The organism is Priestia sp. YIM B13552 (genome assembly GCF_042787775.1).
Classification (GTDB): Bacteria; Bacillota; Bacilli; order Bacillales; family Bacillaceae_H; genus Priestia; species Priestia megaterium_E.
Genome location: NZ_JBHZOU010000002.1, coordinates 337769 through 453111, shown reverse-complemented (window position 1 = coordinate 453111; position 115343 = coordinate 337769). Strand labels below are relative to the sequence as shown.

Below are 115343 nucleotides of genomic sequence, written 5' to 3'. Positions count from 1 at the left end.
CTTTGTGCGTCAAATGTTAGAAGATACGAAGCCAACGACGTTTTCAGAGCTTGTTCAAATCTCAGGACTGTCGCACGGGACGGACGTATGGCTTGGTAATGCGCAGGAGCTAATTCGCAATGATATTTGCAACTTAAGTGAAGTAATCGGCTGTCGTGATGACATCATGGTGTATCTGATTTATCAAGGTCTTGAACCTTCACTTGCCTTTAAAATTATGGAGTCTGTACGTAAAGGGAAAGGGCTAACACCTGAATTTGAAGAGGAAATGATCAAAAATGGTGTTCCGGACTGGTATATTGATTCTTGTAAAAAGATTAAGTATATGTTCCCTAAAGCCCATGCGGCTGCTTATGTATTGATGGCCGTGCGTATTGCTTATTTCAAAGTGCACCACGCGCTTCTTTATTACGCAGCATACTTTACGGTTCGTGCAGATGACTTTGATATTGATACGATGATCAAAGGCTCAACTGCCATTCGAGCGAAGATGGAAGAAATCAATGCCAAAGGTTTAGATGCATCTCCTAAAGAGAAAAACTTATTAACGGTGCTTGAGCTTTCTTTAGAAATGTGCGAACGAGGCTATTCGTTTAAAAAAGTAGATTTATATGAATCTAGCGCAGACGAATTTTTAATTGACGGTACGTCTTTAGTTCCACCGTTTAATGCCATTCCCGGTCTTGGCACAAATGCAGCGCTGAACATTGTAAAAGCTCGTGAAACGGGAGAGTTTTTATCGAAAGAAGACTTGCAGCAGCGAGGCAAAGTATCGAAGACGATTTTAGAGTATCTAGACAACCATGGATGCCTTGAATCATTACCTGATCAGAACCAGCTTTCTCTTTTCTAACATTTGCATAAAATAAGCGGTTATGATATAGTAATTGTGGAAATGCTAAGGATACGGACGAGAAAGAGTGGGGAAACCCGCTCTTTCTTATTGATATGAACTTACTGACATAGTAAGTAGTATGGAGAACGAATCGGCTTCTAGCATGATTCGTTTTTTCTGTAGATTTTCAATCACCATGATTGATTTATTATGTGACGTTTAAAATCCTGCAACACAAATGACAACATTTCCACTCTAGTAGGTTAGACCTCTTATAGAGTGCAAAATAAAAATAGCAAATAAACCACTCTTTTTTGATATAAGAGACATAAAAAACGCGTAACCTAAACATACCATGCAATGTCTCGAAGGGAGGATTAGAATGAGTAAAAATGTAAAACAAACAGTGGAAGAAATGGTTTCCCCTATCTTAGAGGAAATGAATTTAGAGCTTGTTGAAATTGAATACGTAAAAGAAGGAAAAGATTGGTTTTTACGTGTGTTTATCGACTCTGATACCGGCGTGGATATCGAAGACTGCGGAGCAGTAAGTGAAAAATTGAGTGAGAAAATGGATGCAGTAGATCCAATCCCTCATAACTATTTTTTAGAAGTATCATCGCCTGGTGCGGAACGCCCATTAAAAAAAGATAAAGATTTTGAACGTGCAATTGGTAAGCATGTATACATAAAAACATATGAACCAATTGAAGGCGCAAAAGAATTTGAAGGCGAATTACAATCATTTGACGGAGAAACTGTCACATTATCTATTCGTATCAAAACACGCACAAAAACGGTGGTTTTACCATATGACAAAGTCGCTTTTGCTCGATTAGCGATTGTATTTTAATGTGTAGGGGCCAATATTAAAGGGGGATTATCCAACGATGAGCAGTGAGTTATTTGATGCCTTAGTCATTCTTGAAAAAGAGAAAGGCATTAGCAAAGATATAATTATTGAAGCAATTGAAGCAGCGCTAATTTCTGCTTACAAACGCAACTTTAACCAAGCGCAAAACGTACGCGTTGATTTAAATTTAGAAAGAGGTTCAATGCGCGTGTTTGCTCGCAAAGATGTGGTTGATGAAGTATATGATCCACGCCTGGAAATTTCGGTTGAAGAAGCACAAACAATCAACCCTAACTTTCAGCTAGACGATGTGGTTGAAATCGAAGTAACGCCAAAAGACTTTGGACGCATCGCGGCTCAAACGGCAAAACAAGTTGTTACACAGCGTGTTCGTGAGGCGGAACGAGGCGTTATCTATTCAGAGTTCAGCGATCGGGAAGAAGATATTATGACAGGTATTGTTCAGCGTCAAGATTCTCGCTTCATCTATGTGAGCCTTGGCAAAATTGAAGCATTGCTTCCTCAAAGCGAGCAAATGCCAAATGAGCAGTATAAACCTCATGATCGTATTAAAGTGTATATTACGAAAGTAGAAAAAACAACAAAAGGCCCACAAATCTATGTTTCACGTACGCACCCAGGTCTTTTAAAACGTCTTTTCGAAAAAGAAGTACCGGAAATCTATGACGGTACAGTTGAATTAAAATCAGTAGCTCGCGAAGCTGGAGACCGTTCAAAAATCTCTGTTCATTCTGAGTATGCTGAAGTAGATCCGGTCGGTTCTTGCGTTGGGCCAAAAGGTCAGCGCGTACAGGCTGTTGTAAATGAACTAAAAGGTGAAAAAATTGACATCGTTCGCTGGTCAAATGATCCAGTTGAATTTGTTGCCAATGCTTTAAGTCCATCTAAGGTAGTAGATGTGATTGTAGATGAAAATGAAAAAGCAACAACTGTTATCGTTCCTGACTATCAGCTGTCACTTGCAATTGGTAAACGTGGACAAAATGCACGTCTAGCTGCTAAGCTGACAGGCTGGAAAATTGATATTAAAAGTCAATCAGAAGCTGAACAAGAAGGTATGGTTGTAAAAAACAGCGATGATATGCTAGTAAGTCAACATGCATTTGATTCAGATGAAGATATGGAATAAGAGGTGAGCCAAGGTGAACAATCGTAAAAAAGTCCCGATGCGAAAATGTGTGGCCACTGGAGAAATGAAGCCTAAAAAAGAGCTAGTACGCGTTGTACGCTCAAAAGAAGGCGACGTTTCAGTTGATGTAACGGGTAAAAAGTCCGGGCGCGGAGCTTATGTAAGCAAGGATAAAGAAGCAATTTTATTGGCAAAAAAGAAAAATGTGCTTTCGACACATTTAGGCGCGTCAATAGATGAAGCGGTTTATGAAGAGTTGCTAGCGCTTGTAGAAAAGGAGAAACAGTCACGCTAATGAATGAACAATGGATCTCCTTTTTAGGGCTTGCAAACCGTGCACGCAAATTGATTTCTGGAGAAGAACTTGTGGTTAGAGAAGTTCGGAAACAAAAAGCAAAGTTAGTACTTTTAGCAAGCGATGCGTCTGAAAACACAAAGAAAAAAGTAACGGATAAATGTTCTTACTATAACGTTTCGGTTAAAATCGTTCCCGATCGCTATACGCTAGGTCAAGCGATTGGTAAAGATGCTCGAGTCGTGGTAGCCGTTATGGACGAGGGGTTTGCTAAAAAGCTAGCAACGATGCTCGGTTAATTTTATGGGGGTGAAAGTATTGAATAAAAATACAAAATCAACAGCTAACAAAGGAAACAATAAAGGTAACAAAAAGCCACAGGCACAAAAGTCACAGGCACCAAAAGGTAGACCGGCTCCAGCAGCTGCAAAAGAGTTACCGGAAAAAGTAACGTTTGTCGGAAGCTTAACGGTTTCTGAGTTAGCAAAAGAGTTAGGCAAAGAGCCTTCTGAAATTATTAAAAAATTATTTATGCTTGGTGTAATGGCAACAATTAACCAAGAGTTAGATAAAGATTCTATCGAACTAATTGCCGGAGAATACGGTGTAGAAGTTGAAGAAGAAGTAGTGGTAGATGACAATGCTTTTGAATCATTAGAAATCATTGATGACGAAAAAGACCTTCAAGTGCGTCCTCCAGTTGTTACAATCATGGGTCACGTTGACCACGGTAAAACGACGCTTCTTGACTCTATCCGTAACACAAAAGTAACGGCTGCAGAAGCAGGCGGTATCACGCAGCACATCGGTGCTTATCAAGTTGTGGTTGACGAAAAGAAAATTACATTCCTTGATACACCAGGGCATGCTGCATTTACAACGATGCGTGCTCGCGGTGCGCAAGTAACGGATATTACAATCCTTGTTGTGGCAGCAGACGATGGTGTAATGCCTCAAACAATTGAAGCGATTAACCATGCAAAAGCGGCAGAAGTGCCAATTATTGTTGCGGTTAACAAAATGGATAAAGAAGCAGCAAATCCAGATCGCGTTATGCAAGAACTAATGGAGCACGGCCTTGTAGCTGAAGAGTGGGGCGGAGAAACAATCTTCTGTAAGCTTTCAGCCATTTCGGGTGAAGGGATCGATCAATTGCTTGAAATGATTTTACTTGTAAGTGAAGTAGAAGAGTTAAAAGCAAATCCTAACCGTCGTGCAGCAGGTACAGTTGTAGAAGCACAGCTAGATAAAGGCCGTGGGTCTGTAGCAACGCTTCTTGTTCAAACTGGTACACTACGCGTAGGTGATCCAATCGTAGTCGGAAATACGTTTGGCCGCGTTCGCGCAATGGTAAATGATATCGGCCGCCGTGTGAAGGAAGTAGGACCATCTACTCCGGTTGAGATTACTGGCTTAAACGAAGTTCCGTTAGCTGGAGATCGTTTCTTAGTGTTTGAAGATGAGAAAACAGCTCGTCAAATCGGAGAAGCTCGTGCTCAAAAGCAGCTTGAACAACAGCGCGGTGAAAAATCTCGCGTAAGCTTAGATGATTTATTTGAAAAAATTAAACAAGGTGAAATGAAAGACTTAAACCTTATCGTAAAAGCAGACGTACAAGGTTCTGTAGAAGCATTGGCTGCTGCTCTTCAAAAGATTGATGTAGAGGGTGTAAATGTTCGTATTATCCATACGGGTGTAGGTGCGATTACAGAATCTGATATCATTCTTGCAACTGCTTCTAACGCAATCGTTATCGGCTTTAACGTGCGTCCGGATGCTGGAGCAAAACGTACAGCTGACGTAGAAAACGTAGATATTCGTCTTCACCGCATTATTTACAAAGTAATTGAAGAAATTGAATCTGCGATGAAAGGAATGCTTGATCCTGAGTTTGCTGAAAAAATCATCGGTCAAGTGGAAGTACGTCAAACATTCAAAGTATCAAAAGTTGGTACAATCGCAGGAAGTTACGTAACAGACGGTAAAATTACACGTAACAGTGGAATTCGTTTAATCCGTGACGGAATTGTTATCTTTGAAGGTGAAGTAGATGTGCTAAAACGCTTTAAAGACGATGCAAAAGAAGTCGCTCAAGGATATGAGTGTGGTATTACAATTAAAAACTTCAATGATATTAAAGAAGGAGATATTATTGAAGCGTATGTAATGGAGCAAATTGATCCTAAATGATTGGACTAGTGGAGTGTGAATGCTTAATTTACGATGCTGCTTCTCTTAAAGAAAAACGTGCCGTGCTTCAGCGCATCTTGATGCGCTTGAAGCAGCGGTTTAACGTATCAGTTTCTGAAACTGATTTTCAAGATATGTGGCAGCGAACAAAAATTAGCATTGTCGCAGTCTCATCTAGCCGTGTCACAACGGAACAAGAACTGCAAAAAGCGCTAAGCTTGATTGATTCTTTTCCAGAGATTGAACGTACCATTACAACTTTTGATTGGTTATAAAAGGGGTGACACAGATGAACATAAGAGCAACTAGAGTCGGAGAACAAATGAAAAAAGAGATGGGCGAGATTTTAAATCGTAAAATCAAGGATCCGCGCATTGGTTTTGTGACTGTAACAGATGTTCAAGTATCAGGCGATTTACAGCAAGCGAAAGTTTATATCTCTGTTTTAGGAGATGCTGAACAGCGTGAGAATACGTTAAAAGGCCTTGCGAAAGCAAAAGGATTTATCCGCTCAGAAATCGGTCAGCGCATTCGCTTACGTAAAACACCTGAAATTACGTTTGAATTTGATGAATCAATTGATTATGGTAATCGAATTGAATCATTGCTTCATGAAATTAAAAAAGAAAGCGATGACCATCAAGAGAACGAATAAGATCAGTGAATGTAGAAACAAAAAAGGGTGTCTCAAAAGTGGTTTTTGCTTCTGAGACGCCCTTTTTTAAATGAAAAGGAGATGAAGAATGAGTGGACGGTGTTTTAGTTTTACATAAACCAGCTGGCCTGACTTCGCACGACTGTGTGTTTAAAGTCCGAAAGCTGCTTCGCACTAAAAAAGTAGGGCATACAGGCACATTAGACCCAGACGTTACAGGGGTATTGCCTATTTGTATCGGTAGAGCTACCAAAATTGTAGAGTATCTAACAGGAGCTACTAAAACTTATGAGGGAGAAGTTACACTCGGATTTTCTACAACAACAGAAGATTCTTCCGGAGAGATTGTAGAAGAAAAGAAAGTAGCGGATTCTTTTTCGCGTGCTCAAATCGAAGAAGTGCTGTCTTCGATGACAGGAGAACTTCAGCAAGTGCCTCCAATGTACTCCGCGGTAAAAGTCAAAGGTAAAAAGCTATATGAATATGCAAGGCAAGGAATCGAAGTAGAGCGCCCTGTTAGAACCATTCATATTTATAGCTTTGAACTGCTGGACGATCGCGCTACATTTGAGGGAGAACAAATTTCCTTCAAATTCCGCGTAACGTGCAGCAAAGGTACATATGTGCGAACGCTTGCTGTGATGATTGGAGAAGCTCTTGGCTATCCGTCTCATATGTCTTATTTGCAGCGAACGGGTTCAGGGCAGTTTTCACTAGAAGATTGTGTGACATTTGAAGATATTGAACGGGCGGTAGAAGAAGAAACGATTAATGAGAAACTGCATTCGATCGAAGAAGCTCTTAATCATTTGCCGAAACTTCAAATTAGTGATACATTAGCAGAGAAAGTGAAAAATGGCGCGGTATTGCCGTGCACAGAAGATGAAGAGTTAAAAAAGGAACCATTCTTTTTAATGATAAATTCTGCAGGCAAGTGCTTAGCAATTTATGCTCAGCACCCAACGAAAAAACATTTAATGAAGCCGGTTAAAGTGTTGGCAATCGACTAGACCGGTTAGGGAAAAGGTGAACTGTGTTTTGGAAACGATTGAAATTCGACATCCACACCACTTTCAACGAGAAGCTGTTCAACAATCAGTGTTAGCGCTTGGTTATTTTGATGGTGTGCATTTAGGGCATCAGCAAGTGATAAATTCAGCAAAACGGTTAGCCGATGAAAAAGGCATAGCTAGTGCTGTGATGACGTTTACTCCTCACCCTTCTGTGGTGCTCGGGCGCAACGTGCAGCACATTGATATGATCACACCACTTCAAGAAAAAAAGAAACTCATTGAGGAAATGGGAATTGACTTTTTATATATCGTTCATTTTGATAAACAGTTTGCAGCACTATTGCCTCAAGAGTTTGTGGATCAGTATATTATTGGCCTGAATGTGCAGCATGTGGTAGCTGGATTTGACTATACGTATGGAAAGTTAGGTAAAGGAACAATGGAAATACTACCATTTCATTCTCGATCAAAATTCACTCAAACAACAATTGATAAGTTAACAAATGGCGAAGAAAAAATTAGTTCAACGCTTATTCGCGAAAATTTAGCAAATGGAGACATGCATCGAGTAAAAGAGCTGCTTGGGCGCTATTATGAAGTGTCAGGCACAGTAACTCACGGAGAAAAGCGAGGCAGGCAAATAGGTTTTCCAACTGCTAACATCGCCTTAGACGATGAGTATTTACTTCCGCGCATCGGCGTGTATGCTGTTGAGCTTCAGCTCCACGGCAAGTGGTATGCAGGAGTATGCAACGTGGGCTATAAGCCGACTTTTCACGAAAATTTAGAAAAGCCAACAATCGAAGTGCACTTATTATCATTTGACGAACAAATCTACGATCAGCACGTAACGGTGAAATGGCACCGAATGATTCGGTCAGAAAAAAAGTTCAGCGGCATCGAAGAGCTTGTCGGTCAGATCTCAAAGGACAAGGAAGAAGCCCTTGCTTATTTTGAAGGAATTCAAAAGCATAAGAAATAAAAAAATATATATAAATAGCTGCTACGACTTGCTTTTTGCTTCAATAAGTAGTAACATAACACTTGTATGTAAAACAACCATTGCTTGGCATTACGATTCACCAACGTTTTGCTCGGTAACTGGGGTTTAATAATAAGGAGGTGAATAGGATGGCTATCACACAAGAGCGTAAAAATGAAATCATTAGTGAGTACAAAACTCATGCGAACGACACTGGTTCTCCAGAAGTTCAAATCGCTGTCCTAACAGAGCAAATTAACAATCTAAACGGTCACTTACGTACTCATAAAAAGGATCACCATTCACGTCGTGGTCTTTTAAAAATGGTAGGTCGACGTCGTAACTTACTTAACTACCTACGTAACAAAGACGTTACTCGTTATCGTGAGTTAATCAACAAACTTGGTTTACGTCGATAATAAGAAGAAAGCGGGAGCATTCCCGCTTTTTTAGTATGTACATTTAAGAAACATTAAAGATGCTACATAATGTGAAAAAAGCTATTGTTTTTGGATATTTCGTTTATAATAAAACTATCACATTTGATTACATACATATTTTATATGTAGAGAGGGGTACTCGTCGATATGGAACAAGAAAAACGAGTGTTCTCCGTAGATCTAGCTGGACGAAAGCTAGAAGTTGAAGTTGGCCAGTTGGCAAAACAAGCAAATGGCGCAGCATTAATCCGCTATGGAGACACAGTTGTATTAAGTACAGCAACGGCTTCAAAAGAGCCTAAAAATGTAGATTTCTTCCCGTTAACAGTAAACTATGAAGAGCGTTTATATGCAGTCGGTAAAATCCCAGGTGGATTCATTAAGCGTGAAGGCAGACCAAGTGAAAAAGCAATCTTGGCTAGCCGTTTAATCGACCGTCCGATTCGTCCTTTATTCGCAGATGGTTTCCGAAACGAAGTTCAAGTTGTCAGCGTTGTAATGAGCGTAGATCAAAACTGTTCTTCAGAAATCGCGGCAATGTTCGGTTCTTCATTAGCATTATCAGTATCTGATATTCCATTTGAAGGTCCTATTGCAGGCGTAATCGTAGGCCGTGTAGACAATGAATTTGTTGTAAACCCAACGGTAGATGAGCTTGAAAAAAGCGATATTCATCTGACGGTTGCTGGTACAAAAGACGCGATCAACATGGTTGAAGCAGGCGCTGATGAAGTACCGGAAGAAGTAATGCTAGAAGCAATTATGTTTGGACACGAGCAAATTAAAAAATTAATTGCGTTCCAAGAAGAAATTGTAGCAGCAGTAGGCAAAGAAAAAGTAGAAGTTGCGCTTTATACTGTGGATGCTGACCTTGAGCGTCAAGTTCGCGAAATTGCAGAAGGTGACATGAACCGTGCGGTTCAAGTTCAAGAAAAGCATGCGCGCGAAAATGCGATTAAAGAAGTGAAAAGCGCCGTAGCTGCAAAATTTGAAGAGCAAGATGTAGAAGAAGAAGTACTAAATCAAGTGAATGAAATTTTATCAAAGCTTGTTAAAAGTGAAGTGCGTCGCTTGATCACAGAAGAAAAAGTGCGTCCTGATGGCCGTAGTATTGACGAAATTCGTCCACTTTCTTCTGAAACAAACTTGCTTCCTCGTACACACGGATCTGGATTATTTACGCGTGGACAAACTCAAGCGCTTAGCATCTGTACATTAGGTGCACTGGGCGATGTGCAAATTTTAGATGGTTTAAGTGTAGAAGAATCTAAACGCTTCATGCATCACTATAACTTCCCTTCATTTAGTGTTGGTGAAACTAGACCGATGCGCGGACCGGGTCGTCGTGAAATTGGACATGGTGCGCTAGGTGAACGTGCACTTGAGCCTGTTATTCCAAATGAAAAAGATTTCCCTTATACAATTCGTCTTGTATCTGAAGTATTAGAGTCAAACGGTTCTACTTCACAAGCGAGTATTTGTGCAAGTACGCTTGCAATGATGGATGCTGGGGTTCCAATTAAAGCACCTGTAGCAGGGATTGCCATGGGTCTGATCAAATCAGGTGAACACTATTCGATTCTAACGGACATTCAAGGAATGGAAGATCACCTAGGAGATATGGACTTTAAAGTAGCAGGTACGGAAAATGGCGTAACTGCGCTTCAAATGGATATTAAAATTGACGGGTTATCTCGTGAAATTTTAGACGAAGCCCTTCAACAAGCAAAAAAAGGCCGTATGCAGATCTTAAATCATATGATGTCAACGATTGCTACGCCTCGTCAAGAGCTTTCTCAATATGCGCCTAAGATCCTTACAATGGCGATTAACCCTGATAAAATTCGTGATGTTATTGGACCAAGCGGCAAGCAAATCAATAAAATCATCGAAGAAACAGGCGTTAAAATTGATATCGAACAAGATGGTACAATCTTCATTTCTTCTATTGATCAGCCAATGAATGAAAAAGCGAAGAAAATTATTGAAGATCTTGTACGCGAAGTTGAAGTCGGCCAAATGTACTTAGGAAAAGTAAAACGAATTGAAAAATTCGGTGCATTTGTAGAAATCTTCAGCGGAAAAGATGGGCTTGTTCATATTTCAGAGCTTGCAGAAGAGCGTATTGGAAAAGTGGAAGACGTTGTAGCGATTGGTGACGAGCTTTTAGTTAAGGTTATGGAAATTGATAAACAAGGCCGCGTTAACTTATCTCGTAAAGCAATTTTAAAAGAACAAAAAGAAAAAGAAGAAAAAGCAAAAGAAACAAAATAATCTTCTTTTACTACTATATAGATATTGTGAAATCGTCCATACATGAAGAAAATCCATGTGTAGGGCGATTTTATCGTTTGTAGATGTTTGTTCTACCTTGTCCTCTTTATACATATTTTAAATGGTAAAGGGGGAAGGATAAGTGAAGAGAACCATTGTGCAATTTACAGCATTTCTATTTTTACTGGCAATTACATATAAATCTATTTATAATCCTTTTGCTGAAGCATATATAGAAGCACTTAAATCCGATGTACAACTTGTATCAGCTCAGCATGATGCGTTATATCAAAAGATTGAAGAAAAAGCAAAAGATTATGAAAAGCCGGCAGCGAATGCACGAATCGATCCCGTATGGAAACGGGTTCCTGGCTATAACGGCATAAAAGTTGATCTTGCTGCTTCTTATAAAAATATGAAACCTGCGGGTAAATTTGATGAAAAAAAACTAGTGTACAAACAGGTTAGACCAAAGGTTCACTTGAAGGATTTACCACAGGAACCTATCTACCGTGGACACGATGAAAAGCCTATGGTATCGTTTACAGTGAACGTAGCATGGGGGAACGAGTATTTGCCTAAAATGTTAGAAGTGCTAAAAAAGCACCATGCTAAAGCAACTTTCTTTTTAGAAGGAAAATGGGTTAAAAATAATCCAGATATGGCAAAAATGATTGTAGACGCAGGGCATGAAGTAGGAAACCACTCTTATTCTCATCCTGATATGGCCACTTTATCGGCTAGTCAAATCAATCAGCAGCTTAAAAAAACGAATGATATTATTACGTCTACTACGGGACAAAAAGTAAAATGGTTTGCTCCGCCGAGCGGCAGTTTTCGCCCCGAAGTAGTAACGCTTGCTTCTCAGTTAAAAATGAGTACCATCATGTGGACAGTTGATACAATCGATTGGCAAAAGCCAAGTTCAGAAGTGTTAATTAATCGAGTAATGAAAAAGATTCACCCAGGGGCTATTGTACTGATGCACCCGACTGAATCAACGGCCGAATCGCTTGACCAATTGTTAACCGATATTGAACGCAAAGGCCTGAAAGTTAGCGATGTGTCAACAATGCTAGATGAAGAACGAATGATGAAAATACCTTCTTCTACTAAGAAGTAAGTGAGATAAGCAAAAGGGAGGCACTAGCTTGATAAAACGATATACGTGCAAAAATGGTGTAAGAATTGTATTGGAAAATATCCCAACTGTTCGATCTGTGGCCATTGGGGTTTGGATCGGAACGGGTTCTCGAAGTGAACACCCTGAAATTAATGGTGTATCACATTTTCTTGAACATATGTTTTTTAAAGGAACAAAAACAAGATCTGCTCGTGAAATTGCAGAAAGCTTCGACCGCATTGGGGGACAAGTAAATGCATTCACTTCTAAAGAATACACGTGCTACTATGCAAAAGTATTAGACGAACACGCAGATCAAGCACTCGATGTGCTAGCGGATATGTTCTTTAATTCTTCATTTGATGAAGAGGAATTAGCTCGTGAAAAAAATGTTGTATATGAAGAAATTAAAATGTATGAAGATACACCTGATGATATTGTACACGATTTATTAGGCAAAGCCGTATATGGCAATCATCCATTAGGCTATCCAATTTTAGGAACGGAAGATACGTTAAAAACATTTAACGGTGATTCGCTTCGTCAGTATATGGAGCAAATGTATATTCCCGAAAACATCGTTATTTCAGTAGCTGGAAACATTGATGAAAGTTTTATTCAGCAGGTGGAAAACTATTTTGGTACATATACGTCAAGTCATTCCGCTCATCAATATGTTCAGCCAGAGTTTCATACAAATCATATTGCGCGCAAAAAGGAAACAGAACAAGCTCATCTTTGCCTTGGCTTTAAAGGTTTGCCAATCGGCGGAGAAGATGTATATAGCTTAATTGTATTAAATAACGTGCTTGGCGGAAGTATGAGCAGTCGTTTGTTCCAAGAAGTCCGCGAACAGCGCGGCTTGGCTTATTCTGTTTTCTCTTATCATTCTTCTTATCGAGACAGCGGTCTTGTCACGATTTATGGGGGGACGGGAAGCCATCAGCTCGACGTATTATATGATACCGTTCAAGAAACGCTTTATGATCTGAAAGACAAAGGGATTACAGATAAAGAACTTTCTAACAGCAAAGAGCAGCTGAAAGGAAACTTAATGCTGAGCCTTGAAAGTACAAATAGCCGTATGAGCAGAAACGGAAAAAATGAGTTAATGCTAGGCTATCACCGTTCATTAGATGAGATTCTAGACCTTGTTAATGCCGTGACTAAAGATAGTGTAAATGGTCTTGCACGAGATATTTTCAAAGATGAATTTGCTCTTTCGCTAATAAGCCCGAGTGGAGATTTACCTAAAGGTTTTAAAGGAAAGTAAACAGTAAAAGTAAGGTTGGCTAAAATAATTGAGCCAGCCTTATTTTTTTGTCATTTTTTGTATGGTTGTTCAATAAATTAGATGAAAGGAGGGATTCTATGAGATTAAGCGAACTGAGTGGAAAAGAAATTGTAGATGTTAAGCGAGCAGAACGTTTGGGTATTTTAGGGCAAACGGATCTTGAAATTAATGAACATACGGGACAAATTAATGCGCTGATTATTCCATCTGTGAAGTGGTTTGGGTTTCGAAAGCAAGGAGATGAAGTGCGAGTGCCGTGGGGAAATATCGAAAAAATTGGTACAGATATGGTGATTGTAAATGTCCAGCAGCTAGAAGACATAAACAATGAGTCAACAAAATAAGAAACGAGATGCTTCCTGCATCTCGTTTCTTTTATTTTCAGGGATAAAGATTCACCGATTCCTGTGTGTTTACATAGTATGTTGAAGAAAAGCAATAGGCATTCTAGGGCGTAATGATAGCACTTTACATCTCGATGGTTTAAGCGAAAGATACATCTATTTAATGTTAAAGAAGGTGAAAATGAAACATGTTAACGGATTTGCACATAGCTGTAATTGGCGGTGATGCTAGGCAGCTTGAAGTCATTCGAAAATTAATTCAATTAGATGCAAAAACCTCTCTTATTGGTTTTGATCAGCTAGATCATGGTTTTACAGGTGCGACGAAATATCAGATAGAGGAGCTGGATTTTTCAGATGTTGACGCCATCATCCTTCCAGTGCCTGGAACAAATCACGAAGGGCAAGTAGATACTATTTTTTCAAATGAAAAAGTAGTGCTGACTGAAGAAATACTTAAAAAAACGCCTGAGCACTGCATTATTTATTCTGGTATTAGCAATGGGTATTTAAACGAATTAGTCAAAACGACAAACCGTAAACTCGTTCAGCTATTTGAGCGTGATGATGTAGCAATTTATAACTCTATTCCTACTGTTGAAGGTACCATCATGCTTGTTATTCAACATACGGATTTTACCATTCACGGTTCAAATATTTCTGTCCTAGGTTTAGGAAGAGTAGGAATGAGCGTGGCGAGGTCCTTTGCTGCACTCGGTGCCAATGTAAAAGTAGGAGCTAGAAAATCTGAACATTTAGCACGTATTGCTGAAATGGGTTTGCAACCTTTCTATCTTTCTGAACTCGATAAAGAAATTGCTGATAGTGATATATGTATTAACACCATTCCATACCCCATCTTAACGGCTAAGACATTATCTAATGTCCCGACCCATGCACTCATTATTGATTTAGCTTCAAAGCCTGGAGGAACCGATTTCCGCTATGCGGAAAAACGAGGAATTAAAGCTATTTTAGCACCAGGTCTTCCAGGAATTGTGGCTCCAAAAACAGCAGGTCAGATTGTCGCTAATGTATTAGTGAATTTATTAAAAGACGCTGCGGATGCGAGAGAGGAGAAAAAATAATGTCATTAAAAGGTAAAAGAATAGGATTCGGCTTGACCGGGTCTCACTGTACGTATGATGCGGTTATGCCGGAAATTGAAAAGCTTGTTAATTTGGGAGCAGAAGTGTTACCGGTCGTTTCTTACACTGTACAATCCACAAATACTCGTTTTGGAGATGGAGAAGACTGGGTGAAGAAAATTGAGGAATTAACGGGTCACGCCGTCATCAATACAATTGTAAAAGCAGAGCCTTTAGGACCAAAGATTCCGCTTGATTGTATGGTGGTTGCCCCAATCACTGGGAATACGATGAGTAAGTTTGCAAATGCAATGACTGAATCTCCGGTACTCATGGCAGCTAAAGCAACGCTTCGTAATAATAAGCCGGTGGTACTGGGAATTTCGACTAATGACGCACTAGGGCTAAATGGTGTAAACTTAATGAGGCTAATGGCGACTAAAAATATTTATTTTATTCCATTTGGTCAAGATGACCCGGTGCTTAAGCCGAATTCAATGGTAGCGCGTATGACGATGTTATCAGACACGGTGTACGCAGCGCTTGAAGATAAACAGATTCAGCCTGTTATTGTCGAAAGGTTCCGCGACGGTCAAGAGTCATAGGACATATATGCCTCTTGCTGTTGCATGAATCTATTCAATACTGCGGCTGTAAGAGAACTCTCAATCTCAAAGAAGAGAAGATTTTAAAAATCTTCTCTTCTTTGACGCAATGAAGCATAATAATATGTTAAAATAGTCAGTATATGCAGATAAATGTTGAGTAGTTGAAAATTGTTGGAGGCGGTATTAAAATGACAAGAGAATTACATGTAGCAGTAGTAGGAGCAACAGGTGCAGTAGGACAACAAATGATTAAAACCCTACAGGAGCGTAATTTTCCAGTTGGTAAATTAACGTTATTATCTTCAGCTCGTTCAGCTGGTAAAAAAGTGTTGTTTAACGGAGAAGAAGTTGTTGTGCAAGAAGCAACTCCTGATAGCTTTGAAGGCGTAGATATTGCTTTATTCAGTGCAGGCGGGAGTATTTCAAAAGCACTTGCACCAGAGGCAGTAAAACGCGGAGCAATCGTTGTAGACAACACAAGCGCTTATCGAATGGATGAAAATGTCCCGTTAGTTGTGCCGGAAGTGAATGAAGACGCATTACACGCACATAACGGAATCATTGCTAATCCAAACTGCTCCACAATTCAAATGGTTGCAGCATTACAGCCGTTGCGTGAAACATATGGCTTATCTAAAGTACTAGTATCAACGTATCAAGCCGTTTCTGGAGCAGGCGCTGCTGCAATTAATGAATTAAAAGAACAAGCTAAAGCTATTTTAGAAGAAAAAGAGTTTACACCGGAAATTTTACCGGTTGGTGGAGATAAAAAACATTATCAAATTGCTTTTAATGCCATTCCGCAAATTGATAAATTTCAAGATAACGGTTTTACATTTGAAGAAATGAAAATGATTAATGAAACGAAGAAAATTATGAGCATGCCTGAATTGCCAGTAGCTGCTACTTGTGTTCGTCTACCGGTTGTAACAGGTCATTCAGAGTCAGTGTACATTGAAATTGAAAAAGACGGTGTAACGGTAGCTGATGTGAAAAATTTATTGGCTGATGCACCTGGTATCGTATTGCAAGATGATCCAGAAAATCAAGTATATCCAATGCCAGCAGATTGTGTAGGTAAACGAGATGTGTTTGTCGGCCGTATTCGTAAAGATTTAGATCGCGATAACGGTTTCCATATGTGGATCGTTTCTGATAACTTGTTAAAAGGTGCAGCTTGGAATTCTGTACAAATTGCAGAATCACTTATTAAGCTTAGCTTAGTAAAATAAGCGCAACCAGAGTGTCTCGGAACATGATGAGGTGTAAGTATGAAAATAATCGTCCAAAAATTTGGAGGAACTTCCGTTCGTAACGAAGAAGGAAGAGCGAGAGCAATCTATCATTTAAATAATGCATTAAGTGAGGGTTACAAAGTAGTCGTTGTTGTATCGGCAATGGGACGAAAAGGTGAGCCGTATGCAACGGATACATTGCTTTCACTTGTTGATGGAAATAAAGCGTCTCTTAATAAACGTGAGCTTGATATGCTTATGGCATGCGGAGAATTAATTTCATCGGTTGTGTTTACGAATTTATTAAACGAAAATGGTATTAAAGCTACAGCGTTAAACGGTGCACAGGCCGGGTTTGTGACGAATGATGATTTTACCAATGCCAAGATACTAGAAATGAAATGCGATCGTTTGTTAAAAGAATTAGAAGAATATGATGTCGTTGTTGTAACAGGCTTTCAAGGTGCAACTACTGAAGGTGATACAACAACGCTTGGACGCGGAGGCAGCGATACATCTGCTTCAGCTTTAGGTGCAGCCCTTATGGCTGATTACATTGACATTTTCACAGATGTAGAAGGTGTGATGACAGCGGACCCGCGTATTGTAGAAGATGCAAGACCGCTATCCGTTGTCACATATAACGAAATATGCAACATGGCTTATCAAGGTGCAAAAGTAGTTCACCCACGTGCCGTAGAAATTGCCATGCAAGCAAAAGTACCGATGCGCGTCCGTTCCACGTATGCTGATTCAACAGGTACGCTCGTTACATCTCAAGGTGAAGCACAGCAGCGTGGAAGCGATGTACAAGAACGCCTTGTAACAGGCATCGCGCACGTATCCAACGTCACTCAAATTAAAGTTTTTAGTAAAGAAGGCCATTATGATACGCAAGCAGAAGTATTCAAAGCAATGGCACAAGAAAAAATCAGCGTAGATTTTATCAATATTTCACCGAAGGGTGTTGTATATACGGTAACAGATGAAGCAACTGACAAAGCGATTGATGTGCTTCATGCGCTGGGGTATGAGCCGGCTGTTATTCGCAACTGTGCCAAAGTGTCAACGGTTGGAGCAGGAATTGCAGGGGTGCCTGGTGTTACATCTAAAATTGTTACAGCCCTTTCTGGCGAAGGTATTCAGATTTTACAATCTGCTGACAGCCATACGACGATTTGGGTGCTTGTAAAAGAAGAGGATTTAAAGAAAGCCGTTAATGCTCTTCATGGTGCCTTTGACTTGTCAAAAGCACCGCAAAAGAGATAAACTACATGTTCCGTTAGCTATAAGCTAACGGTTCATTACATGAATAGGGATAATGCAATTTCAAGGAGTGAAAACATGATTGATTTTGGGAAAGTCGCAACAGCGATGGTAACGCCTTTTGATCATAAAGGAAATATTGATTTTGAAAAAACAACGCAGCTTATTAACTATTTAATCAGCAACGGTTCGGATGCGTTGGTTATTGCAGGAACAACGGGTGAATCTCCTACGCTTTCAACAGAAGAAAAGCTGGCGCTGTTCCGCCACTCAGTAAAGGTAGTAGATGGCCGTGTACCTGTTGTGGCTGGTACAGGAAGCAACAATACGTATGCATCAATTGAATTAACAAAAAAGGCAGAAGAAATCGGCGTAGATGCGATTATGATTGTAGCACCTTATTACAACAAGCCGAATCAGGAAGGCTTATATCAGCATTTTAAAACAATTGCTGAAAGTACAGAGCTGCCTGTCATGTTATACAATATTCCAGGGCGATCTGTGATCAATATGTCTGTTGATACAATTGTACGCCTAGCTGAACTGCCAAATGTTGTAGCGTTAAAAGATGCAAGCGGAGATCTTGACGCAATGACAGCTATTATCGCACAAACAAGCGATGATTTTGCTTTATACAGCGGTGATGATGGTTTAACACTACCGGTACTAGCAGTTGGAGGAACTGGTATTATTTCTGTTGCCTCTCACGTTATTGGGAATGAAATGCAAGAGATGGTTAAGCTGTATGAGTCGGGAAATCCGAAGGAAGCAGCAAAAATTCATCAGCGTATTGTACCTGTTATGAAATCTCTTTTTGCGGCTCCAAGTCCAACGCCTGTTAAAACAGCTTTACAGCTAAAAGGGTTAGACGTAGGATCGGTACGATTACCTTTAGTTCCGTTAACGGAAGAAGAACGCCAAACGTTAGTCAGCACATTAAATACGCTATAAGCTATAAGTATGTTTTTTAAACGTCTCTTCATTGACCGTATATACGAGTCGATGAAGAGACGTTTTTTTCTTATAAGATAATAGAAGAGCAGATGACGGAAATAGACGAATGAAATTTCTTGTATTCCAATTCTTACTTCAGTTATAATGTAAGCAAATGAAATTGAACGGGTGAAAGTAAGTAGGAGGAGCTTATGGTACTAGAAAAGACAGAAAATATTAAAATTTCAGCCTTGGGTGGAGTCGGAGAACTTGGAAAAAACATGTATGTGGTGGAAATCAATGAAAACATATATGTGTTAGATGCAGGATCAAAGTTTCCGGGAGGGGAAATGTTAGGAATTGATATTGTCATTCCGGACATTACATATTTAGTAGAAAATCAGCAGAACGTAAAAGGCATATTTGTTACTCATGGACACGAAGAACAAATTGGCGCTATTCCCTTTATACTTCAAAAATTGGATGTGCCTGTATATGGTACAGAATTAACGCTAGCACTTATCAAAGAAAAGTTAAAAGAATATGGAATTAAAAAATATGAAGCTTTACATCCTATCACTTCGTCAACGGTTTTATCGTTTGAAGGAGTAGATATTTCATTTTTCAGAACGCAGCACAGCATCCAAGATTCAGTCGGTATTTGTTTACAAACAAATCAAGGTGCGATTGTATATACAGGTGATTTTAAATTTGATCAAAATTCAGTCAGCATTCAAAGCGCTGATATTGGAAAAATGGCTGCCATTGGGGAACAAGGCGTGCTGTGTTTGCTTTCAGACAGTACAAATGCGGATAAGCCGGGCTATACAGTTTCCGAAGCCGTCATTGGACAAAATATTACCGACGCTTTTTATAAAAGCAAAGGTCGAATCATTGTTGCTGCATACAGTTCCAATCTGCACCGTATTCAGCAAATCATTCATGCCGCATATCAGCACGGCCGCAATCTGATCGTTATGGAAAAAAATATGCTGAAAATCATTGATATTGCAGCAAAACTTGGACATTTGCAGCTGCCTGAGGATTTAATTGTTCCTGTGCAAAAGCTAAAAGATCTTTCAGAACATGAAACGGTTATTTTAACAACAGGTCATCACGGAGAGCCGATTTTAGGTCTTACTCGAATGGCTAAACAGTCCCATAAATTTATTCAAATCAAACAAGATGATACGGTCCTGCTGGCTGCTACACCTGTGGCGGGGCACGAAACGACCTTTTCAAAAACAATTGACGTCATCTTTCGTTTAGGAGCAAGCGTAGTGTTTGCTCAGAAGAAAGTGCAGGCTTCCGGACACGGCAGTCAAGAAGAATTAAAATTTATGATTAACTTAACAAAGCCGAAATATGTCATGCCTGTGAATGGAGAGTATCGAAAACAAAAAGCTTATGCAAAGCTGGCCGGTCAATTAGGAATATCAGAAGATCATATTTGTTTGCTTGAAAAAGGCGAGCGAGTTGAGTTTAAAGATGCTCGCATGTACCCTAGCGGTTCTATTCAAGCAGGAAATACACTTATTGATGGACTAGGCGTCGGTGATATTGGAAATATCGTTCTGAGAGACCGCAGGCTGCTGTCACAGGACGGAATCTTAACGGTAGTAGTTACGATTAATAAACGCCAAAAAACGGTAGTAGCGGGGCCAGAAATCATCTCCCGCGGATTCGTCTATGTAAGAGAATCAGAAAAGCTTTTAGAAGAAGCAACGAAGATTGTTCAGCAAATTTTAGAAAAGTGTATGGAAGACAAAGTGATCGAGTGGTCTTCATTAAAATTAAAAATGAGAGAAAGTTTAAATCAATTTCTATATGAAAAAACCCGTCGTAAACCGATGATTTTACCGATTATTATGGAAATCTAATGTGAAGCCTTCCCGCTGGGAAGGCTTTTTATTTGCAGCTGATGCGGATGTAATAACTATGAGAAGTTCATACTACTACTATCAATAAGTGAAAGGAGCTAGAATATGTTTGAAAATAACGAAAGGTTACATTCTGATGAAGCGCCTCAGCAGCCTAATAAAAATGAAGAAAGCAAGGGCGGGATATTAGATAAAATTCAACAATTAGGACAGACCAACGTGGCTCAGCTTCCTCAGGATTCTAATATTCACTGTTTAACGATTGTAGGACAAATAGAAGGGCACATGCAGCTGCCTCCTCAAAACAAAACGACAAAATATGAGCATGTCATCCCGCAAATTGTGGCGATCGAACAAAATCCAAAAATTGAAGGATTGCTTATTATTTTGAATACAGTAGGTGGAGATGTAGAAGCGGGTCTTGCAATTGCTGAAATGATTGCTTCGTTATCCAAGCCTTCTGTGTCCATTGTGTTAGGAGGCGGACATTCAATCGGTGTTCCAATTGCGGTTTCAACTGATTATTCGTATATTGCCGGTACAGCGACCATGACCATTCACCCTATTCGCTTAACAGGTCTTGTTATTGGTGTACCGCAAACATTTGAATACTTAGATAAAATGCAAGAGCGCGTGATTAACTTTGTGAGAGAACACTCTCATATTTCAGAAGAAAAGTTTAAAGAACTTATGTTTTCAAAAGGGAACTTAACGCGTGATATCGGGACAAATGTAGTTGGCGGAGATGCTGTTTCATACGGGTTAATTAACGAAGTAGGCGGAGTTGCTCAAGCGATCAAAAAGTTGAATGAACTGATTGAGCAAGGACGTCAGAATGAGGAGCAGCTGCTGCAATGATTTTGTATACAATGATGCCGCAAGAACTAATCTTTCAGCAGTCTTATCAACAAGAACAATCTCAGCCAAAGCTTATTAGCCATAATGGAATCCCGGTTATTGTTGAAGAAAATGAACAAAAGCAACAGCAAATTGTGAGGATTTTAAGCACGAATCCTCAAGATTATTTGAATGAAAATTATTATCCTGGTCAAATTTTGTCGTAAGGATTTCAGTATAATTATGGTGAATATGGTATAATGAATATGACGAAGAAGGCAGCCGCTGTATTGGCTGCTTTTTTATTCAACTGATAAAAGAAACAAAATCAACATAGAGCGTTGGACGTTGATTGGAGTGGAAAAATGGCAAAGAAAAAACGAAGAGGTCAAATAAAAAAGGATGAATGGAAACGCATATTGCGCTTTGAGCTTATTGGCTTATTTTTATTAGCATTAACGTTAATTGCCATGGCAGGACTTGGTGCTGTAGGACAGGCCCTTGTACTAGTGGTCCGCTTATTTATTGGCGAATGGTATATGCTGTGTTTAATCGGAATGGCTATTCTATCTGTTTATATTATTTGGAAAAGGGAAATGCCTCCTTTAGTGACGCGGCAGCTTATCGGTACATATCTCATTATTTTATCTATTTTACTGTTTAGTCATGTTACGTTATTTGAAAATTTATCAAAAAACGGAACGTTTACAGATCCGTCTGTCATTATGAACACGTGGGATTTGTATATGCTCGAAGCAACGGGCCAATCGAATCACAGTGATTTAGGCGGAGGGATGATAGGAGCTATTATGTTTGCCATGTTCTACTATCTATTTGATAGCTTAGGAACAGAACTTATCGCTGCCTTGCTTATTGTGATTGGAGTACTGCTTATTACCGGACGTTCGCTTCACGAAACGGTATTAAAACTTTTGTCACCTCTAGTGAATTTTTTAACAACGGAGTTAAAAGAAGGCTGGCAAGATATTCAGACGTGGAAACATAAAAAGAAAAAAGCTCCCAAAACAACAAAAAAGAGACGCCAAGAAAAAGCTGTTCAAGAGCCTGAAGAAAGCATGGACATAGAAGTAGAAGCACCTTCGCCTCCAATTATTGAACACTTTGACTACGGAGAGGAAGAGTCTAGTCAACCTCCTGCTGCTCCTATAGCTCCGGTGCCGCCGGTTGTGGAATCGAAGCCTGTAGCTGCTGCACCGCAACAGCCAAGGCCGCAAAAGGAACAGGAAGAAGAAAAAGCTCCTATGATTACATTTACTGAAACGGAAAATAAAGAGTATGAGCTTCCTCCTATCAAGCTATTAACGATGCCAAAGAAAAGCAACCAGGCAAAAGAGCATAAAAACATTTATAAAAATGCCGAAAAACTTGAAAAAACGTTTCAAAGCTTCGGCGTAAAAGCAAAAGTGGCAAAAGTTCACCTTGGACCAGCTGTTACAAAATATGAAGTATATCCTGATGTAGGAGTAAAAGTAAGTAAGATTGTTAATTTAAGTGATGATCTAGCACTTGCATTAGCTGCCAAAGATATTCGGATTGAAGCTCCAATTCCCGGGAAATCAGCGGTAGGAATTGAAGTGCCGAATGAAGAAGTAGCGATGGTTTCACTTAGAGAAGTACTTGAAGCAACTGAAAATAACCGACCGGATAAAAAGCTATTAGTTGGTTTAGGAAGAGATATTTCAGGTGAAGCTGTGCTAGCAGAGCTTAATAAAATGCCTCATATGCTTGTAGCAGGGGCAACCGGAAGCGGAAAAAGTGTATGTATCAACGGTATTATTATTAGTATTTTAATGAGGACAAAGCCTCATGAAGTAAAATTAATGATGATTGACCCTAAAATGGTTGAGCTCAATATGTACAATGGTATTCCGCATTTATTGGCTCCTGTTGTAACGGATCCGAAAAAAGCTTCTCAAGCCTTAAAGAAAGTTGTAAATGAAATGGAGCGACGTTATGAGCTGTTTTCACACAGCGGAACGAGAAACATTGAAGGATATAACGATTTAGTAAAACGTATGAATGACGATGGAGACGCCGATGCAAAACAGCCGACTCTTCCTTATATTGTGGTGATTGTCGATGAGTTGGCTGACTTGATGATGGTTGCTTCATCTGATGTAGAAGATTCGATCACACGTCTTGCTCAAATGGCTCGTGCTGCCGGCATTCATTTGATTATTGCTACACAGCGACCATCAGTAGATGTTATTACGGGAGTTATTAAAGCTAACATTCCTTCCCGAATCGCTTTTAGTGTATCTTCACAAACTGACTCTCGTACGATCTTAGATATGGGAGGAGCTGAAAAGCTTCTAGGAAGAGGAGATATGCTGTTCATGCCTGTTGGAGCTTCAAAACCTGTGCGTGTGCAAGGTGCCTTTTTATCAGATGAAGAAGTAGAAGAGATTGTTGATTTTGTAATTGCACAGCAAAAAGCGCAGTATCAAGAAGAAATGATTCCAACCGATGCTCCTGAACAAGTTGATGATTTTGCAGATGAGCTATATGACGAAGCGGTACAGCTTGTAGCAGAAATGCAAACAGCTTCTGTTTCTATGCTGCAGCGACGCTTTCGAATTGGCTATAACCGGGCTGCGCGCTTAATCGATGCAATGGAAGAGCGTGGAGTGGTGGGACCTTATGAAGGAAGTAAGCCGCGTTCCGTCCTGATTTCTCAGCAGAATGAGGATGTTGGATCTTAATAATGTTACTAGAAAAGATGACTTGCATATGTGCAAGTCATCTTTTTTATGAAACGACAGAGAGGAAGAATAGTATCATACAAAAATATGTCATGCTAAATAAATGAAATAAAAACGAATATTAAAAAATTTAATGACTAAAATGTTTGGTTTTTATCTAATATTAGAAGAAAAGCAGGTTGTTAGGTATGCTGACATTAAAAAATAACAAAAATTCATTTTTTTAAAAAAATATTAAAAATTTTAATAAAAAATTAATATAACCTATTTATTTATCTGTCGAAAAATGATATATTATTTTCGATTAAGTAGTCGAACATCAGAGGTCTGATGACTTTTTAATATGGAGGAAGAGTGATGTCTATACGTGCGGATAATCGGCACTTGTATTTACAAGTGATTGATAAAATTAAACAAAATATAGAAAAAGGAATTTTTAAAGAAAAGGAAAGACTCCCTTCAGAGTTTGATTTATCAAAGCAGCTAGGGGTTAGCCGCGCAACGCTACGTGAGGCACTTCGCATACTAGAAGAAGAGAATATTATTGTTCGCAGACACGGCGTGGGAACATTTGTCAACACGAAGCCTACTTTTTTGTCAGGGATTGAGCAACTAAATAGTATAACACATATGATTGAACAAGCCGGTATGAAGGCTGGAACAATCTTCTTATCTTCTCAAATACAAGAGTTGTCTGAAAATGATTTAACACGTTTTGCATGCGGGGAAGACGAACAGATTTTATTTGTTGAACGGGTGAGAACGGCAAACGGAGAGCCGGTTGTATATTGCATGGACAAGGTTCCTCAAAGAATATTGCCTGAAAATTTTGAATATAAACAAGAGTCTTTGCTAGAAATTCTTGAAAAACAAGCAGGAAAGCACATTGCATACGCCGTGGCAAACATTGAGCCTCTAGGCTATCATGAAAAAGTTTCTCCTATTTTACAATGCGAGCCAGAAACCGCGTTGCTTGTACTGAAACAAATGCATTATGACCAGCATGATGAACCCATTTTATATTCCATCAATTATTTTAAAGCAGATCAATTTAGTTTCCAAGTACTGCGTAAACGCGTCTAGTTTTTTTTGTGGTTAAATGTCAGAAAATTTCCAACTGTTTAACATTGTCCTTTTAAGGAGGTGTCAAATGTAGGTCACAAGGACGAAATAGAAAATTGGCTTTATACTTTTAAAACTATTCAGGGGGTTAAAACATGTTAAAACGTAAAACGGGACTTGCATTATCACTAGTATTAGCGGCAGGAACACTTTTAAGTGCGTGTGGCTCAGACGACGCAGGTAAGAGCGGCGGAGATAAAAAAGCGGCAGATTTTAAAGTGGGAATGGTAACAGATACGGGCGGGGTAGACGATAAATCGTTTAACCAATCTGCTTGGGAAGGTCTGACAAAGTTTGGGAAAGATAACGGACTTGATGAAGGGACTGGATATAAGTATTTGCAGTCTACAAAAGCGTCTGAATACGAGAGCAATCTTTCTAAATTTGCTGAGAGTGGCTACAACTTGACGTATGGAATTGGCTTTTTGTTAAAAGAAGATATTAAAAAAGCAGCAAAGCAGTATCCAGACGCTAACTTTGCATTAGTAGACGATACGCTAAAGTCAGAGAACTTAGATAACGTGGCAAGCATTCTATTTAAAGAAGAGCAAGGCTCTTTCTTAGTAGGTGTAGTAGCAGCTAAACAAACGAAAACGAACAAAATCGGCTTTATCGGAGGTGTTGAATCTCCATTAATCAAGAAGTTTGAAAACGGATTTAAAGCAGGTGTTAAATCTGTAAACCCAGATGCTGAAGTTATCTCTCAATACGCAGAAAGTTTTAACTCTCCAGAAAAAGGTTCAGCTATTGCTTCTACTATTTACAGCAAAGGAGCCGATATTATTTATCAAGCGGCTGGCGGTACTGGAAACGGCGTATTTACAGAAGCTAAAAACCGTTCAAAAGGCGGTAAGGATAAAAAGGTTTGGGTAATTGGAGTTGACCGCGATCAGCATGAAGAAGGTATGCCTGAAAACGTAACGTTAACGTCGATGGTTAAACGCGTTGACTTGGCTGTAGAAGATGTTGCAAAAAAAGCAATGGACGATAAATTCCCAGGTGGTAAAGAAGTTGTGTTTGGCTTAAAAGAAGACGGAGTAGGAATTGCCCCATCACAAGATAATGTAAGTAAAGATGCGTTAAAAGCAGTTGATGAGTATAAGCAAAAGATTCTAGACGGTGACATTACAGTGCCTCAAACGGATAAAGAATTTAAAGAGTTTGAAAAAACGCTAAAAAAATAAGCTGACGTCTGTTAAGCAATGATTATATGAGTATAAAAGGCTAGTGAAAACTAGCCTTTTTCATAGCCAAAAAACCGAAGACAGAATCCTGTAGCAGGCAGGAATAGGGAGTGAAAGCAGTGGAATATGTTATTGAAATGCTAGATATTCGCAAAGAGTTTCCCGGTATTGTCGCTAATGACAATATTACACTCCAAGTGAAAAAGGGAGAAATTCATGCTTTGTTAGGGGAAAATGGTGCAGGTAAGTCAACGCTGATGAACGTTTTATTTGGACTTTATCAGCCTGAAAAAGGGCAGATTCGTGTAAACGGCCAAGAAGTCAAAATCACGGACCCTAACGTAGCGAACGACTTAGGAATTGGAATGGTTCATCAGCACTTCATGCTTGTTCAAAACTTTACAGTAACAGAAAATATTATTCTTGGGAACGAACCGACGCGAACGGGGAAAATCAACATTAAAAAAGCAGCTCAAGATATTCAAGAGCTTTCAAATCAATATGGATTATCGGTAGATCCATATGCGAAGATTCAAGATATCTCAGTTGGCATGCAGCAGCGAGTGGAAATTTTAAAAACGCTTTACAGAGGAGCCGATATTCTTATTTTTGATGAACCTACTGCCGCCTTAACACCTCAAGAAATTACGGAATTAATTCAAATTATGAAAAAGTTAATTCAAGAAGGAAAGTCAATTATTTTAATTACGCATAAATTAAAAGAAATTATGTCAGTGTGCGACCGCTGTACAATTATTCGAAAAGGTGTGGGAGTTGGCACGGTAAATGTGCAAGAAACGAACCCTGATGAACTTGCCGCTTTAATGGTAGGAAGAGAAGTTCATTTTAAAACTGAAAAGAAAACAGCGACTCCAACAGAAGCTGTGTTAACAATAAAAGAATTAGTAGTAGAAGACAGCCGAGGAGTAGAGGCTGTAAGTTCACTTAATCTAAGCGTTCGAGCAGGCGAAATTGTAGGCATCGCGGGTGTAGATGGAAATGGTCAAACAGAGCTGATTGAGGCAATTACGGGTCTGAGAAAAATAAAGTCGGGTTCGATCACATTAAAAAATCAAGAGCTGTCTACGTTATCCACTCGTAAAATTACGGAGTCAGGAGTAGGACATATTCCGCAGGATCGCCATAAGCACGGACTGGTATTAGATTATACAATTGGTGAAAATATCGGTCTTCAAACGTATTATCAAAAGCCGATGTCTAAATCAGGTATTTTGAATTATAAAGAGCTGTATAAAAAAGCAAAAGAGTTAATTGCAGAATATGATGTGCGAACGCCTAGTGAATATACGCAAGCGCGGTCGCTATCGGGCGGAAATCAGCAAAAAGCCATTATTGCCCGTGAAGTAGACCGCAGTCCGGAACTATTAATTGCAGCTCAGCCAACGAGGGGGCTTGATGTAGGAGCCATTGAATTTATTCATAAAAAGCTGATTGAAGAACGAGATAAAGGACGGGCAGTGCTGCTCGTTTCGCTAGAACTAGATGAAGTAATGAATCTAAGCGATCGCATTGCGGTTATTTATGAAGGGGAAATAGTCGACATTGTAGATCCAAAAGAAACCAATGAACAAGAGTTAGGATTATTAATGGCAGGCGGTACGCGTGAGAAAGCGGGTGGAACAGCATGAATAAACTTGTGAAAAATGAACGTGTAATGATGATTTTGATTCCTGTTGTATCGGCCATATTAGGACTCATTGCCGGAGCGGTTATTATGTTACTAGGCGGCTATGATCCGATGCTTGGCTATCAATCTCTTTTTGACGGGATGTTTGGAACGCCAAAAGCCATTGGAGAAACGATTCGTGCCATGACTCCTCTTGCTCTGGCTGGTATTGCGGTTGCGTTTGCTTATAAAACCGGTCTCTTTAACATTGGAGTAGAAGGACAGCTTTTAGTTGGCTGGTTGGCTTCAGTATGGGTTGGGTATGCTTTTGATTTACCAGCAGTCATTCATATTCCTTTAGCTGTATTAGCAGCAGCTGCAGCTGGAGCAGTTTGGGCGTTTATTCCAGGGTTTTTAAAAGCAAAATTTCATGTTCATGAAGTAATTGTTTCCATCATGATGAACTATATTGCCCTTTATACAACGAGCAGCTTAATCCGTACGTATTTATACGCGGGTAATGAAAAATCGTATGATATTAAAGAATCGGCATCTTTAGCATCAAGCTTTTTAGCACAGTTAACCAATAACTCTCGCCTTCATTACGGCATTCTTATTACCATCGCTGCAGCCGTCGTAATGTGGTTTATTTTGAATAAAACAGCTAAGGGCTTCGAGCTAAGAGCTGTTGGTTTTAATCAACATGCTTCACAGTATGCAGGAATGAATGTAGGCCGAAACATTGTGTTATCCATGGCGATTTCAGGCGCTTTTGCCGGGCTTGCCGGGGCAATGGAAGGGCTTGGAACATTTCAGTATATGGGTACATTCACTGCGTTTACAGGTACGGGATTTGACGGTATCGCCGTAGCCCTTTTAGGAGCTAACAGTGCAATTGGAATTTTATTAGCTTCATTCTTTTTCGGAGGATTGCAAACTGCGGCTCCTCAAATGAACTTTATGACAGGCGTACCGTCTGAATTAATTCAAATTGTCATTGCGCTTATTATCTTTTTTGTTGCATCTAGTTATTTAATTCGCTGGGTGCTTGGCCGTGCAGGCAAGGGGGGAGCAAAATGAACTTCTTAGAGGTGTTAGCCATTATTATTCCAGCGGCGCTTTATTCAGCTGCACCGCTGATCTTTACCGCGCTCGGAGGGATATTTAGTGAACGTTCCGGGGTCGTGAACATCGGATTAGAAGGGCTGATGATGTTTGGCGCGTTCACAGGTATTGTTTCAACCCTTTTACTTCAGGATTCATTAGGTGCTTGGGCCCCGTGGGTAGCGATAGTAATTGCGGCTGTTGTTTGCGCTGTGTTCTCGCTGATTCATGCTGTTGCAAGTATTACATTAAAAGCAGATCAAACTGTAAGCGGGGTAGCGCTGAATTTTCTAGCTGCGGGTCTTTCAATCTTTTTAATCAAAAAGATTTTTGGGAAAGGACAAACAGATTTTATCCAATTCCGTATCGATAAAGTAAGTATTCCAGGTCTATCAGACATTCCAGTAATCGGTAAAATTCTGTTTTCGAATGTTCCTATTACGTCTTATATTGCAATTGTGCTAGCTTTTGCTGTATGGTACATCATTTATAAAACGCCGTTTGGTCTTCGTCTTCGTTCAGTTGGTGAACACCCAATGGCAGCAGACACAATGGGGATCAAAGTTGTGAGAATGCGTTACGTTGGGGTTATGATTTCTGGCATGTTCGCTGGAATCGGCGGAGCCGTGTATGCTACGTCTATCGCTACAAACTTTGCAGCAGGAACGATTGCTGGACAAGGGTTCCTTGCTATTGCAGCTATGATTTTTGGGAAATGGCATCCTATTGGTGCTTTAGGTGCAGCCATGTTTTTCGGATTAGCACAGTCTTTGAGTATCACGGGAGCTCAGATTCCGGTTATTCAAGATATCCCATCCGTCCTTTTAACTATTGCACCGTACGTATTAACAATCTTAGCACTTACTGGTTTTGTAGGACGTGCTGAGGCTCCTAAAGCGCTAGGCGTTCCTTACGAAAAAGGCCGCCGCTAATAAATCCACTATATAAGGTCTAACAATGACTAAAGTTGGATAAATATAGAAGGTGGAGACAAAGAAATCATATTCTTTTCTCCGCCTTTTTTTCATTGAGAGAAAGAATATGAAAAGAAATGAGGAAGCGCGCGGCAAGTTACTTGAAAATGTTTCCTTGAATTCGATATAGTGGTTATAAGACTAAAATTAGCGTTAAAGATTCAAAATAGAAGTATTGTCTAGTTAATACATCAAAATTTAAAAGGAGGTTTATATATGAAATTATTGACTGAACAAAAACATGAACTAGAAGGATTGACTGTTCATACCATTCAAACAGCTAAGTACAAAACAAACACGTTCATTTTAAAACTAAATGCCCCTTTAGATAAGAAAACGGTGACAATGCGTGCCCTTTTACCTTATGTGCTTCAAAGCGCTACCGAGTCGCTGCCGTCTACGACAAAGCTTCGTACATATTTAGATGAGCTTTATGGTGCTACTTTACAAGTAGACTTAACAAAAAAAGGTGATAACCACGATATTACGATTCGCATTGATATAGCGAACGAAAAATATTTGAAAGATTCAACTCCGCTTTTGCAAAAAGCGTTAGCGCTTCTTGGCGATATTTTATTAAAGCCAGCAGTTGAAGGGGACTCTTTTTTAAAGGATATTATGACAAAAGAAAAGCGTTCGCTTCGTCAGAGAATTCAAGCCGTATTTGATGATAAAATGCGCTATGCTAATTTAAGACTAGTTGAAGAAATGTGTAAAGAAGAACCTTACTCTTTACATGTAAACGGTCAAATTGACGACGTGGAAGAAATTACAGGTGAAAGTTTGTACGCCTATTATCAGCAGGTGTTAAAAGAAGATGCCATTCACCTTTATGCTATTGGAGATTTGCAAGTCGAAGAGGTTTTACAAACAGTAAAAGAAACATTTACGTTGCCAAAGCGCGAGCAAAAAGACATTGAAGATTCTATTACGTCTAAAGATATCTCAAAAGTAAATGAAGTAGTGGAAAAACAAGAAGTAAAACAAGGGAAATTAAATATTGGCTACCGCACAAATGTTGTATACGGAGATAGGCAGTATTTTGCTCTGCAAGTATTTAACGGTATATTCGGAGGTTTCTCACATTCTAAGCTATTTATCAATGTGCGTGAAAAAGCAAGCTTAGCCTATTATGCCGCTTCAAGGGTAGAAAGTCATAAGGGGTTACTGATGGTGATGTCGGGTATTGATGCTAAAAATTACGACCAAGCCGTGACCATTATTAAAGAACAAATGCAGGAGATGAAGCAAGGGTCGTTCACAGACGGCGAAATCGCTCAAACAAAAGCCGTCATTCACAATCAGCTGCTTGAAACGGTGGATACTCCACGAGGACTAGTAGAGGTTATGTATCATAATGAATTAACAGGCAAAGACATTTCAATTGACGAATACTTAAAGCATATTGATGCGGTATCTAAGCAGGAAATTATTAAAGTGGCTGAGAAAATTGAAATGGATACAATTTATTTCTTAACAGGAACGGGCGGTGAAGAAAATGGAGAAAATTGAATTTTCGCAGCTTCAGGAACAGCTGTATCATGAAAAAATGGATAACGGGCTACAGGTATATATTTTGCCAAAGCCGGAGTTTAACAAAACGTTTGCTACCTTTACAACGAACTACGGATCGATTGACAATCAATTCGTACCGCTAAATGAAAATGAAATGACAAAAGTTCCGGACGGAATCGCACACTTTTTAGAGCATAAATTATTTGAAAAAGAAGACGGGGATGTCTTTCAGCAGTTTAGTAAACAAGGCGCTTCGGCCAATGCATTTACTTCTTTTACCCGCACAGCTTACTTATTCAGCTGTACGTCAAATTTTGAAGAAAACCTTGAAACATTAGTGGACTTTGTACAAGAGCCGTACTTCTCAGAAAAAACGGTCGAAAAAGAAAAAGGCATTATCGGTCAAGAAATTACAATGTATGACGACAATCCGGACTGGCGCTTGTATTTTGGCACCATTCAAAATATGTACAAAAACCACCCTGTTAAAATTGATATTGCCGGCACGATTGAATCGATTTCACATATTAATAAAGATTTGCTGTATACATGCTATGAAACATTCTACCATCCAAGCAACATGCTGTTGTTCATTGTAGGTCCTGTTGATGCGGAAAAGGTAATGAAGCAAGTTCGAGACAATCAGCAGAAAAAAGATTATAAAGAAATCTCTGACATACAGCGTCATTTTGACGAAGAGCCTGAAACGGTGGATCAAGAAAAACAAGTACTAAAAATGCCGGTGCAGTCTTCTAAATGTATGGTGGGTCTAAAAGCGAAAAACCCGCAGCGTTCAGGTGGAGAAATGCTTAAATATGAGTTAGCAATGAATATTATTTTAGATTACGCATTTGGTAAAAGCTCTTCGTACTATGAGGAGTTATATGCAGACGGGCTCATTGATGAAACATTTGCTTATGATTATACGGAGGAAAGAGGATTTGGTTTTGCTCTTATCGGAGGAGATACGGACCAACCGGAGCAGCTGTATGATCGAGTTAAACAAATTTTACTTGAAATGAAAACAAAATCACTAACAGAAGAAGAACTTGAGCGTATCCGTAAAAAGAAAATCGGCGGGTTTTTACGTTCATTAAACTCACCTGAGTTTATAGCTAATCAGTTTACACGCTATGCATTTAATGATATGAATTTATTTGATATTGTTGAAACGCTGGAAAAACTGAAGGTGAACGAAATAAAAGATGTGCTAAACGAGATTATTGATGAAAAGAACTTTACGGTTTGTGAAGTAGTACCTAAATAAAGATGATTGTTGCCAAAAAAGCTGATGTTCATCAGCTTTTTTGCATGTAAAGGAGAGAAGGTTATGGAGAAATTTGCCCTTGTGACAGGTGCAAGCGGAGGAATTGGCACAGCGATTGCCAAGCAATTGGCTAAGGAAGGATATTCGCTTATTTTGCATTACCATCAACGAAGAGACAGAATAGAGGCGCTTGCACATGAGCTTGCGGAAAAGGTAAAAACCGTGTTTACGGTACAAGCGGATTTATCATGCAAAGAGGGAGTGGAGAAGTTTTTAGAGGAAATTATTGTTCCGGTAGAAGTTATTATTCATAACAGCGGACGAAGCGTTAGCGGGTTAATGACAGATACTCCGGCAAAAGAAACTGAAGAAATGATCTATCTTCACATCACGGCTCCCTTTGTTATTACCAAAGCTTTATTACCTAAAATGATTAGTGCTAAAAGCGGACAAATCATCATGATTTCTTCCATTTGGGGACTTACAGGAGCTTCATTTGAAGTCCTTTATTCCATGGTAAAAGGTGCACAAAATACGTTTGTAAAAGCTTTGGCAAAAGAGGTTGCACTAAGTGGGGTTCGAGTAAATGGAGTTGCCCCCGGAGCGATTGAAACGGATATGATGGCCAGCTATTCAAAAGAAGAGGTTAAAGAGCTGGCTGAAGAGATCCCTTTAGGAAGAATAGGATATCCAAAAGAAGTGGCAGATGCCGTTTCATATTTAATATCTTCACGAGCTTCCTACATAACGGGACAAATATTATCGGTTAATGGCGGTTGGTACATATAAAGTGTGCATAAAATCAAAAACACGGTACAAACTATGATATGAATAAACCTTAAGGAGGGCTACTCATGTCAGTATTAGAAAGCTGGGATAGCTGGAAAGATTTTTTAGGCGACCGTTTACATCATGCGCAAAACGAAGGAATGCAAGAAGAAGTTATTCATGATCTTGCTTATCAAATTGGTGGATATTTAGCAAACCAAGTTGATGCAAAAAATGATCAAGAGCGAATTTTAGCAGACCTTTGGAGTGTTGCTTCTAAAGAAGAGCAGCATGCGATTGCGAGCAGCATGGTGAAATTAGTTCAAAATAACGGATCAGTAAAATAAGTTATCGTTTCTAAAAAGGAGCTAATTCACCGCGTGTGAAAGCTCCTTTTTTCTTAGAATTAAATAGTACAAATAAATAAGCGCTTACATACATAACAAATGTAGAACTACTTGTCTTTAGGGTTTATAATATAATGGAAATCATTTATAGTTAAACTAGGTGAAAAAAAGGGGGCACCTCTCGAAGGCCAGCCAAGAAATGGGAGGGGTTTGATGGAGAAAATTGAGTGGTATTTAGAATATCAAATACAAAAAAATCGTCCAGGTCTTTTAGGTGATATTTCATCGCTTCTTGGAATGTTGTCAATTAATATTGTCACAATTAATGGAGTGGATGATATTCGCCGTGGATTATTGCTGCGCTGTGATTCACATGAGCAAATAGACAGGCTTGAATCTATTTTGAAAACAATGGATAATATCATTGTGACAAAAATGAGACCGCCTAAATTGCGTGACAAGTTAGCAGTGCGTCACGGTCGCTATATTCAGCGGGACGCAGATGATAAAAAGACGTTCCGTTTCGTAAGAGATGAATTAGGTTTGCTCGTAGATTTTATGGCGGAACTGTTTAAACAAGACGGTCATAAGCTTATCGGCATTCGAGGTATGCCGCGAGTAGGCAAAACCGAATCCATTGTAGCAGCTAGCGTATGTGCGAACAAAAGGTGGCTTTTTGTGTCTTCTACACTCTTAAAACAAACGATTCGCAGTCAGCTTATTGCTGACGAATACAACGCTGATAATATTTTTATTATTGACGGGATTGTATCGACAAAACGAGCGAATGAAAAGCACTGGCAGCTTGTTCGAGAAGTAATGAATGTACCCGCGACAAAAATTGTGGAGCATCCGGATGTATTTGTACAAAATACCGAGTATTCGTTAGATGATTTTGCCTACATTATTGAAATAAGAAACGACCCCAATGAGAAAATTACATATGAAATAATGGAAGGTCCTCAAATGTTTCAAGACGGTGGATTATCGATGTTTGATTTTTAGCATAATTGGTAGGTGTTAGCATTGACAGAGTTAGGACAAAGGTTAAGACAAGAACGAGAAAGCAAAGGATTGTCGTTAGAGGATTTACAAAAACTAACGAAAATTCAAAAACGCTATTTACTTGGCATTGAAGAAGGCAATTATGAGGTTATGCCTGGGAAATTTTACGTACGAGCGTTTATTAAGCAATACTGCGAAGCAATTGGGTTGGACACAGATGCTATTTTTGAAGAATACAAATCAGACATTCCTTCAACTCAAACAGAAGACATGCCGCAGCAGCTTTCGCGCGTTCGCAGCCGCAAAGAAATTCCTCAGCATACAAAAGGAGTTTCAAAAGCATATGACTACCTTCCAACTGTTCTAGTGGTGGCGGGAGTTGTAGTTGTTGGGATTATTATTTGGGTAATCGCTCAAAATATCGTCTCGGATAAAAACAAGGAGCAGGCTAACCAAGAAGCTCCAAACAGTGAAGTTCAGCAGTCTAACACGCAGGAAGAAACGAATGAAACTACTGCAAAAAATGACAATAGCAAGTCAGAAGATGAACAAAGTGCTGCTGATAAGAAAGAACAAGAAAAAGAAAAAGCTGAAAAAGAAAAAGCCGCAAAAGAAAAAGCTGAGAAAGAAAAAGCGGAAAAAGAAAAGAAAGACAGCGGTAAACAAGAATACAAGGAAGTTCAAAAAACAGGCAGAAGTGCTACGTATGCTCTTTCCGGTACAGATGCATTTAATCTAGAAGTAACATCCACTCAAGCAGATACTTGGTTAGATGTGAAAAATGGAAAAGGGAATGCTTTCTTTAGCTCCATTCTAAAAAAAGGTGAAACAAAAGAATTTGATTTGACGAAAGAAACTGAAGCTCGTGTCAACATCGGTTATTCACCTGGAGTAGAGTTAAAAGTAAATGGAAAAGCGGTTGACTTGCCGTTTGATTCATCCAAGCAAGTTCGACAAGTTGTAACGATTCAATATCAGCCGGCAGAAGCACAGTAAACAGCCTGTTTTAAAAAGTGATCAGGGTGTAAATAAAGATAATATGTGAATTAATTACTCATTCACGCTATAATAAAACCAAAGCCGTGCAAACAACTTCGTTTGCACGCTTTCAGTTTGTAACAGTAATTGGAGGCAGAAGAAGTGAATTTACCAAACAAGATTACCATTTCGCGAATTTTTCTAATTCCCGTATTCCTCATTTTTATGATGGTGCCGCTACCATTCGGTACAGTGGAGGCAGCAGGAAAAGAAATCCCGATCGCTCACCTATTAGGGGCAGCATTATTTATTATTGCATCTACAACAGACTGGATAGACGGATACTATGCTCGAAAGTACGATTTAGTCACGAACTTGGGCAAATTTTTAGATCCACTAGCAGACAAGCTATTGGTTTCAGCTGCGCTTGTAGCTATTGTTGACTTAGATTTAATTGCAGGTGCAGGATGGGCTGCTATCATCATTATTAGCCGTGAATTTGCTATCACAGGTTTAAGACTTGTACTAGCAGGGGAAGGGGAAGTTGTAGCAGCAAATATGTTAGGTAAAATTAAAACATGGACTCAAATTTTAGCTATTTCAGCTATTCTGTTGTATAACTTGCCTTTTGAATGGGTTTCCATTCCATTTGCTAGCGTAATGCTTTGGATCTCAGTGATTTTTACGGTTATTTCAGGCTGGGACTACTTTGCTAAAAACAAACAGGCTTTTGTTAACTCAAAATAAGTAAGATGGAGATGATATGATGAACGCTGAAATTATTGGAGTCGGCTCTGAGCTGCTGCTTGGACAAATTGCCAATACAAACGCTCAGTATTTATCGAAAAAATTAGCCGAACTTGGAATTAATGTTTACTATCATACGGTAGTAGGAGATAATGCACAGCGCTTAAAAGAAGTGATTGCTACAGCTCAAAGGCGTGCGGAGTTAATTATTTTCACAGGCGGGCTTGGTCCTACAAAAGATGATTTAACAAAAGAAACAATTGCGAGTGTGCTAGGAGTAGAGCTGACAACAAATGCAGAAGCCCTTGAAAGTATTGAAGCCTATTTCAAACAGTCAAATCGTATCATGACACCTAACAATAAAAAACAGGCAATTGTGCTAGAAGGTTCGGCAGTGCTCCCTAACGATTACGGAATGGCTCCAGGTATGGGGCTTACAGTAGAGGGAAAACACTATATGCTATTTCCAGGGCCTCCAAAAGAGCTTTATCCAATGTATGAATCGTATGGCCAAGAATTTTTAGCTCAAAAGCTTGAATTAAAAGAAAGTATTGAATCACGCGTTCTTCGCTTTTTCGGAATAGGAGAATCACAGCTTGAGACAGAAATTGAAGATTTGCTTGATGCACAAACCAACCCGACGATTGCACCGCTAGCAGGAGATGGGGAAGTGACGCTTCGCTTAACTGCTAAGCACGCTGATGCTGCTGAAGCACAGCGCATGTTAGACGAAGTGGAAAAAACCATTTCAGAGCGCGTAGGCGAGTATTTATATGGATACGAAGCAACTTCTTTACATAATGAATTGGTAAAAGAATTAACGGCACAAGGATTAACGATTGCTTCAGCCGAAAGTTTAACCGGCGGTTTATTCAGCGAACGTTTAACAACTGTTTCAGGTGCTGGAGAAGTTGTAAAAGGTAGCCTGGTCGCCTATCATTATGAAATCAAGCAAAATATTCTCGGAGTGAGCGAACACACGTTGAATCAGTACGGAGCCGTTAGCGAGCAGTGCGCGGCTGAAATGGCTCAGCGTATTCAACAGTTATACAAAACGGATATTGGCATCGGGTTTACAGGTGTAGCTGGACCCTCCAAACAAGAAGGACATCCTGTAGGAACAGTATATATAGGGGTAGCCTATAAAGATCAAGCTCCTCAAGTTTACAGCCTGCAGCTATCCGGAAGCCGCCAGGGGATTCGTTCACGAACGGTTAATTATGGCTGTCATTACGTATTAAAGATGATAAAGAAATAAAGAAAAAAGGCTGTTTGGTTTTTCCAAAACAGCCTTTTTTTTATAAAATAATAAACGAACATTTATTCGCTTTTTGCTTGTCAAACGACTCAAAAACTAGTATAGTAAGTTATAGAAAGTTGTTAATTCGACATTGCTACTACATCGTAGTAAGTTTGCAGTTTATAGATGATTTCAAAGAGATAGAGGAGGAAATTGAGTGAACGATCGTCAAGCAGCCCTTGATATGGCTTTAAAACAAATTGAAAAGCAATTTGGTAAAGGTTCAATTATGAAATTAGGTGAACAAACGGAAAAAAGAATTTCTACGATTCCAAGTGGTTCATTAGCGTTAGATATAGCTTTAGGTGTAGGTGGATATCCACGTGGACGTGTAGTTGAAGTATACGGTCCAGAAAGCTCAGGTAAAACAACAGTTGCTCTTCATGCGATTGCAGAAGTTCAACAGCAGGGCGGACAGGCTGCATTTATCGATGCGGAGCACGCGTTAGATCCTGTATATGCTCAAAAATTAGGTGTGAATATTGATGAGCTATTATTATCTCAGCCTGATACGGGAGAACAAGCTTTAGAAATCGCTGAAGCTTTAGTTCGAAGCGGTGCAGTAGATATTATTGTTGTTGACTCAGTAGCAGCATTAGTGCCAAAAGCGGAAATTGAAGGAGAAATGGGAGACTCTCACGTGGGTCTACAAGCTCGTTTAATGTCTCAAGCATTGCGTAAACTATCTGGAGCTATCAACAAGTCTAAAACAATCGCTATCTTTATTAACCAAATTCGTGAAAAAGTCGGCGTTATGTTTGGTAATCCTGAAACAACTCCTGGTGGACGTGCGCTTAAATTCTATTCTTCAGTGCGTCTAGAAGTGCGTCGTGCAGAGCAGTTAAAGCAAGGAAACGATATTGTAGGTAACAAAACAAGAATTAAAGTTGTGAAAAACAAAGTAGCTCCGCCTTTCCGTGCTGCTGAAGTAGATATTATGTACGGAGAAGGTATTTCAAAAGAGGGAGAAATTTTGGATATCGCTTCTGAACTAGATATTGTTCAAAAAAGTGGATCTTGGTATTCATATAATGACGAGCGTCTAGGTCAAGGTCGTGAAAATGCAAAACAATTCTTAAAAGAAAATACTGATATTCGTCAGGAAATTGCGGGACAAGTGCGTGAACATCATGGTTTAGATCAAGATGGAGAGCCAGCTCCTGAGGATGACGATCAAAGCGATTTAAATATTTAATTTGCTGCGAGATAAAAAAAGACTCCTCTATTTCAAAGAAGGGGTCTTTTTTTTGTAAAAATTGTTAATGCTAGAAAAGTAACATACGAAATTTCAATATATACTGTAGAGGCAGGCTTGACAATAAAAATGCACAGATTTACAATTAAGATGTATATTTTCCCTTTTTAAAACATTTTAGCGTTTAAAAGCCTTTGTGTGTATATTGAAAGGTGAATACGATGTACATGCCGACATGAAATTTAAAACTTACAAGTTTATAGCAAGGGGAGGTGAAATGATGGATACTAATACAATCATCTTCGCTTTGCTTGGCCTAATCGTCGGTGCAGTTGTTGGCTTTTTTGTTTGTAAATCGATTGCTGAAGCTAAAATTGCGGGAGCAAAGTCTAGTGCAGAACAAATTATTGATGAAGGAACCCGCGAGGCGGAAGCTTTGAAAAAAGAAGCTTTACTAGAAGCGAAGGATGAAATCCATCAGCTTCGTACAGAGGCAGAACAAGATATTCGTGATCGTCGAGCAGAACTTCAAAAACAAGAAAATCGATTAATGCAAAAAGAGGAAAATCTTGATCGTAAAGACGAATCACTTGATAAACGTGAAGCGTTACTTGAAAAGAAAGATGATTCTCTTACTGTTAAACAACAGCATATTGAAGAGATGGAAAGCAAAGTTGAAGAAGTAGTACGTGCACAGCAAACAGAGCTAGAGCGCATTTCAAGCTTAACAAGAGAAGATGCAAGAGCGATTATTTTAGATCGTGTTGAAAATGAACTTTCCCACGACATTGCAATAATGGTAAAAGAAACAGAAAACCGTGCAAAAGAAGACGCCGATAAAAAGGCGAAAGAAATTCTTTCACTTGCTATTCAGCGTTGCGCAGCAGATCATGTTGCTGAAACGACTGTCTCAGTTGTTAACTTGCCAAATGACGAAATGAAAGGCCGAATTATCGGTCGAGAAGGTCGAAACATCCGTACGCTTGAAACTTTGACAGGAATTGATCTTATTATTGATGATACGCCAGAAGCAGTTATTTTATCAGGATTTGACCCGATTCGTCGTGAGACAGCAAGAATTGCACTTGATAAACTCGTTCAAGATGGTCGTATCCATCCCGCGCGTATTGAAGAAATGGTTGAAAAATCTCGCCGTGAAGTGGACGAATATATTCGTGAAGTTGGTGAACAAACGACGTTTGAAGTCGGTGTTCACGGGTTGCACCCAGACTTGATGAAAATTCTTGGTCGCTTAAAATTCAGAACAAGCTATGGTCAAAATGTGCTGAAACATTCAATGGAAGTAGCGCATTTATCAGGACTTATGGCTGCTGAATTAGGTGAAGATGAAACGTTAGCCAAACGAGCAGGATTGTTACATGATATTGGTAAAGCGATTGATCATGAGGTAGAAGGAAGTCACGTAGAAATCGGTGTTGAATTAGCTACAAAGTATAAAGAACATCCGGTTGTTATTAACGCGATTGCTTCTCACCATGGAGATACAGAGCCAACATCAATCATTGCTGTACTAGTTGCAGCAGCGGATGCATTATCTGCTGCAAGACCAGGTGCTCGTAGTGAGACGTTAGAAAACTACATTCGTCGTCTTGAAAAGTTAGAAGAAATTTCAGAGTCTTATGAAGGCGTTGAAAAATCATTTGCGATTCAAGCAGGGCGTGAAGTTCGTATTATGGTGAAACCAGATACGATTGGTGATCTAGAAGCGCATCGACTTGCTCGAGATATCCGAAAACGAATTGAAGATGAGCTGGACTATCCTGGCCACATCAAAGTAACCGTTATTCGTGAAACAAGAGCAGTAGAGTATGCAAAATAAAAATGAAGTGGCGTTTCGCCACTTTATTTTTTTTCGTAGAGATGAAGATGCAGATTAAGAATGAAGTATAGGAGCTTTTACATGAGAATTTTATTTATTGGAGACGTAGTTGGTTCTCCAGGCCGTGAAATGGTTGAAGAATATTTACCAAGATTAAAAAGAAAATACTCTCCGGGACTTACAATTGTGAATGGAGAAAATGCAGCTTCAGGAAAAGGCATTACTGAAAAGATTTATCGTCAGTTCTTGCAAGCAGGAGCTAACATTATTACCCTTGGTAACCACGCGTGGGACAAACGTGAAATTTTTGATTTTATTGACGATGCAAAAAATCTTGTTCGTCCTGCTAATTTTCCTGAAGGTACACCGGGCAAGGGAATTACGTATTTTACGTATAATCAGCTTGAGGTAGCCGTGATTAATTTACAAGGGCGCACGTTTATGGCCCCGCTTGATTGTCCATTTCAAAAAGCAGATGAACTGATTGAAGAAGCACGTCAGCGCACTTCGCTTATTTTTATTGATTTTCATGCTGAAACAACAAGTGAAAAGCAAGCGATTAGCTGGTATGTGGACGGTCGTGTCAGCGCTGTTGTCGGCACTCATACGCACGTTCAAACAGCTGACAATCGTATATTGCCAAAAGGAACAGCTTACATCTCTGACGTAGGAATGACGGGACCATATGACGGCATTTTAGGGATGGAGCGCGAAGCTGTTATTAAGCGTTTTTTAACGTCTCTTCCTGTTCGATTTGAAGTGCCAAAAGAAGGAAGAACACAGCTTAGTGGAATCGTTATTGATATTGATCAAAAGACGGGGAAAGCAACAAAAACAGAGCGGATTTTAATTAACGAAGACCATCCGTTTTTTGAGTAAAGGGAAAAAGTCAATGTGTCGAAAGACGATACGTTGGCTTTTTTATTTTGTCAAAAACGTAAAAAGAAAAAAGAAAGGTGTAGAAATATAAGTTTTTGAATATTTAGGAAAAACAAGCAGGAATACGTTTGACATATCGTGAATATAGTAACATTGAAATCAATTAAGTCATTGGTCTAATGATCTCTCATCATACATTGTAAAGAATAAGGAGGAGCTAGATATGGAAATATTAAAAGTTTCAGCAAAGTCTAATCCAAATTCAGTTGCTGGTGCCTTAGCAGGCGTACTGCGCGAACGCGGCGCAGCAGAAATTCAAGCCATTGGGGCCGGGGCGCTTAATCAAGCAGTAAAAGCTGTAGCAATCGCAAGAGGGTTCGTTGCACCAAGTGGGGTTGATTTAATCTGCATCCCAGCTTTTACAGATATTCAAATTGATGGAGAAGAGCGAACAGCCATTAAATTAATTGTAGAGCCGCGATAATTATAAAAACCACGGACCTGTAAAGCATAGAAGCCAAACAGGTCCTTTTTGTATAGAGTTAAAGGGGTGTGGGTTGTGATATTTGATGCTCATTGTGATGTATTGATGAAACTCTGGTTAAATAAACGTTTATCTTTTACATATGATTCAGCGCTGCATGTGACGTTAGAAGGAATAAAAAAAGCAAAAGGGAAAGTTCAGCTATTCGCTATTTATATTCCAGAAGCGGTTCCCGCAGCTCAGCGCTTTGACGTTGCGTTAGAAATGATTCAGCTGTTTCAGAGTCATATTTTATCGCTTTCCGGTGTGAAATGGGTTCGTTCAAAGCGCGATATAGATAGTTTAAAAAAAGATGAAATAGGAGCAATGCTGACGCTTGAAGGGTGCGATGCCATTGATACAAGTTTAGTTCGCTTAAAGACGCTTTTTTCACTGGGTGTACGCTCAGTAGGTTTGACATGGAATTACAGCAATGCCGTGTGTGACGGGATTTTAGAACCTCGAGGCGCGGGGTTATCTTCTTTTGGAAGAGAAGTTGTTGAATTGAATAATGAACATAAAGTGTGGACGGATGTCTCTCATTTATCGGTAAGAGGTTTTTGGGATGTGATTGAGCTGGCGCAATATGTAGTGGCTACTCATTCCAATTCGCACGTATTGTGTTCTCATCCCCGGAATTTAAGAGACGATCAAATTTATGCTTTAATAAAGCGAAACGGCGTGATTGGCATTACGTTTGTGCCTGAATTTTTAACGAGTTCTGCCAAAGCGCAAATAGCGGATGTGATTCGTCATCTTGATTACATGTGTGAAAGAGGAGGCGAATACGCCGTTGGTTTTGGCTCTGACTTTGACGGCATTGACAAAACGGTTCATCGTCTCGGAAGATATGAACAGTATACGAATTTAATTGAAGAGCTCCTCAAGCATTACACTGAAGAGCAGGTAAAACGTTTTCTGTTTCAAAACTTTGCTGATCGTGTATGCAACTAATAAAAAAAGAGCTTTTTCTTCTTGGAAAAGCTCTTTTTTATAGAAGTTATTTATATACTAATGCCTCATGTGAAGGCAGAAAAGATCATTAAAAAACTTCATCTTATTCATTAAATATAAATATAATTAAAACGATTGAGAATTCAATGGAAAGGGTTGCATTTTTCTGGCAATCGGAATAAAATTGAAAACGGATTATGGAGCTGCTCAAGCAGAAACGTATCCTGCACAGCGACAAGGTGCTGTGGGAGTTTTGCAGATGATTTTGGTTCGTGAAATGCAGAAGCAAATGAAATCGTTTGCTAATTTACTTTTTTCAGTTTTTATCAATAAAATAGATTTCTATATTATGAGCAATTAAAGGAGTGGCGTTGATTTATGGTACAGCAACTTTCATGGAAAGTTGGCGGACAGCAGGGTGAGGGAATCGAAAGTACGGGAGAAATCTTTTCAACCGCTTTAAATCGATTAGGTTATTACTTATACGGCTATCGTCATTTTTCTTCTCGTATCAAAGGTGGACATACAAATAATAAGATCCGAGTGAGTACAACTCAGGTTCGATCTGTGTCAGATGATTTGGATATTTTAGTTGCGTTCGATCAGGAAACAATTGATGTAAATGTCCATGAGCTGCGCGTAGGAGGCGTTGTAATTGCAGATGCGAAATTCAACCCAAGTCTGCCCGAAACATGTACAACTGCTACGCTATATGCTGTTCCGTTTACGGAAATTGCAACGGAATTAGGAACGTCGCTAATGAAGAACATGGTTGCTGTAGGCGCTTCAAGTGCTGTGCTTCATATTGACACAGAAGTATTTGAAGAAGTAGTGCTTGAAATCTTCGGTAAAAAGGGCCAAAAAGTTGTACAAAAAAACATGGAAGCTATTAAAAAAGGTGCAGATTACATTCGTGAACAGCTAGGCGAACAATTAGAAACCATGAAACTAGATCCAGCGGATGGTAAAAAACGTATGTTTATGATTGGAAACGATGCGATTGCGCTAGGCGCTTTAGCCGGTGGGGCTCGTTTTATGCCAGCATATCCAATTACCCCTGCTTCGGAAATCATGGAATACTTAATTAAAAAGCTTCCTCAATTCGGTGGAACCGTTATTCAAACAGAAGATGAAATCGCAGCATGTACGATGGCTATCGGAGCTAACTATGCAGGCGTACGTGCGCTGACAGCATCAGCTGGACCTGGCCTATCATTAATGATGGAGTCGATTGGATTAGCGGGCATCACTGAGCAGCCTGTTGTGATTATCGATACGCAGCGCGGCGGTCCAAGTACAGGGCTTCCAACTAAGCAAGAACAGTCTGATTTAATGGCCATGATTTACGGTACGCACGGTGAAATTCCGAAGATTGTCATGGCGCCAAGTACGGTTGAAGAAGCATTCTACGATACGATTGAAGCGTTTAACTTAGCAGAAGAATATCAGTGTCCAGTTATTATGCTAACGGATTTACAGCTTTCACTTGGGAAGCAATCAGTAGAACCGCTTGACTATAACCGCGTTGAAATTCGCCGCGGTAAGCTTCAGCAAGGAGAGCTAGAAGAGCTGGAAGAAAAACAGTACTACAAGCGCTACCGCGTAACAGAAGATGGCGTATCACCACGCGTCATTCCAGGAATGAAGCATGGAATTCATCACGTAACGGGAGTAGAACATGATGAGACAGGAAAGCCATCTGAATCTCCAGTAAACCGCGATGATCAAATGAATAAGCGTCTTCGTAAAACAAAAGGAATTCGTTTTAATATGCCAATTCATGTTCACTCTCATGAAAAAGAGTCTGATATTTTATTTGTTGGATTTAATTCGACGCGTGGAGTTATTGAAGAGGCAATGGAACGTTTGGAACAGGACGGTATAAAAGTAAATCACGCTCACATTCGTTTAATTCATCCTTTCCCAGCTGACGAACTGCTTCCTTACGTACAAGGAGCTAAAAAAGTAGTCGTCGTTGAAAACAATGCTACTGGACAGCTTGCTAATATTTTAAAAATGAATATCGCAAGTCATGATAAAATTCAAAGCGTATTGAAGTACGATGGAAATCCATTTCTTCCGCAAGAAGTATACGCAAAAAGTAAGGAGATGTTTGTGTTAAATGGCAACGTTTAAAGATTTTCGTAACAGTGTAAAACCTAACTGGTGTCCGGGGTGTGGAGATTTCTCCGTACAAGCAGCCATTCAACGCGCATCTGCTAACGTAGGTTTAGAACCTCATGAGCTTGCTGTTATTTCAGGTATTGGATGTTCTGGACGTATCTCTGGTTATATTAATTCATATGGTTTTCATGGTATTCACGGGCGTGCGCTTCCAATCGCTCAAGGTGTAAAAATGGCTAATCGTGACTTAACCGTTATCGCATCTGGCGGTGATGGAGATGGGTTCGCTATCGGTATGGGACACACGGTACATGCGATTCGCCGAAACATCGATGTAACGTATATCGTAATGGATAACCAAATCTATGGTTTAACAAAAGGACAAACATCTCCTCGCAGTGAAGTAGGATTCAAGACAAAAAGTACGCCTGAAGGATCAATCGAGTCGTCTTTATCTGTCATGGAGCTTGCGTTAACTTCTGGAGCAACGTTTGTGGCGCAAAGCTTTTCAACGAATTTAAAAGAGTTAACAAGCTTAATTGAACAAGGCATCCAGCATAAAGGTTTTTCTTTAATTAACGTATTTAGCCCGTGCGTAACGTATAACAAAGTGAACACGTACGATTGGTTTAAAGAAAACCTAACTAGTCTTAGCACAATTGAAGGTTATGATGCAAACAATCGTATGCAAGCTATGCAGACGTTAATGGAGCATAACGGCTTAGTAACAGGGCTTATTTATCAAAATGCGCATCAGCCGTCGTATCAGCAGCTTGTTCACGGTTATAGTGAAGAGCCGCTGTCAAAAGCAGACTTAGGTATGACTGAGGAAAAATTTGATGAGCTAGTAGCTGAATTTATGTAAAAGAGGCTGCAATAAAAGCAGTTTAGTAGAGGGGAAATCCGAACGGTGAACTGAGATTCTTGATGGAGAATCCAACTCGTTCGGATTTTTTCATAGTGATAGCGAACGTAGGTTTCATATAAGTGGTGCCTTCTGGCTGTTGAGTGGAGAGTAAGGTGAAGGCCCTTGCGGGAAAAGGGAAATAGGTGAGAACTCGCGGGAGCGGAAGCGACAAGGAAGCTCATCGGCTGCTCGCGGAAAGCGAAGTCTTGCACGGAAATCAACAGGGGTGGAATAAGCGATTTACATGAACTCTTTTATACCATTTGTTCGTCTCTAAAATAGATTAATTTAGTTATGTATCAATCTCTTTTTGTGATTTAATAAATGTTTCGAAAGTCGAATGAAATTTTAACGAAACAGGTATAGAAAATAGGTATATGATTGTGTTCGCTACTTGAAAGTTATATACTATGTTAATGTGATGAGTTTTATGCATAAGCATAAAGCTGTCACATTTTTTTGCGATTTACAGGTGCAACGTGACAATTGTCATGGCGAAAGGAGATTTTTTTATGAACGAAAAACAACGTTTAGAAAGCAACCAAGTTAATCCAGCGGACAAAAAATCCGAAAAGGATTACAGCAAATATTTTCAAACAGTATACATGCCACCTTCTTTAAAAGATGCGAAAAAACGAGGAAAAGAAGAAGTTTCCTATCACAATGATTTTGCAATCGATGAACAGTTTCACGGGATGGGACAAGGACGTAAGTTTTATATCCGTACGTACGGCTGTCAAATGAATGAGCACGATACAGAAGTAATGGCTGGTATTTTTCTAGGCCTTGGCTACGAGCCAACTGACTCTGTTGAAGATGCTCATGTTATTTTATTGAATACGTGTGCGATCCGTGAAAATGCGGAAAATAAAGTGTTTGGTGAATTAGGACACTTGAAGGCCTTAAAGCGCGAGCGCCCTGAGCTATTGATCGGCGTCTGCGGATGTATGTCTCAAGAAGAGTCAGTTGTAAATAAAATTTTACAAAAACATCAACACGTGGATATGATTTTTGGTACACACAACATTCACCGTTTGCCTCACATTTTAAACGAAGCATACTTAGCAAAAGAAATGGTGATTGAAGTATGGTCTAAAGAAGGGGACGTTATTGAAAACCTTCCAAGAGCACGTAAAGGCAGCGTCAAAGCATGGGTTAACATCATGTACGGCTGTGACAAGTTCTGTACGTACTGTATCGTTCCGTATACGCGAGGAAAAGAACGAAGCCGCCGTCCAGAAGACATTATCCAAGAAGTACGTCATTTAGCTGCTCAAGGCTACAAAGAAATTACGCTTTTAGGTCAAAATGTTAATGCATACGGAAAAGATTTTGAAGACATCACATACGGCTTAGGCGACTTAATGGACGAAATCCGTAAAATTGACGTTGCTCGTATCCGTTTTACAACAAGTCATCCTCGCGACTTTGATGACCGTTTAATTGAAGTTCTTGCTAAAGGCGGAAATCTTGTCGACCACATTCACTTGCCTGTTCAATCAGGAAGCAGCGATATCTTAAAAATTATGGCACGAAAATATTCTCGTGAACATTATTTAGAGCTTGTTCGTAAAATTAAAGAAGCCATTCCAACAGCATCATTAACAACTGATATTATTGTGGGTTTCCCAAATGAAACGGATGAGCAGTTTGAAGAAACAATGTCACTATATCGTGAGGTTGAATTCGATAGTGCTTATACATTTATCTATTCACCTCGTGAAGGTACGCCAGCTGCTAAGATGCAAGACAACGTACCAATGGAAGTGAAAAAAGAGCGCCTTCAGCGCTTAAATGCTCTTGTAAATGAAATTTCTGCAAAGAAATTGAAGGAATATGAAGGTAAAGTTGTCGAAGTATTAGTAGAAGGTGAAAGTAAAAATAATCCGGAAGTATTAGCAGGCTACACGGAAAAAAGTAAGCTTGTAAACTTCAAAGCACCTAAGTCAGTGATTGGGCAACTTGTAAAAGTAAAAGTTACAAAAGCCAAAACATGGACGCTAAACGGGGAAATGGTAGAAGAAACAGCAGAGGTGAAGTAATATGGCGCAGTATAACAAGAGTGACGTAATTAAACGTGCTCAAGAGCTGGCAAAAATGATTGCTGAAACGGAAGAAGTAGATTTCTTCAAGCGTGCCGAAGCTCAGCTTAACGAAAATCAAAAAGTGCGTGAAACCATTGCAAGCATTAAAAGTTTGCAAAAACAAGCTGTTAATTTCCAACATTATGGTAAAACAGAAGCGTTAAAACAAGTGGAGGCAAAAATCGATCGCTTACAGGAAGAGCTGGACGAACTGCCGATTATTCAGCAGTTTCAAGAGTCTCAAATAAACGTGAATGATTTGCTTCAACTTGTTGCTAACACTATTTCAAACACAGTAACGGATGAAATTATTGTGTCAACAGATGGTGATTTACTGCGCGGTGAAACAGGTTCACAGGTGCGAAACAGCCCTGGATCTAGCTGCTCATAAAGAAAAAATGCCTCAGCAATTTGCTGAGGCATTTTTTTGTGCATCTCATGGCATGAAAATTGGGCAGATTTTCTCTCTAATAATTGTCACGTTTTTCTATATCCTTGCATACAATGGAACATAGGTTTTTTATGCCTTAAACCTAGTTTCTTAAAAATAATGTGCAAACAAGTGAATGAGCCTGCATAGGATGAAATGAAGATAGTTTGAGGAGGGTATGCTCACATGTCACAACACTATAGAGAAATTATTACAAAAGCAGTCGTAGGTAAAGGTCGCAAGTTTACACAATCGTCTCATACGCTTGCACCGAAAAATCGACCAACAAGCATCTTAGGGTGCTGGGTGATTAACCATGAGTACAAAGCAAAGAAAAGCGGCAGCAATGTAGAAGTTGACGGCAGATATGATATTAACATCTGGTATTCGTACAATAATAATACAAAAACCGAAGTTTGGACGGAAACCGTATCATACAAAGATAATATTAAGCTGCGCTATAAAGACGAAGATTCGATTGGAGACGATTACGAAGTAATTGTTCGCGTGCTGCAGCAGCCAAATTGCCTAGAGTGCACAATTTCACCAAATGGCAATAAAACGATTGTTCAAGTAGAGAGAGAATTGTTGGCGGAAGTGATTGGCGAAACCAAGGTTTGTGTTGCAGTAAATCCGAAAGGCTGCGATGATGAAGACGAGTTTGATTTAGACGTAGATGACGATGAATTTGAAGATTTGGATCCTGATTTTATATTAGGGGACGATGAGTAACTAGGAAGAAGTTCTTCCTAGTTTTTTTATTTTTACTATTTTAAGAAAATTCTTATAAAAATAAAAAAATATATTGCTTTTTGTCGAATCCACAGTGTATAGTAAATCTAAAGAAAATAATGCATTAATTTTCAGAAAATTTAGTTATATCAGATAAGTATTTCTTGGGGGTTTACTATGAGCTTATTTCGTAAAAAATCAATTCAAACGTTAATTAGTGAAACCAACTCTAAAGGTGTTAAATTAAAAAAGGATTTAGGCGCTTTCGATTTAACAATGTTAGGAATTGGAGCTATTATCGGAACCGGAATTTTTGTATTAACGGGCGTAGCCGCCGCTGAACATGCCGGTCCAGCTTTAGTTATATCTTTCATTATGTCAGGACTTGCGTGTGTGTTTGCAGCTCTTTGTTATGCAGAGTTTGCCTCAACAGTTCCCGTTTCAGGAAGTGCATACACTTACAGTTATGCAACATTTGGTGAATTAATCGCTTGGATTTTAGGATGGGATCTTATCTTGGAATACGGTCTTGCTTCTTCTGCTGTAGCCAGCGGATGGTCCGGGTATTTCCAAGGATTATTAGCAGGGTTTGGCATACATTTTCCAAAAGCTTTAACGAGTGCATATAATCCTGCAAACGGCACGTATATTGATATTCCAGCAATTATGATCGTATTTTTAATCACATTACTTTTAACGCAAGGAGTAAAAAAATCTTCACGTTTTAATGCTATCATGGTTATTATTAAACTGGCTGTTGTACTCCTGTTTATCGGGGTAGGAGTTAGCTATGTTAAACCAGAAAACTGGACGCCGTTTATGCCGTTTGGTTTCTCGGGAGTAGCGACAGGAGCAGCAACTGTATTCTTCGCCTACATTGGGTTTGATGCTGTAGCAACAGCGGCCGAGGAAGTACGCAAGCCTCAGCGGGATATGCCAATTGGAATTATCGCATCTCTTGCGATTTGTACAGTCCTTTATATCGTCGTATCGCTTATCTTAACAGGAATCGTACCTTATACAGAATTAAATGTTAAAAACCCTGTAGCATTTGCTTTAAGCTACATTAACCAAGACTGGGTAGCAGGATTTATTTCATTAGGCGCAATTGTTGGTATTACAACGGTATTACTCGTTATGATGTATGGACAAACTCGTTTATTTTATGCGATCAGTCGAGATGGTCTATTGCCGAAGCCTTTTTCAAAAATCAGTGAGAAAAAACAAACGCCGGTAGTAAATACGTGGATTACATGTTTACTAGTATCCATCTTCTCTGGTTTAGTACCATTAGGAAGATTAGCAGAGTTAACAAACATCGGTACTCTTTTTGCTTTCATGACCGTATCAATTGGAATTTTATATTTACGTAAATCAAAACAAACTTCAGAATCGACTGGTTTCCGCGTACCGTTCGTGCCGGTGATTCCAATTTTAGCTTTTGTGTTCTGTTTATACTTAGCACTTCAGCTTCCAAAATTAACATGGATTAGTTTCGTAATTTGGCTTGTACTAGGGCTGGTGGTTTACTTCTTATACGGACGTAAGCATAGTCATTTGAACAGCAGTAAATAATGAAAAGCTTCGGACAAGCTTCTTCCTTCGTCCGAAGCTTTTTTATGTGTTTTATGAAAAGAAATTGAAGATTGTTCTATTTGAATAAATTAAGTTTAAGAAAGACTTATGTTATAATACGTGTAGCAAAAACGCACAACTAGATGTGGTATGGAGGAATAGTATGGCAGCGTATACGCCAATGATACAGCAATATTTGAGAATTAAGGCAGAGTATCAAGATGCCTTTTTGTTTTTTAGATTAGGTGATTTTTATGAAATGTTCTTTGAAGATGCTACGACAGCTTCTCAAGAACTTGAAATAACATTAACAAGCCGAGACGGAGGAGGACAAGAGAGAATTCCGATGTGCGGGGTTCCGTATCACTCTGCTCCTACGTATATCGAGCGTTTAATTGAAAAGGGATTTAAAGTAGCTATTTGTGAGCAAGTAGAAGACCCTAAGCATGCAAAAGGTGTTGTAAAGCGAGAAGTGGTACAGGTGATTTCACCCGGAACACTGATGAACGAACGCGGACTGCATGACAAGGAAAATAACTATATTTGTTCTGTTACTGCGTTCGAGGATCAAACGTTTGGTCTTGCTCTTTCTGATTTGTCTACAGGAGAAAACAGCGTAACGCTTGTTAGTTCGTTTCACGATATAGTCTCAGAGATTTATGCAAAAGAAGCAAAAGAAGTCGTTGTAAGCTCTGAATTTCCTGCTGACTTATTACAAACACTAAAAGAGCGCATGACGATTACCATTTCTTATGAGAATAGTACAGAGCAAGTAGAAGGACTAGATTATTTAGTAGAGTCGCTTCAGCAGCAAAAGCTTATCACAACGTTTGCGCGTATTCTTCAGTATTTAACTCGCACGCAGAAGCGTTCGCTTGAACACTTACAGCCCGTGCAGTTTTATCAAATCAATGAATATATGAAAATTGATTTGTTCTCTAAGCGAAACTTGGAGTTAACCGAAACGATTCGTTCAAAAGGAAAGAAAGGCTCGCTTCTATGGTTATTAGACCAGACCGTTACGGCAATGGGCGGCCGTTTATTAAAAAATTGGATTGACCGTCCGCTTTTAAAACAAGCGGATATTGATAATCGTTTGAATATGGTAGATGTCTTAATGAAACAGTTTTTTGAACGAGAAGAACTGCGTGAGTTGCTAAAAGACGTATATGATTTAGAACGCTTAGCTGGTCGAGTCGCTTTTGGTAATGTAAATGCTCGTGATTTAATTCAATTAAAAAAATCATTGCAAAATGTGCCTCATATCCAAGAGGTTGTGAATCGTTTGAATCATCCTTATGCGACAAAGCTTGTTGAAGACATTGATCCTTGTGAGCGATTAGCTAATCTTCTTGAAAGAGGATTAAAAGAGCACCCTCCTTTGTCAATTAAAGAAGGAGACATTATTAATGACGGCTATCATGAACAGCTTGATCAATACCGAGATGCAAGCCGAAACGGAAAAACGTGGATTGCGTCACTTGAACAGCAAGAGCGTGAGAAAACAGGGATTCGCTCACTGAAAATTGGTTATAATCGCGTGTTCGGCTATTATATAGAAGTAACGCGGGCAAATCTGCATCTTTTGCCTGAAGGAATGTATGAACGAAAACAGACGTTAACCAATGCAGAACGTTTTATTACTCCTGAGCTGAAAGAAAAAGAAGCGCTGATTTTAGAAGCGGAAGAGAAAATTGTAGAGCTGGAATATGAATTGTTTTTACAAATTCGTGAGGAAGTAAAAGCATATATCCCAAGGCTGCAAGAACTCGCTAAAAAAGTAAGTGAGCTTGACGTACTGCAGTGCTTTGCAAAAATCAGTGAAGAACGTCATTACACAAAGCCTATTTTTTCAAGTGAAGATATTTCGATTCAAAATGGACGCCATCCAGTAGTAGAAAAAGTAATGAATTCACAGGAATATGTGCCAAACGACTGTCAAATGACGGATGATAGTTCAATTTTACTGATTACAGGACCTAATATGTCTGGTAAAAGTACGTACATGCGTCAGGTCGCTTTAACGGCGATACTAGCTCAAATTGGCTGTTTTGTGCCAGCGGACGAAGCGGTTCTGCCGATTTTTGATCAAGTGTTTACACGTATCGGAGCAGCCGATGACTTAATTTCAGGGCAAAGTACGTTTATGGTCGAGATGCTAGAAACGAAAAATGCAGTGACAAATGCCACTCAGTCGAGTCTAATTCTGTTAGATGAAATTGGACGAGGCACGTCTACGTATGACGGAATGGCTCTTGCTCAAGCAATTATTGAATACGTTCATGAACATATTGGCTGTAAGACCCTATTTTCTACTCATTATCATGAATTAACCGTACTCGATGAGTCGCTTCCTGCGCTTAAAAATGTTCATGTAAGCGCGGTTGAAAAAAATGGAAAAGTCGTCTTTCTACACAAAATCAAAGATGGTGCCGCAGATAAAAGTTATGGTATTCACGTAGCGGAACTAGCGGAACTTCCAGATCCGCTTCTAGAGCGAGCTCGCGTCATCTTACACGACTTAGAACAATCTTCTGAGCGTGAACCTGTACGTCAGGCTCCAACAAGAGAAGAGATGACACAGCAAGTTCCACAAGAAGGTGCTTCTTTGGTTCAAGAAGAACGTGCAGATGGTAAAAAAGCAGATGAAGCCAATCAGCTTTCGTTCTTTGAAATAGAAAAGAAAAAAGAAAAGCCTGCGCTTTCGAAACGTGAAAAAGCAATTGTAGATCGTTTAAAAGAGCTGGATATTTTGGAAATGACGCCTTTAGACGCAATGAATGCGATGTATGAACTGCAAAAATCATTAAAGAAGAAATAGAGTGAGAGGAGTGAGTCTGTGGGTAAAATTGTGCAGCTTTCAGACGAACTTTCAAATAAAATTGCTGCCGGAGAGGTTGTTGAACGACCTGCTTCGGTGGTGAAAGAACTAGTCGAAAATGCTATTGATGCAAACAGTACAGTTATTGAAATTGAGCTAGAAGAAGCTGGGCTTTCAAAAATTCGTATATTGGATAATGGAGACGGCATTGCTTCTGAAGACTGCTTGACCGCTTTTAAAAGACATGCGACAAGTAAGATCAAAACAGAACAAGATTTATTTCGAATTCGAACGTTAGGATTTCGCGGTGAAGCTTTGCCAAGTATTGCTTCGGTTTCAATGCTTGAACTCAAAACGAGTACGGGAGAAGAAGCCGGCACTCATCTTAAACTTAGAGGCGGAGAAATCGTTCATCACGAATTAACGTCAAGCCGAAAAGGTACCGAACTTGTTATTGAAAACTTATTTTTCAATACACCTGCACGTTTAAAATATATGAAGACGGTAAACACGGAGCTTGGTAACGTAACGGATGTCGTCAATCGTCTTGCAATGTCTCATCCTGAAGTTTCAATTAGGCTGATGCATCAAGGAAGACAGCTTCTGTATACGAACGGAAGCGGAGATGTGCGCCAAGTGCTTGCCGCTATTTATGGAATGGCAGTAGCCAAAAAAATGATTCCGATTAACGTTCAGTCACTTGATTATGAAGTGAATGGTTACGTCGCTCTTCCTGAAATCACAAGAGCTTCTCGCAACTATATGTCCACCATTATTAACGGTCGGTTTGTTAAAAACTACGGGTTGTTAAAAGCGGTACAGCAGGGCTATCATACCCTTTTACCTATCGGTCGTTTTCCGATTGTGTTTTTAACCATTACAATGGACCCTTTATTAGTGGACGTGAATGTTCATCCAGCAAAATTAGAAGTACGGTTGAGTAAAGAAGCGGAGCTGTTTGAGCTTATTGAACAAGGAGTGAAAGCTGCTTTTAAAAAGCAGCAGTTAATTCCAGATGCTGTAGTGCCAACTAAGTCAAAAGCAGCTGTGCAGCCAACTGAGCAGCAGACCTTTACATTTGATCATCAGTCTAAACCGTCTGGCTATCAGCCGTCTAATACGGTTCGTGAGCCTAGCTTTAAGGAGGCCCCCCCTCGTGTAGACGAGATCATGCCGCCTGTTAAAACAGAGGTCATACGTCAAGATGAAGAACTCCAACCAACGTTTCGAGAAATAGAACAATATGAAGAATCGGTGGAAGAGAACGCTCCTATTCCAGAACCAAACCATTTAGCCAAAGAGCAGCCAGAATCCCGTGTTCCTGCGATGTACCCAATTGGCCAAATGCACGGAACGTATATTTTGGCACAAAATGAAAAAGGATTATTTATTATCGATCAGCACGCGGCGCAGGAGAGAATTAAGTACGAATATTTTAAGCGAAAGCTTGGAGAAGTAGATTCAGAAGTTCAAGAACTGCTTATGCCGCTTACGCTAGAGTTCTCGGGAAATGAAGCCTTGATTTTAGAAGAGTACAAAGACATGCTTGCTGAAGTAGGAGTCTTTTTAGAACCGTTTGGACAAAACTCCTATATAGTTCGTTCGCATCCGCAGTGGTTTCCAAAAGGAGAGGAACAGGAAACCATTGAAGAAATGATTCAGCAAATCTTTACGATGAAACGAGTCAATATCGAAAAGTTACGAGAAGAAGCGGCTATTATGATGAGCTGTAAAGGATCGATTAAAGCGAATCATCATTTGCGAAACGATGAGATTTTTGCTTTACTTGAGACGTTGAGAAAAACAACAGATCCATTTACGTGTCCGCACGGACGACCAATTATTATTCATCATTCGACGTATGAAATGGAAAAAATGTTTAAGCGAGTGATGTAGGCAATGCGGCTAGCTGCAGCTAGCCGTTTTGTTGAATAAATCATGGCCATTTGGATAAAATGGAATGATGTGAATGCCTATAGATGAAAGTAGTGTTGTTATGACGGGAGAGAAACCAAAACTTATTGTCATTATTGGACCAACTGCGGTTGGTAAAACAAAATTGAGCATTGAACTTGCCAAACAGTTAGACGGAGAAATTATTTCAGGTGATTCCATGCAAATTTATAAAGGGATGGATATCGGAACAGCAAAGGTATCAGAAGAAGAGATGCAGGGTATTCCCCATTACCTGATCGATATTAAGGAGCCGGATGAATCGTTTTCTGTGGCAGAATTTCAAGAGATTGTAAGAAAACAAATCGATGATATTCACGCTAGAGGAAAAATGCCGATGATTGTTGGAGGGACGGGTCTTTATATTCAATCCGTTATTTATGATTATCAGTTCACAGAAACTCCTAGTGATGAAAAAGTTCGTGAACGAATGGAAGTATTTATTAAAGCTCATGGCATTGATCCCCTGTATGAAAAGCTAAAAGAAATTGACCCGGACAGTGCAGCTGCTATCCATAAAAACAACCATCGCCGTGTAATTAGAGCGCTTGAAGTTTATGAAGTAACCGGCAAAAAATTCAGTGACTATACAAAAGAACAGTCGCAAGAGTTATTATATGACGTAAGCATTATTGGACTTACAATGGATAGAGACGTATTATATGAGAGAATTAATCACCGAGTCGATATGATGATGCAGGCTGGACTGCTTGATGAAGTCAAATCATTGTACGAAAGTGGTCTGCATGATGTACAATCAATTCAAGCTATCGGCTATAAAGAGCTGTATGCTTATTTTGAAGGACGCTGCACGCTCGAAGAAGCCGTTGAACAGTTGAAACAAAATTCACGCAGATATGCCAAGCGTCAGTTAACGTGGTTTCGAAATAAAATGCCTGTAAAATGGATAGAGATGGAAGTTGACAAATTTCCCGAAAAGTTTGCTGAAATTTTTACATATATTGCAGGAAAGCTGAAGAAAGAAGCGAATTAAGTAAACAGATAGAGAAACGAGGAGGCCGAATAATGAAACAATCAGTTAATATTCAAGACCAATTTTTAAATCAATTACGTAAAGAAAATATCTATGTGACGGTATTTCTTTTAAATGGTTTTCAATTAAGAGGACTAATTAAAGGATTTGATAACTTTACTGTGTTAATTGAATCTGAAGGAAAACAGCAGCTGATTTATAAACATGCGATTTCGACATTTGTACCAAATAAAAATATTACAGTAGAACTTGAATAGAGATTAAAGAGAAGCATCCGCATATTCGGATGCTTTTTTTATGCAAATAAAGGCTTAAAAAAGTTTCTTAACATTGTTTTTACTCATCGAACATAAACCTTATAATAGACGATTATTTCTTCGGTAATAAGAGATCATTGTCTTCGTATCGTTCATCGCATGCAGCTATGCGATACAGAGAAGTGGGATGAAACGAGAGGTGAACATGGTGGAGCAGCCGATAACTCTTAAAAATAATGGGCAAATTAATATCATTTTAAATAATGAAACAAAAAAGGAAAAATCGTATACGACATCAATTCCGCGTCCTGCCAAAAAAGCTGTCATAAATCATGAGCCGCTTCGGGAAATTGAACGAGAAATGAGCGGACTGGTTGGAATGGAAGAATTGAAAAAAATGATAAAAGAAATATATGCGTGGTTATATATTAACAAAAAAAGAGAGGAACAGGGCTTAAAAGCGGGAAAGCAGGCGCTGCATATGATGTTTAAAGGAAATCCAGGAACAGGGAAAACGACGGTAGCCCGCCTGCTAGGTAAATTATTTTTGAATATGAACATCTTGTCTAAAGGACATTTAATTGAAGCAGAGCGGGCTGATTTAGTTGGAGAATACATTGGCCATACCGCTCAGAAAACGAGAGATCTTGTAAAAAAAGCGCTTGGAGGTATTTTATTTATTGATGAGGCTTATTCCCTTGCAAGAGGGGGAGAAAAAGATTTTGGAAAAGAAGCGATTGATACATTGGTCAAACATATGGAAGATTCAAATGATAAGTTTGTATTGATTTTAGCTGGTTATCCAAGAGAAATGGAAAATTTTCTAAGTCTTAATCCAGGGCTGCGCTCTAGGTTTCCGTTTATTTTTGATTTTCCGGATTATGATGTAAATGAACTGATGGACATTGCCGGTCACATGATGAATGACAGGCAGTATCAGTTTAGTACAGAGGCCTATAAAAAGCTAAAAGATCATTTCATGGACGTGAAGTACAATCAGACGCCTAGGGATTTTAGTAACGGTCGATATGTGCGAAACATTATCGAACGTTCCATACGTACTCAATCCATGAGGCTTTTAGAAGAAGAAAGCTTTGAGCGCAACGAACTTCTAACTTTAACGTCAAGCGATATTCAGCTGTAGAAAAAAAGCCTTTCGTCACGAAAGGCTTTTTTTCTACATATTTGGTTGTCGAATCGTTTTGATCGGCAGGCGCCATTTGTAAATATATGAACACATCCGAAGACCTACAAGTAAGATAAATAACGTATAAAGTTCTATAGGCGTATTTGTAATATGCAGCCCTACGCTAAATCCTGCGATAATCGCCCATACCGCATAAATTTCATCTTTAAGAACAGTAGGCTTTCGGCGTGCTAATAAATCTCGGATAATCCCGCCGCCGCTTCCTGTTAAGACCGCAGCTACAATAACCGCGCTAAGCGGATGGTTCATATGAGTGGCATAAAGCGCTCCTTGAATCGCGAATGCTGCAAGGCCGATGGCGTCCGAAAAGTTTCCCCATCGCTTCCAATGTTTTAAGATATTGTTTGGAAATAAAAAAGTGGCAGTGATAGATAATAAAGCAATCTGAAAAAAGAGTCCTTGTTCCCAAAGGGCAGACACGGGTACACCGATAAGCAGGTTTCGAATGGCTCCTCCGCCAAAAGCCGTTACGATTCCCAATATGTAAACGCCTAAAATATCATATTCCTCTTCCATGGCAATGAAAGCTCCGCTGATTGCAAAAGCAATCGTTCCAATAATGCTAAGTACGTCCCAAGTCATGATGCTATCCCCTTTATTCTGTTTTCACCAAGTAGCGACTATTATTTTAAAATCAGGCAGCCTGATTCAAATTTCGATAAGTAAACCAACTCAAATTGTATACAGAATTTCGTGATATTTCAATGTTTTTTTAATCATCATTTTATAGATTTTAAAAAGGGTGTTAAACTAGTAAAAGACAATGTATTCTGTCTCTTTTGCAAAGATGGAGAAATGGGCATTTTTTTGATATGATATGAATGATTTGTCAATTTAATAGTAAGGGAAGGAAAAATCTTTGACAGCAGAAATGAATACTGAACTTGAACGCGTAATTTTAGTCGGATGTCAGCTTCATGACGATGACGAACGTTTTGAATATTCAATGGATGAGCTAGCATCTTTAACTGAGACTGCAAAAGGCGAAGTGCTGGTAAGGTTAACGCAAAAGCGCGATCGCATTCATCCAGCTACTTATATTGGAAAAGGGAAAGTAGAAGAACTTGTGGCTCTTGAAGAAGAGTTAGAGCCTGATTTAATTGTATTTAATGATGAATTGTCACCGAGTCAAATCCGCAATTTGTCAGCAGGGTTATCTGCGCGTGTTATTGACCGTACGCAGCTGATTTTGGATATCTTCGCACAGCGTGCTCAAACGCGAGAAGGAAAAATGCAGGTGGAACTTGCTCAATTAAATTATCTGCTACCTAGGTTAGTAGGACAAGGTACCGCTTTGTCACGTCTTGGAGGCGGAATTGGAACAAGAGGTCCTGGTGAAACGAAACTTGAAAGTGACCGCAGACATATTCGCCGTAAAATTGATGAAATTAAGCGTCAGCTAAAGACAGTGGTAAGTCACCGCGAACGTTATCGAGAAAGACGTAAGCGTAATCATGTCTATCAAATTGCAATTGTGGGCTATACGAACGCTGGTAAATCGACGATCTTTAACCGCTTAACAGAGGCGGGTATTTTTGAAGAAAATCAGCTGTTTGCAACTCTTGATCCAACGACAAGACAGTATACGCTTCCGTCAGGACTAACGGCTCTGTTAACGGATACGGTTGGATTTATTCAAGATCTTCCAACAACGTTAGTAGCCGCGTTCCGTTCAACACTTGAAGAAGTAACCGAAGCTGACCTTGTTCTGCACGTGGTAGATTCATCTAATCCAGATTACAACAACCACGAAAAAACAGTGCATCGCTTACTAGAAGAGCTGAACGTAACGGACATTCCGATGCTGACAGTTTACAATAAAGAAGATATGCAGCATGAACTATTTGTCCCATCCGCTTCGACATCTTTATCAATGAGCGCTTTTAAAGCTGCTGATTTAGTGAAGCTTGGGGAAAGAATTCAAGAAGAAATGAAAAAAGAAATGGCATTTTTTCATGTGCTGCTGCCGGCTTATGAAGGGAAAATGCTCGCTGAACTCAAAACGGTCTCTATTCTTGAGTCGTTAAAATTCAATGAAGAAACTGAGAAGTATCAGTGCAAAGGGTATATCGCAAAAGAGCATCCCCTTTACAAAAAGCTACAAACGCTTGAAGAAAGTTGAGGAACAAAGAAATGATGTTTGATCAGTTAAAAAACGGGGCACGCATTCGGGAACTTGCTGCAAAAGTAGAAAAACAAATTAAGCCCGTACATGAGAAAATTGACGAGCGCATTGAAGCAAATCAATTTCGGGTGCTGCAAAGCTTTCAGCAAAATCGAGTGAGTGATTCACATTTTAATCCGACAACGGGGTATGGATATGACGATCTAGGCCGCGATACGTTGGAGAAAGTATACGCGGATGTTTTTGGAACAGAAGCTTGCCTGGTGCGTCCGCAAATTATTTCAGGTACGCACGCAATTGGCATTTCGCTGTTTGGTGTACTGCGTCCTGGAGATGAACTATTATATATAACTGGAAAGCCTTATGACACTCTTGAAGAAATTGTTGGTATACGAGGAAGTGGCGTAGGCTCTTTAAAAGAATATAATATTAGCTATAAATCAGTAGATTTAACAGCGCAAGGTCAAGTGGATTTTGAAGAAGTGAAAGCGTCTATTCATGAGCACACAAAGATGATAGGCATTCAGCGCTCAAAAGGTTACGGCATTCGTCCTTCTTTTACAGTCGCGCAAATAAAAGAAATGATTTCTTTTGTAAAGAGTATTAAGCCTGACGTTATAGTATTTGTCGATAACTGCTACGGTGAATTTGTAGAAACAATCGAGCCAACGCATGTAGGAGCAGATTTGATGGCGGGGTCGCTTATTAAGAACCCTGGTGGAGGTCTTGCTAAAATCGGCGGCTATATTGCAGGACGAAAAGACCTAGTGGAAGCTTGTTCATACCGAATGACAACTCCTGGAATCGGTGCAGAAGCTGGAGCGACGCTGTATAGCTTGCAAGAAATGTATCAAGGTTTCTTTTTGGCTCCGCATGTAGTCGGTCAAGCATTAAAAGGAGCGGTTTTCTCATCCGCTATGTTCGAAGAGCTAGGGATGCAAAGTGAACCGAAGTGGAACAGTGAACGAACGGATTTAATTCAATCCGTGCAGTTCGATGACCGCGATAAAATGGTTTCTTTTTGTCAGGCTATTCAATTTGCTTCGCCAATTAATTCACACGTAACGGCCTATCCTGCTTATATGCCAGGGTACGAAGATGATGTGATTATGGCAGCTGGAACGTTTATACAAGGAGCAAGCCTTGAGCTGACGGCAGATGGACCTATCAGGCCTCCTTATGTCGCTTACGTGCAGGGCGGGTTAACGTATGCTCACGTAAAAGTAGCAATATGCATGGCAGTAGATCAAATGCTGACGAAAGAACTTTTATAAAATATAAGATAGAAAGACTATTTTCTCCCCGCTAAGAAAGAAAAGATAGGCTTATAAAAATAAACGAAGCGCTATTTATTTGTATAGAAGAAATGTTCAGAAAAATTTATGTTAGAATTACTAACATTCGGTTGACAGGTGAACTAACATAGCATACAATGTAAATAGTTAATCCAAAGGAGGAACTGAAATGAGTGACAACATTCGAAGAAATACGCCACTTTTCCCAATTGGAATTGTGATGCAGTTAACTGAGTTGTCGGCTCGCCAAATTCGCTACTATGAAGAACATGAATTAGTTGCACCAGTAAGAACAGAGGGAAATCGACGATTATTCTCATTTAACGATGTTGATAAGCTGCTTGAAATCCGTGATCTTATTGAACAAGGTGTAAACTTAGCAGGTGTAAAACAGCTGTTTCATCTTCAAAAGGAGCAAAAAGGGCATAAGCAAGAAGAAAAAGTTGTGGCAGCAACAGCAAAGCCAGAATTAACGGACGATGAATTGCGAAAAATGCTTCGTGCAGAACTTATGCAAGCAGGCCGTTTTAATCGAGCAACTTTAAATCAAGGAGATATGTCCAGGTTCTTTCATTAATAAAGTTATCAATATTTATGCCGTTCGTATATGAGGGGTATAGATTATAAATATTATATAGAGATTTAGGGGAGGATCACACGATGGCAAAGTACACAAAAGAAGATATTTTCCGCAAAGTTCAAGAAGAGAATGTAAAGTATATTCGTCTTCAGTTCACTGACATTTTAGGAACAATTAAAAACGTTGAAATTCCAGTAAGTCAATTAGAAAAAGCGTTAGACAACAAAATGATGTTTGACGGTTCTTCTATTGAAGGGTTTGTACGTATTGAAGAATCAGATATGTACCTATTCCCGGACATTGATACATTTGTTATTTTCCCTTGGACATCTGAAAAAGGTAAAGTAGCACGTTTTATTTGTGACATCTACAATGCAGATAGAACTCCGTTTGATGGCGATCCACGTAATAACTTAAAACGTGTGTTAAAAGAGATGGAAGAGTTAGGATTTACTGATTTTAACCTTGGACCTGAGCCAGAGTTCTTCTTATTCAAATTAGACGAAAAAGGCGAACCTACATTAGAATTAAATGATAAAGGTGGCTACTTCGACTTAGCGCCAACTGACCTTGGTGAAAACTGCCGTCGTGACATCGTATTAGAGCTTGAAGAAATGGGCTTTGAAATTGAAGCATCTCACCATGAGGTAGCTCCTGGACAACACGAGATTGACTTCAAATATGCTGCTGCATTAAAAGCTTGTGATGATATCCAAACGTTCAAACTTGTTGTAAAAACAATTGCACGTAAACATGGCTTACATGCTACATTTATGCCAAAACCATTATTTGGTGTGAATGGTTCAGGTATGCACTGTAACGTTTCATTATTTAAAGATGGTCAAAACGCATTTTATGATGAAAACGGTAATCTAGAGCTAAGTGATACTGCTCGTCAATTTATCGCAGGTATCATCAAGCACGCACACAGCTTTACAGCAGTAACAAATCCTACTGTAAACTCTTATAAGCGTCTAGTGCCTGGATATGAGGCTCCTTGTTATGTTGCATGGTCTGCTCGTAACCGTAGCCCATTAATTCGTATCCCAGCTTCTCGCGGCGTAGGAACTCGTGTTGAGGTACGTAGCGTAGACCCAGCTGCTAATCCATATTTAGCAATGGCTGTTCTATTAAAAGCTGGTTTAGATGGAATCAAGAACAACCTTGAAGCTCCAAAACCTATCGATCGTAATATCTATGTAATGACAAAAGAAGAGCGTGTTGAAGAAGGTATCGTAGATTTACCTGCAACATTAGCTCAAGCTTTAGATAGCTTCCAATCAAACGAAGTTATGGTTTCTGCATTAGGTGAACACTTAGCAGAGCACTTCGTTGAAGCGAAAGAAATCGAATGGGATATGTTCCGTACACAAGTTCATCCTTGGGAACGTGACCAATACATGAGCCAATATTAATTCTTAAAAGTCCGAGAGATCGTTTATACGTTCTCTCGGACTTTTTTGTTTTCAAAATGAATAACATTGCGCATATTAAATATTGAACTAAACTGTTCATAAAACAAGTATAGCTGCCTGTCGTACAATTTACGGGAGGCTTTTTATTGTTTTGTTAGATACAGGAAATAATTTGGTTATATGAATTAAAAAGGATAAGCTTTTTGTCTCATTGAATCTATATGTAAAAGTAGTGTATAACAGATGGAGAGATTGTTTATGTGTTCACTCTGCACTTCAGTATAACTTCAGAGAATTTTCAGCCAGTCGTAGTATCATTAGAAAATACTGTTGGAGAGGAATGGAATGAAAATGCAAGAAGGAAATTTTTTCAAAGGTTTAGTAATAGGCATATTAATAAGCATTCCAATTTGGATTATTCTCATTGTTATAGGCGTTCTGCTTTTTAAATAGGTCTTAACGTTATAAATAATAGACCCTCTTGATCTATACTTTAATCAACCAGAATAGAATCTGGACCAAAAATATGTTAGGGGGGAGAGAAGATCCGCACGATGAATTGTGCGGATTTTTTTATTGGTAGGGTGAACGTAGATTTCATCTATTTAGTTGCTTCTAGCAGTTGATTGGAGGGAAAGGCGAAGACTCCTGCGGGAAAAGCGGAATAGGTGAGACCCCGCAGGAGCGCACGCGACGAGGAGGCTCACCAGCCGCCCGCGAAAAGCGAAGCCTTGCACGGAAATCAACAGCGATGTAACAAGCCATCCATACTAGCGCATTTATCCCATTTGTTCGTTTTTAGGTTGAAGTGATTTCGTTATGTCTCAATCTCCTTTTTTGGTAATTTTTCACTAAGTAGGCTAGTATACGTAGCACTTTTTTCCCCCATGCATATGTTAAAAATAAGGAGGGACAAGTAATATGAAAAAAATCTATCTTGATGCAGGACATGGTGGGGCAGATGCAGGAGCGGTTGGAGCAAACGGACTGTATGAAAAAAACTTAGTTTTAAAAATCCAACAATATTTAATAAGCTATTTAAATAGCACGTACAGTGATTTTACAATTAAAACCACTCGTACCACAGATGTTTTTTTATCGTTATCTCAGCGCGCTTCTCAAGCTAATTCGTGGGGCGCAGATGCATTTATGTCTATTCACGTAAATGCCGGTGGAGGAACAGGGTACGAAGATTATGTTTATAGAAGCGCTAGCAATGCCAGTAAAACGTTTCAATCGATTGTCCACGGCCAAGTACAGCCAGCGCTGCTGTCGTATAATCATCCGAATCGCGGTCGAAAATCAGCCAATTACGCGGTGCTTCGCTTAACAAATATGCCTGCAGTACTAACTGAAATAGCTTTTATTGATAACAGTACAGATGCAGCACTTCTTCAAAATGAAGCTTTTTTAAAAAGCATGGGTGAATCGTATGCAAAAGGAATTGCCGTATATTTAAATTTACCTCGTCGTGCAGTTCCAAACCCAAATCCAACACCAACTCCGAATCCATCGCCTTCTGAACCGGGTACAAAAACGTATACGATCAAGCAAGGAGATACGCTTTACAGTATTGCACAGAAGTACAAAATAACAGTACAGGCGCTTCAAGAAGCGAATACAGGGCTTTCTGATCCGTTAACACTGCAGGTTGGAAAAACAATCGTTATTCCTTCAGGAACTTCACCAACACCATCTCCAACACCACCTTCTGAACAATATCCACTTCCTAATGGAATTTTAAAACAAGGCGATTCTGGAGAAGCTGTGAAACAGCTTCAAAGAGCATTAAACGCGGTTAATTTTAAAGTAGGGTCAGTAGACGGAATATATGGAGTTCAAACGAAAGATGCAGTCAGACGTTTTCAGCTTGTGTATCTTCCTTATGATGTAGATGGCATTTATGGTCCTCAAACGAAAAACAAGCTAGCAGCCGTTTTAAAAGCAAAAAGTTAAAGCAAAAAGGTCTTCTGTAAGCGGGCAGAAGGCCTTTTGTTTTTCTGTTAAAAGCGCCTTAAGCACTATTTTATGGTTTACGTAAAATAATGCTTTACAAACCATTTGTACGGGAGTATATTATCTAAGAACAAAGGATAGCTATGAAAGAAACATGTTATCGATCATACTCTTTAACCGAAAATTATATTGACCTGTTATCGCTTAATTCGTCAGAAGTGGGGGACCCAAATTTGTGCATTGTCACTTGGGGTGAATCCTTTTAAAAGGTAGGGCTACTCTCATAGCCCGAATCCGACAGCTAACCCCATAAGCGTTTTGGAGAGGAGGTTTAAGCTGTGTAAAAACGCTGAGAACCCTTAGTGTTTTTTTTGTGCGCTTTTTTAACATAAAAAGGTATTTTTAAGGAATAATATCACTTATTCATGAACTTGTAACGGAGCTTAGCAACGGACGGTCGATAGTAGCTAAGCAATCATCGGAGGGAAATTACGTGAACTATTCAGTTCTCAAAAGATTATTGATTGGAAAGCCGCTTAAAACAAAAGAGTTAGGCGATCAAAAGCTTAGTAAGCTTAAAGCACTGGCTATTTTATCGTCAGATGCTTTATCTTCAGTAGCTTATGGAACAGAACAAATTTTGATTGTACTTGCAACAGTAGGCGTCCTTGCTTATTGGTATTCAATTCCAATTGCGATTGGGGTATTGGTGCTGCTGACGGCTTTAATTCTTTCATACCGTCAAATTATTTATGCGTATCCGCAAGGCGGAGGAGCTTATATTGTTTCCAAAACCAATTTAGGAGAAAATCCTGGGCTTATCGCTGGAGGATCACTGTTGGTGGATTATATTTTAACAGTTGCTGTGAGTGTTTCAGCAGGAACCGATGCTTTAACTTCGGCTTTTCCAACGCTGCATCATTACAATGTAGTAATTGCGTGTTTGCTGGTGATTTTTATTACAGTCTTAAATTTACGCGGGGTAACAGAATCCGCTTCTGTATTAGCTTATCCGGTTTATTTATTTGTTATTGCTCTTATTTTGTTAATAGCGGTAGGCTTTTTTAAAATAGCGACAGGTCAAGTTTCACCTGAGCTTCATCCATCTCTCGGTACAGTAGTGCCAGGTATTAGTTTGTTTTTATTATTAAAAGCTTTTTCATCAGGCTGTTCGGCATTGACAGGTGTAGAAGCTATTTCAAATGCAGTGCCTAACTTTAAAGAGCCAGGTGCAAAAAATGCGGTTCATACATTAATGCTGATGGGCGGTATTTTAGCCGTTTTATTTTCTGGCATCACGTTTTTAGCTTATTGGCTTGGCATTTCTCCAAAAGCAGATGAAACGGTTGTATCACAAATTGCATCGAGTGTGTTTGGACGAAATGGATTTTATTATTTTATTCAAGGTACAACAGCTCTAATTCTAGTGCTAGCGGCGAATACGGGCTTTTCAGCGTTCCCTTTGCTGGCTGTGAACTTATCGTCTGATAAATACATGCCAAGAATGTTTCAAATTCGTGGCGATCGACTAGGCTATTCAAATGGAATTGTGACCCTTGGAATTGCTTCTATTGTCTTAATCGTAGCTTTTAAAGGAGCGACTGAACAATTAATTCCTCTTTATGCAGTCGGGGTGTTTATTCCATTTACGCTTTCTCAAACAGGAATGATTGTCAAATGGCTTAGAGAAAAGCCGGCCGGCTGGCAAGGGAAGCTAACCATTAACTTAATTGGTGCCCTCATTACTTTAACGGTGCTAATCATTTTGTTTACAACGAAGTTTTCACAAGTATGGTCCGTGCTCATTTTCTTGCCGGTTATTGTCTATATTTTTCATCGCATTCATACGCATTATGAAGCGGTAGGAGAACAGCTTCGCATTAAGCAAGGAGAAAAGATTGGAAAGCTTGAAGGAAGTGTGGTCATTGTTCCTGTAGCAGGAATGACAAAGGTAGTAGAAAATTCATTAAATTATGCAAGAACGATTGGTGATACCGTTATTGCAGTGCATGTGGCCTTTGATCGAGAAAGCGAAAAGAGAATGGAAGAGAAGTGGGAGAAGTGGCAGCCCGATATTCGTATTGTTACGTTTCATTCTCAATACCGCAGCTTAGTGCGGCCGCTGTTTCGATTCATCGATATGGCTGAGGAAAAAGCGCGGGAAAACAATATGGCTATTACGGTCGTTATTCCGCAATTCATTACGAAAAAAAGCTGGCAAAATATCCTTCACAATCAGTCCAGCCTACTGTTAAAAGCACATTTGCTTTACCGTAAAAACGTAATCGTTACAACTGTACCGTATCGTTTTAAAAAATAATGAAACATGACTAAAAACCTCCAACTTAGATGTTGGAGGTTTTTAATTTTTAAATTCACATACACTAACCGTAATCGAATCTCATCAAAGGCGCAAACGGAGGGATTGTATGAGTGAATTAATTAAATTGTTGCGAAAAGGAAATAAATCGGCCATGATGGCCGCTATAGTGAATACCATTATTTCCATTATTAAAGGGATTGCATTCGCTTTAACAGGGAATGTAGCAATGTTTGCTGAAACGATGCACAGCTTAGGAGATGCAGCTAATCAGTTTTTTGTCTTTATAGGTTCGGCATTAAGTAAAAAAGCCCCGACCAAACGATTTCCAAATGGTTTCGGCCGATTGGTTAATCTTGTTCTATTAGGAGCGGTTCTTGTAGTAGGGATTATGGCGTTTGAAACGATTAAAGAAGGATATCACCATATTCTTCATCCAACGAAGTCTTCAGGCTTTATTTTAAATATTGCAGTACTTGGCATCTCGGTATTGCTTGAGATGTTTGTCTTATTTAAGGCAATGAAAGAAATTTTGCACGATGTCGGAATGAATACCGCAGAGGTCAATGTTTTTACGCACAGCTTTGTTCATTTAAAGAAAGCAAAGCCAGCAACCAAGCTGGTCTTTATGGAAGATCTGGTAGCTACTGGAGGAGGCGTATTGGCGTTAATAGCCGTTTTCATTTCACGGTTTACACCCTTTCACCAAGCTGAAGGAATTGCTTCTATTTTAATTGGGCTTATGATGTTTTTTGTAGTAGGACGAGTATTTTTAGATAATGCTGCTGGAGCCCTTGGTGAAGCAGATAAAGAAATGGAAATAAAAATTGGCGCGATTGTCATGCAAGATGTACAAGTGCGTGATATTCAAACGTTAATGGTGATGAAAGAAGGAGAAGAGCTTCACGTTGAATTAAAAGTAGAAATTGATCCTTCTTTAACAGTGGCAGAAGCTGATGATATTAAAGATCGTCTGGAAAATCGTATTTTACAGGAAAAAGGAGTAACGGATGTCATTATTGAATTTGATGAAGATAATGGAATTCCGGACTGGGCGCCAAGTGATTTACAGCTTCAAAAAGAATAAAAACAAGGAAGAAAACAACTGTTTTCTTCCTTGTTTTTTTAGCTATATACTTTTTCACGTACGTTTGGAGAATCTGTTGAAGCTTTCGAGAAGTTAATGGTTTCACGTACAACGTAAATAGGTCTATTTTTACTTTCATCGTAAATTCTTGCGATGTATTGTCCGACTAGACCTAAACCAAGTAGCTGAATACCGCTAAAGAAGGTGATAGCTACCATAATAGAAGTCCAGCCAGGCTGAATATTTTTACCTATCAGCCAAACAACAATCGAATAACTTAACACTAAAAGTGATACAAAAACCGATAATAAGCCAATAACCATTACTAGACGCAAAGGCTTCGTTGAAAACCCAATAATTCCATCTGAAGCAAACTTGATCATCTTTTTTAAAGGATATTTTGTTTCACCAGCAAAGCGTTCATCACGCTCATATTCTACATATGTTTGCCTGAAGCCAATCCAAGACATCATTCCTCGTACAAAACGATTGCGTTCAGTCATTTTTTTGAATACATCCGCTACTTTTCGGTCGATAATACGAAAATCTCCCGTGTCTTTAGGGATTTCGATATCGGACATATAATTTAAAAAGCGATAAAAATATTTAGCCGTGGCTAATTTAAAAAAGGTCTCTCCGCTTCGTTTCTTGCGCTTTGCATATACAATTTCATAGCCTTGCTGCCATTTAGCAATTAATTCGGGAATCATTTCCGGCGGATCTTGTAAGTCCGCATCAATAATAACGATAGCATCACCCTGAGCATAATCAATGCCTGCTGTTACGGCAGTTTGGTGCCCGAAATTACGAGCAAAATCAATAACTTTTACGTTAGAATCCATAGCCGCTACGTCTTTCAAGATTTCAATTGTTCGGTCGGTGCTGCCGTCATTGACGAAAATGAATTCATAGTTAATGTGGTTTTTATGCATGACCGAAAGCAAGCGATTGTAGCATTCATTAGCTACTTCTTCTTCAAAATACATAGGTACCACGATTGAAATTAGTTCTTTCATGCTTTACCTCCTATCGAGCGATGGTTTGTGTGCTTAAACGTCCATATTTTATTAAGGAAAAAATTGATAAACATTCCTATACAAGTAGACAACAGTTGTCCGATTATTGGATTAGCAGGTGTATAGTGTACAAGAAGGAATAAGCAGCTTGTATTAATTGCTAAAGTAATAAGGTTTACGATGAAAAATTGAGCTAACATCCATTTATGTACAGTTGCTTGAAACACCCACGATTTGTTCCAATAGTAGCTGTTTATAACGCCAATAAAATAAGATAGTACGTTAGCCAATATATAATTCATATCAAAATGAATGAGTGCTAAGTAACTGATAATAGTGAGCAGGGTATTCATTATACCTACAAAACCGAATTTCAGGAATTTTATCACGGTTGTATAATCCCTTCCATTTAATTTATCTCTTCACATTTTGTCTTGGGCTTATTTTTAGTAAATCGTACTATTAAATAGGATAGAATCACTGAAATACCAAATCCTTCGAGCAGCATAAAGCTTGGAAAAATAAAGAATCGATAGCGAGTTTGAATTTCAATAAGCAAGTGAATAAGAACGTATCCTATGATTAGTAATAAAAACAGTGTATATGGATATTTATCCTGCTTCCTCACGAATAAACATATAAGGCCAATAATGGAAAGAATAGTAGTTGAAACGTAAATGATTCTTTCATAACTTTGAGCAGCACTAATTAATTTCTCTTTATTAAAAGGTACATCTTCTTGAGGAGTTAATGAAATGCTCCAAAATGTAGATGCATCCGTTCCTCCCCACATATTTAGGAATTTAATGTGAAAGAGATCTAAAAGCTGCTCTTTATCTGCTACCCGTTCTTTAATTACCTCTTTTTCTGCTTCAGCTCGTTTTTCTCCAATTGGCATACCCATAAAACGACTAGCATCCTCTGAAGAATAAGAACCGCTTGTTTCGTAATTAAAGCCAATGACAAATTTCCATAAAGGATCTCTGTTACTTAAAGGATATTTAGAAATGCCGCTGGCTACAAAAGAATAGTTGATTAGCGCATTTGCAATAAAAAAAGTAGCCAGTATGCCTACGAGGTTTTTTCCTATTTTCTTTCGACGAGCTTTTAATTCAGCAGCATCCTTCGTTTTAATGTAAGGTTGAAGAATTTGCAAGATGAAATAAATGAAAACAGCAACGATAATAATGGGTCCTAGAGGGCGCATTAAATTTCCTAACGACAATAGCAGGCCAATATAAAGCCAGCTAAACTTGTTATGAGCAAATCTTTTTATAATAAGGTAAAAAGCTGCATAAAATAAAAAAGTAGCTAAATGCTGGTTAGTTAACACTGAGCTATAGAGAATGTTCGGAATGTAGAACGCATATAGAAAAGCTGCCATTCTCCCAGCAAGTTCATTAAATACTTTCGCGCCAATTAAATAAATAAAAATAACGGTGCCAGTGGAATAAAAAATATTTAACAATTTTAATATAAAAATATTATCTCCAAAACAGCGAATAATAACAGATTCATAGAATGAAAAGCCTAGCTGATATACCCATGTAGTAAAATAAACGCTTTGGTTAAATTCATAATTTCCTTTTGCGATATTACGCGCGGCATCTAACATGACAAGAAAGTCAGATTTTACAGGCGTTTGAACAGAAAGCATCCATGCTAGTCGAATACCTAAGGTCAAAACGATCAGTGAAATAAAAAAAACAGTTTTGTTCATGTATCTACTTGCAATTGCTATTAGAAAAATGACAAGGAAAGTGATAAAGATTCCTTCAATAATAAATGAATTACTTAAAGCCAAGCCCTTTAATTCCAATGAATTTGTCATCGCATTATAACTGCCCCATAGAGACCATGTAAGAATAATGACACATAAAAAGATCAGGCTTTTGGATAAAAATGAGTTAAGCATATTACCTCCTGCAAATTATTTCAAAGATAAGGTACAAAATTCCTACCCTATGATACCATATTTTATTATTTTGTATATATTTTTCTTATAGAGTATAATGTTAGATTGTTCTGAAATTACGACAGCGGCATAACGTTTGATAAAAGGGTAAGCCGAGTAGGAAAACGATTTTGTAATAGAAAAAGCTGTTTGCATCCATACGTATGCGAACAGCTTTTATGTTTTAAACCGATCTTTTAATAAATTCCATAGGGAACTCACTCCGAGACTAATGCTGATCAGAATTCCTGACAGAGCTACTATTAAAGCGATATATTCAAAGATAGAAAACTGCTTCATGCTATCCCAATTGATGTTTCCCTTTAGTTTGCTAATAACTAAATTCATTCCGTAAATACCGGAAAGAACCGTATAAATCGTTAAAATTAATAATAAGTAATTGTGACGTTTGGCTGCGATTTTCTCTTGATTTTGGTACAAAGTACCAAGGGTTTCTTTGACTTCTTGATAAAGAGAATTGATATGAAAGATTTTTTTAAAGAGCTCAGAAAACTCTTGACCTTCTGTGCGAGAGCTAATTTCTAAAAATAAATATTTACCTGAAAACACGGTAATAGAGCGGATTAGTCGTTCAATGCCCTCTGAATTTTTATGAAACGTGAGCTGCGAATATTCATAAGATAATTTTAGCAACACGATTTTATAGAAAAAATGTAAAAATAAATTATAGTAATGCTGGCCAAATAGATGATTCATCAAAAGTTGATCCGTTTTAGAATCTGTCGATTTAGAAATACACGAAAACACATGGTCTGTTATGACGTAATAGGTTTCAGGAGCCCATCTTTCATACACGTGTTTGGTATTATACGTTTTAATATACTCATGGTTGTGTGCAGAAATAAACGCTTTCCCGTCAGGCGTATAGCTATTTAGCTGCCCAGTACGAAATAAAGTTGTGGAATTAATTTCTTGCTCTTGATTTACCGTTACATAACTTAACACAAACATCCGTTCATCGATAAAATAAGGAAGGCTCCCAACGTGCTGTTCACGCGTGGCTTCTTTCTTGATGTGTTCGTTCAAAAATGGCGCAAGCTGTGAAAAAATATAATCTTGCACTTTGCTATAGCGATGATGTTCATAGGTAATGGTGGATCCATGCTCTTCAGCAAGCTTCGGTTCTAGTACACGAAAATGATTCATGAATTCTAAAATATCATCATAGGTGTAATGATTATGGCTCATCTCAGTGCGAATGGTCATGACGCCAATTTCAAAAGGACATAAAAAAACATCCACAGACAGCACGTTGCTAGATACGGTGGTGGAGGAAGTGTGTAACGTAATAGTATGGTCTATTTTTTTGGAAAATCGAAGCAACCCTTCTTTTTCGCACGAGTCAGGGAATAGAATGCATTCAATGTAAGGAAGAAAATATTGATCCAGGCTATCATGAGATACGTAATACTGTTCTCCGTAGTATTCTTTTTCTAAATGTTTTTTTTGAATGGAAAAAAATTCGAACAAATTTTCTTTTAGTGCATGAACAAGCTGCTCTTTATTTTTTCGGTCAAAGGAAAAAGGAAAAAGAAACATGTTCATTGCTTTGGTAGGTACAATGGTTTGAAATGGTTCTGTTTTCCTTGGTGTATTGGTCATAAACTACATCCTTCTTATGGTCGGTTGTATTTCCTTGTAAGAGTCGAGGAAATGCAGATAGAAAGTAAAAGGTGAAACAAGCTTTACAAAAACCGTTCTACCTGCCTGCGGTGATTCAACGTATCATTTATAATATGCCAATTTTTTTAGAAAACAAACGTAAAAAAACCAACTAACATCATGATTAGTTGGTTTTACATACAGTGTCTGATTAGTGAATCGTGCGATATACACCAGTTACTTTTCCTAAAATCGTTACGTGGCGAAGAATAATAGGCGCCATCGTTGAATTTTCAGGCTGTAAACGAACGAAATTTTCTTCTTTAAAGAAACGTTTTACCGTTGCTTCGTTGTCCTCGGTCATAGCGACCACAATATCTCCATTATTAGCTGTTTGCTGCTGACGTACGATTACCATATCGCCATCTAGAATACCTGCTTCAATCATACTTTCTCCCATAATTTCAAGCATAAATACATGATCATCTGGAGAAACGAATTTATCTGGAAGAGGGAAATATTCTTCCACATTTTCAACGGCTGTTATAGGAAGACCCGCTGTTACTTTACCGATAACAGGAACATTAATGACATTGCTTTTAGGGATGTTTACTTCATCTAGTTGAAGAACTTCGATTGCTCTTGGTTTTGTTGGATCTCTGCGAATTAACCCTTTGCTTTCTAAACGAGCTAAATGCCCGTGTACAGTGGAGCTAGAGGCTAATCCTACCGCTTCCCCAATCTCGCGAACAGAAGGCGGATAACCTTTTAATTTTACTTCGTGCTTAATAAAATCTAGTATGTCTTGTTGACGTTTTGATAGCTTCATATTTTTCACCTCGATTTTAGCTATTCTTTAGGTGAATTATACCACGTGATGTGTCAATATACAAACATAAGTTCGAAGAATTCCATTGACAGAAACAAATGTTCTCAATAAAATAAGAACATATATTCTGATAGGGGGATCATAATATGCAACAATTCTTACATTCTATGAAACATTACGCTATTTTTTTTGCAGCAATCGCTGCACTTACATATGTATTGACGCTGGTTTTAGGAGCGGATAAAGTAGATTTAGACAAATATTCAACGGTTACTATTACAAAAGGAGATACGCTTTGGGACTTGTCCAACAAGTATCATAATCACCATCATTTGACCACCAATGAATTTGTCAAATGGGTTGAAGACGTCAATGATTTAAACTCAGACACTGCCCAGTCTTTATCTCCTGGAGATAAATTATATATTCCTGTTTTAAAACAAGAGTTACATAATCAAGTGGCAATTGAACAGTAGTGTGTAACGGCCGTTCCTGAATATTGTTAGAAGCCGAAAAGGTCGTGATAAAAGTGGACGCCATTATTTATTGCCGTGTCAGTACGGATAAAAAAACCCAAGAAACATCTTTACAGCGCCAGCAAGAAGAATTAAAAAAGCTTGCTGGTCTTCACTATCTAGACGTAAAAAAAGTCGTGATGGAAAAAGCAAGCGGATATGACGTAGACAGAGAGGGTATTTTGGATGTTCTTCATACAATGAAAGAAGAGAAAATCTCTGTGCTGCTTATTCAAGACGAAACACGATTAGGCAGAGGAAATGCCCGAATTGCGCTGCTTCATGCTTTTCATAAAGAAAATGCTACCATCTATACGATTAGTCATCAAGGTCAGCTTCAGCTTTCAGAATCTGATTCAATGGTGTTAGATATTATTAGCTTAGTGGAAGAGCATCAGCGGAAATTACATAATGCTAAAATTAGAAGAGGAATGAAAAGAGCCGTAGAAAACGGTTATCGTCCGCAGAAAAATTTAAAAAATCAAGGAGTTAACTCGGGAAGGGAAAAAAAAGAAGCGCCTATTGAAGAAATTGTCCGCCTTCGTCATAACGGCTTAACCTTTGCTGAAATTTCAGTTACGCTAAAAGGTTTTGGCTATAATATTTCAAAAGCGACGGTACATCGCCGCTATCAAGAGTACCAAGAGAGTGCTCAATCTCTTGATAAAACGAAAGAGATTTAGTAAGATGACTACATGTTGCCGAAGCGGTTCGGTAATTTTAATTATTGATTATAAGGAGATAGGTTTTATATGCTATCAAAAGATAAACTTGCTCGTATTAATGCTCTTTCAAAAAAGGCAAAGGCTGAAGGTCTGACAGAATCTGAAGCGAAAGAACAGCAAGAGCTACGTCAGGAATATTTAAAAGTTTTCCGACAATCTATGACAAATCACCTTCATACGATTAAAGTTGTAGACGAAGAAGGTAAAGATGTTACGCCTAAGAAGTTAAAAGAGAGTAAAAAGAAGCGTCTTCACTAAGACGTTCTAGTAAAACTAGAGGGAGTGTTCCCTCTAGTTTTTTGTATATTTTTAATAAGGGGCACAAAAACTGTAAAAGTGGAAATTTTTTTGGTTCAAGTATTGTACAAATAAGCAAATCATTAGTATGATAACATATGTACATAGTTTTGAAAGGAATGAAGAGTATGACACAACGTATTGAAGATCTTTCGATTGCAACAATTCGTACTTTATCAATCGATGCGATTGAAAAAGCAAATTCAGGTCACCCAGGTATGCCAATGGGAGCTGCTCCAATGGCATATACATTGTGGACAAAATTTATGAACATCAATCCAAAGAATCCAAACTGGTTCAACCGTGACCGCTTTGTATTATCAGCAGGACACGGATCGGCACTATTATACAGCTTGCTTCATTTAGCTGGATATGACTTATCAATTGAAGACCTTAAAAACTTCCGTCAATGGGGAAGTAAAACACCAGGTCATCCAGAGTTCGGTCATACAGCAGGTGTTGATGCAACAACTGGTCCACTAGGACAAGGTATTGCAATGGCTGTTGGTAAAGCAATGGCAGAACGTCATTTAGCTGAAACATACAACAAAGAAGGTTTAGAAATTGTAGACCACTTTACGTATGGTATCTGTGGTGACGGAGACTTAATGGAAGGTGTATCTGCTGAAGCAGCTTCATTAGCGGCACACTTAAAATTAGGACGTTTAGTTGTTTTATACGATTCAAATGATATTTCTTTAGACGGAGATTTAGATCGCTCGTTCTCTGAGAACGTAGAAGATCGTTTCAAAGCTTACGGATGGCAAGTAATCCGCGTTGAAGACGGCAATGACTTGACAGCGATTGCAAACGCAATTGAAGAAGCAAAAGGCGATTTAACACGCCCAACGCTAATTGAAGTAAAAACAACAATCGGATTTGGTTCTCCAAACCACGCGGGTACTTCTGGCGTGCACGGTTCTCCATTAGGTTCCGATGAAACAAAATTAACAAAAGAAGCTTATGCATGGACATTTGAAGAAGATTTCTATGTGCCAGAAGAAGTGTATGCTCACTTCAAAGCTACAATTGCTGAAGATGGCCAAAAGAAAGAAAACGAATGGAACGATGTATTTGCACAGTATAAAGAAAAATATCCTGAACTAGGTCGTCAATTTGAACTAGCAGTAGAAGGAAAGTTACCGGAAGGCTGGGAAGAAACGCTTCCAGCATACGAAACGGGTTCAAGCTTAGCTAGCCGTGCTTCTTCTGGAGAAGTATTAAACGCAGTAGCACAAGCTGTACCTCAATTCTTCGGCGGTTCAGCTGACTTAGCTGGCTCAAATAAAACAATGATTAAAGGTTCAGAAGACTTCACTGCAGCTGATTACAGCGGACGTAATATCTGGTTCGGTGTACGTGAATTTGCAATGGGAGCTGCATTAAACGGTATGGCTCTACACGGCGGTGTAAAAGTATTTGGAGGAACATTCTTTGTATTCTCTGATTATCTTCGCCCAGCAATTCGCTTAGCAGCTTTAATGAAGCTTCCTGTAACATATGTATTCACACATGATAGTATCGCAGTTGGAGAAGACGGCCCAACACATGAGCCAATTGAACAATTGCCATCACTTCGTGCAATGCCAGGTCTTTCAGTGGTTCGTCCTGCAGATGCAAATGAAACAGCTGCTGCATGGCGCTTAGCATTAGAGTCAACTGACCGCCCAACGGCGCTTGTATTGACTCGTCAAAACTTGCCAACGCTTGAAGGTACAAAAGAAAATGCATACGAAGGCGTGTCTAAAGGTGCGTACGTTGTATCTAAAGCTGGTAAAGACCAAGCGGATGCATTAATACTTGCAACAGGCTCTGAAGTAAGCCTAGCAGTAGAAGCACAAAAAGCATTAGCTGCAGAAGGCATTGACGTATCTGTAGTAAGTATGCCTGCATGGGATCGTTTCGAAGAGCAATCTGCTGAGTACAAAGAAAGTGTTATCCCTAAATCAGTGAAAAAACGTTTAGGTATTGAAATGGCTTCTACACTTGGCTGGGAACGCTATGTTGGAGACGAGGGACAAGTTCTTGGTATTAATCACTTCGGTGCATCTGCTCCTGGTGAAACAATCATGAAAGAATTTGGTTTTACAGTTGAAAATGTAGTAGCAAAAGTGAAAAGCTTGCTTAATGCATAATTCTTTTTCATAAGAAAGAGCAGACTCCTGTGGTCTGCTCTTTTTTTTCGACAAAAAAACAAAGGAATTTTTTCATCGATAGACAAGCATTGCGTACACCATTCGGTATAATGGTACAAAAAAGAACGAGCCGAAAGGGAGGATGAATCGTGAGAACGTATGAAGTATATTTAATGGAGGAAGAAGTTGCATCATCCTATTTTCGAAGAGAAAAGCTCATTTATCAGCTGCTGATTGAATATAGAATGAAACGTCACTTGCAGGAAACGCACTTACAAAAACAAGTTCATTACATTACTCGCCAACTGCCCATTTCATTTATTCAACGAGAATTGCTTCAGGCGTTTTCTCATTATCCTCATTTTTTTACTCATCAAGAGACGTTTGTGCTGGAATATCCTCATAAAAAAAGTCGAGCATCTATAAAATTAACGAATCGCTGTATAACAATTGAAGGAGATGGCAATGTTGATGCTGAGACAGCTTTTTTTGAAGTATTACGCAAGCTAGATCCTTGTTTTTTAGCAGTGAATTATGGAACGGATGAATACGGCTGGCTGAGGCCTGTGAAAACAAGAAAATTTGTGTAATTATTTAAGGAAATTGGAACGGAAATATTGTATAATAGCGTATGGTCTAGTACACTGTAAGTTAGACAACACGAAGGAGGAAGTAATACCATGGGAATGTATATTCTAGTTGGTGTTCTAGCATTAATTGTTGGGATAGCGCTAGGATTTTTCATTGCTCGTAAATATATGATGAGCTATCTGAAGAAAAATCCACCAATTAATGAACAAATGTTAAAAATGATGATGATGCAAATGGGCATGAAACCATCGCAGAAAAAAATTAACCAAATGATGAAAGCAATGAACGGCCAAATTAAATAATGGTTAATTGGACAGACACTCTCTATTCAGAAGGGTGTCTTTTGTTTTATGATAGAGATAAGAAAATGGTTGTGGGGCTAGGGGGATACGATGAAAATTTTTCGAGAGTTATGGTGGTTTTTCAAACAGGAAAAAAAGTCTTACATAACGGGGGTAGCGCTGCTCATTATTGTCGCAGCATTAGAACTTCTCCCGCCTAAAATTATTGGTTTAACGGTAGATGGCATTAAAGAAGGGACGCTGAATGGAAAGCGCTTAATGCAGATGGTTGGCATTTTACTAGGAGCTGCTGTTGTGGCCTATTTCACAAGATACATATGGCGTATTATGATATTTGGTTCATCTGTTAAACTAGCCAAGCAGCTGAGAAATACCCTCTACACTCATTTTACCAAGATGAATCAGGCCTTTTATCAAAGGCGGCGAATTGGGGATTTGATGGCCCATGCAACAAACGATATTCAAGCTATTCAACAAACTGCAGGTTCGGGCGTTTTGACACTCGTGGATTCCATTGTCACAGGAGGGCTTGTTCTATGCACAATGGCCCTCACAATCAGCTGGAAATTAACGCTTATTTGCCTTATTCCTATGCCGCTTATGGCCGTTTTAACAAGTTACTATGGTACATTACTTCATGCGCGGTTTCATCACGCACAAGCAGCATTTTCTACTTTAAATGATAAGGTTCAAGAAAGCATTAGCGGGATTAAAGTCATTAAGACGTTTGGGGAAGAAGCAGCTGATGTCGAAGAATTTCGCATCAAGTCTGCAGATGTTGTCCAAAAGAACATGAAAGTAGCCCGAATAGATGCATTGTTTGATCCGACCATTTCGATTATTGTAGCACTTTCTTTTTTACTTGCTCTTATTTTTGGCAGCAAGATGGTTATTAGTGAAGAGTTAACACTGGGGCAGCTTGTTACCTTTACAACTTATTTAGGCCTTCTTATTTGGCCGATGCTCGCGTTTGGCTGGCTATTTAACATTATGGAACGTGGAAGAGCATCATATGACAGGGTATTTTCTTTATTAAAAGAAGAAAATTCGATTGAAGAAGCAGCGTATCCTAGTGTTGAAATGCCAACAGGAAATATTGAAGCTGTTATTCATAGGTTTTCGTATGGTAAAGAAGACGAATATACGTTAAACGAAATTTATTTTACACTTTCTCGCGGTCAAACGTTAGGTATTGTCGGAAAGACGGGTGCTGGGAAAACCACGCTTTTAAAGCTGCTGCTTCGTGAATTTGATGTAAGAGACGGAGCTGTTTTATGGGGAGGAAAAGATATTAAAGACTATGCTTTTGATTCATTGTACAAAAGCCTTGGATATGTTCCTCAAGATCACTTTTTGTTTTCAACAACAGTTGCTGATAATATCGCTTTTGGAAAAAGAGAAGCAAGCAATCATGAGATTGAAGAAGCGGCTAAAGTTGCCAATGTACATAGAGACATCCTTGATTTTACAGATGGCTATCAAACAATAGTAGGCGAAAAAGGCGTTTCGTTATCGGGTGGACAAAAACAGCGTATCTCGATTGCAAGAGCTCTTCTATTAGATCCTGAGCTTTTAATTTTAGACGACTCGCTATCAGCGGTAGATGGAAAAACGGAAGCGGGTATTTTACAAGCGATGAAGCAGAAACGTCAAAATCGAACAACGATTATTACAGCGCATCGGCTGAGCTCGGTTACTCATGCAGACCTGATTCTTGTACTTAATAAAGGGAAAATTATTCAGCGAGGAACTCATGAGGAACTGCTTAGCGTGAGCGGCTGGTACCAGGATATGTACGATAGACAGCAGCTTGAGCGTGCGGTAGAAGAAGGAGAGACGAAAAATGAAAATTGAGCATTCTTCGGTACATAAACGTCTGTTTCGCTATACAATTCCGCATAAAAAATCATTTTTTTTAGCGTTCACACTATTATTAATTGCTACGGCTGCGGATTTATTAGGGCCCATTTTGATTAAAATTTTCATTGACGATTATTTAACTCCTAAGTATTTGCCTCTTCAGCCTCTTGTGTGGCTTGCAAGCAGTTATTTGCTTTTACAGCTTTTAAAAATTGTCGTTCAATACTTTCAGCTTCTGCAGTTCCAAAAAATTGCGCTTCAAATTATTCAGCAGATTCGAATTGACGTTTTTTCTCATGTTCATCGCCTGGCTCTTCGCTTTTTTGACAACACTCCCACAGGAAGCCTGGTATCTCGAATTACAAACGACACGGAAGCCATGAAAGAAATGTTTGTGGAAGTCATCGCGGTTTTTATTCAAAATGGGGTGTTTTTGGTCGGTATTTTTATAGCCATGTTTATGCTAGATGTGAAACTGGCTTTTTATTGTTTAGTTCTTCTCCCGTTCATTTGGGGACTTATGAAGCTTTATCAGCATTTCAGCGCTATTTACTACGGACAGCTTCGAGAGAAACTAAGCCAGTTAAATGCCAAGCTTCATGAGTCTTTGCAAGGCATGTCTATTATTCAGTTATTTCGTCAAGAAAAGCGGCTGCGCTCGGAGTTTGAAGAAATCAATGATGAACATTACAAAGCGGGGATGCGCAATATTAAGTTGGATGGTTTGCTGCTAAGGCCGGCAGTCGAAATTCTTTACATTTTAGCCGTTATTCTTGTGCTCAGTTATTTTGGTATTTCCGTAGCTGACAGTCCTGTTAAAATTGGTGTTCTTTACGCGTTTATCAACTATTTGGATCGTTTTTTTGAGCCTGTTAATGAAATGATGCAGCGTCTTTCTATGTATCAGCAAGCGATGGTATCAGCGTCTCGGGTATTTGACTTGATGGATGAAAAAGAAAAAAATCCAGTCATGACAGGAGAACAAAAGCAGGGGGTACAAAAAGGAACGGTAGAATTCAGAAACGTAACGTTTTCCTATGATGGTGTTCGAGATGTACTTTCTGATATATCGTTTACGGTAAATGAAGGAGAAACAGTGGCTTTAGTAGGCCATACGGGAAGCGGGAAAAGCTCCATCATTAATTTATTAATGCGTTTTTACGAGCAGCAAAAAGGAGACATTTTGATCGATAATAAACCGCTATCGTCTTTTTTAAATAAACAGCTTCGAGATGAGGTAGGGCTGGTGCTTCAAGATGCCTTTTTATTTGCAGATACCGTAAAACGAAATATTACGCTGCACGAAGACCATTTTTCTGATGAACAAGTAAAAGCAGCGGCGGAATTTGTGCAAGCTCATGCATTTATCGAAGCTCTTCCTAATAAGTATAATGAAGTGCTAGTCGAAAGAGGTTCCACTTTATCAAGCGGCCAGCGTCAGCTCTTAGCATTTGCAAGAACGGTCATCCGAAATCCTAAAATCCTTATTCTTGATGAAGCAACAGCACACATTGATACAGAAACAGAAGAAGCGATTCAAGAAGTGTTAAGAGATATGGGAAAAGGCCGTACAACAATTGCGATTGCCCATCGTTTATCCACTATTCAACACGCCGACTGTATTTTAGTACTGCATAAAGGAAAAATCGTCGAAAAAGGCACACATACTGAACTGCTAAACAAAGGCGGTTTGTACTATAATATGTATCAGCTTCAGCACAGTGAAAAAGAGGAGAATTTCAGCAAAGAAACAGGAGTAAAAGAGACTTATACAGAATTGATAGAGTGAAGGCAAAAAAAGAAACAACCTTCATGGAGAGGTTGTTTCTGTCGTTTGAGCAGGGAATTCATTGTAAACGTTTAATAAATGATCTAATTCTTGACTATGTTTAATAGCAGGTGGAGAGTTTAATCCACTTACTCGGACTATGCGGATGAGTTCTTCTCGTTTCTTTTCAATCGCTAATAGAATATCTTTTTTGGCCAATGCTATGTATCCCTTCTAACAAGTCGTTTACCTAATTATACAAGATAATGGTACTATTTGAAAGAAGTGAGATAAGACAATTTGGTTACAAAATGGTAACGAAAAAGAACAAAAAGAACAAAAAAGGGAAGTGTGAAATGTGGGAGATTTAAATTTGTTTTTGGCATTTGGCGCAGGTTTTTTATCGTTTATTTCACCTTGCTGTTTGCCTTTGTACCCAGCTTTTTTATCGTACATAACGGGAGTATCAGTTAGCGAGCTAAAGGAAGGCGCTAAGTCACATCAGCGAAAAGCTTTTATTCACACAGCTTTCTTTTTGCTTGGGTTTTCTGTCATTTTTATTATGATTGGTTTTGCGACGTCTTTTATTGGTCAGTGGTTTTTTAACTATAAGGATTTAATCCGGCAGATTGGCGCTATTCTTATTATTTTCTTTGGTCTAGTTGTACTAGGGATTTTTAAGCCTCGCATTCTTATGCAAGAACATAAGCTTAGATTCGCAAATAAGCCGGCTGGTCTCTTAGGTTCTTCTTTCATAGGCATGGCGTTTGCTGCGGGCTGGACTCCGTGCACGGGCCCTATTTTAGTATCGGTTATGGCGCTTGCAGCGACAAACCCAGGCTCTGGCCTTTTGTATATGATAGCTTATTCACTTGGATTTTCTATTCCATTTTTTATCATGACGTTTTTTATTGGGAAAATGAACTGGTTAAAAAAACATATGAATTCCATGATGAAAGTTGGCGGATACGCAATGATTGGCATGGGATTTATTTTGTATTTTGATTGGATGACAAAAATTATTATTTATACAACGAGCGTATTTGGAGGGTTTACGGGCTTTTAAAAAGGGAAAATGATACAAAAAGAATCTGAGAATTGGCAGATTCTTTTTATTTTTCAAAAGACAAAATAGTTACTTTCGCTCTTAGGAAATATACAAGAATATGGGGTGAAAAAATATATAGAAAAAATTTATTTTTACTATATCTTCTATAAATACGGAGTGATACAATGAAATCGTCATATTTTTAATTGTTAAAAAGAGGTGTATAAATTGAAAGATATTTTGTTAATCTTGCTTTTGCAACTGATCTATGTACCGATCTTGACGCTGCGCACAATTTTTTTAGTCAAAGGTATGAGTATGTATGCCTCGGTTTTTGGATTTGTTGAAGCGTTAATTTATGTATTCGGCTTATCTCTTGTATTTTCAGGAGATCAAAGCACGCTTGCTATGGTTGTATATGCAGTTGGGTTTGGAGTGGGAATTATCCTTGGAAGTTATATCGAATCTAGGCTTGCTATCGGATATACAACATTCTTAGTTAACCTTATGACCAAAAATGAAGAGTTGATTAACCGCCTTCGACAGGAAGGTTTTGGTGTTACTGTTTACCAAGGAGAAGGAAGAGACAGTGCACGCTATAGATTAGACATTTTAACAAAAAGAAGTAGAGAAGAAGAGCTATTAGCATTCATTGAAGAATATGAGCCTCGTGCTTTCATTATTTCATACGAGCCGCGTAAATTTAAAGGCGGGTTCTTACTAAAAGCAATGAAAAAGCAAAAACAAAAACAAAAAGCAAAAGCAGATATCACCTCTACTAAATAAAAACAGAAGAGATCCTCTTCTGTTTTTTTGTTGCACTTTTACTTCTGATGTTTTTTGGATTATAATATAAGTAAACACTAAACTATAGTAAAGGAAGGATTTCATTGGTTATTGCTTCAACACTTGTCGCAATTTTTATGGCTTCTTTCATATTAGTTGTTCGAATGAAAGCTGCTGATAAACCAACGAATGCAAAAAAAATTATACTTCCGCCTTTTTTTATGAGTACGGGAGCGTTAATGTTTATTTTTCCAATGTTTCGAGTAACGGGTGCAGAACTGCTTGAGGCGTTAATAGCAGGCATGATTTTCTCAATCCTGTTAATTAAAACGTCTAAATTTGAAATTCGTGACGATCATATTTACTTGAAGCGTTCAAAAGCTTTTGCATTCATTATTATTGGTTTGCTTATTATTCGAATTGCAATGAAAATATATTTAAGTTCTTCAATTGATGTTGGCCAGCTTGGCGGTATGTTCTGGATTTTAGCATTTGGTATGATTGTACCTTGGCGCATTGCGATGTACACATCGTACAAAAAGCTCGAACGAAAGCTGCATAATGATCGTCTTGCTAATACAACAATATTAAACTAAAAAAGGTGGCTACGCAGCCACCTTTTTTGATTTAAAATAAATGCTGATAGGGGACGGCATCTATTTTTTGTTTTTTTAATGTTTTTAATAAAAATTTATGATCACGTTTAGGCGTAGCTAAAATGTATCCACGTACGATTAAGTCTTCCGTTATAGAGGCTGCTTGTTCCTCAATTGCGAGTTCCCCAATTTTCCCCGCGATTTTTTGTTTGGCTACATCGCGAAACAGTTCAGGTACTGGTTCAACAAGAACGTTTAATAGCTGCTTTTGATCAGCTGACCAAAGGTGGACGGTTTTGGAAAGATAGTGATCTTGCCAATCAAGCTCAGACATGCCGTCTTCTTTTGGTAAGCGCTTTAAAAACTTCCTGAACATAAAAAATCCGCCGATAGCAAACATGCTCATTAAAAAGACTACCCAAAATAAAATAACCCATAAAAACCAGCCCTCTAGCATATTTTTCACTCCTTTATAAAGAGGTCAATCCTGACATTACTATATTTATACATTTATTATAAAAGCCTTGTTCCTTTTATGGCAATATAAAATTCCTGTACTTTGCGCGAGAGGAAAGTCTTTTTTGACTCATCAATAAGTTTATATAGACTCATTAATGAGTGAATTATCGTTAGAATTGTCTAAAAATGCTTATTTTTCAGCTTTTTAAAAGTTGGCACGTTTTTTGCATATAAACTAATTGAAGAATTATTTAATATGAGAGGAAGATAAAAAATGAGTCAAACTTTTAGCAAAGTAGCAACAAATTTACCGGGAGAAAATGCAAAGCAATTATTAGATAGAAGACACCGTGCCATTCCGAAAGGTGTAAGTTATGGCATTCCGACATTTGCTGATACGGCTGAAGGGGCGATCGTTAAAGATGTCGATGGCAATACGTTTATTGATTTCGTAGGCGCAATTGGCACAATCAATGTAGGACACAGTCATCCAAAAGTAAAAGAAGCGCTTCACAAACAAGTAGACCGTTTTATTCACACAGGATTTAACGTAATGATGTATGAGTCATACGTAGAGCTTGCAGAAAGATTAGCAGCAATTGCGCCTGGTGAATTTGACAAGAAGGTATTACTTTTAAATAGCGGAGCAGAAGCTGTAGAAAACGCAGTGAAAATTGCTCGTAAATATACAAAGCGTCAAGGAATTATTTCCTTTAACCGCGGTTTCCATGGCCGTACATTAATGACAATGACAATGACAAGTAAAGTAAAACCATATAAATATGAATTTGGACCGTTTGCTCCTGAAGTATACAAAGCTCCATATCCTTATGAGTATCGCCGTCCACAAGGATTATCAGTTGAAGCATACGAAGATTTCATGATTACAGAATTTAAAAACTTCTTAAATACAGAAGTAGCACCGGAAACGATTGCAGCTGTTGTAATGGAGCCGATTCAAGGTGAAGGTGGCTTCATCGTTCCAGGTAAACGTTTTGTGCAAGAAGTGTATCAATTATGTAAAGAGCACGGAATTTTATTTGTATCAGATGAAATTCAAGCAGGATTTGCACGTACGGGCCGCTACTTCGGTATTGAACATTTTGACGTTGAGCCTGATTTAATTACGGTATCAAAATCACTAGGAGCTGGCGTACCAATCAGCGGTGTCATTGGCCGTGCTGAAATCATGGATGAATCTAATCCTGGTGAGCTTGGCGGAACGTACTGCGGAAGTCCTCTTGGATGTGAAGCAGCCTTAGCTGTACTTGATATCATTGAAGAAGAAAAGCTAAACGAACGCGGTGAGTACCTTGGAAAAGTAGTAACATCACGATTTGAAAAACTAGCAGAAAAATATGACTGTATCGGTGATATTCGCGGATTAGGTGCTATGTCTGCTATCGAGCTTGTAAAAGATCGTGAAACAAAAGAAGCGGACAAGGAGCTTACACAGCGTATCGTAAAAGAAGCAAACAAGCGTGGATTATTACTGCTTAGCGCAGGAGTATTTGGAAACGTTCTTCGTATCTTAATGCCAATTGTTATTACGGATGAGCAGCTGGAAGAAGGCTTAGCTATTTTTGAAGCAGCACTAGAAGCAAGCGTGCAGCAAACGGTTGAAGTATAAGAGAAATTGAGGCATGAGTGAAGAGAGGGCTCTTCACTCATTCTTCATGAATCACAAAGAATGGGTATGTTTGGACACTCTATTTATAGATTTTTCATTTTCTGATAAAATAAAATAATAATTATTTTTTGACGAAAAGGTGATTCAAATGACCATTCATAAAAAGCATATTCAGCAAATTAACGACGAACTTTACGATATATTTGAGTCATCATTTGATGAAATCTTTGTAACTGATGCGAATGGATATGTGTTAGTTGTAAATTCAGAGTGTGAAAAAAACTATGCTTTGAAAGTGGAAGATTTTATTGGAAAGCACGTAAAAGAACTGCAGGAAATGGGTATTTTTTATCCTTCGGCCACGTTAAAAGTGATTGAATCCAATCAAGCGATTGAATTGGTTCAAAAAACAAACTCCGGCAGGTATCTTCATGTGCGGACAAGGCCGGTATTTACAAACGACGGTCATTTAAAAAGCGTTATTAGCTATTCTCGGGATCTCACAGACTTGATGGAATTAAAACGAAAAGTAGAAGAGATGGAAGAACAGCTTGAAAACTATAAAAAAGAGTTAAACGAAGCCGTCGATTTAGAAGGCATCGTGACAAAAAGCGAAGCGATGAAAAAAGTTTTTTCAACCATTCAACGAGTTGCTTCTGTAAATACAACCGTTCTTTTACTTGGAGAAACAGGAGTAGGAAAAAGCAGAGTAGCAAAACTGCTTCACCAGCTTAGTACAAGAAAACAGCAGCCGTATCATGAACTTAACTGTGCAGCGCTACCTGAACAGCTTATTGAATCAGAGCTATTTGGCTATGAAGGCGGCACGTTCACTGGAGCATTTCGAGAAGGCAAAAAAGGGATCATTGAGCTTTCCAACGAAGGCACGCTTTTTCTAGATGAGATTGGTGAACTTTCTCTTTCAGCACAAAGTAAGTTGCTCCACGTGCTGCAAGACCGTACAATTCGTCCCGTGGGCTCAACAAGAGCAGTATCAATAGACGTACGAATCATTGCTGCTACGAATCAAAATCTAGAACAAATGGTGGAAGAAGGAAAGTTTAGACGTGATTTGTACTATCGGCTGAACGTAGTGCCGATCACCATTCCTCCTTTACGAGAGCGAAAAGAAGATATTCTGCCGCTTGTCTATCAGTTTCTTCACCATTTTAATACAGTATACGAACGTAATGTACGTTTATCACCAAAGGCGTTAGATGCGTTTTTAGGACAAGAATGGAAAGGAAACGTTCGTGAAGTGGAAAATATCATTGAGCGTCTGGTTGTTACAGGGGAAGAAATGATTACGCTTAAAGATTTGCCTTTTGCAAAAGAGTTTGCTATCGATCCACCTGTCCATACGCTTCCTGAAATGATTGAACATGTGGAAAAAGAGATGGTCATAAAGGCGTTTGAACAACATAGGTCGTCTTACAAAGTAGCGGAACAGCTTGGTATTAGCCAATCACAAGCGAGTCGTAAAATTCGAAAGTACGTTTCGGACAGCACAGAACACTGAGTAGATAAATTTAAGCAGGGAGTGAAGAAATATGAAGCAAGCAAACTTATATATTAACGGAGAATTTGTTTCAGCAAATGATACATACGAAGTGGTAAATCCAGCAACAAATGAAGTAGTGGCTACTGTTGCAAAAGGTGGAGAAAAAGAAGCAAAGCTAGCAGCAGATGCTGCCTATGAAGCGTTTCAAACATGGTCTAAAAAAACAGCAGAAGAGCGCGGTAAATTATTATTTAAATGGCATCAGCTGATCGAAGAACACACCGACGAACTTGCTGAAATAATGACAGTCGAGCAAGGCAAGCCTCTTAAAGAAGCAAAAGGTGAAATTGGCTATGCCAACGGATTCGTTTCATGGTACGCAGAAGAAGGAAAACGCATTTACGGAGAAACAATCCCAGCTTCTTCTCCTAATAAACGATTATTTGCTCATAAGCAGCCTGTGGGAGTCATGGCAGCTATTACACCTTGGAACTTCCCGGCAGCTATGATTACGCGTAAAGTAGCGCCAGCTTTAGCAGCTGGATGTACAGCGGTTATTAAACCGGCAGAACAAACGCCACTAACGGCTCTTCGACTAGCAGAGCTGGCACAGGAAGCGGGTATTCCAAAAGGCGTAATTAATGTAGTTACGGGAGATGCAAAAGCGATTGGAGAAGCGTGGCTTCAAGATGGACGCGTACGTAAACTATCGTTTACGGGCTCTACAGAAGTAGGTAAACTGCTAATGCGCGGAGCAGCTGATACGGTTAAAAAAGTGTCTTTAGAATTAGGCGGACACGCTCCGTTTATCGTAACAGCAAATGCTGATTTAGATAAAGCAGTAACAAATGCAATTGCTTCTAAATTCCGTAACGCTGGTCAAACATGCGTATGTACAAACCGCATCTACGTGCACGAATCTGTTGCTAAACCGTTCGCAGAGCAGTTTGCAGCGGCTGTTAGTCAGCTGAAAGTCGGAAACGGCTTAGAAGAAGGTACGGATATCGGACCTCTAATCGATGAAAAAGCGTTAGAAAAAGTAAAGCGCCACTTAGATGATGTTGTAGCAAAAGGAGGAAACGTCTTAACTGGAGGGGCTGTACGCGAAGAAGGAAGCGGACTTTTTGTTGAACCTACGGTTGTAGATGGTGCAACGGACGATATGCTTTGTATGTACGAAGAAACATTCGGGCCAATTGCTCCGATTGCGACGTATCAAACAGAAGAAGAAGTTATTCGCCGTGCAAATAACTCGCCTTATGGATTAGCAGCTTACGTGTTTACTGAAAATATTTCAGAAGCTATTCGTATTGCTGAAGCTTTAGAATATGGTATTGTAGGACTAAATGATGGACTACCTTCTACACCACAAGCGCCGTTTGGCGGCTTTAAAGAAAGTGGACTTGGACGTGAAGGCGGACATTACGGAATTGAAGAATATTTAGAAGTAAAATATATTTCTTTAGGCTTTTAACAAAAAGTGATTTCGCTTTCCTGCGAAATCACTTTTTTTAGTAATAGTACACGTGGGGAATTTGTGCATGGATTGATTGAAAATTCATGAATAAAAAACAAAATTCTTCTAGAGTACAGCATTCAAGATCTTCGCAATCGTGAGAGTTAAAAAAATCTTCAAGTATAGTTGCCTCAACGTCTTTAAATAACCAGTGGTGTTCAACATCCTCAAAATTGCCGCGATAAACCTCACTTAACCCATAGAAGTCGAATATATCTTCCAACTGCTTCTGTTGCATAGCCATCCCTCCTCTTCCTAGTATAAGAAAAAGAAAGAGATATTAAACAAGCCGTCATACTACTTTGTTTTTTTTATAAAATCTCGTATAGTTAATAGTAATGACAAGCAAAGGAGTTTCGGTATGTTTACATATATCACGTTATTTGGTTTTCTTGGATTCGCTGTGTATTCGAGTACGTGGATTTATTCTATTGTCAAAAAAGATGGAAGAGCAAAGAAAAATGGAAAGGGTACTCTTATTAGTTTTCTTGTGATGCTTATTGGGTTAGTCGGTCTGCAGCTTACGTAATCATAGATTATTTTGACATTTTTACCACCTTCACTTATAGTTAACGTTGGGCGAACATATGTGTGATTTTGTTCACAGTGCTTGTCTTAAGTTGAAAAAGAAAGAAGGTGGCATATTTGAGATATCACACACATATTGCAACATCGATTGCTGCCGGTGCCGGCGTGGCTATAACAGGAGACGCTTCGTTTACATTTCCTTATGTTGTAGGCATCGCGATTGGAGCACTGCTTCCTGATATTGATGAACCAAATTCATATATTGGTAGAAGATCTCTTGGTCTCGCAAAAATAATTAAATCTATTTTTGGACACCGAGGTATTACGCATTCTATTCTTGCAAGCGGACTTATTTTTTATTTACATACGATGTATGACAACGACTTTACATTAGGAATAGCCTATGGATACGCTTTTCATATTCTTGGAGATTTCTTTTCTAAACGAGGGGTACCTTTTTTCTCACCTCTTAGCAAGAAGAAGTTTAAGCCTCCTTTAACATATGAAACAGGTAGCGGAGCAGAGACGCTCATCTTTTACCTAGCAGTAATAGGAAGTTTCTATATGCTTTATAAGTATCAGCTGTACACTCAGCTGTTTTAAAGGAAGAAGAGGCTGGAACAACAGTATGTTAGCTGAGGTGAATGACGAACCATTGATCAAAATATTTGATCGGTGGTTCGTTTTTTATTGGAATGGTGAACGTAGGTCTTATCTGTTTAGTTGCTTCTAGCGGTTGATTGGAGGGCAAGGCGAAGACTCCTGCGGGAAAAGCAGACTAGATGAGACCCCGCAGGAGCCTAGCGGCGAGAAGGCTCATGGCCGCCCGCTGAAAGCGAAGCCTCGTACGGGTATCAGCAGTGGTGTAAAAAGCCATTTATACTAGAGCATTTATCTAATTTGTTTTAGACTTCCACTACGTAAAGTTCAGTCGTTTTTATAGGAAGGGTAATGGTAATACTTGTGCCGTCATTTTTTTCACTGGCTACATGAAAAAAACCATTATGTTCGTTAATAATTTTGTTGCAAATTGTTAGTCCTAGGCCTATTCCTCGTTCTTTTGTTGTATAAAAAGGCTCTCCTATATGAGGGATACGCTTTGAATCAATTCCACATCCATTGTCTTTTATCACAATACACAGCGTTTCTCTCGCTGATTTTTCAATCGATACCGCCAGCTTGCCGCCGCTTTCCATCGAATCAATGGCATTTTGTATAACATGAATAAATACTTGGGTTAGCTGTGTTTTTTGTCCACTAACGAGCAGGGGATGTTCTTTTGGATAATGACGAATGATGTGGATGTTTTTGACTCCAGTAGCCGGTTCAAATTGTTTTAATACCTCATCTAACAAGTCGGTAATAACAAGGTTGTCTGTATATACGTACTCTTGTTTAGCTAAACTCATAAACTCTGAGATGATATGTTCAATTTGTGAAAGTTCATGCTGAATGAGATCTCGATAAATCATTGTTTTTTTCGGCTGCTGTGTCTCACTGAACAGTTGTATAAACCCTTTAATGGTTGTTAAAGGATTTCTAACCTCGTGTGCGATACTTGCAGCAAGGTGACCAATGACAGAAAGTTTTTCTGAATTTCGGATCTTTTTCTCTGCTTGTCTTTTTTCTGTTACGTCTCGTGAGACAAATACAAATCCTTCGATTTCTCCGGTGGATGTAATAATTGGAGCGCCTTTACATTCTAATAAAACGATGGTGCCGTTCACGTGAAACTTTCGATATTCAAATGTGGAAGCATCTTTTGTTTTGCTCATGTTAGCTAAAATAGTCGAGATTATGTGTTTATCTTCGGGATACGCATTGATAAGCACATGTTGGCCAATAAGCTCATCAGGATAAACGCCTAACGTTTTAGCGTAAGAAGGAGAAGCGTATTCATAAATGCCATCTTCAGTAATAGCACATACTAAATCATGGGTATGAGATAAAATAGCTTGATGCTTTGGTTCATTATCATCCGTAATGATTCGATCTTTTAATGGATAAAAAAGCTGATCTTCTTGGTTCGTGAAGGTGTGCCGAACTTGAGTGCCGCACATTCTGCAAAAATTATAATCTTCCTTATAGTTACAAGAAGGACAAACGGGCATCGAATCACTCCAATCAGATCTATGCAATGAGAGAGTTCTCAAGCATATATAATCATTATTATATATTCAAATTATAGGAAAAAATATGAAAAATCAAATGTGCTATATGGAGGGGAATAGGGCTTGAAAACCCTATAAAAAGATTTCAAATACATGTTTTTAGTTGTAAATAGATGAGAAAGGGAATTTTTTACACGTTTAAAAAATTCAGCACATCAAATAAGAGGCGTGATTTACCTCTTATTTGATATGCTGATAATGCTCTAGCGCTCGCTCTCTAGCTGCTTTATGATCGACAATTGGAGTCGGGTATGTTTTATTAAGTGTAACGTTTGCTTTTTCTAATACGTCTGCTGGGGCCTCCCAAGGTTTATGAATATAAGAAGAAGGAATATCCTTAAGCTCTGGAAGCCACTTTTTAATATATTCTCCTTCTTTATCAAATTTTTCTGATTGAGTAATTGGATTAAAAATACGAAAATATGGCGCGGCGTCTGCTCCTGAGCCTGCAACCCACTGCCAGCCCATTGTGTTATTAGCTAAATCTGCGTCTACTAAGGTATCAAAAAACCAATTGGCTCCGTGTTTCCAATGAATTAAAAGGTGCTTTACTAAAAAGGAAGCAGCTACCATTCGAACTCGATTGTGCATAAACCCTGTTTCCCACAGTTCCCGCATTCCGGCATCGACAAGGGGATAGCCGGTTTTTCCATTTTTCCAAGCTTGAAGCTCTTCATTGCCCTCAGCCCACTGAAATTGCTTGAATTTTTCATTAAGCGGTTCACTTGTAGTGTGCGGGAAATGATAAAGCAGCTGATAAGCAAAATCTCTCCATATAAGTTGACGAATAAACATTTCAGCTTGCTGTTCAAAAGCATCGGAACCTACTTTTTCAGCTTTAGTTCTCAAATAATGATAAAGAACTCGAGCTGAGAGCTGTCCTGTAGCCAAATAAGGAGATAGAAACGAATTTAATGCTTCAGCAGGAAAATCTCGTCCTTTTTCATAATGAAGCATCTTATTCTTTAAAAACGTTTTGAACACATCAATAGCGCCTTTTTCCGTAGCTTCCCACGTCGACTTAATCGTTTCATCCCACGGTATGCTTGGAAGCAAATCGAGATCTGAGACTGAAAGGGATTCAACCGGTTTAGAGGAGGCCTGTATGGAAGTAACTTTTTTTACAGAAGAAGATACGGAATGTTTTTGAGAAGCTTTATAATAAGCTGTAAATACTTTATAAGGATCTCCATTTTCTTTTATGATTTTCCAAGGTTCATGAAGGAGAAATCCCTCAAATGTGCGAATATTTATTTGTTGCTTTGAAAAAAAAGCTTGAAGCTCTTTATCTCTTTTTAGCGCATGTGGTTCATAGCGTCTATTCCAATAAATATCTTGTGCATTTGTTTCATGGAGTAATTTTTGCAACACATCTTTAGGGTTTCCTTTTTGTACAATCAGCGTTCCTTTTATTTTTTCGATCGAGGTTTTAAAGTCATTCAGCGCATGGTGAAGCCACCATTTACTTGCACTTCCCATTGAGCTTTCTTCATAGTCGTCATGGATATAAACAGGTACAACCATTCCTTCTTTAGCTGCTTGAAATAGAGCTGGGTTATCAACCAGCCGAAAATCTTTTCGAATCCATACGATAATGGTTTTATTCATCATGTGCCACCTTTCTATCTGCAATTTGCCTCGATTATAGCTTTTTTCTTATACGTTCTACAATTTTGAATGTGTAGAAGGCCTATTTTCTTATGGACGAATTTCAGATTGATGGTAAAAAGAATAACGTAAACAGAGTAAGAGAATGGGAAGGAGCCCTTAAAAATGAGAAATTCGTATGGAATGAAACAAACCGGACAACCGATATCCAATCCATATATGCAAGCAGCACCTAAACCTGCTAAAATGCCGCCTATGCCTTCTGCAAAAGAAATGCAGGCAATGCCGGTGCAAGAAGGCGCAAATCAAATGCCAATGCACGGAGAAATGCCGCCGATGAAAGATGCAATGCCTTCGATGCATGGAGGAATGAATCAAATGCCAATGCACGGAGGAATGCCGCCGATGCAAAAAGAAATGAATCAAATGCCAATGTACGGAGAGCTACCGCCAATGCATGAAGGAATGGGTCAAATGCCGATGCACGGAGGAATGCCGCCAATGCATGAAGGAATGGGTCAAATGCCGATGCACGGAGGAATGCCGCCAATGCATGGAGGAATGGGTCAAATGCCGATGCACGGAGGAATGCCGCCAATGCATGGAGGAATGGGTCAAATGCCGATGAAAGATGGAATGCCGATGCATGGAGGAATGGGTCAAATGCCGATGCAAGGAGGGATGCCGCCAATGCACGGAGGAATGTGCCAAATGCCGATGCAAGGTGGAATGGCGCCAATGCACGGAGGAATGGGTCAAATGCCGATGCAAGGTGGAATGGCGCCAATGTACGGAGGAATGGGTCAAATGCCAATGCAAGGTGGAATGGCGCCAATGCACGGGGAAATGGGTCAGATGCCGATGCATGATTGCGGATGCCGCGATTTCTCAGCACCGGTTGGTCACCAGCCGCCTCATTCTTTAAATGATTGGATGTTCATGCAACAACCAAATCCACGTTCTTTTTAATAAACCCTTTACCCTAGATAAAAGGGATGTATTTTTGAATCTTTAGTATAAATATAGAATTTTATTAATTGAAACGTCATGAGAAAAAGAATAGTTCTTACTCTTTTTCCATGACATTCAATTTTTTGAAAATATTAATCACATCTTTTGGGTGTTTTCTTACATAAGAGAGTTTGGTAGAGTTTTTTAAGTATAAATACAGGGAAAAGAAGGCAAAAGCTCTATATTAAAGGGGAAAGGGTGTTTTTAGAATGATATTAGAAGTCACAGCTGCAACCTTACATGATGCTAAAGTTGCCCAGGAACATGGTGCCGATCGTATAAGCCTTGTAACTGGAATCGGTGAAGGCGGCTTAACCCCAAGCTACGGTTTGATGAAAAAAGTGAAAGAAACGATACATATTCCAATATTTGTGATGATTCGTCCACATAATCAATCTTTTCAATATGATGAAGACGATTTGCAAACAATGATTGAAGATATTCACTATGCAAGAGAAATTGGCATTGATGGAATTGAAATTGGCTGTTTAACGGAAGACAAAATTATTGATGAGCAAGCTTTAAGGCGACTGCTGGATGCGGCAGGAGAAATGAATGTAACGTTCCACTTGGCATTTGATGAAATCAGTGATCAAGAAAAGGCGCTTGAAACGCTTTTAAGCTATAAGCAAATTCAGCGTGTCATGACTTCAGGAGCGGATAAAAGTGCACTAAACGGTATTCCTCATATTAAAAAACTGTTACGAAGAATGAAAGATAAAGATATCATTTTAATCGGGACAAAAGGGCTGAAACCTGAAAATCTTCAAGCGTTCTTATCCGTTACTCCCGTGAAAGAAATTCGTATTGGTTCAGGGGTTCGAGTGAATTGTCAATATACGAAACCGCTTGACCCAAGGAGTGTAAAAGCTGCAAAAGAAACGATGAATAAGCAAAAGTAACAGAAGTGCTACAAGAAATTGTAGCACTTTTTTATTTGGAAATAGAAAGGGACTTATTACATAGTTTTCCCTAATTGGAAAACGTCATAAAAACCTTTGAATCCTTGATACATAAGAGAAATGCTGTGTTTTCCCGACTTTAGAGTGAAGTAGGAATAATTTCATATTTTCAGAATAATTATTGACAGTGATAATCATTATCATTTATTGTTGTAATTGTTAATGAAAATCATTATCAATTGAAAAAACAGGAGGATATGATATGTCAACGTCAACGAAACAACTTACATCAAACGAAATGCTGCTTGCTATGCAAAATGAACGTGAATCCAATGCAAGGTCTTATCCTAGACGCCTTCCTATTGCAATTAAACAAGCAAAAGGCGCTGTGATTACGGATATGGATGGAAAAGAGTATATTGATTGTTTAGCCGGAGCCGGTACACTTGCTCTAGGTCATAACCATCCCGTAGTTCATGAAGCAATTCAAGACGTTTTAGCAAAATCTATTCCTTTACATACATTAGATTTAACAACGCCTGTGAAAGAAGCTTTTATCGATGAAGTATTCGCTAGTTTACCAGAAAACTTTGCAAATAAAGCGAAAATCCAATTTTGCGGTCCAACTGGAGGAGACGCGATTGAAGCGGCTTTGAAGCTTGTAAAAACAGCAACAGGCAACCGAACGATTTTATCTTTTCAAGGGGGATATCACGGCTCCACGCACGGCACGTTAAGCATCAGCGGTACAACGAGTCCCAAAAAACACATTCATGCGCTAGTACCCGATACACATTTTCTACCTTATCCATATGAATACCGCTGCCCATTTGGGGTAGGTGCTGAAGGTCACACGTACATTAGTACATACATTGAAAATATGCTGGATGATCCTGAAAGCGGAATTGTTACTCCGGCGGGTGTTGTAGTAGAAATTGTACAAGGAGAAGGAGGCTCTGTTCCGGCGCCGATTCCATGGTTAAAAGAGCTTCGCAGAATCACAAAAGAACGAAACATTCCGCTTATTGTAGATGAAGTTCAAACTGGAATTGGAAGAACAGGAAAGCTGTATGCATTTGAGCACGCTGATATTGAACCGGATGTATTAGTACTATCTAAAGCAATTGGAGGCAGCCTTCCTTTATCAGTCGTTCTGTATGATAAAAGGCTGGATCAATGGGAAGCGGGTGCACATATCGGCACCTTTAGAGGAAATCAGCTTGCGATGGCTACAGGACAAGCCACTCTGCAATTTATAAAACAAGAAAACTTACCTGCACATGCTCATGAATTAGGAGCTTATATTCAGAGTCAGCTAAAACATATTCAAAAGCAAGTACTTTCAATTGGCGATGTACGCGGAAGAGGTTTAATGCTGGGCGTTGAAATCATAGACGCAACAAAGCCGGCTAATAAAATCGGCAGTCATCCTGCAAACGGTGAGTTAGCTAAGCTGATTCAAAAAGAATGTTTCGACAGAGGCGTCATTTTAGAAGTGGGCGGAAGACATGGTGCTGTTATTCGTCTGCTTCCTCCATTAATTTTAACGAAACAACAAACCGATGAAGTGTTAACGAGATTTGAAGAAGCGATAAAAGCAGCAGAAGAGAAGTGGGTGAATAAATAAAATGGCGCCGTTTGAAAAGTGGTTTTTATCATCATCCAAAGAAAGCCTCGAGAATTATGAAGCGATGATAGGCGGAATGACAGAGATGATTAAACGTCACTACCATACACTAAAAGCCCCTTATACTCACATAGACATTCACGAACTATCGAACTTAGTCAATCGCTCGGTCTATTTTAGCGAACACGAACAGCCGCTAGAAGATCTGTTTGATGACGTACAAGCTGTAGTGATGGATCATTCGCTTCATATTTCGCATCCCGGGGCAATGGCACACTTGCATTGCCCTCCGATTATACCGGCCCTTGCTGCGGAAGTGATGATTTCTGCTTTGAATCAATCTATGGACTCGTGGGATCAAAGTCCGGCAGCTACGTATATAGAAGATCAAGTGATTGATGAATTAACACAACAAATTGGTTATCCAAGCTCTGCTTCCGGCGCTTTTACAAGCGGAGGGACTCAGTCGAATTATATGGGACTTCTGCTTGCTCGTAATGAGTATTGTCATGCTGCATTTTCAATTGATGTTAGTGAAGAAGGTTTACCGCTCCAAGCTAAAAAACTGCGGATTTTCTGCTCGGAAAAAGCCCACTTTACGGTGCAGCAATCTGCAGCTCAGCTTGGACTGGGCATGAATGCAGTGGTGAGTGTAAAGTGCAATGAAAGGCACGAGATGGATATAGAAAATTTAGAAGAAGCAATACGGGAAGTCAAAGCACAGGGAAACCTTCCTTTTGCTGTTGTAGCAACGGCAGGTACGACGGATTTTGGAAGCGTAGACCCTCTTTTTGAAATAAGTGCATTAGCTAAAAAAGAAGGGCTTTGGCTTCATGCTGACGCCGCTTATGGAGGAGCGCTGCTGTTTTCACATAAATATCGTAAACGCTTAAAAGCTCTTGAACGAGCAGATTCTATTACGATGGATTTTCATAAGTGGTTTTATCAGCCGGTAAGCTGCGGGGCATTTTTGCTGAAGAATTCAGCTATGTTCAAACACATTCAGCTTCATGCCGATTATCTAAATCCTGAAGAAGATGAGCATGTACATTTGGTAGATCGCAGTATTCAAACGACCAAACGATTTGACGCCTTGAAGCTATGGCTGACTTTCCGTGCAGTAGGTACAAATGAGTATGGAAAAATGGTTGATCATACGATTGAAACGGCTAAGCAAACAGCTGAACATTTACGAAAGCAAAGGAATATTGCGGTGTTAAATGATCCTTATCTGAACGCGGTTGTATTTCGCTATGTGCCAGATACTTTATATGGTGATTGTCAAAAACAGCAGCATTATGAAAATAAGTTGAATCAGCGTATTCAGCAGCATTTATACGAAAAAGGCACTTTTATCATGGCAAAAACAAAGCACAAAGAGCAGGCATATTTAAAGCTAACGATGTTAAATCCTATGATTACAGTTGATTCTGTTGCCACTCAGTTAGAGGAAGTCGTGGCTTTAGGAAAAGAGTTGGAGAAAAAGGAGGAACGATTACGTGAACGCTCAGTTATCGGCTAATTTTATTACGATGCAAAATATTATTAATTGCTATATTCGAGAAACAGGTAAGGGAGTATGGCAGTCCGTTTCAGAAATAAAAAGCGAGGAAACGCTCGTTCTTAGACTAGAAAAACAGCCGGTAACTCTTTACTTTCCAGTAAAGTACCGTTCAGCTACCGGACGTCACTTGTTCTTTCCGGTCTTTTATTATCGCATTCAGAAAGAGGAGCTCAAGGAGTTAGATGTCGTCACTCTTTTGGCCTTTCTTTTAAAAGAAGTAACAGATCATTTACTACAGGTAAATGAGCTGATTGTACGTGTGCTACTAAGCTATGAAAATATGAAATTGTTCATTGAAAAAAGACAGAAAGAGTTAGAAACGTGCTATAAATGGGACAAAACGTTCTTAGAATCTGAGCAGTCATTGCTTATTGGCCACCAGCTGCATCCGACACCTAAAAGCCGTCAAGGGATATTACCTGAAGAAGAAGAGGTGTTTGGGCCTGAAGTGAACGGCAAATTTCAGCTTCATTATTTTAAAGCACATAAATCGCTTGTTGCAGAGCAGTCCGCCGGGAGTCAAACCACATCACAGCTTATTAAAGAGCAGTTGAAAAAAGATAAGAGGGTTTCTGAAGAATTCATACAGTCGCATTGCCAAGCGGACGACTATTCACTTATACCTATGCATCCGCTGCAAGCTCGTTATCTTTTAGGAAAAGAAGAAGTGTGTGAATGGATTCAAAAAGGCAGGCTTGCTTATCTAGGGCCACATGGTCAGCCGTTTTATCCGACTTCGTCTGTTCGAACCGTATACAGTGAAGATGCAGATGTAATGTACAAATTTTCTATTCCGGTGAAGATTACGAATTCACTGAGAGTGAATAAACGTAAAGAATTAAGCAGAGGTGTAGAAGTGAGTCGTTTATTGCAAAAGGGATTACAGGCTGAGCTTCAAGAAAATCATCCGGCTTTTCAAGTGATTGAAGACCCTGCTTACATCACGCTTGGAACAAAGGAGCTTGGGTTTGAAGTCATGGTTCGAAGCAACCCTTTTCAAGGTGAGCATGGGAACCTTACAACGCTCTTAGCAAGTTTGTGTCAAGATCACGTGTTTGGGAAAGCTTCTCAAATTGAAAATATTATTAATCATATTGTTTCAAATGAAAATAGCACGAATGAAGACATAAGCAAGCGCTGGTTTAAACGCTATTTAGATGTTTCTTTTCATCCTATGATGTGGCTTTACACTCAAAAAGGAATTGCGCTGGAAGCTCATCAGCAAAATTCCGTTATTAAACTTGATGAAAACGGATATCCATCGATGTTTTACTACCGTGACAACCAAGGCTATTACTTTATGAAATCAAAGGAACAAGAGCTTCGCAAGCTGCTTCCTTCCTTAAACGGAGAAAGCGATACGGTATGTGATGACGCTGTAGCAGAAGAAAGATTTCGTTATTACGTATTATTTAATCATATTTTAGGATTAGTTAATGCTTTTGGGGCAGCTGGCCTCGTTCAAGAGTCAGATCTGCTATTGATTCTGCGACAAGAAATCGAGATGTACACAGAAAAAGATCATACGGGGCTTGTTTCATCGATGTTAGAAGAGAAAGTGCTTCCTTGCAAAGCCAATTTCTTAACGCGCGTTCATGATATGGATGAGCTGGTAGGCTCTCTTGAAACGCAGTCTGTTTATGTAAATGTTGAAAATCCTCTGTACGAATCTGCAGGTGTACGGGTATGAAATCGGCATTACAAACGCAGTATCCTTTTATGATTCAGCAAAAGGAGCAGAGCATCACCTTTCGCTCTGTTTCTTTTGCAAAAGATTTCGAACGGCTGTACAAGTGGATGCATGAACCGCATGTTATTCCGTATTGGAATTTAAATATTTCAAAACAGGCGTATGAGCAGCATTTAAAAACATTTCTCGCTGATTCCCATCAAAAACTGCTAATTGGAGAAATTGACGGTGTACCTATGAGCTATTGGGAATCTTATACGGTTGAAGGCGATATTATCAGTAACTATTACCCTTATGAAAAAGGAGATCAAGGGATTCATTTATTAATTGGAGAACCTGATTTTTTAGGAAAAGGCTATATTTATCCGCTCCTTCTTAGTTTACTAAAGCACAAGTTCGAGGTAGCAGATACTGCTAAAGTAATAGCGGAACCAGATATACGTAATGAAAAGATGATTGCAGTATTTAAAAAATGCGGGTTTCAATTTATGAAAGAAGTGTCGCTTCCTGATAAAACAGGCGTACTGCTGAAATGTGAAAGAAAAGTATTTGAAAGAAGGTGGAGCGAATGGAACAACGGGACATTTTAGACGTAATTGGAGTAGGAGTTGGTCCATTTAATTTAGGATTAGCAGCTTTAATTGATAAAACAGATTGTACATATAAATGTTTTGAACAAAAAAATGAGTTTAATTGGCATCCAGGAATGCTTTTAGAAGGGACAACTCTTCAAGTTCCGTTTATGGCAGACGTGGTCACGATGGTGGATCCGAAAAGTCCATACACGTTCTTAAATTATTTGCATGAGCATGAGCGCTTATATCAGTTTTATTTCTTTGAGAAGTTTCATATCCCAAGAAACGAATACAATCACTATTGCCGCTGGGTAGCAAGCCAGCTGAGCGGGCTTGAGTTTAACAGCACAGTAAAAGAAGTCAAAATGTATGAAGATGCTAAACCATACTACGAAGTAATAGTTGAAAAAGAAGGAAAGCTTCATACCTATTACAGCTATCATCTTGTAACCGGAGTAGGTACACAGCCCGTAGTGCCAAGAGACTTTCAATCAGTAGCCAGCGATACGTTCTATCACTCCGCTCATTATAAAATGAATCGTGAACAAACGCTGAAGGCTAAAAGTATAACCGTAATTGGCTCGGGTCAAAGCGCAGCTGAAATTGTCTATGACTTACTTCAACAGCAGCCTGAATTTGATTACAAGCTAAATTGGTATACGCGCTCAAAAGGGTTTTATCCGATGGAGTATTCAAAGCTTGGCCTTGAACATTTTTCACCGGATTATACCCGCTATTTTTATAGATTGCCTCAAGAGAAAAAAGAGAGCGTTTTACAAAATCAAGCTCTTCTGTATAAAGGAATAAGCTTTGAAACGATCGGTGATATTTATGAGTTGATTTACGAACGAACGATTGGCGGGAAAGAAGTGCCGCTAACAATGCGCGCGCTTACGGAACTTGCAGGCGTTGAAAAGACAAACGACACACATCTTCTTACTCTTCACCAATACGAGCAGGACTCGTTTGAAAAAGAAGAAAGTGAAATTGTCATTATGGCTACTGGCTATCATGCAAAAGAGCCTGCTTTTATGGAAGGTTTAAAAGAACATTTGCTATTCGATGAAAAAGGACAGCTGAAAATTAGCGAATCCTATCAAGTTGAGATGAAGAAAAAAGGCGCTCCGCTATTTGTTCAAAACGGAGAGCTTCATACACACGGGGTTGGAGCACCAGACTTAGGTTTAGGCGCTTATCGAAATGCTGTCTTGATTAATCAAATTGCAGGTGAAAACGTGTACAAAATATATAAAAATACTGTCTTCCAAAAGTTTGGATTTTAAGAGATGATTTCTCCGCGCTTTGTTTTTATCTGTTTGTTTATGACCATGACGTCGGAAGTGTTATTATCACCATTTTATCCACAATATTTTACAAATGCTTTCCATGTAGATGGAGTTGCAATGACGTCTTTTTTTATTATTTGCTGCCGGATTGTGGTCATTGTTATGACTCCTTTATGGGGAATGCTGCTTAAGAAGTGGAAAGTAAAACATATAACCGTAGCGTCACTTCTAATGACAGCCTTAATTAAAGTCATTCTGAGCGAAGTTTCTACTTTTTATGGATTTTTAGCCGCTTCGTTAGTATTACTTGTGTTTCAAAGCAGTTTATATCTTTTGTACCCATATTTAGTAGGCGGCATGAAAAATGGACAGAAAAAGGCAAGCGCTGCAACAACCTATGTATTTATTGTTCATACGGCTATTATTGTCGCTAGCTTGTTTGGAAGTACAATTATTGCTTGGGAAATGCCGCTTAAAGTATATCAGTACTTTGCTTTAGCTGATATGGTACTGGCCTTATGGCTTATAACAAGAAAAGCTTCATCTTTAAAAAAAGAAAAAACACCAGCATACATTCAAAGTATAAACGAGCCTATTTTTTTCTATTTGCTGGCTATTTTCTTTTTTCACCTTGGACACAATGTCATTCGCCCTTATTTTACATTGTTTACAAGTGACACATATGGCATGAGCAGTCAAGGCAGCGCTTTGTTATATGTGATGCCGAGCATTATGGCGATCATCTTAAAGCTTACGGTACCTACAAAGCTATTTAATGGCAAAGTTATACCGCTTTTTTATGGCGTAACGGGTGCTAGTGCTTTACTGCTATGTTTGCAAGCATATGCCGATCATCTCAGCATGTTTATTATAAGTCGAATGTTATATGGAGCCGGATTTTATCTCAGCATGGTTATACTTGATATCTATTTATTTCAAAAAAGCAAAGAAGAAGCTGCTTACTATTACAGCTGGCTTATTGCTGTTCAAAATATTGCCCTGCTGATTGCACCGCTTTTAGCACTAGAAATCAGCAAAGTGAATTTGGCGCTTCCTTTGGCAGCTGGTGCCGCTGCTTTGCTAGCTGCTAGCGCTGTAATGCCGCTGCGTAATAAAACAATCCCTATTCTAAGACAAGTAAAGGAGAATGAAGGATGAAAATCAAACAAACGAATCTTTCCGTATTTAATAAGCAATCATGGGAAAAAGCAAATCGACAGCTTTTAGCTAAAATGCTGCAGGAATTTATGTATGAACATATTATCGCACCGAAGGAACTGCAAAAGCAGGGGGAGATTTCCACCTACCAGTGGGAAGACCACCGGGGTGTTACGTATACATATCAAGCGAAACAGCGATTGTTTGACAGTTTTTCCGTACTGCCAGAAAGTATTAAGCTGACATCTAAAACGTCAACCCCTACATTTTCTGAGGCCTTGCAGCTGTTAATTAGCCTATCTGAAGACAAAGGAATGTCTAGCTCAACCGCAGGCCACTTAGCAAAAGAATATTTTCATACATTAATAGCAGACGTGCATTTGCAAAAACGAAAATCAGCTGATGAATTAGCAGATATGGATTATGCAGAGCTAGAAGGTGAAATGATGGGACATCCTTGGATTACATATAACAAAGGCCGCATCGGATTTGGCTATGATGATTATCTGCGGTTTGCACCTGAGCAAAAACAAAAAATTCAGCTTTCATGGATTGCTGTAGCGAAGCAAATTGCTTCGTTTCATTCATTAGATACCCTCGGCTTTGATGATGTTATGAAGCAGGAGCTAAGCGGTGAGAAGCTAGCTGAATTCGAAAAAGAATTAACAAGCCAAGACCTTTTAGCAGCCGACTATTACTATATTCCCGTCCATGAATGGCAGTGGATGAACGTGATTGTTCCTTTATTCGCTGAATACATTGCAAATAACTTAATTGTTCCGTTAGGAGAAGGTGAAGATCAATACTTGCCTCAGCAGTCGATTCGTACATTTGTGAATACAACAAATCGAGATAAATATCATGTAAAGCTTCCCATGAGTATATTAAATACGCTTGTGTACAGAGGCCTTCCAAGTGAGCGGACGGTAATTGCTCCTCAAGTAACTAAGCACATAAAAGGCATACGAGATCGCGATGCGTTTTTAAAAGATACGTGCAAAGTAGGACTTTTAGGTGAAGTGGCTACGTTAAACGTAACTCAGCCAACGTTTGCTTCTATTAAAAACGCGCCTTATCAGTATTTAGAAATGCTGGGAGTCGTTTGGCGTGAAAGCATCTATCAAGAGTTAGAAGAAGGAGAGCATGCGATTACGCTAGCTGCGCTTTTACATGTTGACAGTAAAGGGAAAGCTTTAGTTTCGTCGTATATAGAAAAGTCGGACTTAACTCCTGCCGAGTGGATCGATGCGTTAACCAGCGCTGTGTTGCCGCCGCTTCTTCATTACTTGTATCAATACGGTACTGTATTTTCCCCGCACGGTCAAAATACGGTATTAGTGCTCAAACATAACAAGCCCGTTCGAATTATTATGAAAGATTTTGTAGATGACGTGAATATTAGCGATCAGCCGTTTGAAGAACTGCAGCAGCTATCTTTTGAATTAAAAGAAGTGCTGCGCAGCGAAGAACCGGAAGGACTGACGCAGTTTATTTTAACAGGGTTATTTGTTTGTCACTTCCGCTATTTAGCAACTATTTTAGAAGAGCATGAAGGCGTAGAAGAAGCGGACTTTTGGAAAAGTGTACGAGCAGAAATTTTACATTATCAAGCATCATTTCCACATTTGAAAAAACGATTTGAACTGTTTGATTTATTACGTCCGACCATTACGAAATTAACGTTAAATCGAAATCGAATGTTTGATTACGGATACGAAGATGGCGGAGATCGTCCTCACGCAAGCGAATATGGCAAGGTACGAAATGCCTTGCATGAAGTGAGTGAAAAAGCTGTGCAATAATAAGGAAAAGCCGCTGGTATTGTGCTAGCGGCTTTTTTATGGTTAATTCAAAAGCAGGAAACGAAGGGGATGAGCTGCAGCACTTTAGGAAACACTCATTTTATGTATGTGTAGAATATAAAAGTGAGTGAATGAACGATTTGATGTAGTAGATGTTAGAACAACAAGTACACAAGCTGAAGCAAACGTTTCGGCTTTCTTTTGTCAAAGCACTATTTCAATGTCGCATCGCTACAAGGATAATGGTACAATTGTCTGTATATTTAAAAAAAGAGAGGGAATTACATGAAATCGCATATTCAAAAACATTTAACTTCATATAAAGAGAAATATAAAAATCGAGGTCGGCTGCTAATTAGCTGTCCGGACAAACCGGGTATTGTAGCCGCTGTGTCTACGTTTTTACATGAGCACAGTGCAAATATTGTAGAATCAAGTCAACATTCAACGAACCACGAAGGGGGTATGTTTTTTATCCGTTTCGAATTTGAATGTGAGGATTTATTAGCTAAAGAAACAAAACTAGAAGAAAGCTTCAAAAAAATTGCCGATACGTTTTCAATGAACTGGCAGTTTACATATGCTCATAATTTGAAAAAAACAGCTATTTTTGTGTCAAAAGAGCCTCATTGTCTACTAGAGCTGCTGTGGGCATGGGAAAGCGGAGATTTGATGACAGACATCGCGGTCGTTGTGAGCAATCACGAAGATGCGCGCGAAGTGGTTGAATCATTTGGTATACCGTTTAAGCATATACCGGCGACAAAAGACATTCGCCAAGAAGCAGAAGCCAAACAGCTGCAGATATTAAAAGATTATAATATTGACGTGATTATTTTGGCGCGTTATATGCAAATTTTAACGCCGACTTTTGTGGCTGAAAATCCGTATCGTATCATTAATATTCACCATTCATTCTTACCGGCATTCATTGGAGCACGTCCATATGAACGCGCATATCAACGAGGTGTAAAGTTAATTGGTGCTACGTCTCACTATGTAACGGACGACTTGGATGAAGGACCAATTATTGAACAAGATATTGAACGCGTGAACCACCGTGATGATGCGGATGACTTAAAGAAAAAAGGCCGCTTAATTGAACGTACGGTGCTCGCACGTGCTGTGAAATGGCATTTAGAAGACCGCATTTTAGTGCATGAAAACCGCACAATTGTATTTAATTAACAAAGACTAGGCTATTAAAAAGTAGTTTAGCCGAAGGAAGATCCGAACGATGAATCGAGATTCTTGAAAAAGAATGAAATTCGTTCGGATTTTTTTATGCTCATGGTAAACGTAGATTTCATCTGTTTAGTTGCTTCTAGTGGTTGATTGGAGGGACTCCTGCGAGAAAAGCGGAACAGATGAGACCCCTCAAGTGTAAGCGACGAGGAGGCTCATCGGCCGCCAGCCTTGCACGGAGATCAACCGCCGTGTCATAAGCGATTTATACGCGATTATTTAATTGATTTTGTTAGGTCTCATTCTCGTTTTTTTCGGGGAAATCGCGTATCTAAATGATAAAAAACTTTTCTGCATGAGCTGAGATTTAGTTGTTTACTTAGCTCGTGAACACTTATACAATAGAAAAGGACTTTTTAATAAAGGAAGTGTCGGAAGTGAAACAATATCTTGAACTTTGCGAGCATGTGTTAGCAAATGGAACAAAAAAAGAAGATCGGACAGGAACAGGTACAATTAGCACATTTGGCTATCAAATGCGTTTTAATTTACAAGAAGGTTTCCCGGTATTAACGACAAAAAAACTTCATTTGAAATCAATTATTCATGAACTGCTTTGGTTTTTACAAGGAGATACAAACGTTAAGTATTTACAAGATAACGGCGTGCGCATTTGGAATGAATGGGCGGATGAAAACGGGGAACTTGGCCCTGTGTATGGTCATCAGTGGCGTTCATGGCCAACTCCGGACGGAGAAAAAATTGATCAAATTACAAATGTTATCAATCAAATTAAAAACAACCCTGATTCTCGCCGCTTAATGGTAAGCGCCTGGAATGTGTCTGATGTAGACAATATGGCTTTACCGCCGTGTCACTGCTTATTTCAGTTTTACGTAGCGGACGGCAAATTGTCTTGTCAATTGTATCAGCGCTCAGCTGATATTTTCCTAGGCGTACCGTTTAATATTGCTTCATATGCGCTGCTTACAATGATGGTGGCACAAGTGTGTGATTTAGAGCCAGGTGATTTTGTTCATACGTTTGGCGATGCGCATATTTACAGCAATCACATTGAACAAGTAAACCTGCAGTTAACGCGTGAGCCTCATGCTTTGCCAAAAATGAAAATCAATCCAGACGTAAAGTCAATTTTTGACTTTAAATTTGAAGACTTTGAGTTAGTAGACTATAATGCGCATCCTCACATCAAAGGAGCTGTGAGCGTATGATTTCCCTCATTGTCGCAATGGATCAAAACAGGCTGATCGGTAAAGAAAATGATTTGCCATGGCGTCTTCCTGAAGATTTAAAGTATTTCAAGCGCATCACAACGAGTCATACGATTGTAATGGGAAGAAAAACATTTGAATCAATTGGACGCCCGCTTCCTAATCGCGAAAATGTGGTTCTTACGCGTCAAAAAGATTATCAACAAGAAGGAACAACCGTTATTCATTCAGTTGAGGAACTAGAAGCATTAGATGCTGAAAAAGAAGACGAGCTCTTCGTGATTGGCGGAGCTACTCTGTATGAGCAAACATTAGACGTTGCAAACCGACTTTATATTACGCATATTGAAGAATCCTTTGAAGGAGATACACATTTTCCTGCGATTGATTTGAGCGAATGGAAAGTTATTTCGAAGCAGCAAGGAATTAAAGATGAAAAAAATCCCTACACGTATTATTTTACCGTATACGAGCGAAGCTGATGGCTTTTGTTTATAAAAAACGCGAGTCTGGTACAAAAGTATGTTAGTTGAAGAAAGATCCGAACGTTGAATCGTTCGGATCTTTTCATTATGAGGGTGAAGGTAGATTTCATGTATGTAGGTGCTTTTAGCAGGTGATTGGAGGCTCACCGCTCACCCGCGGAAAGCGAAGCCTTGCATGGAAATCAACTGCGGTGTAACAAGCGCCCCCTACTAGCTAGCACCTATATTCCATTTATTCGTCTTTAGATTGATTTCGTTATGTTTCAATCTCTTTTTATATTGATTTTAATTGCTTCATCATTTCGTGGAAAGCCGCTGGGCTCACAAACTGTTCAGAGCTCCAGTTAGCTTCAATCCATTGAATCAGCTCGCTTGGTGTGTTAAAAACTTCTCCGCTCGTATCTGCTTTGCGAAGCATGTATCTACCGTTTTCTTCGTCTGCAACTATTTCGCACGGAACGGCACTTTCATGACTTTGAAGCGAAAACTCCATTTATTCCACAACCTTTCTTGATTTATACCTGTTATCGCATCAGCTGCATGTAGAAAGTATGGGCAATTTTGTAAGTCTATTTAGCGTTTGCTAAACATATGTAAAGTATGTGGACAGTAAAATAGTTGGAAAAGTTTTTTTAGTTATTATTAATGAAAAATAATGATTTTTCTAAATTTTTTGTGATATAATGTACAAATTAATAATGGTAGAAGAGGAAGGAAGTTGGTTATGAAACAACAAGTAGATAATCGAACAAAACACGTACATTTAGAGGACATCATGATTGCAAATCAATTGATTAAAGATGTTGTTGTGCATACACCACTACAGCGTAATGACGTTTTGTCTGAACGATATGAATGTAATATCTATTTAAAACGTGAGGATTTACAGGTGGTGCGCTCATTTAAAATTCGTGGTGCGTACAATCGAATCAAAAAGTTATCCCCAGAAGAATTAGAAAATGGAATTGCCTGTGCAAGTGCAGGAAACCACGCACAAGGTGTAGCATATGCGTGCCGTCATTTAAATATCGATGGTAAAATCTTTATGCCGAGCACAACGCCGCGCCAAAAAATTAATCAAGTGAAATTTTTAGGCAAAGATAACGTAAAGGTCGTACTAATCGGAGATACGTTTGATGATTCTTATGAACAAGCTATTGCGTGCAGTGAAGAGGAACATCGAACATTTATTCACCCATTTAACGATGTAGACGTTATTGCAGGACAGGGTACAGTAGCCGTTGAAATGTTCAATGACTGTGAAGATGAAATTGACTACGTATTTGCGGGTATCGGCGGGGGCGGATTAATTTCCGGTGTCGGCACATACGTAAAAAGCATCTCGCCTCAAACAGCTGTGATTGGGGTAGAACCAGCAGGCGCGCCTGGCATGCAGACATCTTTAGCAAATGGAAATGTAGTGACGCTACCGGCAATCGATCCATTTGTAGACGGAGCAGCTGTTAAAACAGTTGGAACGCTTCCGTATGACATCAGTAAAGAACTTGTGGACGATATTGTAGTTGTTCCTGAAGGCAAGGTTTGTACAACCATTTTATCTCTATACAATGAAAATGCGATTGTAGCAGAACCAGCAGGAGCTCTTTCGATTGCTGCTCTTGACTCATACCGTGAGCAAATTAAAGGGAAAACGGTTGTTTGCGTCATCAGCGGAGGAAACAATGACATTGGACGCATGCAAGAAATCAAAGAACGTTCGATGATTTATGAAGGATTACAGCATTATTTTATCGTTAATTTTCCTCAGCGCGCAGGAGCTCTTCGTGAATTTCTAGACGAAGTGCTTGGACCGACAGACGATATTTCGCGCTTTGAGTATACGAAAAAGAATAACAAAGACAGCGGACCAGCACTCGTAGGAATCGAGCTTAAGCATAAAGAAGATTATTATCCACTGATTAATCGTATGGATAAAAAAGGATTCCCTTATACAGAAATTAATAAAGAAAGCAACTTGTTTCACTTATTTATTTAAATAGAAGGTCATTTTAAAAAGGAATGCTTCATCAACTGTCGAATAAGTTGATGAAGCATTTTTATTTTAAAAATATTTGTATTTTCTTTTTATTTTATCAAGACAGAAAGTGCCTCAAGCATTATAATAAAATAAACGGGTAAAAAGAGGGTTGATCGCCTTGCTATTAAAAAGCCTTGAATTTAAACATGTCAGTGGTCAAAAAGTAAAAATTACTGAAATTCCAGTTTTAGAGGAAAATAGCACGTTTCGGTTCATGTTATCTGCAAAACTTGATTTATTTATTAGACAAATCACGAACGAATCAGTTCCGAAGCAAGCCTACTCGTTTCAAGAATATTTAAAACGCGTGTTGAAATGGAAAGATTACGAACAGCTCTTTAAGTCTCATGTATTAAAACATAATGCATAAACGTAAAAGTTGACTTTTATGAATATTTCAGCAGAGTCAACTTTTTTTTTGTTGATATAAAAGGTTGAAGATGCGTTTTATGAATTAGCAAAACTTGCATTCTATTATAACTATATTGTTGTAAGCGTTCATGTTATACTAGTCTGCAATGCATCTTATAGGGGTGAACACATGGCGAAAATTAAAGTGGTAACGGATTCAACAATTGATTTAACGTTGGAAGAAGCTGAAAAGTACGGTATTGAGATGATACCTTTATGTATTAACATTGATAATGAAACGTATTTAGATCGCGTGGAATTAACGCCGACAGATTTTATTGAAAAAATGAAAAATTCAAAAGAATTACCGAAAAGCTCTCAGCCAGCTATTGGTTCTTTTGTTGAAGTATATGAACGATTAGTTAGTGAAGGGTATGACGTCATTTCGATTCATATGACTGGGGGAATGAGCGGAACTGTTCGAGCAGCTGAAAGCGCGGCTCAAATGGTAGAAGGAAACATCACCGTTGTTGATTCTATGTACATTACAAAAGCTCTTTCGTTTCAAGTCTTTGAAGCGGTGAAAATGATTGAAGATGGGCATACAGTAGAAGAAATTGTCACGCGCTTGGAAGAGGTGCGTCAAAATACGAATCTTTTTGTCGTAGTTGATACGCTTGAAAATTTGGTTAAAGGTGGACGTATTGGACGAGGAAAAGGATTGATCGGTTCTCTTTTAAATATTAAGCCGATTGCTTCTCTAGCTGACGGAGTATATACTCCTGTTGCTAAAGTGCGCAGCCATTCTCAAGTTGTTAAGTTTTTAACAAAACAGTTCGAAGAGCATACAGAAGGAAAAAGTATTAAAGGAGTAGGGCTAGTACATGCAGATGGATTTGGACTCGCCTCTAAATTAAAAGAATCAATTGTGAAGGCAAGGGGCTATATGCAATTTTCAATTGAAGATACGACGCCTATTATCTCGACGCATACAGGTATTGGTGCAATTGGTTTTATGTATTTTGCTGAATAAAGTGGGTTGCTTTTTGCAAGTCACTTTTTTGGTTTTCTCTTTTTTGGAAAAAGGGGAAAGAGAAGTGGACGAACGTATGATATAATAGAATCAACTTTCTACCAGCGAATGCTGTGCTGGTTACTATTCTTTTGAATCCGGAGTATACCGATGAAAAAATATATTCGAAATTTGAGTGTGTTTAACAAAACGGTTTTATTTTCTACTTTAATTGTAGTTGCCCTTGGAGTCATTTCTTTAGCCATTAGCTATCAAGTTCAAAAAAAGATGGCAAAAGAGACACTAACGCAGCACGCGTTAATTATGGCTGATTTATGGAGGGAGTCTTTATCTAAACAAGACGTAATAGCAGCAGTGGATTCAAGGAACGGGACGATTCCTGAAAAAGACGAGCTAGAAAAGCAGTTTAGAAAGATTTATGAATTGCATCCGTCATACTTGCAGGGATATATTATGACGACCGAAAAATTCAAGTCGCATGGAAATAAGATTATCGTAACAGCGAATAAGAAAATTAAGCAATCACTAGAGCCGTCCATGATTTATTATGGAGGAGAAGAATTTTACAAATCATTTAAGCAAGCAGAACAAGAAAAGAAGAATATCGTAACATCTACATACAAAGACGAATTCGGGACGTGGATAACCGTTTTATCGCCTATTACAAACAGCTCTGGAAAAGTCGTGGCTATTCTTGGTGTAGATATAGATGCAAGCGCTATCTATATCTACCAAAAACGTTTAATTGTGGCTTTGATCGTTGCGTTTACGATTTTGTTTACCTTTATTATTGTTATTCAAGACTGGGGACTAAGGCGATTAATGTCGCCCCTAGGGGAATTAATAGAAGGAATTCAAGCAGTAAGTCAAGGGAAGTTTGATGTGAAGCTGACACATGAAAATGATTCTGAGTTAGGGAATGTACACACAAGATTTAATGAAATGACCGAGCGGCTTCAGCAGCTTTTTCAACAAGTGTCAGCAACAAAAGAACAGCTGAACGTAGAAACGAATTTCAGTCATTCAAAAGATGGAATTGCTAAAGCGATTGATGAATTAGAAGTTATTATGGAAAAAACGAGGATGCAAAAGGAATTGCAGCGAGCAGAGAAAATGAATGCAATTGGTCAATTAGCTGCTTCTGTAGCGCATGAAATTCGAAATCCTATGACGGTGGTAAAAGGGTTTTTGCAGCTGTTTCAAGATAACACAAAGCTTTCAAACACTGAATTAAGTTACATTCATCTTATGATTAACGAAATGGACAGAGCGGAAGCGATTATTCATGACTATTTATCTTTAGCCAAGCCGGATGTTCATCAGCATCGTTTTATTAACTGCTTAGAGTGTGTTACAAGCTTAGTAGACTTATTATCTTCTTATGCTTTGTTAACAAACAATATACTCATAGAATTAGACGCAAAAGAAGAGATGTATGTTCGCGGCAGCCGAAACGAATTGAATCAAGTTCTGCTTAATATTATGAAAAATGGAATTGAAGCTATGAGAGCTGGAGGAACGCTTCGAGTAGGACTTTACAAGCGAGAAGGGCATGTACATATTCAAATTGAAGATACTGGTATAGGCATGACCAGTGAACAAGTGAACCGGCTGGGAACAGCGTTTTATTCTTTAAAAGAAAAAGGAACAGGGATTGGTCTAATGGTTTCTTATCAGCTGGTCGAACAAATGAATGGAAGAATTGAAGTGGAAAGCATACCAGGAAAAGGTTCAACGTTTACCTTGATTTTCCCTAGCTATGACTAAACTTTAACCGTGCAGGAGGAACATATGAAAAGCTGGTCTTATAAATTGTTTTTTTTACTGTTCATTAGTTGTATGATGTTAGCAGCCTGTGGTTCCAAAATAGAAAATCCGCTTAATTGGAAGATGGACTCTTTTTCTTACGTTAACCAAGATCAAAAGAAAGTAGGGCTAAGTCAGCTGAAAGGGAGCGTTTGGATAGCTAACTTTATCTTCACAAGCTGCGAAACCGTATGTCCCCCAATGACGGCTCATATGGCTAAATTACAAAAAATGGCCAAGGATGAAGGGCTGAATGTTCGCTTTGTTTCATTTAGCGTAGACCCTGAAGTCGATACTCCACCAAAAATGAAGGACTATGCGACTAAATTTGGCGCTGATTTTTCGAATTGGGATTTCTTAACGGGGTATAAACAAGCAGAAATTGAGAAGTTTGCGCTGGACCAATTTAAAACGATTGTGAAAAAGCCGCAAGAAAATCCGCAGGTTATTCACGGTACAGATTTTTTTCTAATTGACAAAGATGGAGTCGTTCAAAAATCTTATCAGGGAGTGACTGACCCTCCTTATGAAGATATGTTAAAAGATATCAAAACCCTTCAGTAAGAGCTATAAATCCGTCAAAACTATCCGTCAAACACAGCTATCTTTATAGTGATGTGTTAGCGGATATTTTTATGAAAGAAACATGCTTATCCTTTTTTTTACATATACTATATATAAGAAACGTAGTAAAATATCAACTTGACATAGTATGATAAGATATAAAGATATAGTTATTCAGAGCGGTAAGCAGTATTGCTTGTGACAGCGAGAATACAGCATAGTTAGTAGGTGTTATGATGAGAAAATGGAAAAGTATAGTGATAAGCAGTATAAGTGCGGTGGTGTTAGCAAGCTGTTCGACGACGACTTTTTTGCCAACGGACAATAAAGAAGAAGCCGTTCAGAAAGAAGTGGATTTAACACCTAA

At 39.0% G+C, this 115343-nt stretch carries 108 protein-coding genes, 1 pseudogene and 1 riboswitch (2 of these 110 running past the window's edge); of the genes and pseudogenes, 97 read left to right on the top strand and 12 right to left on the bottom strand.

Annotation, left to right across the window (positions count from 1 at the left end; all coding sequences use genetic code 11):
• From ACFX40_RS08380 to spoVK, 54 genes and pseudogenes are all read left to right on the top strand, one after another.
• On the top strand, positions 1–853 hold the 3' portion of the coding sequence (locus tag ACFX40_RS08380) for a PolC-type DNA polymerase III (protein WP_028410838.1). It extends 3458 nt beyond the left edge of the window; only the last 853 of its 4311 coding nucleotides appear in the window; its start codon lies off the left edge, out of view; its stop codon occupies positions 851–853.
• Between the two features lie 364 nt (positions 854–1217).
• Positions 1218–1688: a ribosome maturation factor RimP gene (gene rimP, locus ACFX40_RS08375; RefSeq protein ID WP_013084764.1), complete on the top strand. Its 471-nt coding sequence runs from the start codon at positions 1218–1220 to the stop codon at positions 1686–1688.
• A 37-nt stretch (positions 1689–1725) separates the two neighbouring features.
• The gene (gene nusA, locus ACFX40_RS08370) at positions 1726–2838 is read left to right on the top strand and encodes a transcription termination factor NusA (RefSeq protein ID WP_028410839.1); all 1113 of its coding nucleotides are present in this window, start codon (positions 1726–1728) and stop codon (positions 2836–2838) included.
• Positions 2839–2851: 13 nt separating this feature from the next.
• Positions 2852–3133: an RNase P modulator RnpM gene (gene rnpM, locus ACFX40_RS08365; RefSeq protein WP_013058838.1), complete on the top strand. Its 282-nt coding sequence runs from the start codon at positions 2852–2854 to the stop codon at positions 3131–3133.
• Positions 3133–3432, top strand: coding sequence for a YlxQ family RNA-binding protein (locus tag ACFX40_RS08360; RefSeq protein ID WP_013058837.1), 300 nt, complete (start codon positions 3133–3135; stop codon positions 3430–3432). The genes rnpM and ACFX40_RS08360 overlap by 1 nt, the downstream gene beginning before the upstream one ends.
• A gap of 22 nt (positions 3433–3454) precedes the next feature.
• Positions 3455–5323, top strand: a pseudogene (gene infB, locus ACFX40_RS08355) (translation initiation factor IF-2); the annotation flags it as partial.
• The gene (locus ACFX40_RS08350) at positions 5320–5598 is read left to right on the top strand and encodes a DUF503 domain-containing protein (protein WP_028410841.1); all 279 of its coding nucleotides are present in this window, start codon (positions 5320–5322) and stop codon (positions 5596–5598) included. The pseudogene infB and the gene ACFX40_RS08350, both read left to right, overlap by 4 nt.
• Before the next feature lie 14 nt (positions 5599–5612).
• Complete coding sequence (gene rbfA / locus ACFX40_RS08345; RefSeq protein WP_013058834.1) at positions 5613–5978, top strand: 30S ribosome-binding factor RbfA; 366 nt, start codon at positions 5613–5615, stop codon at positions 5976–5978.
• Between the two features lie 92 nt (positions 5979–6070).
• Complete coding sequence (truB, locus tag ACFX40_RS08340) at positions 6071–6988, top strand: tRNA pseudouridine(55) synthase TruB (RefSeq protein ID WP_098331911.1); 918 nt, start codon at positions 6071–6073, stop codon at positions 6986–6988.
• Positions 6989–7016: 28 nt separating this feature from the next.
• A complete protein-coding gene (gene ribF, locus ACFX40_RS08335; RefSeq protein WP_060745988.1) occupies positions 7017–7973 on the top strand; it encodes a bifunctional riboflavin kinase/FAD synthetase in 957 nt (318 codons plus the stop codon).
• A gap of 149 nt (positions 7974–8122) precedes the next feature.
• Positions 8123–8392: a 30S ribosomal protein S15 gene (rpsO, locus tag ACFX40_RS08330; RefSeq protein WP_013058831.1), complete on the top strand. Its 270-nt coding sequence runs from the start codon at positions 8123–8125 to the stop codon at positions 8390–8392.
• 168 nt (positions 8393–8560) lie between these two features.
• The gene (gene pnp, locus ACFX40_RS08325; protein WP_028410844.1) at positions 8561–10687 is read left to right on the top strand and encodes a polyribonucleotide nucleotidyltransferase; all 2127 of its coding nucleotides are present in this window, start codon (positions 8561–8563) and stop codon (positions 10685–10687) included.
• A gap of 142 nt (positions 10688–10829) precedes the next feature.
• Complete coding sequence (locus ACFX40_RS08320) at positions 10830–11810, top strand: polysaccharide deacetylase family protein (RefSeq protein WP_016765374.1); 981 nt, start codon at positions 10830–10832, stop codon at positions 11808–11810.
• A 28-nt stretch (positions 11811–11838) separates the two neighbouring features.
• Positions 11839–13083, top strand: coding sequence for a M16 family metallopeptidase (locus ACFX40_RS08315; RefSeq protein ID WP_028410845.1), 1245 nt, complete (start codon positions 11839–11841; stop codon positions 13081–13083).
• A 98-nt stretch (positions 13084–13181) separates the two neighbouring features.
• Complete coding sequence (locus ACFX40_RS08310; protein ID WP_028410846.1) at positions 13182–13448, top strand: YlmC/YmxH family sporulation protein; 267 nt, start codon at positions 13182–13184, stop codon at positions 13446–13448.
• A 188-nt stretch (positions 13449–13636) separates the two neighbouring features.
• Positions 13637–14536 (top strand): dipicolinic acid synthetase subunit A, encoded by a 900-nt coding sequence (gene dpaA / locus ACFX40_RS08305; RefSeq protein ID WP_013058826.1) that lies wholly within the window; start codon positions 13637–13639, stop codon positions 14534–14536.
• Positions 14536–15141: a dipicolinate synthase subunit B gene (locus ACFX40_RS08300; protein WP_013058825.1), complete on the top strand. Its 606-nt coding sequence runs from the start codon at positions 14536–14538 to the stop codon at positions 15139–15141. The genes dpaA and ACFX40_RS08300 overlap by 1 nt, the downstream gene beginning before the upstream one ends.
• Before the next feature lie 191 nt (positions 15142–15332).
• On the top strand, positions 15333–16376 hold the full coding sequence (gene asd / locus ACFX40_RS08295; RefSeq protein WP_013058824.1) for an aspartate-semialdehyde dehydrogenase: 1044 nt from the start codon (positions 15333–15335) through the stop codon (positions 16374–16376).
• 39 nt (positions 16377–16415) lie between these two features.
• Positions 16416–17648 (top strand): aspartate kinase, encoded by a 1233-nt coding sequence (dapG, locus tag ACFX40_RS08290; RefSeq protein ID WP_013084757.1) that lies wholly within the window; start codon positions 16416–16418, stop codon positions 17646–17648.
• Positions 17649–17723: 75 nt separating this feature from the next.
• Entirely contained in the window at positions 17724–18596 is an 873-nt protein-coding gene (gene dapA / locus ACFX40_RS08285; protein ID WP_028410848.1) for a 4-hydroxy-tetrahydrodipicolinate synthase, read from the top strand.
• Between the two features lie 194 nt (positions 18597–18790).
• A complete protein-coding gene (locus tag ACFX40_RS08280; protein WP_098331914.1) occupies positions 18791–20458 on the top strand; it encodes a ribonuclease J in 1668 nt (555 codons plus the stop codon).
• A 105-nt stretch (positions 20459–20563) separates the two neighbouring features.
• Positions 20564–21316 carry a ClpP family protease gene (locus ACFX40_RS08275; RefSeq protein ID WP_013058820.1) on the top strand — a complete coding sequence of 251 codons (753 nt, stop codon included), beginning with the start codon at positions 20564–20566 and terminating at the stop codon, positions 21314–21316.
• Positions 21313–21522: a YlzJ-like family protein gene (locus ACFX40_RS08270; RefSeq protein ID WP_025750284.1), complete on the top strand. Its 210-nt coding sequence runs from the start codon at positions 21313–21315 to the stop codon at positions 21520–21522. Before ACFX40_RS08275 ends, ACFX40_RS08270 begins: the two co-directional genes overlap by 4 nt.
• A gap of 138 nt (positions 21523–21660) precedes the next feature.
• Complete coding sequence (locus ACFX40_RS08265; protein ID WP_098249191.1) at positions 21661–24018, top strand: FtsK/SpoIIIE family DNA translocase; 2358 nt, start codon at positions 21661–21663, stop codon at positions 24016–24018.
• Positions 24019–24375: 357 nt separating this feature from the next.
• Positions 24376–25101, top strand: coding sequence for a GntR family transcriptional regulator (locus ACFX40_RS08260; protein ID WP_028410851.1), 726 nt, complete (start codon positions 24376–24378; stop codon positions 25099–25101).
• 134 nt (positions 25102–25235) lie between these two features.
• Positions 25236–26324 (top strand): BMP family lipoprotein, encoded by a 1089-nt coding sequence (locus tag ACFX40_RS08255; protein ID WP_013058816.1) that lies wholly within the window; start codon positions 25236–25238, stop codon positions 26322–26324.
• A gap of 119 nt (positions 26325–26443) precedes the next feature.
• Complete coding sequence (locus ACFX40_RS08250; protein ID WP_098965777.1) at positions 26444–27973, top strand: ABC transporter ATP-binding protein; 1530 nt, start codon at positions 26444–26446, stop codon at positions 27971–27973.
• Positions 27970–29031 (top strand): ABC transporter permease, encoded by a 1062-nt coding sequence (locus ACFX40_RS08245; RefSeq protein WP_014458483.1) that lies wholly within the window; start codon positions 27970–27972, stop codon positions 29029–29031. Before ACFX40_RS08250 ends, ACFX40_RS08245 begins: the two co-directional genes overlap by 4 nt.
• On the top strand, positions 29028–29987 hold the full coding sequence (locus ACFX40_RS08240; RefSeq protein WP_028410853.1) for an ABC transporter permease: 960 nt from the start codon (positions 29028–29030) through the stop codon (positions 29985–29987). Before ACFX40_RS08245 ends, ACFX40_RS08240 begins: the two co-directional genes overlap by 4 nt.
• 258 nt (positions 29988–30245) lie before the next feature.
• Positions 30246–31541 (top strand): EF-P 5-aminopentanol modification-associated protein YfmF, encoded by a 1296-nt coding sequence (yfmF, locus tag ACFX40_RS08235; RefSeq protein ID WP_013058812.1) that lies wholly within the window; start codon positions 30246–30248, stop codon positions 31539–31541.
• A complete protein-coding gene (gene yfmH, locus ACFX40_RS08230; protein ID WP_025750276.1) occupies positions 31528–32811 on the top strand; it encodes an EF-P 5-aminopentanol modification-associated protein YfmH in 1284 nt (427 codons plus the stop codon). The genes yfmF and yfmH overlap by 14 nt, the downstream gene beginning before the upstream one ends.
• A gap of 63 nt (positions 32812–32874) precedes the next feature.
• On the top strand, positions 32875–33600 hold the full coding sequence (ymfI, locus tag ACFX40_RS08225) for an elongation factor P 5-aminopentanone reductase (RefSeq protein WP_334037595.1): 726 nt from the start codon (positions 32875–32877) through the stop codon (positions 33598–33600).
• A 65-nt stretch (positions 33601–33665) separates the two neighbouring features.
• Entirely contained in the window at positions 33666–33926 is a 261-nt protein-coding gene (locus ACFX40_RS08220; RefSeq protein ID WP_028410855.1) for a DUF3243 domain-containing protein, read from the top strand.
• Between the two features lie 213 nt (positions 33927–34139).
• Positions 34140–34931, top strand: a complete 792-nt coding sequence (locus tag ACFX40_RS08215; protein ID WP_013058808.1) for a DUF3388 domain-containing protein — start codon at positions 34140–34142, stop codon at positions 34929–34931.
• Between the two features lie 12 nt (positions 34932–34943).
• A complete protein-coding gene (locus ACFX40_RS08210; protein ID WP_223546233.1) occupies positions 34944–35927 on the top strand; it encodes a helix-turn-helix domain-containing protein in 984 nt (327 codons plus the stop codon).
• Between the two features lie 144 nt (positions 35928–36071).
• Entirely contained in the window at positions 36072–36656 is a 585-nt protein-coding gene (gene pgsA, locus ACFX40_RS08205) for a CDP-diacylglycerol--glycerol-3-phosphate 3-phosphatidyltransferase (protein WP_013058806.1), read from the top strand.
• Positions 36657–36672: 16 nt separating this feature from the next.
• Positions 36673–37914: a competence/damage-inducible protein A gene (locus ACFX40_RS08200; RefSeq protein WP_098792064.1), complete on the top strand. Its 1242-nt coding sequence runs from the start codon at positions 36673–36675 to the stop codon at positions 37912–37914.
• Between the two features lie 199 nt (positions 37915–38113).
• Complete coding sequence (gene recA / locus ACFX40_RS08195) at positions 38114–39151, top strand: recombinase RecA (protein WP_028410857.1); 1038 nt, start codon at positions 38114–38116, stop codon at positions 39149–39151.
• Positions 39152–39431: 280 nt separating this feature from the next.
• Positions 39432–40991 carry a ribonuclease Y gene (gene rny / locus ACFX40_RS08190; protein ID WP_013058803.1) on the top strand — a complete coding sequence of 520 codons (1560 nt, stop codon included), beginning with the start codon at positions 39432–39434 and terminating at the stop codon, positions 40989–40991.
• An 81-nt stretch (positions 40992–41072) separates the two neighbouring features.
• Positions 41073–41870: a TIGR00282 family metallophosphoesterase gene (locus ACFX40_RS08185; RefSeq protein WP_025750269.1), complete on the top strand. Its 798-nt coding sequence runs from the start codon at positions 41073–41075 to the stop codon at positions 41868–41870.
• 223 nt (positions 41871–42093) lie between these two features.
• Positions 42094–42354 (top strand): stage V sporulation protein SpoVS, encoded by a 261-nt coding sequence (gene spoVS, locus ACFX40_RS08180; protein ID WP_003181955.1) that lies wholly within the window; start codon positions 42094–42096, stop codon positions 42352–42354.
• 75 nt (positions 42355–42429) lie between these two features.
• A complete protein-coding gene (locus ACFX40_RS08175; protein WP_377237879.1) occupies positions 42430–43347 on the top strand; it encodes a dipeptidase in 918 nt (305 codons plus the stop codon).
• Positions 43348–43531: 184 nt separating this feature from the next.
• Positions 43532–43708 (top strand): hypothetical protein, encoded by a 177-nt coding sequence (locus tag ACFX40_RS08170; protein WP_162871443.1) that lies wholly within the window; start codon positions 43532–43534, stop codon positions 43706–43708.
• A 17-nt stretch (positions 43709–43725) separates the two neighbouring features.
• Complete coding sequence (locus ACFX40_RS08165) at positions 43726–45483, top strand: 2-oxoacid:acceptor oxidoreductase subunit alpha (protein WP_098331917.1); 1758 nt, start codon at positions 43726–43728, stop codon at positions 45481–45483.
• Positions 45470–46336, top strand: coding sequence for a 2-oxoacid:ferredoxin oxidoreductase subunit beta (locus ACFX40_RS08160; RefSeq protein WP_013058799.1), 867 nt, complete (start codon positions 45470–45472; stop codon positions 46334–46336). The genes ACFX40_RS08165 and ACFX40_RS08160 overlap by 14 nt, the downstream gene beginning before the upstream one ends.
• A 554-nt stretch (positions 46337–46890) precedes the next feature.
• Complete coding sequence (gene miaB / locus ACFX40_RS08155; RefSeq protein WP_013084741.1) at positions 46891–48420, top strand: tRNA (N6-isopentenyl adenosine(37)-C2)-methylthiotransferase MiaB; 1530 nt, start codon at positions 46891–46893, stop codon at positions 48418–48420.
• Position 48421: 1 nt separating this feature from the next.
• Positions 48422–48853, top strand: a complete 432-nt coding sequence (locus ACFX40_RS08150) for a YlbF/YmcA family competence regulator (protein ID WP_013058797.1) — start codon at positions 48422–48424, stop codon at positions 48851–48853.
• 225 nt (positions 48854–49078) lie between these two features.
• Positions 49079–49624, top strand: coding sequence for an outer spore coat protein CotE (locus ACFX40_RS08145; RefSeq protein WP_013058796.1), 546 nt, complete (start codon positions 49079–49081; stop codon positions 49622–49624).
• A 177-nt stretch (positions 49625–49801) separates the two neighbouring features.
• Positions 49802–51199, top strand: coding sequence for a branched-chain amino acid transporter BcaP (bcaP, locus tag ACFX40_RS08140; RefSeq protein ID WP_013084740.1), 1398 nt, complete (start codon positions 49802–49804; stop codon positions 51197–51199).
• 163 nt (positions 51200–51362) lie between these two features.
• On the top strand, positions 51363–54020 hold the full coding sequence (mutS, locus tag ACFX40_RS08135) for a DNA mismatch repair protein MutS (protein WP_098433289.1): 2658 nt from the start codon (positions 51363–51365) through the stop codon (positions 54018–54020).
• An 18-nt stretch (positions 54021–54038) separates the two neighbouring features.
• Positions 54039–55916, top strand: coding sequence for a DNA mismatch repair endonuclease MutL (gene mutL, locus ACFX40_RS08130; protein WP_377237876.1), 1878 nt, complete (start codon positions 54039–54041; stop codon positions 55914–55916).
• Positions 55917–56016: 100 nt separating this feature from the next.
• Positions 56017–56967, top strand: coding sequence for a tRNA (adenosine(37)-N6)-dimethylallyltransferase MiaA (miaA, locus tag ACFX40_RS08125; RefSeq protein WP_050689712.1), 951 nt, complete (start codon positions 56017–56019; stop codon positions 56965–56967).
• A 32-nt stretch (positions 56968–56999) separates the two neighbouring features.
• A complete protein-coding gene (hfq, locus tag ACFX40_RS08120) occupies positions 57000–57224 on the top strand; it encodes an RNA chaperone Hfq (protein WP_013058791.1) in 225 nt (74 codons plus the stop codon).
• Positions 57225–57411: 187 nt separating this feature from the next.
• A complete protein-coding gene (gene spoVK / locus ACFX40_RS08115; protein ID WP_016765353.1) occupies positions 57412–58368 on the top strand; it encodes a stage V sporulation protein K in 957 nt (318 codons plus the stop codon).
• A gap of 33 nt (positions 58369–58401) precedes the next feature.
• Here spoVK and ACFX40_RS08110 read toward each other — a convergent pair whose 3' ends face one another.
• Positions 58402–59013 carry a trimeric intracellular cation channel family protein gene (locus ACFX40_RS08110; RefSeq protein ID WP_013084735.1) on the bottom strand — a complete coding sequence of 204 codons (612 nt, stop codon included), beginning with the start codon at positions 59011–59013 and terminating at the stop codon, positions 58402–58404.
• 277 nt (positions 59014–59290) lie between these two features.
• Here ACFX40_RS08110 and hflX point away from each other — a divergent pair, with 277 nt between their 5' ends.
• The 8 genes from hflX (at position 59291) to ACFX40_RS08070 (ending at position 69209) form a co-directional block, all read left to right on the top strand.
• Positions 59291–60553, top strand: a complete 1263-nt coding sequence (hflX, locus tag ACFX40_RS08105) for a GTPase HflX (RefSeq protein ID WP_081085247.1) — start codon at positions 59291–59293, stop codon at positions 60551–60553.
• 14 nt (positions 60554–60567) lie between these two features.
• On the top strand, positions 60568–61830 hold the full coding sequence (locus ACFX40_RS08100; protein ID WP_025750257.1) for a methionine gamma-lyase family protein: 1263 nt from the start codon (positions 60568–60570) through the stop codon (positions 61828–61830).
• A gap of 190 nt (positions 61831–62020) precedes the next feature.
• Entirely contained in the window at positions 62021–62428 is a 408-nt protein-coding gene (locus ACFX40_RS08095; protein WP_013058786.1) for a MerR family transcriptional regulator, read from the top strand.
• A gap of 83 nt (positions 62429–62511) precedes the next feature.
• Complete coding sequence (glnA, locus tag ACFX40_RS08090; protein WP_013084732.1) at positions 62512–63846, top strand: type I glutamate--ammonia ligase; 1335 nt, start codon at positions 62512–62514, stop codon at positions 63844–63846.
• Positions 63847–64468: 622 nt separating this feature from the next.
• Positions 64469–64603 carry a hypothetical protein gene (locus tag ACFX40_RS08085; RefSeq protein WP_257152343.1) on the top strand — a complete coding sequence of 45 codons (135 nt, stop codon included), beginning with the start codon at positions 64469–64471 and terminating at the stop codon, positions 64601–64603.
• A gap of 164 nt (positions 64604–64767) precedes the next feature.
• Positions 64768–65802 carry an N-acetylmuramoyl-L-alanine amidase gene (locus ACFX40_RS08080; RefSeq protein ID WP_098249181.1) on the top strand — a complete coding sequence of 345 codons (1035 nt, stop codon included), beginning with the start codon at positions 64768–64770 and terminating at the stop codon, positions 65800–65802.
• A 191-nt stretch (positions 65803–65993) separates the two neighbouring features.
• A riboswitch (cyclic di-AMP (ydaO/yuaA leader) is annotated at positions 65994–66133 on the top strand.
• Between the two features lie 162 nt (positions 66134–66295).
• Positions 66296–68122 carry an APC family permease gene (locus ACFX40_RS08075; RefSeq protein ID WP_028410868.1) on the top strand — a complete coding sequence of 609 codons (1827 nt, stop codon included), beginning with the start codon at positions 66296–66298 and terminating at the stop codon, positions 68120–68122.
• A gap of 109 nt (positions 68123–68231) precedes the next feature.
• Positions 68232–69209 carry a cation diffusion facilitator family transporter gene (locus ACFX40_RS08070; protein WP_098331922.1) on the top strand — a complete coding sequence of 326 codons (978 nt, stop codon included), beginning with the start codon at positions 68232–68234 and terminating at the stop codon, positions 69207–69209.
• A gap of 38 nt (positions 69210–69247) precedes the next feature.
• On the opposite strand, the gene ACFX40_RS08065 is transcribed toward ACFX40_RS08070, so the two are convergent.
• From ACFX40_RS08065 to lexA, 5 genes are all read right to left on the bottom strand, one after another.
• Entirely contained in the window at positions 69248–70225 is a 978-nt protein-coding gene (locus ACFX40_RS08065; RefSeq protein ID WP_013084727.1) for a glycosyltransferase family 2 protein, read from the bottom strand.
• Positions 70222–70614, bottom strand: a complete 393-nt coding sequence (locus ACFX40_RS08060; RefSeq protein WP_060746004.1) for a GtrA family protein — start codon at positions 70612–70614, stop codon at positions 70222–70224. The genes ACFX40_RS08065 and ACFX40_RS08060 overlap by 4 nt, the downstream gene beginning before the upstream one ends.
• Positions 70615–70634: 20 nt before the next feature.
• Positions 70635–72140, bottom strand: a complete 1506-nt coding sequence (locus ACFX40_RS08055; RefSeq protein ID WP_098331923.1) for an ArnT family glycosyltransferase — start codon at positions 72138–72140, stop codon at positions 70635–70637.
• Between the two features lie 216 nt (positions 72141–72356).
• Entirely contained in the window at positions 72357–73802 is a 1446-nt protein-coding gene (locus tag ACFX40_RS08050) for a magnesium transporter CorA family protein (RefSeq protein ID WP_028410870.1), read from the bottom strand.
• Positions 73803–74013: 211 nt separating this feature from the next.
• Positions 74014–74631 (bottom strand): transcriptional repressor LexA, encoded by a 618-nt coding sequence (gene lexA, locus ACFX40_RS08045; protein WP_013058778.1) that lies wholly within the window; start codon positions 74629–74631, stop codon positions 74014–74016.
• Positions 74632–74777: 146 nt separating this feature from the next.
• On the opposite strand from lexA, the gene yneA reads away from it, so the two are divergent.
• From yneA to ACFX40_RS08005, 8 genes are all read left to right on the top strand, one after another.
• Positions 74778–75107, top strand: coding sequence for a cell division suppressor protein YneA (gene yneA / locus ACFX40_RS08040; RefSeq protein WP_028410871.1), 330 nt, complete (start codon positions 74778–74780; stop codon positions 75105–75107).
• Between the two features lie 53 nt (positions 75108–75160).
• A complete protein-coding gene (locus tag ACFX40_RS08035) occupies positions 75161–75829 on the top strand; it encodes a YneB family resolvase-like protein (RefSeq protein ID WP_377237875.1) in 669 nt (222 codons plus the stop codon).
• A 69-nt stretch (positions 75830–75898) separates the two neighbouring features.
• Positions 75899–76129, top strand: coding sequence for a DUF896 domain-containing protein (locus ACFX40_RS08030; RefSeq protein ID WP_013058775.1), 231 nt, complete (start codon positions 75899–75901; stop codon positions 76127–76129).
• A 167-nt stretch (positions 76130–76296) separates the two neighbouring features.
• A complete protein-coding gene (tkt, locus tag ACFX40_RS08025) occupies positions 76297–78303 on the top strand; it encodes a transketolase (RefSeq protein ID WP_013058774.1) in 2007 nt (668 codons plus the stop codon).
• Positions 78304–78452: 149 nt separating this feature from the next.
• A complete protein-coding gene (gene sirA, locus ACFX40_RS08020) occupies positions 78453–78893 on the top strand; it encodes a sporulation inhibitor of replication protein SirA (protein WP_013084721.1) in 441 nt (146 codons plus the stop codon).
• A 90-nt stretch (positions 78894–78983) separates the two neighbouring features.
• Positions 78984–79196: a YneF family protein gene (locus ACFX40_RS08015; RefSeq protein ID WP_013058772.1), complete on the top strand. Its 213-nt coding sequence runs from the start codon at positions 78984–78986 to the stop codon at positions 79194–79196.
• A gap of 90 nt (positions 79197–79286) precedes the next feature.
• A complete protein-coding gene (locus ACFX40_RS08010; protein WP_377254778.1) occupies positions 79287–81050 on the top strand; it encodes an ABC transporter transmembrane domain-containing protein in 1764 nt (587 codons plus the stop codon).
• Positions 81040–82845 (top strand): ABC transporter ATP-binding protein, encoded by a 1806-nt coding sequence (locus tag ACFX40_RS08005; protein ID WP_098331927.1) that lies wholly within the window; start codon positions 81040–81042, stop codon positions 82843–82845. Before ACFX40_RS08010 ends, ACFX40_RS08005 begins: the two co-directional genes overlap by 11 nt.
• A 21-nt stretch (positions 82846–82866) precedes the next feature.
• Here the strand turns inward: ACFX40_RS08005 and ACFX40_RS08000 are convergent, their stop codons facing one another.
• The gene (locus ACFX40_RS08000; RefSeq protein WP_014458520.1) at positions 82867–83043 is read right to left on the bottom strand and encodes an aspartyl-phosphate phosphatase Spo0E family protein; all 177 of its coding nucleotides are present in this window, start codon (positions 83041–83043) and stop codon (positions 82867–82869) included.
• Positions 83044–83182: 139 nt separating this feature from the next.
• Here ACFX40_RS08000 and ACFX40_RS07995 point away from each other — a divergent pair, with 139 nt between their 5' ends.
• The 3 genes from ACFX40_RS07995 (at position 83183) to ACFX40_RS07985 (ending at position 85254) form a co-directional block, all read left to right on the top strand.
• Positions 83183–83890 carry a cytochrome c biogenesis CcdA family protein gene (locus tag ACFX40_RS07995; RefSeq protein ID WP_028410875.1) on the top strand — a complete coding sequence of 236 codons (708 nt, stop codon included), beginning with the start codon at positions 83183–83185 and terminating at the stop codon, positions 83888–83890.
• 210 nt (positions 83891–84100) lie between these two features.
• Entirely contained in the window at positions 84101–84658 is a 558-nt protein-coding gene (locus tag ACFX40_RS07990; protein WP_013058767.1) for a DUF2179 domain-containing protein, read from the top strand.
• Between the two features lie 104 nt (positions 84659–84762).
• Positions 84763–85254: a CcdC family protein gene (locus ACFX40_RS07985; RefSeq protein WP_013058766.1), complete on the top strand. Its 492-nt coding sequence runs from the start codon at positions 84763–84765 to the stop codon at positions 85252–85254.
• Between the two features lie 31 nt (positions 85255–85285).
• On the opposite strand, the gene ACFX40_RS07980 is transcribed toward ACFX40_RS07985, so the two are convergent.
• Positions 85286–85711, bottom strand: coding sequence for a DUF2621 domain-containing protein (locus ACFX40_RS07980; protein WP_013058765.1), 426 nt, complete (start codon positions 85709–85711; stop codon positions 85286–85288).
• A gap of 276 nt (positions 85712–85987) precedes the next feature.
• On the opposite strand from ACFX40_RS07980, the gene gabT reads away from it, so the two are divergent.
• From gabT to ACFX40_RS07965, 3 genes are all read left to right on the top strand, one after another.
• Complete coding sequence (gabT, locus tag ACFX40_RS07975; protein WP_014458523.1) at positions 85988–87343, top strand: 4-aminobutyrate--2-oxoglutarate transaminase; 1356 nt, start codon at positions 85988–85990, stop codon at positions 87341–87343.
• 148 nt (positions 87344–87491) lie between these two features.
• The gene (locus ACFX40_RS07970) at positions 87492–88862 is read left to right on the top strand and encodes a sigma-54 interaction domain-containing protein (protein WP_060746012.1); all 1371 of its coding nucleotides are present in this window, start codon (positions 87492–87494) and stop codon (positions 88860–88862) included.
• Positions 88863–88893: 31 nt separating this feature from the next.
• On the top strand, positions 88894–90318 hold the full coding sequence (locus tag ACFX40_RS07965; protein ID WP_028410877.1) for an NAD-dependent succinate-semialdehyde dehydrogenase: 1425 nt from the start codon (positions 88894–88896) through the stop codon (positions 90316–90318).
• Between the two features lie 37 nt (positions 90319–90355).
• Here ACFX40_RS07965 and ACFX40_RS07960 read toward each other — a convergent pair whose 3' ends face one another.
• Positions 90356–90598, bottom strand: coding sequence for a hypothetical protein (locus ACFX40_RS07960; RefSeq protein ID WP_028410878.1), 243 nt, complete (start codon positions 90596–90598; stop codon positions 90356–90358).
• Between the two features lie 123 nt (positions 90599–90721).
• Between ACFX40_RS07960 and ACFX40_RS07955 the strand changes: the two genes are divergently transcribed.
• The 3 genes from ACFX40_RS07955 (at position 90722) to ACFX40_RS07945 (ending at position 91774) form a co-directional block, all read left to right on the top strand.
• Positions 90722–90889 (top strand): hypothetical protein, encoded by a 168-nt coding sequence (locus ACFX40_RS07955; RefSeq protein WP_014458527.1) that lies wholly within the window; start codon positions 90722–90724, stop codon positions 90887–90889.
• Between the two features lie 116 nt (positions 90890–91005).
• Entirely contained in the window at positions 91006–91491 is a 486-nt protein-coding gene (locus ACFX40_RS07950; RefSeq protein WP_025750238.1) for a metal-dependent hydrolase, read from the top strand.
• A 133-nt stretch (positions 91492–91624) separates the two neighbouring features.
• Positions 91625–91774 carry a hypothetical protein gene (locus tag ACFX40_RS07945; RefSeq protein WP_155920505.1) on the top strand — a complete coding sequence of 50 codons (150 nt, stop codon included), beginning with the start codon at positions 91625–91627 and terminating at the stop codon, positions 91772–91774.
• Positions 91775–91793: 19 nt separating this feature from the next.
• Here the strand turns inward: ACFX40_RS07945 and ACFX40_RS07940 are convergent, their stop codons facing one another.
• Positions 91794–92999 (bottom strand): ATP-binding protein, encoded by a 1206-nt coding sequence (locus tag ACFX40_RS07940; protein ID WP_028410879.1) that lies wholly within the window; start codon positions 92997–92999, stop codon positions 91794–91796.
• Between the two features lie 240 nt (positions 93000–93239).
• Positions 93240–94667, bottom strand: a complete 1428-nt coding sequence (locus ACFX40_RS07935) for a cryptochrome/photolyase family protein (RefSeq protein WP_098526103.1) — start codon at positions 94665–94667, stop codon at positions 93240–93242.
• Between the two features lie 165 nt (positions 94668–94832).
• Between ACFX40_RS07935 and ACFX40_RS07930 the strand changes: the two genes are divergently transcribed.
• The 12 genes from ACFX40_RS07930 (at position 94833) to ACFX40_RS07875 (ending at position 109181) form a co-directional block, all read left to right on the top strand.
• Positions 94833–95636 (top strand): hypothetical protein, encoded by an 804-nt coding sequence (locus tag ACFX40_RS07930; protein ID WP_377237874.1) that lies wholly within the window; start codon positions 94833–94835, stop codon positions 95634–95636.
• A gap of 251 nt (positions 95637–95887) precedes the next feature.
• Positions 95888–96580, top strand: a complete 693-nt coding sequence (locus ACFX40_RS07925; RefSeq protein ID WP_272766975.1) for a copper homeostasis protein CutC — start codon at positions 95888–95890, stop codon at positions 96578–96580.
• A gap of 262 nt (positions 96581–96842) precedes the next feature.
• A complete protein-coding gene (locus ACFX40_RS07920) occupies positions 96843–98207 on the top strand; it encodes an aspartate aminotransferase family protein (RefSeq protein WP_028410883.1) in 1365 nt (454 codons plus the stop codon).
• A gap of 1 nt (position 98208) precedes the next feature.
• Positions 98209–99729, top strand: coding sequence for a pyridoxal phosphate-dependent decarboxylase family protein (locus ACFX40_RS07915; protein ID WP_028410884.1), 1521 nt, complete (start codon positions 98209–98211; stop codon positions 99727–99729).
• Positions 99707–101461, top strand: coding sequence for an IucA/IucC family protein (locus ACFX40_RS07910; protein WP_377254775.1), 1755 nt, complete (start codon positions 99707–99709; stop codon positions 101459–101461). Before ACFX40_RS07915 ends, ACFX40_RS07910 begins: the two co-directional genes overlap by 23 nt.
• Positions 101458–102051 carry a GNAT family N-acetyltransferase gene (locus ACFX40_RS07905; protein WP_028410886.1) on the top strand — a complete coding sequence of 198 codons (594 nt, stop codon included), beginning with the start codon at positions 101458–101460 and terminating at the stop codon, positions 102049–102051. The genes ACFX40_RS07910 and ACFX40_RS07905 overlap by 4 nt, the downstream gene beginning before the upstream one ends.
• The gene (locus ACFX40_RS07900; protein WP_028410887.1) at positions 102030–103319 is read left to right on the top strand and encodes a lysine N(6)-hydroxylase/L-ornithine N(5)-oxygenase family protein; all 1290 of its coding nucleotides are present in this window, start codon (positions 102030–102032) and stop codon (positions 103317–103319) included. Before ACFX40_RS07905 ends, ACFX40_RS07900 begins: the two co-directional genes overlap by 22 nt.
• Positions 103320–103322: 3 nt before the next feature.
• Complete coding sequence (locus ACFX40_RS07895; RefSeq protein WP_377254772.1) at positions 103323–104480, top strand: MFS transporter; 1158 nt, start codon at positions 103323–103325, stop codon at positions 104478–104480.
• Positions 104477–106282: an IucA/IucC family protein gene (locus ACFX40_RS07890; RefSeq protein ID WP_028410889.1), complete on the top strand. Its 1806-nt coding sequence runs from the start codon at positions 104477–104479 to the stop codon at positions 106280–106282. The genes ACFX40_RS07895 and ACFX40_RS07890 overlap by 4 nt, the downstream gene beginning before the upstream one ends.
• Positions 106283–106567: 285 nt before the next feature.
• Positions 106568–107470, top strand: a complete 903-nt coding sequence (gene purU / locus ACFX40_RS07885; RefSeq protein ID WP_028410890.1) for a formyltetrahydrofolate deformylase — start codon at positions 106568–106570, stop codon at positions 107468–107470.
• Between the two features lie 434 nt (positions 107471–107904).
• The gene (locus ACFX40_RS07880; RefSeq protein ID WP_013058746.1) at positions 107905–108699 is read left to right on the top strand and encodes a thymidylate synthase; all 795 of its coding nucleotides are present in this window, start codon (positions 107905–107907) and stop codon (positions 108697–108699) included.
• Complete coding sequence (locus tag ACFX40_RS07875; RefSeq protein WP_050691566.1) at positions 108696–109181, top strand: dihydrofolate reductase; 486 nt, start codon at positions 108696–108698, stop codon at positions 109179–109181. The genes ACFX40_RS07880 and ACFX40_RS07875 overlap by 4 nt, the downstream gene beginning before the upstream one ends.
• Before the next feature lie 277 nt (positions 109182–109458).
• Here ACFX40_RS07875 and ACFX40_RS07870 read toward each other — a convergent pair whose 3' ends face one another.
• On the bottom strand, positions 109459–109677 hold the full coding sequence (locus ACFX40_RS07870; RefSeq protein WP_028410891.1) for a hypothetical protein: 219 nt from the start codon (positions 109675–109677) through the stop codon (positions 109459–109461).
• Between the two features lie 231 nt (positions 109678–109908).
• On the opposite strand from ACFX40_RS07870, the gene ilvA reads away from it, so the two are divergent.
• From ilvA to ACFX40_RS07840, 6 genes are all read left to right on the top strand, one after another.
• A complete protein-coding gene (gene ilvA, locus ACFX40_RS07865) occupies positions 109909–111180 on the top strand; it encodes a threonine ammonia-lyase IlvA (RefSeq protein WP_013084697.1) in 1272 nt (423 codons plus the stop codon).
• Positions 111181–111340: 160 nt separating this feature from the next.
• Entirely contained in the window at positions 111341–111592 is a 252-nt protein-coding gene (locus ACFX40_RS07860; protein ID WP_377237873.1) for a DUF2535 family protein, read from the top strand.
• Positions 111593–111763: 171 nt separating this feature from the next.
• Positions 111764–112606: a DegV family protein gene (locus ACFX40_RS07855; RefSeq protein ID WP_377254769.1), complete on the top strand. Its 843-nt coding sequence runs from the start codon at positions 111764–111766 to the stop codon at positions 112604–112606.
• Positions 112607–112756: 150 nt separating this feature from the next.
• Positions 112757–114373: an ATP-binding protein gene (locus ACFX40_RS07850; RefSeq protein WP_028410893.1), complete on the top strand. Its 1617-nt coding sequence runs from the start codon at positions 112757–112759 to the stop codon at positions 114371–114373.
• Positions 114374–114397: 24 nt separating this feature from the next.
• The gene (locus ACFX40_RS07845) at positions 114398–114976 is read left to right on the top strand and encodes an SCO family protein (protein ID WP_028410894.1); all 579 of its coding nucleotides are present in this window, start codon (positions 114398–114400) and stop codon (positions 114974–114976) included.
• Between the two features lie 236 nt (positions 114977–115212).
• Positions 115213–115343, top strand: the 5' portion of a protein-coding gene (locus tag ACFX40_RS07840) for an SGNH/GDSL hydrolase family protein (RefSeq protein WP_028410895.1). It continues 754 nt past the right edge of the window; the window shows 131 of its 885 coding nt (coding positions 1–131); its start codon is at positions 115213–115215; the stop codon falls past the right edge of the window.

Coding starts and splice junctions, on each gene's coding strand:
- rimP (WP_013084764.1), top strand. CDS start 1,218: ATGAGTAAAAATGTAAAACAAACAGTGGAAGAAATGGTTTCCCCTATC.
- nusA (WP_028410839.1), top strand. CDS start 1,726: ATGAGCAGTGAGTTATTTGATGCCTTAGTCATTCTTGAAAAAGAGAAA.
- ACFX40_RS08360 (WP_013058837.1), top strand. CDS start 3,133: ATGAATGAACAATGGATCTCCTTTTTAGGGCTTGCAAACCGTGCACGC.
- ACFX40_RS08350 (WP_028410841.1), top strand. CDS start 5,320: ATGATTGGACTAGTGGAGTGTGAATGCTTAATTTACGATGCTGCTTCT.
- rbfA (WP_013058834.1), top strand. CDS start 5,613: ATGAACATAAGAGCAACTAGAGTCGGAGAACAAATGAAAAAAGAGATG.
- rpsO (WP_013058831.1), top strand. CDS start 8,123: ATGGCTATCACACAAGAGCGTAAAAATGAAATCATTAGTGAGTACAAA.
- pnp (WP_028410844.1), top strand. CDS start 8,561: ATGGAACAAGAAAAACGAGTGTTCTCCGTAGATCTAGCTGGACGAAAG.
- ACFX40_RS08310 (WP_028410846.1), top strand. CDS start 13,182: ATGAGATTAAGCGAACTGAGTGGAAAAGAAATTGTAGATGTTAAGCGA.
- dpaA (WP_013058826.1), top strand. CDS start 13,637: ATGTTAACGGATTTGCACATAGCTGTAATTGGCGGTGATGCTAGGCAG.
- ACFX40_RS08300 (WP_013058825.1), top strand. CDS start 14,536: ATGTCATTAAAAGGTAAAAGAATAGGATTCGGCTTGACCGGGTCTCAC.
- asd (WP_013058824.1), top strand. CDS start 15,333: ATGACAAGAGAATTACATGTAGCAGTAGTAGGAGCAACAGGTGCAGTA.
- dapG (WP_013084757.1), top strand. CDS start 16,416: ATGAAAATAATCGTCCAAAAATTTGGAGGAACTTCCGTTCGTAACGAA.
- dapA (WP_028410848.1), top strand. CDS start 17,724: ATGATTGATTTTGGGAAAGTCGCAACAGCGATGGTAACGCCTTTTGAT.
- ACFX40_RS08280 (WP_098331914.1), top strand. CDS start 18,791: ATGGTACTAGAAAAGACAGAAAATATTAAAATTTCAGCCTTGGGTGGA.
- ACFX40_RS08275 (WP_013058820.1), top strand. CDS start 20,564: ATGTTTGAAAATAACGAAAGGTTACATTCTGATGAAGCGCCTCAGCAG.
- ACFX40_RS08270 (WP_025750284.1), top strand. CDS start 21,313: ATGATTTTGTATACAATGATGCCGCAAGAACTAATCTTTCAGCAGTCT.
- ACFX40_RS08265 (WP_098249191.1), top strand. CDS start 21,661: ATGGCAAAGAAAAAACGAAGAGGTCAAATAAAAAAGGATGAATGGAAA.
- ACFX40_RS08260 (WP_028410851.1), top strand. CDS start 24,376: ATGTCTATACGTGCGGATAATCGGCACTTGTATTTACAAGTGATTGAT.
- ACFX40_RS08255 (WP_013058816.1), top strand. CDS start 25,236: ATGTTAAAACGTAAAACGGGACTTGCATTATCACTAGTATTAGCGGCA.
- ACFX40_RS08245 (WP_014458483.1), top strand. CDS start 27,970: ATGAATAAACTTGTGAAAAATGAACGTGTAATGATGATTTTGATTCCT.
- ACFX40_RS08240 (WP_028410853.1), top strand. CDS start 29,028: ATGAACTTCTTAGAGGTGTTAGCCATTATTATTCCAGCGGCGCTTTAT.
- yfmF (WP_013058812.1), top strand. CDS start 30,246: ATGAAATTATTGACTGAACAAAAACATGAACTAGAAGGATTGACTGTT.
- yfmH (WP_025750276.1), top strand. CDS start 31,528: ATGGAGAAAATTGAATTTTCGCAGCTTCAGGAACAGCTGTATCATGAA.
- ymfI (WP_334037595.1), top strand. CDS start 32,875: ATGGAGAAATTTGCCCTTGTGACAGGTGCAAGCGGAGGAATTGGCACA.
- ACFX40_RS08220 (WP_028410855.1), top strand. CDS start 33,666: ATGTCAGTATTAGAAAGCTGGGATAGCTGGAAAGATTTTTTAGGCGAC.
- ACFX40_RS08215 (WP_013058808.1), top strand. CDS start 34,140: ATGGAGAAAATTGAGTGGTATTTAGAATATCAAATACAAAAAAATCGT.
- ACFX40_RS08200 (WP_098792064.1), top strand. CDS start 36,673: ATGATGAACGCTGAAATTATTGGAGTCGGCTCTGAGCTGCTGCTTGGA.
- rny (WP_013058803.1), top strand. CDS start 39,432: ATGGATACTAATACAATCATCTTCGCTTTGCTTGGCCTAATCGTCGGT.
- ACFX40_RS08185 (WP_025750269.1), top strand. CDS start 41,073: ATGAGAATTTTATTTATTGGAGACGTAGTTGGTTCTCCAGGCCGTGAA.
- spoVS (WP_003181955.1), top strand. CDS start 42,094: ATGGAAATATTAAAAGTTTCAGCAAAGTCTAATCCAAATTCAGTTGCT.
- ACFX40_RS08165 (WP_098331917.1), top strand. CDS start 43,726: ATGGTACAGCAACTTTCATGGAAAGTTGGCGGACAGCAGGGTGAGGGA.
- ACFX40_RS08160 (WP_013058799.1), top strand. CDS start 45,470: ATGGCAACGTTTAAAGATTTTCGTAACAGTGTAAAACCTAACTGGTGT.
- miaB (WP_013084741.1), top strand. CDS start 46,891: ATGAACGAAAAACAACGTTTAGAAAGCAACCAAGTTAATCCAGCGGAC.
- ACFX40_RS08150 (WP_013058797.1), top strand. CDS start 48,422: ATGGCGCAGTATAACAAGAGTGACGTAATTAAACGTGCTCAAGAGCTG.
- ACFX40_RS08145 (WP_013058796.1), top strand. CDS start 49,079: ATGTCACAACACTATAGAGAAATTATTACAAAAGCAGTCGTAGGTAAA.
- bcaP (WP_013084740.1), top strand. CDS start 49,802: ATGAGCTTATTTCGTAAAAAATCAATTCAAACGTTAATTAGTGAAACC.
- mutS (WP_098433289.1), top strand. CDS start 51,363: ATGGCAGCGTATACGCCAATGATACAGCAATATTTGAGAATTAAGGCA.
- miaA (WP_050689712.1), top strand. CDS start 56,017: ATGACGGGAGAGAAACCAAAACTTATTGTCATTATTGGACCAACTGCG.
- hfq (WP_013058791.1), top strand. CDS start 57,000: ATGAAACAATCAGTTAATATTCAAGACCAATTTTTAAATCAATTACGT.
- spoVK (WP_016765353.1), top strand. CDS start 57,412: ATGAAACGAGAGGTGAACATGGTGGAGCAGCCGATAACTCTTAAAAAT.
- ACFX40_RS08110 (WP_013084735.1), bottom strand. CDS start 59,013: ATGACTTGGGACGTACTTAGCATTATTGGAACGATTGCTTTTGCAATC.
- ACFX40_RS08100 (WP_025750257.1), top strand. CDS start 60,568: ATGTTTGATCAGTTAAAAAACGGGGCACGCATTCGGGAACTTGCTGCA.
- ACFX40_RS08095 (WP_013058786.1), top strand. CDS start 62,021: ATGAGTGACAACATTCGAAGAAATACGCCACTTTTCCCAATTGGAATT.
- glnA (WP_013084732.1), top strand. CDS start 62,512: ATGGCAAAGTACACAAAAGAAGATATTTTCCGCAAAGTTCAAGAAGAG.
- ACFX40_RS08080 (WP_098249181.1), top strand. CDS start 64,768: ATGAAAAAAATCTATCTTGATGCAGGACATGGTGGGGCAGATGCAGGA.
- ACFX40_RS08070 (WP_098331922.1), top strand. CDS start 68,232: ATGAGTGAATTAATTAAATTGTTGCGAAAAGGAAATAAATCGGCCATG.
- ACFX40_RS08065 (WP_013084727.1), bottom strand. CDS start 70,225: ATGAAAGAACTAATTTCAATCGTGGTACCTATGTATTTTGAAGAAGAA.
- ACFX40_RS08055 (WP_098331923.1), bottom strand. CDS start 72,140: ATGCTTAACTCATTTTTATCCAAAAGCCTGATCTTTTTATGTGTCATT.
- ACFX40_RS08050 (WP_028410870.1), bottom strand. CDS start 73,802: ATGACCAATACACCAAGGAAAACAGAACCATTTCAAACCATTGTACCT.
- lexA (WP_013058778.1), bottom strand. CDS start 74,631: ATGAAGCTATCAAAACGTCAACAAGACATACTAGATTTTATTAAGCAC.
- yneA (WP_028410871.1), top strand. CDS start 74,778: ATGCAACAATTCTTACATTCTATGAAACATTACGCTATTTTTTTTGCA.
- ACFX40_RS08030 (WP_013058775.1), top strand. CDS start 75,899: ATGCTATCAAAAGATAAACTTGCTCGTATTAATGCTCTTTCAAAAAAG.
- tkt (WP_013058774.1), top strand. CDS start 76,297: ATGACACAACGTATTGAAGATCTTTCGATTGCAACAATTCGTACTTTA.
- ACFX40_RS08015 (WP_013058772.1), top strand. CDS start 78,984: ATGGGAATGTATATTCTAGTTGGTGTTCTAGCATTAATTGTTGGGATA.
- ACFX40_RS08010 (WP_377254778.1), top strand. CDS start 79,287: ATGAAAATTTTTCGAGAGTTATGGTGGTTTTTCAAACAGGAAAAAAAG.
- ACFX40_RS08005 (WP_098331927.1), top strand. CDS start 81,040: ATGAAAATTGAGCATTCTTCGGTACATAAACGTCTGTTTCGCTATACA.
- ACFX40_RS07980 (WP_013058765.1), bottom strand. CDS start 85,711: ATGCTAGAGGGCTGGTTTTTATGGGTTATTTTATTTTGGGTAGTCTTT.
- gabT (WP_014458523.1), top strand. CDS start 85,988: ATGAGTCAAACTTTTAGCAAAGTAGCAACAAATTTACCGGGAGAAAAT.
- ACFX40_RS07970 (WP_060746012.1), top strand. CDS start 87,492: ATGACCATTCATAAAAAGCATATTCAGCAAATTAACGACGAACTTTAC.
- ACFX40_RS07965 (WP_028410877.1), top strand. CDS start 88,894: ATGAAGCAAGCAAACTTATATATTAACGGAGAATTTGTTTCAGCAAAT.
- ACFX40_RS07960 (WP_028410878.1), bottom strand. CDS start 90,598: ATGCAACAGAAGCAGTTGGAAGATATATTCGACTTCTATGGGTTAAGT.
- ACFX40_RS07955 (WP_014458527.1), top strand. CDS start 90,722: ATGTTTACATATATCACGTTATTTGGTTTTCTTGGATTCGCTGTGTAT.
- ACFX40_RS07940 (WP_028410879.1), bottom strand. CDS start 92,999: ATGCCCGTTTGTCCTTCTTGTAACTATAAGGAAGATTATAATTTTTGC.
- ACFX40_RS07935 (WP_098526103.1), bottom strand. CDS start 94,667: ATGAATAAAACCATTATCGTATGGATTCGAAAAGATTTTCGGCTGGTT.
- ACFX40_RS07930 (WP_377237874.1), top strand. CDS start 94,833: ATGAGAAATTCGTATGGAATGAAACAAACCGGACAACCGATATCCAAT.
- ACFX40_RS07925 (WP_272766975.1), top strand. CDS start 95,888: ATGATATTAGAAGTCACAGCTGCAACCTTACATGATGCTAAAGTTGCC.
- ACFX40_RS07920 (WP_028410883.1), top strand. CDS start 96,843: ATGTCAACGTCAACGAAACAACTTACATCAAACGAAATGCTGCTTGCT.
- ACFX40_RS07915 (WP_028410884.1), top strand. CDS start 98,209: ATGGCGCCGTTTGAAAAGTGGTTTTTATCATCATCCAAAGAAAGCCTC.
- ACFX40_RS07905 (WP_028410886.1), top strand. CDS start 101,458: ATGAAATCGGCATTACAAACGCAGTATCCTTTTATGATTCAGCAAAAG.
- ACFX40_RS07900 (WP_028410887.1), top strand. CDS start 102,030: ATGGAACAACGGGACATTTTAGACGTAATTGGAGTAGGAGTTGGTCCA.
- ACFX40_RS07895 (WP_377254772.1), top strand. CDS start 103,323: ATGATTTCTCCGCGCTTTGTTTTTATCTGTTTGTTTATGACCATGACG.
- ACFX40_RS07890 (WP_028410889.1), top strand. CDS start 104,477: ATGAAAATCAAACAAACGAATCTTTCCGTATTTAATAAGCAATCATGG.
- purU (WP_028410890.1), top strand. CDS start 106,568: ATGAAATCGCATATTCAAAAACATTTAACTTCATATAAAGAGAAATAT.
- ACFX40_RS07875 (WP_050691566.1), top strand. CDS start 108,696: ATGATTTCCCTCATTGTCGCAATGGATCAAAACAGGCTGATCGGTAAA.
- ACFX40_RS07870 (WP_028410891.1), bottom strand. CDS start 109,677: ATGGAGTTTTCGCTTCAAAGTCATGAAAGTGCCGTTCCGTGCGAAATA.
- ilvA (WP_013084697.1), top strand. CDS start 109,909: ATGAAACAACAAGTAGATAATCGAACAAAACACGTACATTTAGAGGAC.
- ACFX40_RS07855 (WP_377254769.1), top strand. CDS start 111,764: ATGGCGAAAATTAAAGTGGTAACGGATTCAACAATTGATTTAACGTTG.
- ACFX40_RS07850 (WP_028410893.1), top strand. CDS start 112,757: ATGAAAAAATATATTCGAAATTTGAGTGTGTTTAACAAAACGGTTTTA.
- ACFX40_RS07845 (WP_028410894.1), top strand. CDS start 114,398: ATGAAAAGCTGGTCTTATAAATTGTTTTTTTTACTGTTCATTAGTTGT.